Origin of the sequence: Flavobacterium sp. A45, assembly GCF_002001005.1 — a bacterium.
Taxonomy (GTDB): Bacteria; Bacteroidota; Bacteroidia; order Flavobacteriales; family Flavobacteriaceae; genus Flavobacterium.
In genome coordinates this window covers 1-87,776 of record NZ_MUNX01000104.1, presented here as the reverse complement: position 1 = coordinate 87,776, position 87,776 = coordinate 1, and the positions used below count along the sequence as shown (strand labels likewise).

Here is an 87,776-nt window from a genome sequence, read left to right as displayed (position 1 = left end):
TTTTTATTCCAATTATTCTATTCTTTTTGGAGCATCTTTTAAAATAAGAAAGTCATAAATTTAAAAAAGAACAAAAATTGAGCATTAAAATTAAGTTTTAAAAAATGAATTACACCTACATTATTATAGATGACGATCCAGAAAGCGTTTTGAAAACAAAGGCAATTGCCAGTGAATTTTCGGAATTAAATTTTCTTGCTTCCGCTGATAATTATGCAGACGGCGTAAATCTAATTTTAGAGCATATGCCTAAACTCATCTTCTTGGAAATAGATCCAATCGATAAGAACAGCAATCTCTCCTTACAATTAATCAATGGATTAATGATGTATTTAAAAGAATTACCAAAAATTGTCATTACTACCAAGAAAAAAGATTTTGCTTTCGATTGTATCAAATACGAAGTCATCGATTATTTATTGAAACCCTTATTAGTTATCGATTTTGTAAAATTGATTCATAAATTGAATAAAATAAACACAGAAGACGAAGTTGTTCTTGTCCAAAATCCAAATGCCAAAGAAAAACGAAATCTTGAAAATTTAGAATTAAAAAGCAATAAAAAATCATTTATCTTATGTGTCAAATCTTATGGAGACCATAGGTACATTGATTCTGACGAAATATGTTATTTTCAAGCCGATAATAACTCTACGGATATTCATTTAAAAAATGGCGAAATGATAACGGCTTTCAAAACATTGAAACATTTTGAAACCGTCTTAACCAATCCGTTTATACGAATCCACAATAGTTATATAGTAAATCGTAATTTTATTTCTAGAATCCACACGGGGAATTCTTTGTGTTACATTAAGAAAACTACAATAAAACTTCCATTCTCGAAGTCTTACAAAACCAATATTGACTTTATAATTAGTGAATTTGCAAATGAAAATTACATCGAAACCTAAGAAATAGACGTTCACCCTGAATTACTATCCATTCACTATCAAACGAATACCTTCTACCATAAACGCCTTTTTTTGAATTGATTATTGCGGCTTCCTGTTTAGTTTTACAAATGAATTCCAATGCAAACGGAATCAAAAGCGTAAAAAAAAACAACAACATAAAGCCTCAAAATCATGAAAAAAGCAATTTTAACTATCGGATTATTTACATTAGTATTGGCAACAACTTCATTTGCTTCTCCAAAAAGCACAACATCTTCAATCATTGACTATTCTGTAAATACACCAATCGATGGGAATGGAGGTCAAGATACCGGTAGAGATAAAAAATTAGATATCATTGGTAATACATCAAAAAACGAAAGCATCAATCAACTATCTGAAATTGACGGGAATGGAGGCCAAGACACAGGGAGAGATAGAAAATTAGACTAAAATTGATTTCATCAACGCAATAAAGGCTGTCATTTACTTGGCAGCCTTTTTTTATATGAAAAGTTTTAGTATTTTTGATTCAACTCAAATCCTACTGTTGAATAAAATTAACTACATACTAATCTTTTCTTTGTTTATTTTCTTTGGTTGTACCAAGAATAAAATAGCCATTCAAACTACAAACATCTCCCAAGATAGCCTTTCTACCTATCTAACTTTGGCTAATGATGACCGTTTGCCTTTTGCCTACAAAAAAAAATACAATCAAAAAGCATTGGCAATTATTATGAGTCAAAAAGACGATTCGATTAATAAAGTCAATCTTTTTAAGGTGGCCAATCGGTATTACAACATGAAAGATTGGCAAGGTTATTTTGATGCATCAAAACTCATCTTGGATCGCTCAAAAAAAAACAATGATTCTGTTAACATGGCCAAAGCCTATACTTATCTAGGAGATTATTACGGAGCAAAAGCAATTTCAGACAGTGCCTATTTTAATTATTTTAAAGCAGAAAAATTATATCTTCATCTTAACGACAATTACAATCTAGCCAAAACACGAATTGGTAAAGCTAATTTACAATACAATGAGAACGATTACTTCAACTGCGAAATAGCTGTTTTTAAAGCATTGAAAGTCCTAAAAGGAATAAATGCCGATGAATTGCTTTACGAAGCGTATAACCTTTTAGGGATTTTATACAATGAACGGGAAGAATATGACAGAGCTTTAGAATACCATAACAAAGCGTTGGCCATTATTGACAACCAATCTTTTTCATCAGTTTTGCAATTTAAAGCATCCTCCTTAAACAATATGGGTTATGTGTATTTGAACTTAAAAAATTACCAACAAGCAAAAAGTAATTTTGAAAAAGGGCTACAACAAGAAAATTTATTTGTAAATAAACCCAAATTATATGCAATGTTATTGGATAATTTAGCCTATTCTAAATTTAAACTTAAAGAATCAGAAGGGCTTCCTGAACAATTCTATAGAGCGCTTAAAATTAGGGATAGTTTACACCTTACATCAGGGGTCATCATCAACAAAACCCATTTGTCTGAATATTTTGCTTCCAAAAATGACACTTTAAGAGCTATTCAGTATTCCAAACAAGCACTTACACTTTCCCGTAGCACTAATCGATTAAGAAGTGTACTGGAAACCCTCAAACAAATGGAAACGGTAGACCCTAAAAACGCATCCAAATATTCTAAAGAATACATTCAAATCAATGATCGTTTGCAAAAGGCTGAACGTAAAATGGGTGAAAAATTCTCCAGAATAGAATATGAAACCGATGAAATAAAAGTTGAGAATACGAATCTTGAAGGTCAAAATAAGAAACTTTTGTTAATTTTTGGTTCTTTCATAATCTTGGCAATATTATTGTATACCATTAAACTTCAAAAAGTTAAACAACGCGAACTGTTGTTCAAACAACAGCAGCAGCAAGCGAATGCCGAGATTTATAATTTATTAATCAATCAACAAAACACTATTGAAATCAATAGTATTAAAGAGAAAAAAAGAGTAGCAAGGGAATTGCACGATGGTGTGCTGGGCAGAATGTTTGGTGTTCGAATCAATTTGGATAGTTTAAACAAAATCAAAGACGATTCAGGTATTGAAAGAAGACTAAACTATCTTACTGAACTCAAAAATATTGAACAAGATATTCGGGAAATTTCACATAACTTGAATAGAGAAAAATCAGAATTAATTAATAACTTCGTCGCCATAGTTGCTAATTTATTTGAAGAACAGAAAAAAACATATAGTTCAAAGTTTCTTGCCCATATTGACCCTGCAATAAAATGGGATTATATTGACAATACCGTAAAAATTAATATATACCGAATTCTTCAAGAGTCTCTTCAAAATTGTAATAAATATGCTAAGGCCACCAAAATAAAAGTGGAATTTAAAAAGCAAAATGACAATTTAATACTGAAAATTAGCGATGATGGTGTAGGATTTAATATCAACCGAGCAAAAAAAGGGATTGGCCTACAAAATATAAAAACGAGAACTGTTGAATGTGAAGGAACCCTCGAAATAAAATCAAAAAAAGAAGAAGGAACTACCATAATAATAGCAATTCCAATTAAAAAAACACAAAAAACTACAACGTAATGATAGTGGATTCAAAAGTGGAAAAATTAATCAAAAAAAACATTTTAATAGTAGACGACCATCCCTTTATAATTGACGGATATAAAAACGCCATTACTCGTTACAAACCTGATATTTATGAATACTCATTTACACAAGGTAAGGACTGCGAGACAGGTTATAACATTATTACAAATCCAGAAACCCTTCCTTTTGACGTTGCTTTTTTAGATATCAGCATGCCTGCTTTTGAAGAAAAAGGAATTATTTCTGGTGAGGATTTAGCTAAATTAATTATGGAATTGATGCCCAATTGCAAAATTATTCTGCTAACCATGTATACTGAATTACTCAAAATAAAAAATATAATTGAGACTATAAATCCTGCTGGATTGGTTATAAAAAATGATTTAACATTTGACGAACTGCTTTTTGGCTTTGACATCATTTTGAAAGACGAAATATACTATAGTCACTCTGTCATTAAGATGGCTGATCAAATTAATAATGATTTTGAAGGTATTGATCAATTTGACAAATTAATTTTATTCCATATTTCTAAAGGGACAAAAACCAAAGATATTCCGCAATACATCCCTATTTCACTACATGCTATAGAAAGCAGAAAAGTAAATCTAAAAGAGCTCTTTAAAGTTGAAGACGGAAGTGATATTGATTTAATTCGGGAAGCAAAAGTTAGAGGGATTATCTTTTAACAACTCCTCAAAACAAAAAAAAAGCGACACACTAGAATGTCGCTTTTTCTTTTTAAAACATTTCATCAATTATTCGCTTATTGCATCCCAACCCCTAGCCTTTAAAGGGATTTTTGTATTGGCACGAGTAACAAGATGCACTCCTTCACTCTTCTGGGTCATGTGCCCAATAATGCTAAAATTTGGATTTCCCTTTATTTTTTCGAAATCTTCCATCGCAATTGTAAAGAGCAATTCGTAATCCTCACCACCGTTGATGGCAACTGTTGTGCTATCAATATTAAATTCTTCGCAAACATTGATAAATTGAGGATCTATAGGCAATTTGTCTTCATACAGATTACAACCGACACCTGACTGTTTGCACAAATGCATAATCTCTGAAGACAATCCATCGGAAATATCTATCATTGAAGTGGGTTTAATTTCCAATGCGTGCAATAAAGTACGAACATCTTTTCGGGCTTCCGGCTTCAATTGGCGTTCAATCAAATAGGTATAAGCATCCAAATCGGGTTGTGAATTTGGATTGACTTGAAAAACTTGTTTCTCTCTTTCCAATACCTGCAATCCCATATAAGCTGCTCCAATATCGCCTGTGACTACTAATAAATCAGTTTGTTTTGCACCGTTTCTATAAACAATCTCGTTTTCATCTGCCTCACCAAGTGCAGTAACACTAATGATTAATCCTTTTTGGGAAGAAGTCGTATCGCCACCGATTACATCCACTTTGTACTCCTGAGCGGCATGGGCAATTCCTTCATACAATTCTTCTAATGCCTCTAATGGAAAACGATTAGATACAGCTATAGAAACCGTGATTTGAGTTGGTCGGGCATTCATTGCGCAAATATCAGATAGATTCACCACGACGGATTTATACCCTAAATGTTTTAGAGGCATATAAGCCAAATCGAAATGTACACCTTCAATCAATAAATCAGTTGAAACAACTACTTTTTTTTCTTTGAAATCCAATACGGCTGCGTCGTCACCAATTCCTTTTAATGTAGAAGATTGGGTGATCTCGAAGTTTTTTGTTAAATGGTCTATCAAACCAAATTCTCCTAATTGCGCTATGCTGGTACGTTGTGGGTTTTTATCTTCAATCATTTTGTTTGTTTATTGCTGTTTTGGTTTTACCAAGATAGCAAAGGTACGAAGTTGGCCATTTAATAACTATAAATAAAAGAAGAAAGGAAGTTTTAACAAACGGATTTCAAACGAGCGTCATTTGGGAAAAATAATTGGTTTTCTATACAAATGGTTTTGCAAACGCATGAAGGATAGGAGCTGGCTACCAAAGTAGTCGGATAACCCGACAGCAGCCAGGTAAAATGGCGTTGTGGTTTAAAATCCAAAAAAAATCCCATTCGGTTAGGAATGGGACTTGATATTTGAATTAATTTATTCGGGGTCATTCATTTTGAAAGTATCCATGAAGGCTGTGGTGTAATCCCCTGCGATGTATCTAGCATCATCCATCAACTGTCTGTGGAATGGAATGGTTGTTTTGATACCTTCAATTACGAATTCGTCTAATGCTCTTCTCATTTTACTAATAGCTTCTTCACGAGTTTGGGCTGTAGTAATTAATTTAGCAATCATCGAATCGTAATTTGGCGGAATAGTATAACCTGAATAAACATGAGTATCTAAACGTACTCCGTGACCTCCTGGCATGTGTAATGTAGTAATTTTTCCTGGAGACGGTCTGAAGTCGTTATAAGGATCCTCAGCATTGATACGGCATTCGATAGCATGTAATTGAGGAAGATAGTTTCTTCCAGAAATTGGCACACCAGCTGCTACTAAGATTTGCTCACGGATTAAGTCATAATCAACAACTTGTTCCGTAATAGGGTGCTCTACTTGGATACGAGTATTCATTTCCATAAAGTAGAAGTTTCTGTGTTTGTCCACCAAAAACTCAACAGTTCCAGCACCTTCGTATTTTATGTATTCTGCTGCTTTTACAGCTGCTTCACCCATTTTGTTACGCAATTCTTCGGTCATAAAAGGAGAAGGAGTTTCTTCAGTCAATTTTTGGTGACGACGTTGAACAGAACAGTCTCTTTCAGATAGGTGACATGCTTTACCGTATGAATCACCAACAACTTGAATTTCGATATGACGTGGCTCTTCAATTAATTTTTCAAGATACATACCGTCGTTTCCGAAAGCGGCAGCTGATTCTTGACGTGCACCTTCCCATGCTTTCAGTAAATCTTCTGGAGCCCAAACAGCTCTCATTCCTTTACCTCCACCACCGGCAGTTGCTTTTAACATTACAGGATATCCAAATTTATCGGCTAATTCAGCAGCTTGTTCAAAAGATTCTAAGATTCCGACTGAACCTGGTACACAAGGAACTCCAGCTTCAATCATCGTAGCTTTTGCAGAAGCTTTATCACCCATTCTGTCAATCATATCTGGAGACGCACCGATGAATTTTATATTGTGTTCTTGACAAATTTTAGAAAATTTTGCATTTTCAGAAAGGAACCCGTAACCAGGATGAATTGCGTCTGCGTTTGTAATTTCGGCAGCAGCAATAATATTGGACATCTTTAAATAAGACAGGTTACTTGGAGGTGGTCCTATACAAACGGCTTCGTCGGCAAATTTCACGTGTAAGCTTTCGGCATCTGCAGTAGAATAAACGGCTACTGTCTTGATACCCATTTCTCTACAAGTTCTGATGACACGAAGTGCTATCTCTCCTCTATTTGCTATTAGTATTTTTTTAAACATCTTCTTGAAATTGTAAATTATAAATTATAAATTTTAAATTACTTTGAATGAGATAAATTCACCATTCAAAATTCATCATTCAAAATTTCTTATGATGGATCTACTAAGAATAAAGGTTGGTCAAATTCTACTGGAGACATATCATCAACCAATATTTTTACAATTTTACCAGATATTTCAGATTCAATTTCATTGAATAATTTCATGGCTTCAATAACACAAAGAACATCTCCTTTTGCAATAGATTTACCAACTTCTACAAACATTGGTTTGTCTGGAGCAGGTTTTCTGTAAAAAGTACCAATAATTGGCGATTTTATTGTGATATAGTGAGCGTCTTGTGCGACTGGTGCTTCTGGAGCAGCAGTAACTGGAGCTATTTGTTGTGGAGCGGCAGCTTGAGGAAGAGCGTTTTGAACAGGTAATTGTTGAACATAAGTTGCTTCGGTAACGTTTCCTTCTAAAGTAGTTCTGATGGTGATTTTAACATCATCCATTTCTAATTTTACTTCTGCAACACCTGAATTTGCTACAAATTTGATTAGATTTTGAATTTCTTTTAAATCCATAATTATTTCTTTTTAGTTTATTTTATTTTTTATCGTAAGCCCAAGTTAGGTAAATGGATCCCCAAGTAAAACCGCCGCCAAAAGCAGCAAAAATTATAGTGTCCCCTTTTTTGAAAACGTGTTCAAAATCGTATAATACTAATGGTAATGTTGCCGAAGTAGTATTTCCGTATTTTTCAATATTCATCAATACTTTATCATCTTCTAAGTTCATTCTATGAGCTGTAGCGTCAATAATACGTTTGTTAGCTTGATGTGGTACTAACCAGTTTACATCTTCATTAGTCAAATTGTTTCTTTTAAGAATCAATTCACTTGCATCAGCCATATTGGTAACTGCATATTTAAAAACAGTTTTACCATCTTGAATGATATTATGCTTATTGTCATTTACCGTTTCCATACTAGTTGGAAGAATAGAACCTCCAGCTGGAATTTTCAAGAAATCACGACCAACACCATCACTTCGTAAATATTCATCTTGTAAACCGTAACCGTCATAATTTGGTTCAAATAAAACAGCTCCTGCACCATCTCCAAAAATAATACACGTTGATCTATCTTTATAATCTACAATTGAAGACATTTTATCTGCACCAATAAGCAGTACTTTTTTGTATCGCCCAGATTGAATGTAAGCAGCGGCTGTTGACATTCCGTAAAGGAAGCTAGAACAAGCGGCTTGTAAGTCGTATGCAAAAGCATTTGTAGCGCCAATTGCAGTTGCTACATATACTCCAGTAGAAGCTACTGGCATATCTGCAGTTGCCGTTGCCATTAAAATTAAATCTATTTCAAGAGGGTCAATGTTTGCTTTTGCTATTAAATCTTCTGCAGCTTTTATAGCAAGGAAAGAAGTTCCTTTATCGGCATCTTTTAGTATTCTTCTTTCTTTAATTCCGGTGCGTGTGGTTATCCATTCATCATTTGTATCGACCATAGTTTCGAGAACTTTGTTGGAAAGAACAAAGTCTGGAACATAACCTCCAACTGCGGTAATTGCGGCTGTAATTGTACTCATTATATGCGATTATTTATTGCCAAATGTTGCCATTTGCAAAATTTTTAAAAGTCTCTAAAATTACAATAAAAAAACCAAACTAATTGTTTTAAGTTTTTCTTATTTGAGGGAAATTATAAACAACAAAAAAAACTCTCACGAAGTGAGAGTTCTAGTATTATTTACAAAAACGTATTAAGCAAGAGCTACAGATTTATCTATAACAACTTGTCCTCTGTAGTACATTTTTCCTTCATGCCAGTAAGCTCTGTGGTATAAATGTGCTTCTCCAGTAATAGGACATGTAGCGATTTGAGCTACAGTAGCTTTGTAATGTGTTCTTCTTTTGTCTCTTCTAGTTTTCGAGATTTTTCTCTTTGGATGTGCCATTTTACTATATTATTTATCCGTTAATAGTTGCTTTAATTTGTCCCAGCGCGGGTCTATATTCTCTTCTTCCTTTTCTTCTTTGTTTTTCTTTGTTTGTTCTTCAATTGCTAATTCTTTCAGTTTTGTCAAAGCTTCTGTTTTTAGACTTCCATCTTTTATTCCTGGATGTACCCTTCTTAGTGGTATTGAAAGTACAATCATCTCATATATATACTGAGCGATGTCTATTTCAAACTCCCCAAAAGGCAATATTAGCAATTCTTCATTGTCGTTATTGAATGTCTCCCCAAATCGAACAATAAGTTTCAATTTTCCCTTTACAGGCAAATCAAAATCTTCACTTGTAAGATCGCAAGGAACATTAATAATTCCCTTATGTTTGAAATCAATTTCAAGCAGGTTGCTTTTTTTGTCTAAAACTACATTTACTTTGATATCTGAATTTTGAAATTCGTTATAATCAAAGATTTCAAAGAACGCATTATTTATTTGATACTCAAATTTGTGTTTCCCTAGCTTCAATCCTACGAAAGGAATTACATATTCTTTTGTCTTGCTCATTTCAACAACAATTTGCCCTAAACTTCGGGAGTGCAAAGATATAAAATAATTGGAAATCTAATAATGTTATTCACCTTTTTTTGTTTATAACTGTTTTTCTTTTGTTTTTAAAGGCTTCTGGCTGATTTCTGCATATTGATTTCTTGAATTATATACGTCAATCGCAAGATAAACAGCCTCTTTGAAAGAATTATAATCGGCTTTATTTTTTCCAGCAATATCATAAGCAGTTCCGTGATCTGGAGAAGTTCTTATTTTATTTAGACCTGCTGTATAGTTTACGCCATTTCCAAAAGATAATGTTTTGAAAGGAATTAAACCTTGATCGTGATAGGCAGCAATAACAGCGTCGTATTTTTCGTATTGATTGCTTCCAAAGAAACCGTCTGCAGGAAAAGGTCCAAAAACCAAAGTGCCTTTTTCGAATAATTTTTTCAATGCTGGTTTCAATACAGTATCATCTTCAGTTCCAATAACTCCACCATCACCACAATGCGGATTAAGTCCTAAGACTGCAATTTTAGGCTTGTTGATACTGAAATCCTGTATTAGAGTTTGGTTGATAGTTTTTATTTTCTTAAAAATTAGCTCTTCGGTTAAATGCGAAGCCACTTCATTCAACGGGATATGATCCGTTAATAATCCAACCCTTAAATTGTCTTGAACCATTAGCATCAATGCATCGCCTTCTAATTCTTGGTCTAAATAATCAGTATGCCCTGGGAATTTAAACGAATCCGATTGAATGTTGTATTTGTTTATAGGCGCAGTGACTAATACGTCTATGTCGCCTTCTTTTAAAGCTTTGGTTGCAGCAACAAATGATTTGATAGCGTATTCACCTACTTTTTCGTCGTTTGTTCCAAGGCTTAAATCGATTCCTTCTCTCCAAAGATTGAACACATTGACTTTACCTATGACAATTTGATCCAGTTTGTCTATCCCTTGTAAAGCGACTGTGGATTCAAAATTCTTTCTGATAAACGAAAGTATTTTTACATTGGCAAAAATAACCGGGGTACACAATTCTAACATTCGAGAATCTTCGAATGTTTTCAGAATGACTTCGCTTCCAATACCGTTTAAATCTCCTATTGAAATCCCTACGATTATATTTTCTGCTTTTTTCATAATGTCCTCTAGTTATTTATTGCTAATTTTGAAGTGCAAATTTAGTAAAATAAAATAAGAAATGTTTACAGGAATTATTGAAACACTTGGGATTGTCCAAGAAGTTAAGAAAGAGCAAGATAATATTCACATCACGATAGATTCGACATTGGCCAATGAATTAAAAATTGACCAAAGCGTAGCTCATAACGGAATATGCCTAACGGTTGTTGCTATCTCTGGAAATCATTATACGGTAACTGCTATTGGCGAAACAATTAAAAAGACTAATATTTCAAATTGGAAAGTTGGCGACAGCGTGAATTTAGAAAGAGCCATGAAGCTAGGAGATCGTTTAGATGGACATATCGTGCAAGGTCATGTTGACCAAATAGGAACTTGTATTTCGATTCAAGAAACTAATGGAAGTTGGTTTTACACTTTTGAGTATGACTCATCATTGCAAAACATTACAATAGAAAAAGGTTCTATTACAATAAATGGCGTTAGCTTGACTGTGGTAAATTCAGGTAAAAGCAATTTCAGTGTAGCAATTATTCCTTATACGTATGAACACACTAATTTTAATTCGTTTATTATTGGAACCAAAGTGAATTTGGAATTTGATGTAATCGGGAAATACGTTTCTAGGTTGTATAGTCAGAAATAGACTGAGAAAAAATTTATTAAAACAAAAAAAAGGCCTTAAATAGGTCTTTTTTTATTTTGTTTGTATATGATATATGTGCCAAATATTACTCCTACTAATGCTAATTGAATTATGTTTTGATCTATAGGCAAGTCAGGAGGCGTAGGGGCTCTTTGTGTTGGAGCAGGTGGTGCGCAATAACTACTTACCCCTGTAAGAAGGAGTGAAATGCAGATAAAAAATTTATTTTTGATAATTTTCATAAATTTATAAAAAGTAATAAATCAACTTTACTAAATAATAAAAAGAACTTTTTGATTTAAAACTCCTAACACTATAATAATTAATGCCGCGAAGTTATGGATATATTATCTGAAGGGCAAATGATAATTCTATAAAATGAATTTTTTAACGCTAAAATTAACTTTTTTGAATTAAAGCTAATCTAATACTTACAAATTAAACAAGATAGGCCTTGTTTGTAACCTTGGGGTGATTACTACAACTAAGTTAATGTTTTTTTTATACATATGATATTTCCCAATCGGGATTACGATGAATTGCGCCTTTTTTTAGTTAAAGTGTATAAAAAGAGAACTTTGTTGTGATTTTAAAAAAAAGAAACCTCTCAATATCAGTTGATATGAGAGGTTTTTCTGTGGTCCCACCTGGGCTCGAACCAGGGACCACCTGATTATGAGTCAGGTGCTCTAACCAGCTGAGCTATAGGACCGGTTAAGAGTTTGCAATATTACTACAATTATTTTATTGTCACAAGTATTTTTTGGGTAGATTTTCGAATAATTTAGTCAATAGAAGGAATCGGTTTTGAAAAGAACTGATTATGAATTGACTAATTTTTATTTTATTTCTTGGCATAATTCAATTAATACACCATTGGTCCCTTTTGGATGCAAAAAAGCGACCAATTTATTATCGGCTCCTTTTTTTGGGGTTTCGTTTAGGACTGTGAATCCTTCTGATTTGAGTCGTTCGATTTCGGAAAGAATGTCTTCAACATCAAAAGCGATGTGGTGAATTCCTTCTCCTTTTTTTTCGAGGAACTTGGCAATTGGGCTTTCGGGATTGGTGGCTTCAAGGAGTTCTATTTTGTTGGGGCCGTTCATGAAAAAAGATGTTTTTACCCCTTCACTGGCGACTTCTTCCTGTTTATAGGCGGGCGCGCCAAATAGTTTTTCGAATAACAAATTGGATACTTCAAGGTTTTTGACTGCGATGCCAATGTGTTCTATTTTTCTCATTATATATAGTATGTTTTTTGTTTTCTGAATTTGTTCCAATAAAGAACTATTGCTTCTCTTTAGCCCTGATGGAAGCGGCATCCTTTTTATCTCGTCTTTTTTGACGAGATAAAAAGATATAGCGGACAGCAGGAATTTTGTCTCCTGAACAAGCCTAATTTTCTGCTCCTAAATCATAAAACAAATATAAAAAACTTTATGAGTTAATGACTTTGTAAGGTTGTCTCTCAAAAAAATAGTATTTTTGCAACATGGAAACAAATAGACAGAAAAAAATAGGCGGGGTTATCCAAAAAGATTTGGTTGATATTTTGCAGGGTGAAGTGAGAAAAAATGGAATTACAAATTTGATAATTTCAGTATCCAAGGTTACGGTGACTACAGATTTGTCTGTGGCGACGGTGCATTTAAGTGTTTTTCCTCAAGAAAAAGCAGCGGAAACGTTGGCAGGGATTAAAGCTAATTCGACTTTGATTAAGCACGATTTATCTCAAAGAGTACGTTTGCAATTGCGTAAAGTGCCTAATTTGGTTTTCTTTATTGATGATTCTTTGGATTATATCGAGAAGATTGACAATGCCTTGAAAAATCAAGAAAATCCGATAGAGAATAGAGATTTGTTGGACAAACGCAGATTTCAATAAAATTTGAATTTCCCTCTTTACATAGCCAAGCGGTATATTTTTAGCAAAAGCAAAAATAATGCTATCAATATCATTAATCGTATTGCTAGTATGGGGATTATTGTGGGAGCAATGGCATTGTTTGTCGTGCTCTCGGTTTTTTCGGGATTGAAGGAATTTAGTCTTTCGTTTACCAATGATATTGATCCCGATCTTAAAGTAAGCAGTACGCTTGGAAAATCTTTTTTTGTTGAACCAAAACAGGAAAAAGAGATTGCAGCAATTGAAGGGGTGGCTTCCTTTTCAAAGGTTATTGAAGAGCGAGTGTTGTTTACTTTTAATGGAAAACAAGAGGTTACTTATCTAAAAGGTGTTGATTCTACTTTTAACACCGTTAGCGATTATAATAAAAAACTGTATAATGGACAATGGCTGAAACCCGATACTTATCAGGTAGTTGTTGGATATGGTATTGCTCAAAAATTCTCGATGGGACTGCTGGATTACAATAATCCTTTTGAGGTTTTTGTTCCAAAACCCGGTAAGGGAGCTATTGAAAATCCTGCTCAAGCTTTTAATAAAACAGATGTTTTCCCGGTTGGAATTTATGCAATCAGTGAAGATTTAGATTCTAAATATGTGTTTGCCGATTTGGGTTTGGCACAGGAATTATTGGAATATAAAACTAATCAGGTTTCGGGTCTTGAAATTAAATTAAAACAAGGTGCTGATGAGAGAGCTGTTGTCGCGAAACTTCAATCCATTTTCAAAAATAAAATTACCGTAAAAAACAAGGAACAACTGAATGAAGCCTTGTATAAAATGCTGAACACTGAAAACATTGCGGTGTACTTAATCTTTACGTTGGTAATAGTTGTGGCGCTTTTTAACTTGATTGGAGCACTCATCATGATGATTTTGGATAAAAAAGGAAACCTAAAAACCCTTTTTAATCTAGGAACTGACATCAAGGATTTGCGTAACATATTCCTGCTTCAGGGAACCTTATTGAGCGTTTTTGGTGGAATTATTGGGTTATTATTGGGTGTTGTATTTGTATTATTACAACAGCAGTACCAATTGATTATGATAACTCCTACACTGGCTTATCCAGTGGTTTTTACATTGGAAAATGTAGGGATTGTTATGGCGACGATTATCACTCTTGGTTTTATTGCTTCGCTGATTGCGAGCAGTCGAGTTAGTAAGAAATTGTTGGAATAGAAAAAAAATCGCCACGAATTCCACTAATTTACACAAATTCATTCGTGATAATTAGTGCAATTCGTGCTTAAGCTTTTAAACAACCTCATATCCAGAATACGCCTCTTCAATCTCGTTCAAAACGGCAAATAATTCTTCGGGATGGTCTAGGGTTACCAGTTTTTGTTTGAAGGGTTTGAAAGAATGAATTCCTTTGAAATAATTGGTATAATGTGGTCTTGTTTCCACAATACCGAGTCTTTCTCCTTTCCATTCCATTGCCCAAGTGAGGTGATTTCGCACTGCTTCTACCCTATCGGCAACGGTAGGTTTTGCCAAATGTTCTCCTGTTTTGAAGTAATGTTTGATTTCGTTGAAAATCCAAGGATAACCAATGGCAGCACGACCTATCATTATTCCGTCGATGCCGTATTCGTTTTTATAATGCAATGCTTTTTCGGGAGAATCAATATCTCCGTTACCAAAAATGGGCATTGTGATTCTTGGGTTGTTTTTGACGCGGGCAATATGCGACCAGTCAGAATGACCTTTATACATTTGTGCGCGGGTTCTGGCGTGGATGCTCAAAGCGGCAACACCAATATCCTGCAAACGCTCTGCAACTTCATCTATATTTATGGAATTATCATCCCATCCTAAACGGGTTTTTACGGTAACAGGCAAATGCGTGCTGTCGATAACGGCTTGAGTCAAACGAATCATTAAATCTACGTCTTTTAAAACTCCGGCACCTGCACCTTTACAAACAACTTTTTTGACTGGACAGCCAAAATTAATATCTATTAAATCTGGGTTTACGGTAGAAACGATTTTAGAGGATAAAGCCATTGCTTCTTCGTCTCCACCAAAAATCTGGATTCCTACGGGTCTTTCGTAATCGAAGATATCTAATTTCATTCGGCTTTTGATGGCGTCGCGGATTAGGCCTTCGGAAGAAATAAATTCGGAGTACATTAAGTCGGCGCCATGCTGTTTGCACAATCTGCGGAAAGGAGGGTCACTCACATCTTCCATAGGTGCTAACAATAGTGGAAATTCGGGTAATATAATGTTGCCAATCTTAATCATCGTCCTTAAATTTTTTGCAAAATTACATCTTTTAAGCGAAAGGATAAAAAACTTAATGACATTAGATAACTAAGAAGATGATTTTGAATAATTTGCTAACTAATTAAAGGGTATATGTATTACAATTTGAAAAGACTTTGGGTAAATGCTTGAGTTTCCTATTTTGAAACTTTGAAACTGTTGAATTTAGAGTATATTTGCAGATTAATTGTCGCTTTACGGCGTTTGCGTGAGATTTGAGATTAAGAGGAGAACAGCCAGTGGCTGTTCGGAATAATAAAAGTTACACATCATTATACATGAAACATATTAGGAATTTTTGCATTATTGCACATATTGATCACGGAAAAAGTACATTAGCGGATCGATTATTGGGGGCAACCCAAACAGTAACGGCTCGTGAAGAAAAAGCGCAATTACTGGACAATATGGACTTGGAGCGTGAACGTGGTATCACGATCAAGAGTCATGCAATCCAAATGGAATATACATATAAAGGGGAAGAATATATCTTGAACCTGATCGATACTCCGGGACACGTAGATTTCTCCTATGAAGTTTCGCGTTCTATTGCGGCTTGCGAAGGTGCATTGCTGATTGTGGATGCGGCACAAAGCATTCAGGCACAAACGATTTCTAACTTGTATTTGGCTCTAGAAAACGACTTGGAAATTATTCCAGTTTTGAATAAAGTAGATTTGCCAAGTGCCAATCCAGAGGAAGTAAGTGATGATATTATTGACTTGCTTGGATGTAAATTGGAAGATATTATCCATGCTTCTGGGAAAACTGGTTTTGGTGTAGAAAATATATTGGCTGCAATTATTGAAAAAATTCCAGCTCCAAAAGGAGTAAAAGATGAACCTCTTCAGGCTTTGATATTTGATTCGCACTACAATCCGTTTCGTGGTATTGAAGTAATTTTCCGTGTGAAAAACGGGGAAATAAAGAAAGGCCAAAAAATTAAATTTATGGCTACTGGCAATGAATATTTTGCCGATGAAGTTGGGACTTTGAAATTGAATCAAGTTCCTAAAAATGTGATTTCGACAGGAGATGTTGGGTATTTGATTTCGGGAATTAAAGAAGCCAAAGAAGTAAAAGTAGGAGATACGATTACCGATGCCAAAACGCCTACAACGAATATGATTACTGGTTTTGAGGATGTAAAACCAATGGTATTTGCCGGGATTTATCCTGTAGATACTGAGGATTACGAGGATTTGCGTGCTTCGATGGAAAAATTACAATTGAACGATGCTTCGTTAGTATTTTTACCCGAAAGTTCAGCAGCTCTAGGATTTGGTTTCCGTTGTGGATTCTTGGGAATGTTACACATGGAAATCATCCAGGAACGTTTGGAACGTGAATTTGATATGACCGTAATTACTACGGTTCCGAACGTTTCGTATTTGGCTTACACCAAAAAAGATCCAGATACTGCATTTGTAATTAACAATCCTTCGGATTTACCAGAACCATCAAGATTAGACCGCGTTGAAGAGCCTTTTATAAAAGCTACTATTATCACGAAAGCTGATTTCGTTGGAAACGTAATGAGTTTATGTATCGAAAAACGAGGAGTTATTACTAATCAGACGTATTTAACAACTGAGCGAGTTGAGCTAAATTTCGATATGCCATTGGCCGAAATTGTATTCGATTTTTACGATAGATTAAAAACGGTTTCAAAAGGATATGCTTCATTTGATTACTCGCCAATTGGAATGCGTACTTCAAAATTAGTTCGTTTGGATGTTTTATTGAATGCACAGTCTGTGGATGCACTTTCCGCCTTAATTCACGAAAGCAATGCTTATAACATTGGTAAAAAAATGTGTGAGAAATTGCGTGAATTGATTCCAAGACAACAATTTGATATTCCGATTCAAGCAGCAATTGGTGCTAAAATCATTGCCCGTGAAACGATAAAAGCGTTGCGTAAAGACGTTACCGCCAAATGTTATGGTGGGGATATTTCCCGTAAACGTAAATTATTGGAGAAACAGAAAAAAGGTAAAAAACGTATGAGACTGGTTGGAAATGTTGAAATTCCGCAAGAAGCGTTTATGGCTGTTTTGAAATTGAACGACTAGATTTTTTTTCTAGAGAATAGAAGAAAGAGTAATGAATATAGAGAGAACCTGATGATGCAAAAATTGTCAGGTTTTTTTTTTGCTGCAACTTGTTTTTACTAACTTTGTTTTTATGGAAACTATAAAATTAAATATCGATTTGAGTGTCAATCAATTGATTGAAGCTGTGAAGCAACTTTCTCCTAAGGATAGATTGAGAGTTAATGATGCTATCTGGAATGAAGATATGGAAATTCCTGTCGAACACCAACGAATTGTTTTAGACCGAATGGCAAAAGCAAATGCAAACCCCGAAAGACTTTTAGATTGGGATGAAGTTTCTAAAACGCTTTAGGACTTGCATTTTCAATTAAAAATAGACACTGACGCTTTGAATGACATTCAAGAAACTTTTGAATGGTATGAAATGCAATTGAAAGGATTGGGTTTACGTTATAAAACGCAAGTCAAAAAACAAATCAATTCTTTAAAAAAAGACCCTTATCTTTTTAGTATAAAATACAATGAAATTCGATGTAGGAAAATAGAAAAATTTCCTTTTTTGATTCATTACCTAATAAATGAAAATACAAAAAATGTTACTGTTTTTGCCGTTTTTCATACTTCTAAAAACCCAGAAATCTGGAAAAGAAACAATAAGTAAAACTTCAATAACAAAAGTTGTTAGGGTTTTCTATTTTTGAAATGTATCTTTGAGATTCTATGCTCAAAACCTTTGTAACTTAAAAAAATGCTCGACGAAACCCCAAAACGATTTGACCGCATTGTTGCCATTCTTATTCAACTGCAATCCAAAAAGATTGTAAAAGCACAGGAATTGGCGAATCGTTTTGAGGTTAGCCTGCGAACAATTTATCGTGATATTCGGACATTAGAAGCTTCTGGAGTTCCTATTTATAGTGAAGCTGGTGTTGGTTATGCTTTAATGGACGGCTATCGGTTACCGCCTGTTATGTTTACCCGCGAAGAAGCCAGCAGTTTTATAGCGGCTGAAAAACTAATGCAGAAATTTACTGATACAACTCTTGGAAATCACTATGCTTCGGCTATGTATAAATTAAAGGCTGTGTTGCGAAGTGATGATAAAGATTGGGTTTCCAGTATTGAGTCGAGTGTGTTAATGCAATCTTCGGAGAAACTTTTTAATGATAAATCTCCGAATACTTTGGCAACGCTTTTTGAAAGCATCGCCGAAAAAACACAAGTTTTTCTTTCGTATGAAGCTATTCAATCGGATGGAATTACAGTACGTCATATTGAACCTGTTGGAGTTTTTCACGATAATAACAATTGGTATATGTTAGGGTATTGTCATTTGCGTAAAGACTACAGACAATTCCGGGCTGATCGGATACACGGAATTAAAAAAACGGAAATCCCTTTTTCAATAGAACACGATGCATTAGAAACTTATTTAGATAAAAACAAAACTGTTTCAACAATCAAAATCAGGATTTTGGTGGAGAAAAAAATTGCCAATTACCTGAAATACGAACGAAAATACCACGGCTTTGTTTCGGAAAAAGCAATAGACGACAAAATCGAAATGACTTTTATGTCGTGTGATACGATGGAAGGATTTTCGCGTTGGTATATGATGTTTGGGGATTATGCAACTATATTGGAACCGGAAAGATTAAAAACTAAAATTCTGGAATTATTAGATAAAAACAGACGACGCCTTTTATAAAAAAACTCCTAAAATGAATTTCATATTAGGAGTTTTTTTAATTTTTATCTTTCCCAGAAAAAAGGAGGTTCAATTCCCAAGGCTCTTAAATAAACATAACCCTGACCTCGATGATGCACTTCGTTATCAATAAAATATAAAATATTTTGAACGATTGGGAATTCATATTGACCAAATAAATTAAAGGTTTCATTAAAATCTTCGATGGTTAATTTCTGCCAATTTTCATTAATTTCTGCGGTAGCTTCGTCCCATTTTTCAAGGTATTGCGCTTTAAAAATTAATTTTTCAGTTCCCTCAGTATAAGGTTGAATATCACGATTGACTATTCCTTTAAGTGCTGGGGCTCCAATAGCTAAAAGCTCATCGGCTAATTTTGAAAATGGACGCATCCCGCCAATTGAAAATTCAAAGAAATCTTTATCAGGAAATATTTCAATTACACGGCGTGTTAAAGCGCGATGTCCTTGCCAGTGTTTCAATAAATCTTCGGGAGTAATAACTTGTGCTGCTAATGTTTTCATAATTTTAAAGTTTTTCATTGTTTACTTCTTCAAAATTAGATACGGTCGGTGACAACAGTTTGTCAGTAGGTTTTTATTTTTTTAATTATTTTAGAAAATAGAGTAAAGAGAAAAGAACAAAGAGAAAAGAATAGAGAAAACCTGACGAAGGTAAAACCATCAGGTTTTCGATTTTTAATTCGATTTTTAAATATTTCTAAACTTAGCAACTTAGTCACTTTCTGGCTCAGAAACTTAAAAAAAATTATTTGTCCTTCAACCAATCGAACAATCGTTGCGCATCTGTACCTTTAAACAATTGGGTTCCTTCGTTCATTGTGGCGGCAGAACCGCAGGCAACACCCCAGCGGATTACTTCTTTCAGGCTTTTATTTTGCGAAAGTGCCCAAACCATTCCGCCGACCATACTATCACCGGCACCAACGGTACTTTTCTTAGCGACATTGGGAGCTGGGACAAATTCATAATTATCTTTAGTTACTAAGACCGCTCCTTGAGGCCCGAGAGAAACTACCACAATTTCCGCTCCGCCTTTGGCAATAATTTGTTTGGCTGCTTCATTGACTTCTTCCATTTCCAGTCGTTCAACACCAATCAGTTTCGCCAGTTCTCCTACGTTTGGTTTAATTAGATAAGCGCCTGTTTCCAATACTTTTTTCAAAGCTTCCCCTGATGTATCCACTATTAACTTTGCGCCAGATTGTTTTGCTATTTCGGCAATCTTTTGATAGAAATCGGATGATAAACCTTCATTTAAACTGCCACTGGCTACTAAGAATTTTGGTTTTAAGTCTGCCACTGCATTGAGTACGGCCTGCTCTTCCTCTTCAGTAATTTCTCCTCCGGTAAACCCAAAGCGGTACTGTGAATTGGTGTTATCATCTACAGCCACAAAACTTTCTCTAGTCCAGGTCTGAATGGGAATGGCTTGAAAGGAGATGGATTCTTTGGCAACCAATTCTTCGAGCATTTTTCCCAATGGACCTCCCGAAGTGAATACTGCTAAAGAACTGCCGTTTAGCCTTGAAATGGCTTTGGAAACGTTGATTCCACCACCTCCAGCATCAAAGCGAGGTTCTTCACAGCGAATTTTTTGTTCGGCTACCAAGCCTTTAAAATGGGTGCTTTTATCTAAAGCTGGATTTACAGTAAGGGTAACAATATCGTATGTGCTCATTTTTATTTTTTTTAAAGAAAAAGATTGACAGAATATGCAATTTACTAAAATTAGAAGCGATAATAACTTTTGTACAATAATTAATTGTAAATGATTTTAACAACATAAAATACTGAAATTCATTACATTAAAAATAAAATCATTTGTACCTTTAAACACCCCAAATTAATAAAATCAGAATTATGAGAAAGACTCTATTTCTACTTTTATTATTTTATTCGACTATATCTTTGTCGCAGGGGATCATAGTTGACACGACAAGCTTGGGTATACCCGAACTGATTCGGGAAGAATTAATGAAGAATGCTTGTGCGAATGAAAGTAACTTCAGATTTTCATCACACCAAGGCATTGGTAAATTCACCAGTACCAATCCCAATTTCCCAATATCAAGCGGAATCATTATTAGGAATGGAATAGCAAAATATACCGAAGGAATTTATACTGGAGCCAATGAAAGCAGTCAGTTAAACACAGCAAATGATGCCGATTTGCAAGCTATAAGCGACAGTAACGGACAAATTGTCCCTATTACCGATGTAAGTTATATTCAGTTTGATTTTACTCCTTTGTCCAGTAATTTTAGTTTTGATTTTCTTTTTGCATCTAATGAATATGGTGAATTTCAATGTGGTTTTAGCGATGTTTTTGCATTTATATTGACTGATCTAACTACAGGAGTTGCCACAAATCTTGCTGTGCTTCCAGGAACAACAACTCCAGTTTCTGTCAAGAATATTAGAGACGAACAGTACAATTCTTCCTGTTTATCTGCCAATGCCAATTTGTTTGACCATTATAATGTAACCAATCCGGGGGAGTCAGCTATAAACATGAGAGGTGAAACCAAAGTTTTGACAGCTTCGTCAACTGTGATTCCAAATCGGACATACAGCATAAAACTGGCAATTGGAGATTACAATGACAGCAATTATGATTCGGCAGTATTCATAAAAGGAGGCAGTTTTATGACTACTATGAACTTAGGTCCTGATAGAGCCATTTGCGAAGGCGAAAGAATTACACTCCAATCTGGGCTTGTTGGGAATTACACATACGAGTGGACTCTCGACGGAACGGTAATTCCTACTGAAACAAGCGCTTCTTTGACGCTCAATAAATCAGGGACTTATGGGGTTACAGCAACACTTTCCGGTTGTGTCATAAAAGACGAGGTGGTCATTAGCGATTTGGTCATTAAATCACCTAAGAATTTAGTTGCTTGCTATACCGGAAACACCACTTATCAATATAACCTGACACAGAATAATTTAATTACGTTAGGTCTCAATCCGGCAGAATATTCTCTGAACTATTTTGATTCTTTGGCTGCAGCCAATTCAAACGGACCAACCATTCCCGATAGTCAATTGGCTTCTTTTACCAGCGCCGGTAATCAAACAATATACATTAAAGCGGTACATGTTTCTAACAGAAATACGTTTTGCAATAATCTCCTATCGTTTGATTTATTGGTGACAGCTCCTATCAATGTTGTTAAACCTCCAGACCTAAGTTTTTGTGACACCAATTTTGGAAGAGTGCTGGTGAATTTAACAATTCAGGAAAACCCTATCCTGAATGGATTAAATCCTTCGGATTACAATATCACCTATTATACAAGCCAGTCAGAAGCAAATAGCGCGTCAAATGCCATACCAAATCCAACAGCCTTTATCGTTTCTTTGTCCCAATCACCTCAAGCAATCTGGGTGCGTATTGAAAATATTCCCAACTCGGTTTGTTATACTACTATTAATTTCAATGTAATTGTTTATTCACTTCCCACAGTTGATGATATCGCTGATGTGATTGCATGCAACAGTTACACATTACCGCCAATTACAAATGGGGATTATTATACGGGACCAAATGGAACTGGAATTAAATTGAATGCAGGGGATATTATTGTAAAAACCGGAATCTACTATATTTACAGCGGTCCAACTCCAACAAACAATTGTACCAATGAAAATTCTTTTAAGCTGACCTTTGTTTATGAAATTGATTTTCCTGAAGAAGCCTGTGGGGAATACATAGTTCCCAGCGTAGTTGTCGGTGGTTTTTTTACGGAGGCTGGAGGAAGAGGTAATACAATTTCAGTTGGGACTAGATATACAACAGACAATACCATTTATTATTATGCCGTAATCAACGGTGTGGTTTGCCGTGACGAAGCAGTCCCTTTTGTCGTATATCCCTTGCCACTTGTAGATAAGCCCAGTAATGTAGTGACTTGTGATTCCTATACTTTGCCACCGTTGACAAATGGAAATTATTATAGTCTATCAGGAGGATTCGGAATTCCTTTGAATGCTGGAGATAATATAACTTCGAGCCAAACGCTATTTATTTTTGCAAATGATGGAAAATGTACCAATGAGTACTCCTTCAGAATTGACATTGTAAATACTGCGTCCTATATTCCCATTACAGAATGTGGAAGCTATACTTTACCAGCTGTTGCAATTGGCGGTTATTATGACAGTCCAAACGGTCAAGGCAAAAATATCCCTTCCGGAACGGTTATTACCAATTCGCAAACCGTGTACTATTATGTTGTCACCACAACCTCTCCCAATTGCACCGATAATCTAAAATACCAAATTACCATAAAACCATTGCCATTGGTTGATACGCCAAGTAATAGGCTAGAATGCCAAAGTTATGTATTGCCTCCCTTGGTCAATGGTAATTATTTTACCGAAACAAATGGTGGCGGACTTCAATTAAAAGCTGGCGACATCATCACTGCAACGCAGACGATTTATATTTATGCAGCTGGAATAGATTGTACTAATGAACATAGTTTTAGTATCGAAATCAGACCACTGCCACCTGTGGATAGTTTTACGGATGTAATCACATGTACTGATTTTAAGTTACCAAAATTAAAAAATGGCGGGTATTACACCGCTACAGGAGGGCCTAGTGGTTTGGGAAATCAACTTGCCGAAGGAACGGTCATAACAACCACACAAACTATTTACATCTATAATGAGTGGCCTGATTTTACCAAATGCAGCAATGAATCTTTTTTTAAGGTTAATGTCAATGGAATTGACTTAGGTAATTTTGACGATGTAAGCGTTTGCGACAGCTACACTCTACCCCCATTAAATCAAGGAAATTATTATTCTCAACCCAGAGGGAAAGGCCCAGTAATTCCAACGGGAACAGTATTGAGAACTTCACAGACAATTTACGTCTTTGCCATTGTTGGCAATCGACTGAGCTGCTCAAGCGAAAAGAGCTTTTCGGTTACCATTTCTACAGCTCCCCTATTGGTCAGCACAGCGGATGTCGCTATTTGTCAAAGTTACACATTGCCTCCCTTATCCATTGGGGATTATTATTCTGGATCGGATGCAACAGGAACGCTATATTTGGCAGGGCAGCAAATTACAACTAGCCAAAAGATGTACATTTATGCTCCAGCTCCGGAAAATTCCAGCTGTGCTTCTCAAGATGATTTTAACATTACCATTTATCCCTTGAAAGATTTGCCATTGAAAAGCGGTGTAATCTGTGTCGATTACCAGACAGGAGCAATAATCAATGCAGCTCAATTGAATCCAGGACTTAATACAACCAACTATACAATAGATTGGTTTTTGAACGGAAATAAAATAAGCACAGGTGCCAATTATACTGCAATTCAAGAAGGAATCTATACGGTAGTAAGTACCAAAAACACAACTAATATTGGTAACGATTGTGGTTACAATCCAGCTACAGTTACCGTTGAAAAATCCAGTCCAGCAATTGCAACCGTGACCGTGACCAATGCTTTCGAAGACAATATCGATATTATAGTTACCTTAACTAATGGTTTTGGGATCTATGAATATCAAATGGATGATGGAAATTTTCAAACCAGCAATGTATTTTCCAATGTCACTTCGGGACAACATATTATTACCGTAAAAGATACCAAAGGAAATTGTGACAACCGGGTTTTAATCGCCAATGTGCTTAAATATCCTAAATTTTTTACCCCAAACAACGATGGTTTCAATGACACTTGGAACATACCCGATCTCTCATTTCAGCCCGATGCCGTTATAAATATCTTCGACCGCTATGGCAAATTCCTAAAAGAACTCAAACCTTCCGAGCCTGGCTGGGACGGCAATTACAATGGCAATCCACTTCCTTCCACCGATTATTGGTTTCAGGTTTTTTATACCCAAAATGGAGTTGCCCAAGTCTTCAAATCTCATTTTAGCATGAAACGCTAATCGTATATCCCCTCAGTTTTCTATAGCTTATTTAAGAGTGACCTTGAGAACGTAAGCCAAAATGTTTACAATAAAAAAAACCTGCCTTGAATGAATCAAGACAGGCTTTTAACAATCTGAAGAGACAAAAATTACGCCCCTATTTTCTTTGCAATATCAGATGGAACACCACCTTTATTAACCATCAATGAAGTTGTTTTGTATTTTACAAAATTCTTGCTCACATACAAATATCCTTTATAATCATTGGTTGCTCCCCAAGAATTTTTTACTATATAATATTCTTTACCCATTTGATCTTTGGCAATCCCCACAATGTGCATTGCGTGATCATCGGTAGTTTGATAATTATCAAATGCTTTTTGACGAATTTCTTCAGTGATTTCCAACTCTTGTTTTGGACCATTAAACATATTTTCTTTTTCTTCAGCTGTCATTTCATCATACTTTTTGGTTGGAACATAAGCTACACCATTTTTCCAACTAAAGCTTTTCTCACTCACATCCGAAGCCCAAGCTACTGTATAACCGTTTTTCAACGCATTATCAATGATAGTCGTCATATCGTTCATCTTGACATTGTAAACCAAATCAAATGACCAGTTATCAGGAACCATCATCATCGTTTTTGTGTAAAACGGTACATTGGCATAAGATGCAAACTCAACATACTCATCAGGGTTGATTCCTACTACTTCTTTGGCAAATGTTTGTGGTGTGTAGCTTTTTCCTTTGTACATGAAATTTTCAGGAACTTGACCCAAATAAGAATCAATAACTGCTGCGTATGCTTTTTCCCAATTTGGAGTAAGTTCCCCGTTTGGATTTTTCACAACTGCTGCCAACATAGCTTCGGTCAAAGCAGCCATTTCAGCAAACTTATTTTTCGATGTACCATAGTTCAAACCAGTATACACTTCTTGAGGTACAGCTCCGTATTTTTTATACATATTGGTTACATCGTGTAATTCTCCACCATCACCCAATGTTACGGCTCCGTGCATACGCACATAATTTTTACCTTTTTCAACATAAGCATTTCGAGCAGAGAAAACTTGTGATAATTCTACCGGCTGTTTTCCCATTCTAATCATTTCAGATTCTAAAAAAGAATTGGTAGAATAACTCCAACAAGTCCCTGAAGATCCTTGGTTTTTGACAGAAGTATTAGCCAGATTAATCACATCTGTAAACTTAAAACTTTCTGCGCTTTTTTCGCTAACGTTTACTTTCAATGAATTGACTAATCCGTCTTGAGCAGTCATCGTATTCATACCAACAACTAGAGTAGTTGCGATAAAGAACGATTTAATGGGTAATTTATACATTTTTAAAATAGGTTAAGGTTTCACGATATGTAACAAAAAACGCAATATTGTTACAATACTGTTTCTGAATTATTAATTAATCGGAGCGTTACAAGGTTTCTTTAAGCCATTTGTAAAACTCTTTTTGCCAAATCTGGGCATTTTGAGGTTTTAGAACCCAGTGATTTTCTTCCGGAAAATATAGAAATCTGCTTTTGATTCCTCTTATCTGCGTCGCTTGAAAAGCTTCTTGCCCTTGCCCAATAGGCACTCTAAAATCATTTCCTCCTTGAATAATCAAAATTGGTGTATTCCAGTTTTGAACATAATTTATAGGATTGAATTTGGTGTATGCTTTTTGTGCAGCCACATTGTCTTTTTCCCAGTAAGGCCCGCCAAAATCCCAATTATTGAAGAAAACTTCTTCGGTGGTTCCAAACATGCTTTGGGTATTGAAAACTCCATCGTGGGCAATAAATGTTTTGAATCTATTGTTATGGATTCCTGCTAAATAAAACACAGAATAACCACCATAACTTGCACCAACACAACCCAAACGAGCTTTGTCAACATAACTTTCTTTGGCGACATCATCAATAGCCGAAAGATAATCGTCCATTACCTGTCCGCCCCAATCTTTACTAATTTGCTCATTCCATTCTACACCGTGACCTTGCATTCCGCGACGGTTTGGTGCTACAACTACATATCCATTGGCTGCCATCAATTGGAAATTCCATCGAAAAGAATATGATTGAGTTAAAGGAGATTGTGGTCCACCTTGACAAAATAACAGCGTTGGATATTTCTTGGTAGCATCAAAATTTGGAGGCAAAATTACCCATACCAACATTTTTTTTCCGTCAGTAGTAGTTACGTAACGTCTTTCGGTTTTGCTTAATGCCAATGTTGAATAAGTTGCAGTATTTACATTGGTCAACTGTTTCCATGTGTTTTTCTTCAAATTATAAGAAAAAATTTCAGCAGCGTGATTCATATCGTTTCTGGTAACAATCAAATCTTCTCCCGAAAACCCAATCAAATCATGTACATCGAAATCACCTTTTGTGATTTGCTTTACAGTAATTGCAATTTTTGTCAAACCTGGAAAATTAACCTCAAAAACCTGCAATGTCCCGTCAATTGGTGCTATGAAATAAATCTTTTTCCCATCATTACTCCATTTGTAACTACTTACCGTTCCGTCCCAATTGGCAGTTAGATTTATTTTCATTCCCTTGAAACTAACAATCAAATCGTTTTTGTCTGCCTCATAACCATCACGTTTCATTTGCAGCCAAGTCAAGTCACCAGAAGGTGAAAATTGTGGAGCCATATCATATCCAAAATTTCCTTCGGTTCTGTTGATGGTTTTTCCTGTTTCAAGATTGTATTCATAGATATTAGTATCTGTGGAAAGTGCGTATTCAGTGCCCGCCTTTTTTTTGCACACATACACTATACTTTTCCCATCTGGAGACCAATTATAATCTTCATCACCACCAAAAGGTTTTTGAGGACTATCAAAGTTTTCTCCTTTTAGAATATCAATTCCTTCTGAACCTTCCTTATTTTCTTTGTAAAAAACATGATTGAATTTCCCTTCGTTCCAAGTATCCCAATGGCGATAATCGAGACCATTATAGATTTGAACATTGGATTTATCCAAATTAGGGTAATAGTCTTTTCCTAAGACATTATCAATTTTAACTTCTTGGTTATAAACTATGTATTTCCCATCAGGGGAAATGTTTTTATCAACCAAAATATCTTTTGTATTCTTAATTTCTGCAACTGTCTCTCCATTAATCGAAACAGTATAATATTTAGAATTGGATTTGTTCTCTTCGACTGAGGGTGTCGAAACTTTGTAAACGACATTTTTGCCGTCTTTTGAAATTCCTAAAGGAGTAATTCGTCCTAATTTCCAAAGTAATTCCGGAGTCATTACATTCTGAGCACTTGCGGTTAAACTCATCATTGTTAGCATTAAAAAGAGTGTTTTTCTCATAATTATTTAAAATACATATTCATTTTTCAAATATAACATTATAATTATCACTTAAGATGAATAGCATCACATAAAAAAAACTTAAAAAAAGCCATGTCTTTTTAATACTGAAAAAAAATCAAAAGAATTTAAGAAAATTTAAAGAATTCAACCGTCAATAAGGTAATGAAAAAACACAAAACCAATACAATAATACCGGCAATCACAACTTTTTTCAGAAATGACTGCTCAATTTTTTTAACTTGGGAATCCGTATTAACGACCGTTTTAAATTTCGCAAACGATTCAACACTCTCGATATATTTATTCCATCCTCCACTCTCATATACCTGTTTACCAAAATCCGTTAGATCACATCGGAAACCTTGGTCTTTTTCTAATACGACAAGACCTTTGTGGTCTAAAATTTCTGCAAACACTTTAGAATTTTTCAAATTGAAACCGCATTCGTCCTTAAAATTGATTCGCATCATAAACTGGGATTTCGATGTATATAGCAGTTTTAAGTTTACTTCTATAAGCTCATCTATATTTTCAAACATTACTAAACATTTAATTTTTAATATTATATATTGATTTTCCAGATAGTTTTTCTGCTGATCTAGAAATATAATCTGGTTTTAAAATCCAATTTAACAACACAATTATAATGCCAAATCCCTATTGTTTTCAACATTAACACATTTCTTACTTAAAATAATGATTTGGATTGCCCAACATATTCGAAGTGTAGTATTCAAAAACTAGAAAATTTATTTAATTTTATAAAAAAAAGTCAAATGCAACTAAGCTATTGGGAATTAAAAAATTGGTTTACTAATATAGATTTCACTATTGTGGGTAGTGGTATTGTGGGTTTACATACCGGATTACGCTTGCGTGAAAAATACCCAGACAGCAAAATATTGATACTCGAAAAAGGAATGTTACCCCAAGGAGCTAGTACCAAAAATGCTGGATTTGCCTGCTTTGGCAGCATCTCAGAAATCATCGAAGATTTAAAAACACATACTGAAGAAGAAGTCATTCAGCTTGTCCAAAAAAGATGGAGCGGCCTACAATTATTGAGAAAACGCCTTGGTGATCAAATAATAGATTTCAGGCCATATGGCGGTTATGAATTGTTTTTGAAAGATGATGACAGTAGTTTTTCCGAGTGTTCAAATAGATTACCTTTTATAAATGAGATCTTAAAACCAATTTTCAAATCTGATGTATTTGCCAAAGAAGTGGATCGTTTTGGTTTTGGAGACATTAACGAATATTTGATTTTTAATCCTTTTGAAGCTCAAATTGACACTGGAAATATGATGCAAGCTTTGTTAAAGCAAGCTATTGAGCAAGATATTTTAATTCTGAACCAACAAACTGTTACTTCCTTTTTGGATAACGAAAACTGTGTTGAAGTTGCTCTTGGAGATTTTAGTTTCACTACCAAAAAATTATTGTTTGCCACCAATGGCTTTGCCAACACACTCACCAAAGGCGGAGTAAAACCAGCCAGAGCACAGGTTTTAATCACTGAACCAATTCCCAATTTAGACATAAAAGGAACTTTTCATTTGGATAAAGGCTATTACTATTTTAGAAATATAGGCGACAGGATATTACTTGGAGGCGGAAGAAATCTAGATTTTGATACTGAAACCACAACCGAATTTGGCCAAACAGAAATTGTGCAAAAAAAATTGGAAGACTTATTAAAAAAAGTAATTTTGCCCAATCAGGATGTCCGTATTGAGCACCGCTGGAGTGGCATTATGGGCATTGGTAACAGCAAAAAACCTATTATCTCCCAACTCTCTGAAAACGTGTATTGTGGCGTTAGACTAGGCGGAATGGGTGTGGCAATAGGCAGTTTAATAGGAAACGAACTCGCAGATTTAACATAAAAAATGGCAACCAAAATAACACCAAAAAAAACAACTAAGAAACCAGTTAAAAAAAAATCAGGAAGCCTTGTGTCCAAAATAAAATGGCTTTTACTGAAAGCTTTGTTGTGGTTTTTTGGCCTTTCAATAGCTTCTGTTGTACTTTTTAAATTTGTGCCTGTTCCATTTACCCCGTTAATGGTGATTCGTTATTTTGAAAACAAAGCAGCAGGAAAAGAAATTTATTTCAGCCATAACTGGGAACCTATAGATAAAATTTCGATGAATTTACAAAAGGCCGTCATTGCCAGTGAAGACGGAACTTTCCTAACTCATAACGGCTTTGATTTTATTGCGATGCAAAAAGCATATAAGAGCAATGAAAGAGGTCGAAAAATAAAAGGCGGTAGCACCATATCACAGCAAACGGCCAAAAATGTTTTCCTTTGGCAAGGCCGAAGCTACCTTCGAAAAGGCTTGGAAGCTTATTTTACCGTTTTAATAGAAGCTATTTGGGGCAAAAAACGAATTATGGAAGTTTACCTCAACAGTATCGAAATGGGTGACGGCGTTTACGGGGCATATGCCGCTACAGAACATTGGTATCGAAAAGATGCTTCAAGCTTAACAATGGTTCAAGCAGCCGGAATCGCAGCAATATTACCCAATCCCCGAAAATATAAAGCCACAAGTTCCTCTTCCTACATCAACAATAGAAAGACAAAAATTGTTCGGATTATGAGACATATAGGAAAAATTGAATATTAATAATTACCCACAGATTTAACGGATCAAGCAGATTAACGCAGATATATTTTTATGTCTGATTCAAATCCTAAGTTCCAATCAATTATTTTTGGAGCGGGAACATTGGCATTTTTCAGAAACATTGTCCAGCTTTTAGTTACAATTTTTTGTCCGAACACCGACACAAAAAGATTTTAACTGCTATCGAGGCTAAGAGTTATGATGAGGTATTACAAAATAGAAACTGACAGTTAATGGAAACAGAAAAAATAGGTGCATATAAATCTCAAGACAAAAAGTATGCGTTTGATTTTATTTTCGAAGGCGAAATTCGGTTTGGACCAACTTACTACAAAATAAAATTAAACGGACAATTAATCGCAAACAGAATATTTGGACTTGAATTTAAATGGCATCCCAACTCAACTTTTTTAGCATTGCAAGAATGGCTAACTATAGATTACCAAAAAGGCCCCATAACTGCATTGACTTTGATTGACCTTGAAAAAGGAAAATTCGCAAGAATCTCAACGGCCGACAAAGGTTTCATAAAGCCAATTAAATTTAACAATGACATTATAATTTTCGAAAAAGAATATTTGGCTAATGGAAAAATTGTTGAGTACGAAATAAAATTTAATGAAATAAAAAATTGGGAATAAAAAAAACACCATAACAGCTACAAAGAATTAGCCTTTTTGCCATTATTTTACAAAACAACAAACCCCAATAACAATTTGCTATTGGGGTTTGTTGTTTTGTAAAAATTTAAACTTAGAATTTAAACGCAACTCCCAAAACAAAATTTCTTCCAATATTTGGAATTCCATCTGTTGCCAAACGGGACAAATGAGGAATATATGTTTTGTTCAGTAAATTATTTCCGTTAAGGTTTACATCGAAAGCGGTTTTTCCGAGTTTTACTTTTCCTCCAAAACCCATATTCAACAATGTATAACCATCTGAAGGAATATCGAATCCGCTCACTTTATCCTGACTGAAAGTGGTAGAAACATTGAATGTTGCAAAACTTTCTTCCAACCATTTACCAATTACAAAATCCGTTTTTATAGTGTTGTCCCAATTGTTTGCTGGAATTTGGGGCAAGTAACCACCATCTTGTAATTTTCCTGTAACGGTTTCAAAACTGGTCTCAAAATGCAACCAATCCAAAGGGTGTGGATGAATATGCAAAGCAACTTCACCTCCATACAAATTGGCATTGTTTTGAATGTAATTATACTCTTTAAATCCATCAATTTCTGCTCCCGATGGTGACGAATAAATGTAATCATTAATATGATTGTAAAAACCACTTACGCTAAACTCAAAATGGGTGCTTTTGTATTCCAAATCTAAATCGGTTTGCAGATTTTGTTCGGTTTTCAAATTAGGGTTTCCAATTTCGTAACGAAAAGTACCTTCATGAACCCCATTAGAAGACAACTCAGCCAAATTTGGTGCTCTAAAACCCGTTGCGGCGTTCAATCTAAAAGTCAAATCCTTAGCAAAATTGGTTTTGTATCCCAATGATGCATTGAAACTGTCATAGTTTTTATCGAGTGCCTCAAAATAACCTTCTTCACCAGCGATTCCATTTTCTTCGGAAACTAACTTCCTGTAATCAAAACGAAGTCCTGCTTGCAATGAATTCGAACCCCAGTCATAAATTCCAGTTCCGAAAACCCCAAAGTCATTGGTTGTTGCATTTGGAATCAAAAACTCTTCGGCACGATTTTTATTTTCCTGAGACATTCCTTGAACACCCACTATCGTTTCTACTTTACCCAATTTTGGCAAATAATATTTGACATTATAATCAAATGTCTTTAAAACCATATGCAAAATCGCAACGTTGCTGTCTTCAAACTCGGAACGGTCGTTTTGAATATATCCTAAATTTACATCCAATTTTGAATCACTAAAAAACAGGGTATTATTCAAAGAAAATAAATTACTAAACACCTCTTGCTTTGGAAAAGTTGTTTTTTTGGTTGTGGTTTGATCTGCAATTCCGTCTTCTGGAATTCCGACATCCAAATTATTGTAATTGTATCTCAAAGTGCTCGAAAACTTGGCATTGCTATACCCAATTCCTGCTTTAAAATCCATTTCCTGAAAGCGAGTGTTCGTAACACGATCGCCATCTGGAATCTTATAATCGGATTGTGTGTTGTATGCCCCGCGAATCAAATATTTCCAATTATCGGTAGATGTTTTCAAGCCCAAAGTTGTACTGGCTCCAAGAGTATTCGAAAACAATCTTTGCCCAAAATCTCCCTGAAAAGTATTGGCCAACGCAAATTTTTCGGAATTAAAAAACAAAACTCCTCCTAATGCATCCGATCCATAAAGCAAGGATGCAGGGCCTTTTATTACCTCAACATTTTCGACTCCAGAATCGTTCAATCCCAAACCATGTTCGTCTCCAAACTGTTGATTCTCTAACCGTATACCTTGTGTATACACTAAAACTCGGTTTCCACTCAATCCACGAATCACCGGTTTCCCGATAGATGTTCCCGTAGAAATCTGTGAAACCCCAGGGATTGTAGCTAAGCCTTCTATCAAAGTGGCACTTCCCTTTTCTTGCATTGATTTGACACTTTCTCGATCTACTTTCATTACATTTTGCGATTGCAATTTGGAGAAAGGAGTTGACACAATAACCTCATCCATTTGGAAAGCTATTTCATCCATTACAATATCCAGAGTTTGGGTATTTTGAATTTTAGCGACTTTTTTGTTTTGAGTTGCGAAACCTACGTATGAAAATACTAGAGTTTCCTCCCCGTTTGGAAGTTCAGTTAAAGTATACGCTCCGTTTTCATCGGTACTAGCTGATTTATGTGACTCTGTGGCATAAACCACAACTCCTTGTAGACGATTGTTTTTAGAATCGGTTACCTTTCCTGTGATTGAATTTTGTGCCTGTAAAAAAGTGGTAAGCCCCAGAAATAAGGCTACTATATATTGTTTCATTTTGAAAATTTGTATTGCTCTCAATCAAAGTCCTTTTTTAAAAGGCATCAAGTGATTGAAAATGTTTTGTAAATAATAGAACTACTAACAAAATCTCTTTTGAAAGCAAACTCTAAATAGCTTGATTTAAAACGAACAACCTGAACAAAGCTAAACTCACATTGAAATTATATATAAACCAAAAGTCATTGATTGCATTAATTCCAAAAATAGACTATGTTGGCTTTTTAGCCCTGATGGAAGCGGCATCCCAGCTCGTTTTTTCTACGAGATGGAATATAGCGGACAGCAGGAACAATGTTTACTGATAAAGCCTATTCTTTCGCTCCTAGATAAATTTTATCTGCGGATTGATGCGAAGTGAGGGATAACTGGGTTGTTTACAAACAATTTGGGGGGCCACGATGGGAATACAAGCTACCGGAAAACGAAAAAACGCTTTTTACAGTTGCAAAGAAATAGGGTATTTTCCAATTCCCAGCGAAGAATGCATAGGAATAATTTATTGGTGTTACAAAACTGCTAAAACCGAATTGACAAACATAACAATGATCAAAATTGTGGTGTTGGTGGGTAAACTCCGAACTGGAATTATAGGTATGATGACAGGATTTTTCAGAAAATTTTTCCTTTAAATGGCCGATACTATCAACCGATTGAAACAGTATTGAAAACAATACCGCAACAACCAAAGAAAAATTTAATATGAGCTGTTTCCTTTTCATCAACGCAAAGGTAAGAAAACAAAAAAACTACAACCGATTAAAGTTGTAGTTTTCTTGTGAATTAAATATCTGAAATGGATTAAACCAATTTTGCTGCAATTAAATATTCTGCAATTTGAATAGTATTAGTAGCTGCTCCTTTTCTCAAGTTATCAGCAACAATCCACATATTCAAAGTGTTTGCCTGACTTTCGTCACGACGAATACGTCCTACGAATACGTCATTTTTACCTTCGGCATATTTTGGCATTGGGTAAGTAAAAGTATCTAAATTGTCTTGAACCGTTACACCATCTGTTTGGCTCAAAAGAGTTCTTACATCGTTTACATCAAAATCATTGCTGAATTCAACATTCACTGCTTCACTGTGCCCACCAACAACTGGCACACGAACAGCAGTAGCCGTTACTTTGATTGAATCATCGCTTAAGATTTTTTTGGTTTCTTTAACCAATTTCATTTCTTCTTTGGTGTATCCGTTATCTTCAAAAACATCACATTGTGGGATACAGTTACGGTTGATTTCGTATTTGTAAACCATATCGCCTTTGATTCCTTTTTCTTCGTTTTCGAATTGTTGAACCGCTTTTACACCAGTTCCTGTAATGGATTGGTAAGTAGAAACAATCACACGTTTTACATTGTATTTTTTATGCAATGGAGCCAAAGCCAATACCATTTGAATAGTAGAACAGTTTGGGTTTGCAATGATTTTATCTTCTTTTGTCAATTGATTTGCATTGATTTCCGGTACCACCAATTTTTTGGTTGGATCCATTCTCCAAGCTGATGAATTATCAATAACTGTAGTTCCTGCAGCAGCAAATTTTGGGGCCCATTCTAATGACGTTCCTCCACCAGCAGAAAATAATGCAATATCCGCTTTCATATCAACGGCTGTTTGCATTCCTACTACCTTGTATTTTTTTCCTTGAAATTCAATTTCTTTTCCAACTGATTTCTCAGAAGCAACTGGAATTAATTCGGTTACAGGAAAATTTCTTTCTGCCAATACTTTCAACATTATTTCGCCAACCATTCCGGTAGCTCCTACAACTGCTATTCTCATCGTAACTATATTATAAGTGTGTATATTTTATTTTTGAAGTACAAAAGTATGTAATATTCAAAACATAACAAGCGTCTTCACAAAAATTAACAAATTGTTATAAATTAAACAAAAACAGAAAAACCACCCATTTATAAGGTGGTTTAGTTAGAATATATAGTGTAGAGCGGTATTGTTTTTTTATAGTTTCTAAGATTCTGAGACACTAAGTTTCTAAGATTTGAAATAGTACTATTTTTCTCTTTAACTTAGAATCTATTTCTTTAGTAAATCTCTAATTTGAGTAAGCAATTCTTCCTGTGTTGGTCCTGCAGGTGGAGCTTCAACCGGAACTTCTTGTTTTTTGGTTTTTTCATAAGCTTTCAGCACCATAAAGATACAAAAACCAATAATCACAAAATCAAAAACGGTTTGAATAAAAGCACCATAATTAATGGCAACTTCTGCAATTGCGGGCACTTTTTCAGCACCATTTTCCATAACAGCGGGAATGCCATCCTGAAGAACAATTTTTAGGTTTTTAAAATCTACTTTTCCCAATGCCAGTCCTATCGGCGGCATCAAAACGTCATTAGTAAAAGAGGTGACAATTTTTCCAAAAGCACCCCCAACGATTACGGCTGTTGCCAAATTCACTATTTCGCCTTTCATTAAAAAAGCTTTGAAATCACTAATAAATCCCATAATGTATTGATTTTGGTTAGTTTATAATGTAACGAATATACTCAATCTTTAACAAAAAAAGATGTTATTCCCTATAAAAAACACGTTTTACACGTTGAGAAATACTTGTAAGGATTTCATAAGGGATTGTTTTCAATTGTTCCGCCATATAAGAGACAGTTGGGCTTTCGCCAAAAATCACTACGGCATCTCCTTCTTTACAATCAATCTCGGTCACATCAACCATTAACATATCCATACAAACGCTTCCAAGAATGCTTGCTTTTTTATTCTTAATCGTAACAAAACCAATTCCATTTCCCCAACTTCTGGCAATTCCGTCGGCATAACCAATAGGAATTGTGGCAATTTTAGATTCTCTATTTGCCATAAATCGTCTGCCGTAGCCAACACTTTCTCCTGATTGAATGGTTCTGATTTGGGAAATAATGGATTTTAAAGTCCCAACATTTTCAAGATATTTTTGTTCTTCTGAATCATTAGAAACACCATAAAGACCAATTCCCAAACGAACCATATCGTATTGTGCCTGTGGAAAATTACTGATACCTGAAGTATTTAAAATATGACGAATGGGAGTAATCTCCAATTCGTTCATTAATTGAGAAGATAATTTTTCGAATAAATTAATCTGATACTGCACAAAATCTTTATGTTGCAAATCATCACTTGTGGCCAAATGTGATAGAATACTTTGTACTTTGACTGTTGAGTTTCCTTTCAGAGTAGCTATTAAATCATCAATTGTATTCGCCTCAAAACCCAAACGATGCATCCCAGTATCCACTTTAATATGAATAGGAAAATCTTTTAGTTTTTTTTGTTCCGCAATTTTCAGGAAAGCATTCAGTCCTTTCAAACTGTAAATCTCAGGTTCCAATTGATGCTGAATAATGGCAGGAAAACTAGTGTTTTCAGGATTCAAAACCATAATAGGCAATTTGATACCTGCGGTTTTTAACGAAATCCCTTCATCTGCGAAAGCCACTCCCAAATAATCTACTTTATGATGTTCCAGTAATTTTGCAATTTCAAATCCTCCACTTCCATAACCAAATGCTTTTACCATCGCCATCATTTTGGTGTTGGGTTTCAGCTTTGATTTAAAGAAGTTAAAATTATGGCTAATCGCATTCAGATTGATTTCAAGAACCGTTTCGTGTGTTTTCTCAGCAAATGCAGCTACAATTTCTTCAAACTGAAAAGATCGCGCGCCTTTTATTAAAATGGTTTCATTTTCGAAATGCAATTGCTCCAAATGCAATAAAAACTCGTTAGTGTCTTTAAAAAAAATGGCATTCGGAAGTTTTGTTTCTAATGTTGAAATCGTTTCACCAATACCAATAAAACGACTGATATTATTCGAAACAATCAACTCCGCCACTTTAGAATACAACACTTCATTCGACAATCCGCTTTGAAAAATATCCGAAAGTACAACCGTTTTTTTCTGATGTTGTTTTTGGCTTTCGAGAAAATCCAATGCTATTTTTAAAGATTGAAAATCGGAACTATAACTGTCATCAATAAGACTGCAATTATTGATTCCTTTTTTTACTTTCAAACGCATTTCAATCGGATACAATAATTCTATTCGACTTTGAATGGTTTTGGCATCATATTCAAAATGCAGTAAAACCAATAAACACGAAATCACATTTTCAACAGAAGCATCATCCACAAAAGGAATTTTCAAGGTCGAAACATTCTCTTTATAGGTATACTCAATATTTGTATGTTCGTGTGTATGTTCTTTTTTGCAAACAAAAACTGTAGCAGTTGTATCTGTAAATGACCAAGAAATTGCGTTAGTATTTGGAAGAATAAATTGCTCTACGCTACTGTTTTTTTGATAAATCACTACTTCCGAATCTTTGAAAAGTATCATTTTTTCTTTGACTTTTTCTTCCAGATTTTTAAACCCTTCATCGTGGGCAGAACCAATATTGGTTAAAATTCCAATAGTTGGCTGAATGATTTTCTCCAGTTTCGCCATTTCTGAAACGGTCGAAATTCCGGCTTCAAAAACACCTAGATTGTGTTTCTCATTAGTAGCAAGCACCGATAACGGAACACCAACCTGAGAATTATAACTTTTAGGACTTCGGATAATATTATAATCGGGACTCAACAAAAAATTGAGCCATTCCTTTACGATTGTTTTGCCGTTACTTCCTGTAACTCCTATAATTGGAAACGAAAAAAAGCTTCGGTAATGGGCAGCAGTTTGCTGTAAAGCTTCTAAAGTATTTTTAACAACTAAAAAATTAGCTTTTGATTCAAGACCATCGGGAATATGAGTCACGACAAAATTCCGAACGCCTTTACCAATTAAATCTTTTAGGTATATATGAGCGTCGTTATTGGTTCCAACTAATGCAAAAAAAAGTGTTTTTTCATTGTTTTGCAAAGAACGACTGTCAATAGAAATGTTATCAATAGATTCTCCTGTCGGATTTCCATTCCATTTCGAATTGAGGACAGTTTCAATATTTACAATATTTAAATTCAATCTTAGTCTTTATTATTGGGTTTATGACTCTCGCTGTTTTTGTCATCTTTTCTCATCGCGTGATAATAGGCAGCGCGACTCAATGGCTCATATTCCTCGGTTTCACCAAGCATTACGAGTTTATCATTATCCGTCTTTCGAAAACTATAATTGGCTAGATTCCCTGTTCGTGTACATACGGCATGAACTTTGGTCACGTACTCGGCAGTGGCCATAAGTGCGGGCATTGGTCCAAAAGGATTGCCTTTGAAATCCATATCCAGACCAGCAACAATCACACGAATCCCCTGATTGGCAAGATCGTTGCAAACAGTTACGATTTCGTCATCAAAAAACTGAGCTTCATCAATTCCAACCACATCACAGCCTTGAGCCAAAATCGCTATATTGGCCGCAGCGGGAACGGGGGTTGATCGAATTTCGTTGCTGTCGTGGGAAACCACCATTTCCTCATGATATCGAGTGTCAATAGCAGGTTTGAAAATTTCTACTTTTTGCTTGGCAAATTGTGCTCTTTTCAGCCTGCGAATAAGTTCTTCGGTTTTGCCCGAAAACATGGAGCCACAAATGACTTCAATCCAACCAAACTGCTCTTTATGATTTACTGTGTTTTCGAGAAACATTTTGTATTTTTCTAGCTTAAAAAATGAATAGTTTTTATTACTTTGTAACGGTAATAAATCGCATGGGTAAACTTAATTTTACCTAGTAAACGTTTTGAAATAAAGTGTTCGAATTTGATGAAGTTATTTTGAAACATTTACTTGGTTTCAAAAGTAGATAATTTTTATCAAATCGAAAATTTGAGAGATCTTATTTAAATAATAAATAGTAAAAAAGAAATCTATACCTCGCCAGCTAGTACAAACAAAGAATAATTTTATATAAAGCCATATTCATTATAATTTCAGAAGCCATGAAAAAAAAATTGGAAGCCGACTTAATCAGCATTGCTCATAGAATTTTACAACTTAAAAATAAATCTGACATCAATCAGCTTTTTTTAGAAACACAAAAATTATATGAAAAATTAGCAGTTTTACGATTTGTTGAAGAACATTTTTCGGATGCAAAACCAACTATTGGTCAAGCTGAAGTGGTTGAAAAAATGAAAGAGTTTTTCGAAAACATTCCTGTACCTGAATTTCAAAAACCAGTTTCAAGTATCAAAACTGCATTAGAAGAAAATCCTTTGGTCGAAATTATTGAGGATAAAACTATCAGCCCTGTTGTAGTGGAAGAAGAAACAGAAAAAGCTGAACCAGAAGAAATTATTGCAGCAATCGAAGAAGTTTCTGCACCAATTATTACGGAGCCTGTTGCCGTAGAAGAAGAATCTAAAGAGATTCTTTCAGAAGATACAGAAGAAAAACAAGAAGAAACAGAGATTGAACCAATAGAAACAATAAAACCAGAAACTCCAAAGAAAAAAGACGTTGTACAGATTTCCTTTGATGATCTTCTTGGTGGAAAATACACTGACCCTGATTTTGTAAAAGTTTCAGATAAAAAACAAAACGCCGATTCCATTCAGTCAGCTCCTTCTTTTGACTTTCAAAAAGAACCAGTTTTAAATGCTCCTCAAACCAGTTTCGAAAAAGAAGAGCCTAAATCAATTACTTTGAATGACAAATTAGTCAAAGAAATAGCGATTGGACTAAACGACCGAATTGCATTTGTCAAACATTTGTTTGGCGGAAGTAATGAGGATTATAACCGTGTTCTCAACCAATTGATAACATTTGACACTTTTCTGGAAACCAAAGCTTTTATAGACGAATTAGTAAAACCGGATTACAATAACTGGGACGGAAAAGAAGAGTATGAACACCGGTTTATGGAAATCATTGAGAAAAAATTCTTGTCGTTTTAAGAATTAAATCACTAATCATATTTTATTAAATACTCTCTTTAAGCTACAAAAATGTCCAAATTATATATCGTCCCAACACCTATCGGCAACCTCGAAGACATGACTTTTCGTGCCATTAGGATTCTTAAAGAAGTAGATTTAATTCTGGCCGAAGACACCAGAACGAGCGGTAAACTGCTCAAGCATTTTGAAATTGGCACGCACATGCACAGTCATCACATGCATAACGAACACAAAACAATCGAGAATGTAATTTCAAGATTAAAAGCTGGTGAAAACATCGCATTAATTTCTGATGCGGGAACTCCAGCTATTTCGGATCCAGGCTTTTTACTCACTCGCGCCTGTATCGAAAACGGAATTGCAGTAGAATGTTTACCTGGCGCAACGGCTTTTGTTCCTGCTTTAGTCAATAGTGGATTACCTAATGACAAATTCGTTTTTGAAGGTTTCCTTCCAGAGAAAAAAGGAAGACAAACCCGATATCTGGAACTTGCAGAGGAAACCCGTACGATGATTCTGTATGTTTCTCCACATAAATTAGTTAAAACCTTAGCCGAATTCATTACTTATTTTGGTAAAGATCGCACCATTTGTGTTTGCAGGGAATTATCAAAACTACACGAAGAAAATGTTCGAGGAACGGCTCATGAAGTGCTTACACATTTTGAAAAAACAGCCCCTCGCGGTGAAATTGTCGTAGTAGTTGCAGGAAAAACAATTGTAAAAGAAGCCAAGAAAAGTAAATTTCAAAAAGACGAAGAATAAATACAAGAATATGAACATCAATACCTTTTTAGACAAACTAAAACAAACTCCAACTGCCATAACATTCGCAGAAACGATTGCAACAATAGAAGAAAACTACACTTTTACACCGACCGCTTTTCAAAACGGAGAACAACACAATGCAGCTGGAGAAAACTCGGGATCTTGCAAATTATTTGCTTTTGCGCTATTGCAAAAATTATCCGTTGCCGAAACTTTAGCTTGTTTTGGAGCCTATTATTTTGAAGAAACTTTGGGTGATCCAAATGGGACCAATCACCAAAACATTCGCAACTTCATGAAAACAGGTTGGGACGGAATTCAATTTGAAGGAGAAGCATTGCTTTTGAAATAATTATATTTCATTAAATACAAAAAATTAGTACCCTAATACTGCCATAAAAAATGCGTTGGACACTTAAGCCAAAACCTGCTGAAGAAAAAATAAAGCACCTAGCCCAAGCTTTGAATGTAGAAGAATTCGTCGCAGCTTTATTAATACAAAGAGGTATTGAAACTTTTGAACAGGCCAAACTTTTTTTCCGACCAAGTTTAGACGACTTACACGATCCTTATCTAATGAAAGATATGGACAAAGCCGTCGAACGTATCGAAAAGGCCATTGAAAATCAGGAAAACATACTTGTATTCGGGGATTATGACGTTGACGGAACCACCGCAGTATCTCTCGTTTCTTCTTATTTAAAAAGCTATTATCCAAACATTGCCACTTATATTCCGGATCGTTATAATGAAGGTTACGGAGTCTCCTACGCAGGAATTGATTTTGCCGATGACAACGGATTTTCACTCATCATAGCTCTGGATTGCGGTATAAAATCTATTGATCATGTCGCTTACGCAAAAGAGCGAAACATAGATTTCATCATTTGCGATCATCATAGACCAGGGGCAACTTTACCTGAAGCCGTTGCAGTTTTGGATCCAAAACGTGAAGATTGTGATTATCCTTATGATGAATTGTGTGGTTGTGGTGTAGGCTTCAAACTCATTCAGGCCTTAGGTGCCAATAGAGACCAAACCATTGAAGATTTGGTATTGTATCTTGACTTGGTTGCCACAGCAATTGCAGCCGATATTGTACCCATGACAGGTGAAAACCGTGTATTGGCTTATTTCGGATTGCAGGTAATCAATGCGGAACCAAGACCAGGAATTAAAGCATTGATACATCAAATAAAAAAGAAAACACTCGACATTACTGATGTTGTATTTATAATTGCACCGAGAATCAATGCTGCAGGCCGAATCAAACACGGTAATCATGCAGTCGAATTATTAACTGAATTTGATTTTGAACAAGCACAGCAATTTGCCTCCGAAATTGAGCAATACAATTCTGACCGAAAAGATCTAGACAAACAGATTACCAAAGAAGCACTCCAGCAAATCGCCCAAAACAAAGAAGAGAAAAACTTCACTTCGGTGGTTTTTCAAGAGGATTGGCACAAAGGAGTCATCGGAATTGTGGCTTCCCGATTAATCGAAACCTATTATCGTCCCACATTGGTTTTTACAAAAAGTGGTGATAAATATGCCGCTTCTGCACGATCAGTAAAAGGATTTGACGTATACAATGCGCTCGAAGCCTGTTCCGAACATTTGGAACAATTTGGAGGACATATGTATGCGGCGGGAATGACTTTGGCAGCAGAAAACTATCAAAACTTCAAAAATGCATTTGAAAAAATAGTTCAGGAGACCATTCATCCCGATCAATTAACTCCTGAAATATCCATAGATGCCGAAATCAATTTTGAAGACATTTCTCCAAAATTAATTCGGATCCTGAAACAATTTGAGCCTTTTGGACCATTAAATATGACTCCTGTTTTTTTAACAAAAAAAATAAAAGACACTGGTTATGCCAAAACACTAGGTTCTGAAGATGAACACTTAAAGTTATTTGTAAAACAAAACAATACTGAAGGTCTTACCGCTATTGGCTTTGGACTAGGAAATAAAAAGGACTTAACCTGCAATCAAAAAGAATTTGATGCTGTATATTGCATCGATGAAAATGAGTGGAATGACAAAGTAAGCATTCAATTACGATTAAAAGACATTAAATAATTCAAGATTAAGATGAAAAAAAACGATCCATACGCAGCCCTGAGATTTAAAGAATTCAACACCTTTTTATTGATTCGTTTTGCCATGGTTTTTGCCTGGTCCATGCAATTTATCGTAATCGAATGGGAAGTTTATAGAATTACAAAAAGTGCACTTTCACTTGGTATAATTGGTTTAATGGAAATCATTCCGGCCATAGCAGTGTCATTATTCGCAGGACATTTTGTCGATCAAAATGAAAAGAAAGGGCTTCTATCAAAATGTATTTTAGGCTTTTCAGTAATTAGTCTAGGATTGTTTTTAATTACTTGGCCAGAAATAAATTCAGGTTTGTCAACGACAACTATTCTATATACTATCTATGGTCTAGTCTTCTTCGGAGGAATTGTTCGTTCTTTTTTAGGGCCAACTGTTTTCTCGCTTTTGGCATTAATTGTTCCTAAAAAAGCCTATTCAAACGCGGCGACTTGGAGTAGTTCCGTTTGGCAAGTAGGCTCGGTTGTGGGGCCAGCCGTGGCAGGTTTTTCTATTCATTTAATTGGAGTTCATTGGTCAATGTGTTTGGTTCTAGCGTGCTCTGTTTTTGCTTTACTACTGTTAACCCAAATTGGAGAAAAACCTATTTTGAATCCAAAAATTGGCGAACCTGTTATGGAGAGTTTAAAGGAAGGAGTTAAATTTGTTTTTAACAACAAAACGATTTTAAGTGCCCTAACGCTAGATATGGCTGCAGTTTTGTTTGGGGGAGCAGTAGCCCTACTCCCAATTTTTGCCTTGGATATTTTAAAAGTAGGACCTCAGGGATTTGGATTTCTAAGAGCAGCACCAGCAGTTGGTGCTATTTTGACTATGTTTTTTACAGCCTACGTTCCTGTGAATAAAAATGCTGGAATGAAATTATTGACCGCCATCTTCCTATTTGGTGTATGTATCATTATATTTGGTCTTTCTACAAGTTTTTGGATTTCGCTTTTAGCTTTATTTTTTAGTGGAGTTGTTGATGGAATTTCTATGGTTATCAGACAAACCATTTTACAGCTTAAAACTCCCGATCACATGCGCGGTCGTGTAGCCTCCGTAAATTCAATATTTGTAGGTTCTTCAAACGAGTTGGGTGCTTTTGAAAGCGGACTAACCGCAAAACTGATGGGAACCGTTACTGCTGTTGTATTTGGCGGAAGTATGACACTAATTATTGTGGTTTTCACAGGCTTGGTATCTCCTGAATTTAGAAAATTAGATTTGCGAAAAGATTTGGAAGATCATGAAAATCAGTCGTAAAAGTTATTGAGACAACATTTTTTAAAAAATATCTTACTCAGTTTTTACAATATTCCAAACACTTATTTTGGTTCTGGTTACAAAGCCTAATTTTTCATATAGCTTGGTTGCTCCAACATTGGATTCGGCAACATGTAAAAATGGGGTTTTGTTTTTTGCAAAAATAGCATTTGCAGTATGAGTAACTAATTGCTTTGCGTATCCTTTCCCAGTATGTTCTGGATGTGTAATTACAGCACTTACTTCGGTGTATTCATCCATTTGCATTCGTTCGCCAGTTACAGCAACGAGTTGATTGTTTTTATAAATGCCATAATAATTTCCCAATTCAGCAGTCTTCTTTTTAAAATAATCGGGATATACAATTTTGACCAATCCCAATAAATCGTCTAAGTGTTCCTCCTCTAATTTCACAATCTCATCATCGATATTTCCCTCAATTCTGTCATGAATAATCATTTGCAAACAGATTAATTCATTGTTCAATTTTAGGCTGTGTGGCACATTTGGTTTCTGCCCTATAATAAAAAAATTACTGGCTAATTTAGAGTATTCAGAAATAGACTTCTCCATGTTATCAAAAGCAACAAAACCTCCGAAAGGGCAATAATCGGGATGATAAAATTTTATAGTTCCAAAATCAATTACGAAATCTTTATGAGTTTCGGACACTGAATACCAAACAGGATTGTCTAATTTATGATTACCAGTTGCCATCTTAATTTTATTTATAAAATGCCGAAAGTGAGTTGAATTACTTGTAGAATTTATTCAAACTTTTTAACCTCGAATTTTTCTCCGTCAAAAACTCCGTAGGTAAAATAAGTGATCCAATCGCCAAGATTTACATATTCTGAATTTTCGCCGACTGATTTTATCATGGGCAAATGACGGTGACCAAAAACAAAATAATTATAATGTTTGGTTTCCAATTTTCGTTTGGCATAAAGAATAAGCCATTCGTTTTCCTCACCTAAAAACTTAACGTCTTCGGAACCTGAGATAAGTTTGTTTTTAACAGAAAGATATTGAGCCAATTTCACTCCAAGATCGGGATGAAGCCATCTAAAAAGCCACTTGGAAAATGGATTGGTAAACACTTTTTTCATGCGTTTATAGCCTAAATCACCAGGGCCTTTTCCATCGCCATGTCCAATCAAAAAGGTTTTGTCTCCAAAAGTAAATTCTTTGTTATCGTGATAAACAGGAATGTTCAACTCGGTTTCAAAATAATCGGCCATCCATAAATCATGGTTTCCCACAAAAAAATAAATAGGTATTCCGCTGTCGCGAATTTCGGCCAACTTACCTAAAATACGAACAAACCCTTTTGGAACAACCGTTTTATATTCGAACCAAAAATCAAATAAATCACCTAAAAGAAAAATCGCTTCGGCATCGTCTTTTACCTCGTTTAGCCAAGCGACAAACTTATGCTCTCTTGGAAAACTCAACTCTGGAGTTGGTGCGCCAAAATGTTGATCGGAGGCGAAATAGATTTTTTTATTGTTGGATAATTGCATGAACTACGTATAAATTATTGATTGTCGCTTGCAAACCATTCAGCAAATGAAGACTCTGTTTCCTGCAATTTCAAAGAAAAAAGTTGAATATTTTGAGGTAATCTGCGGATGATTCTTTGAGAAAAATCGACTACCATATTTTCACTTGTAGGCTGATAATCAACCAATATTACGTGATGATCACGAGATTTTAGCTCCTTTGCCAATTCAATATGAGGAGTTGTTTCATTAAAAACAGTTGCATGATCGAATTGATCGACAATCTCTTCCTTCACAATTTTTTTTAGATCCGAAAAATCAATGACCATACCAAACTTCACATTGTTCCGATCCGTAATTGGTTTCCCAATAACGGTAACCGACAACTTATAACTATGACCATGCACATTTTTACATTTCCCATCATAACCGTATAATGCATGACCGGTTTCAAAATTAAATTGTTTGGTGATTCTAATATTGCTCATTGAAGATCTATTTTGAGTGCAAATTTAATGAATTAGCATGAGAAATGGCCCGTAAATGTGGAGCAAACATATTTGCTTAATTATAACGCAAAGATTCTCGAAGTACTCGCAGAGAATCGCAAAGATTTTTATGATTGTGCTTAACTTGAATGAATAATTCATGTATTAACTAAATAGAATTTATAAAAAAAGGTGTGTGTGTTTTTAACCATATAAGAAATATAAGTTCATAGAAGAAAAACTTAAATGAGCTTATATTTCTTACATGGTTAATTGAATTAAAAACATGTTTTTTATCGTGAATCCCTAGCCCTGATTACTTCACTTAGTATTCATTTTAATTGGAGTTCAGTGAACTTCGTTTGAAGCGATATCCTTTTTATAAGGTGATTTTTCTTCACCTTATAAAAAGATACAAGCGGATAGCAGGAAATAGCTCCTAATAATTCGTGAAATATTTCGATTACATTAAATATAATTGTTATTTTGTAGAATCAAATTTTAGTTCATTATGTTCAAAAAACATTTTAAATATATTCCTTTTTTATTTCTTCTTTTTTTTATTAGTTGTGCCAAAAGAGGCTCCATTACTGGTGGTGCAAAAGATACTATTGCTCCTACTTTGAAATCCAGTTTCCCTGAAAATTATTCGGTTAAATTTCAAGGCAATAAAATCAAACTTACTTTTGATGAAAACATCAAGCTTAAAAACCTAAACAAGCAATTGATTATTTCGCCTCCAATGAAGAATGAACCGTTGATTACTCCAACGACTGCAACAAAAGTATTGACCATCACTATAAATGACACACTACAACCCAACACGACGTATAGTATGAATTTTGGGCAAAGTATTGCCGATAATAACGAGGGAAATCCGTTCAACCAATTTAAATATGTGTTTTCTACGGGAGATTATATCGATTCTTTGGCACTTGGCGGAAGAGTAAAAGATGCTTATGATAAAGAAGTTGCTTCTTTTGTTTCGATTATGCTTTATGAAGCGAATGAAAAATTTAACGATTCTACCGTTTACAAAGAAACCCCTCGATATGTTACCAATACTTTGGATAGTTTGAAAACGTTTAGATTGGAGAATCTAAAAGCGGGGAAATACTTTTTGGTTGCTATGAAAGACAACAATAGCAATAATAAATTCAACCCCAAATCAGACCGAATAGGATTTAACAAACAAATTGTAACGATTCCTAATGATACCGTTTTTGAATTAGAATTATTTAAGGAAGAGATGCCTTTTAAAGCCCTTAAGCCAAGTCAATCCTCAGGAAATAGATTAATTGTAGGTTATGAAGGAAATCCAAAAAACAATGGCGAATTGGCCAAAATCACTTTGAAAAACAATGGCGAAATTGTACCTTCAATAGTTACAAAAATAGAAAAAAAAGACTCTTTGCAAGTGTGGTATAAACCTTTGAAAGTGGATTCGCTTTCGCTAAATATTGTAAAAGACAAGTACCAAAAAGACTTTACTTTTAAAATCAAAAATCAAAAAAATGACACTTTGAGCATTAAGGCCGTTCAAAGTGGAATTTTGAATTTTAGAGACCGATTTACATTGGAATCCAATACTCCATTGGTAAATTTTGACAAATCAAAAATGAAACTTATTGACAAAGATTCGGCTGACGTTGCATTTACTACTGCATATGATGAATACACCCAACGATTATATGTCGATTTTAAAATAGAAGAAGCACAGAAATACCATTTAAAATTGATGCCAGGCGCTGTTACTGATTTTTTAGAAAAAACAAATGATACTCTATCATTTAGTACCAGTACCAGAAACCGTGCTGATTACGGAAATCTTATCGTGAGTTTAAAAAACGTAAAACAATTTCCAGTTATTATTGAATTGACTGATGAAAAAGGTGAAATTGTCAAAGCAAGTGAATATACCGAAAGCAAAACAGAAATTGAATTTAATCTCCTAGAACCTTATTTATATACACTTCGGGCAATTTATGACGAGAATAAAAACAAGGAATGGGATACAGGAAGTTATCTCGAAAAACGACAAGCGGAAGAAGTTGTTTATTTTTCTAAAGGAGTAGATGTTCGAACCAATTGGGATGTGAGTCAATCTTTTGATTTAAGTATCCCATATACTCCAGAACCCAAGAAGAAAAAAGAAAAAGAGAAAAAGAAATCGAGTTCATTTTAGCACGAAAGAATCTCGATCGCTTAAAAAGTTAAATTTTTTTCTGGCCAGGAGTAACTCGGCTTTATTTAATTCGACTATAAAAACCCCTTTAATTTCTATAGGTTCCATAATGTAATCTCCCAAGAAATTGACAACTTGGGAATGTCCATTATATTGAAAATTGTTATCATCTTCCCCAATTCTATTGACTCCAATAGTATAACTCATGTTTTCTATCGCACGTGCATTTAACAAAGCATCCCAAGCTTTTATTCTTATTTCTGGCCAATTGGCAACATAAATCAGCAAATCATATTCCTCTACATTTCTGGCAAAAACAGGGAAACGCAAATCATAACAAATCAGCGGACAAATTTTCCATCCTTTATATTCAACAATTAATTTTTTGCTTCCTGCGGTATAGATTTCATCTTCTCCAGCTAGAGTAAACAAATGTCTCTTGTCGTAAAACTGAATTTCGCCCGAAGGGAAAACAAAAACCAATCGGTTATAGAAATTTCCTTTTTCGGTAATAACTAAGCTTCCTGTTATGGCTGCGTTTTTGGCTTTCGCCAAATGTTTTAGCCAAGTAATTGTTTCGCCTTGCATCGTTTCGGCGACAGCATTGGGATTCATAGTAAAACCCGAAGTAAACATTTCAGGAAGAACAATTAAATCAACACTTTCGGAAATGGCATTGATTTTTTCTCCGAGCTTTTTTCTGTTTTTTTCTGGGTTTTCCCAGAATAAAGAAGATTGTATTAAGGCTACTTTCATAGTATAAAATTAGTGAAATTTAAATCTCAAATAAAAAAAATATAATCATCAAACACATCTGTTTTAAACTTTAACTTAAATCTTTTTGTGAGTTATTGAAGGCTTTTCAAATTCTTATAAATCATTCTTATAATAATTATAGCTAACCATATTAACCTTTAAATTTTATAGGCTATAAGTTATTACTTGATATTTTATTTATATTTACGCTCAGCAAAAGCTAATGGTATATACGACTATTATATAATCGAATAATATGCTTAAAGAATTCTCTTATAAACAGTTTGGCAATCTAAACTTTACAGAACAGGAACTTGATGAAAACACGTTGATCAAAATTGATGAACACATCAAAGTTTTGTTTTTACCAAAACAATCCAAAATTCAAGTTGATTTTCAGGAGTTTCAAATAGAAACTGATTCTTTGCTTTTCTTAAATCCAAAAGTGATTATAAAACCGAATGAAGCTGAATTTGGAGGTGAGTTATTATTACATTTTAACAGAGATTTTTATTGCATCGAAATTCACGATCAGGAAGTCGCTTGTGATGGAATACTCTACAATAATGTTTTTGAAATTCCATTTATTCAATTAAATGAAGATCAATCGAAAGATATTCAAAATATAATTCGGGAAATACAATCTGAAATGAAGGATGAAGATGCAAACACCGAAGAAATGTTGCGAATATTATTGAAACTCATTATTCTCAAATCGACCAGAATATGGAAACAGCAGCATTTGTTATCAGAGAATAATCAGCAATCAGATGTTCAATTTCTGAGAAAATTCAGCAAACTGGTAGAACAGCATTATAAAACACATCATACTGTTGCTGACTATGCGGGAATGTTGTTTTTAACTCCAAAAAACCTCAGCAAGAAAATTGGCTTATTAAGTAAAGACACGCCAAACGACATCATAAAAAACAGAATTATACTCGAAAGCAAACGGCTGTTAGCACATACAGCAATGACTGTAAAAGAAATAGCTTTCAGTTTAAATTATGAAGATGATGCTTATTTCATTCGGTTTTTTACAAAAAATACAGGCATTTCACCTTTGTCATTTCGAAAGCAATTCTAGTATTAAATGAATATTTTATTAAAGTGCGGTTTTACAGCCGCACTTTTTTTATGCCAAAAATCTAAATTTTACAATAAAATTCATTCGTATATATTATAAAAAAAACTTTTTAGACAAAAAGGGGAAAAAGTGCAATTCAAGAGGAAAAGCATCCATTGTTGTCCTTTGGCAATTGACGCAACTTTGCAATATCAAAATAACAATAACATTTAAAAAATAAAATCATGAACAAATTCACAGTAAAAGACGGAACAGAAATTTATTTCAAAGACTTAGGAGCAGGACAACCAATTTTCTTTCACCACGGGTGGCCATTGTCATCAGATGATTGGGATGCACAAATGATGTTTTTCTTAAATCAGGGATACAGAGTAATCGCTCACGACAGACGCGGACACGGCAGATCCACTCAAACATACAAAGGCAATGACATGAACACTTACGCTGCAGATGTAGCCGAATTAACTGAATTTTTAGACTTAAAAAATGCCATCCACGTTGGCCATTCTACAGGAGGTGGTGAAGCAATACGATATGCTGCTCAATATGGAAAAGACCGCGTGGCCAAAGTAGTTCTAATCAGTGCCATCACACCATACATGATTGCAGATGACCGAAATCCAGAAGGAGTGCCATTATCAGTATTTGACGATATCCGATTCAATACTTTAAACAACAGACAACAATTTTATCAAGACCTTACAGTTCCCTTTTATGGCTATAACCGTGAAGGAGCAAATGTAAAAAAAGGAATTCAGGACAATTGGTGGAGACAAGGAATGATGGGTGGCATTAAAGCACATTATGACTGTATCAAAGTTTTTTCTGAAACTGATTTTACCGAAGACCTTAAAAGTGTACAAATCCCAGTTTTGGTTCTTCACGGAGATGACGACCAGATTGTCCCTTATGCAACAACTGCAGTTAAAGCAGCTGAACTTTTAAAAAACGGCAAACTTATCATATACAAAGGGCTTTCTCACGGTATGCCAACTACTGATGCCGACACTATCAACAAAGATATTTTAGAATTTGTTCAAGCCTAAATTAAGAAAAGGAAAAAAGTGCAATTTAAAGGGAAAACCATCCATTGTAACGCTTCCCAAATTATAACAACTTTGCAATATCAAATTAAGAATATAATTAAAACCAATAATTAACAACTTTAAAAATTTATAAAATGAAAAATTTAATCTTATCAATCGGACTTTTTATTGCTCTATTAATCAACTTGCAATCTTTTGCACAAACAAAAAGAACTCCAGCTTCTTATGGAAGAGAAGAATACATTGAAGTAGAAAAAAATGTAAAACTTCACGTAACTGACCTTGGAGAAGGACAACCAATAGTTTTAATTCACGGATGGCCATTAAGCGATGCTATGTACGAATACCAATATGCTTATTTTGTTGAAAAAGGATATCGTGTAATCGGAATTACCCTAAGAGGCTTTGGACTATCTGACAAACCGGGAGGAAAATACAACTACGATGTTTTTGCAGATGACATCAAGGTGATTTTAGATAAGCTAAAAATTGAAAATGCAACTCTAGGAGGTTTTTCAATGGGAGGTGCAACAGTGATCCATTATGTAGCCAAATATAATGCCGCTCACGTTTCAAAATTAGCTTTATTCGGAGCAGCAGCGCCAATCTGGACAAAAAGAGCCGATTTTAACTTCGGTAATTGGACTAAAGCAGATGTTGATGGTTTGATTGCTTTGAATAATACTAACAGACCTCAATTATTAGAGAATTTTGGACAAATATTCCCTGCTAATGCTACTAGTGTATCTCCTGGATATGGAGCATGGTTAGGAACAATCCAAGCACAGGCTTCTCCTTATGCAATGGCTGAAGGTTTAAAAACTTTAAGAGACACTGATTTACGTGATGATTTAAAAAAGATAAAAATTCCAACTCTTATATTGCACGGTAAATTAGACAAAATCTGTTCTTATGAATTAGCAGAGCAAATGCACTCACTAATTTCAAACTCTACATTGGTTCCTTTAGAAAAAAGCGGTCACGCTTTATTCATCGAAGAGTTAGAAAAATTCAACTCTGAATTATTAAATTTTATTAAAAAATAATTAAACTAAAAAAGGGGTTAGTCTAAATGGTTAACCCTTTTTTTATTCTCTAAAACTAATTCATCATGAACAAAATAGTAGTATTGCTACTTTTAATAATTTTGTCATCTTGTACCAATACCAAAAGAATAGTAACTGTAAATCACACCGATTTGCCAAAACCAATTGGTCCATACAGCCATTCCACAAGTTATGGTGATTTAATATTTGTGTCAGGACAAATTGGTATAGATCCAAAATCAAATACTTTGAAACAAGGAATTCAGGAACAAACGATTCAGATTTTTGAAAATTTAAAAGCCATTCTTCAAAATAATAATTCCGATTTAAACCATATTACGAAAACAACTATTTTCATTACTGATCTGAAGAATTTTGAAGTTATCAATAAAATATATGGTAGTTACTTTCAAAATCACTTTCCAGCCCGAAGTACAATTGAAGTAGTCTCTTTGCCGAAAAATGCTGCTATTGAAATAGAATGCATTGCAGTCAAAATAAGAGACTAGCTGTTGAAATGACTTTAAATCACTAAAAAAAACTATACTAAAATGAAAAGCAATAAAAATTTACTTAGAACTGTAGTGACTATTTTACTTATAGGAACATACACTATTTCTGCCTCTGCTCAAACTAAGCCTAATGGAATCAGCCGCACCGAGCTGCAACGCCACGACATGAGCACTTCTGGTATCGAAATGGTTCAAGCAAATATTGATTTCGAACCAGGAACTGCTTTCGGAAACCACAATCATCCCGGTGAAGAAATCATTTATGTTCTTGAAGGTGAACTTGAATATATTGTAGAGGGTAAACCTCCGGTTATACTAAAAGCTGGAGAAGTATTATTCATCCCTGCTGGTACAATTCATTCTGCTAAAAACCTTGGCAAGACTAAAGCCAGCGAACTGGCTACTTACATCGTTGAAAAAGGAAAACCTCTTTTACAGTTAATAAAATAATGTTTTCAACTTTATGTAATAAAAAAACGTCCCGATGATTAGGGACGTTTTTGATATAAATGTGTTGTCTGACATCAACTTTAAATTTTATGATTAGTGATAATAATAATTCATGGTTGTTGTATTGGACGGAGTTGTACTCCCAACATAATAATATTTTTCGACAGCTTTTACAAGATTATTGTTTTCATCATAAGTGTTTTCAAATATAATAGTTGCCGTGAGCTCATCATTATAAGAATCATATACACTTACTTTTTTTCTATTATTAACAGAATATTGATTTCCTAAAGCATATCTAAATGCATCTGGTTTTATTGCAGACAGATAATTTCTGCCATTATCATATTCAATTTCATAATACTCGTCTGAGAAACCAGTGCCAGGCGCTTCATAACCAATTAAATTACCTTTAGAATATTCAAAAAATTCTTCATTATCTACATCTGTGACCTCAGAACATTCAGCTGTTTTAGAATTAGTAATTTGAATGTAATGTTTTATTGAAGTTAGTTCCGAACCTGAATAGGAAAAACTAATTCTATCCATCGAATTCGTTAAAACATCCCACTCCATTTCTGTTCTACTAATACAAATATTAGTAATTAGTCCGTTAGTGTATTCCAGCGTATTCACTTGATCTATTACATCAGAAGGATTTGCTAAATAGTATTCTTTTAAATTCCAACTAATCATTTTATTAGAAGAGTCATAATTAAAAGTTGTTTGATACGATTTCGAATTATCTTTTATAATTAATTTAGAGATGTCCCCTGAACTGTTATATTCATAATCACTTGTTTTTATTACTATACCGTTTTGAATTTCTTCAACTTTTTTTATTCTGTTTGTAGAAGATGATGTGTCTTGGGAATCATCTGTTGAATCATTGGAACAACCTATTAGAAAAGAGGTAATCAACAATAGCAGGAATTTGTTTTTCATAGAGGGGGAATAGTTTTTAAAGAGTATTATCTTCTTTATTGGTTTGTAAATAATATTATAAGTATGAGAATTATATGTTTCAAATATAAACAAAACATTAAGAATTTTCGTGTTTAATTAAATAAAAAACGTCCCAATTTCTCGGGACGTTTTTTATTTAAACTATTTTGAAATACTATTTCAAACTTGCAGAAAGATATTCTCTGTTCATACGAGCGATGTTTTCAAGGGAAATTCCTTTTGGACATTCAATTTCGCAAGCTCCAGTGTTGGTACAGTTACCAAAACCTTCTTCGTCCATTTGACGAACCATGTTCAATACACGATTTGTGGCTTCCACTTTTCCTTGCGGTAACAATGCATATTGTGAAACTTTTGCTCCAACAAATAACATAGCAGAACCATTTTTACAAGTAGCCACACAAGCACCACAACCGATACAAGCTGCTGCTTCAAAAGCTTTGTCAGCATCGTCTTTAGGAACTGGAATAGTATTGGCATCGATAGTGTTTCCAGAAGTATTCACTGAAACAAATCCTCCAGCTTGTTGAATTCTATCAAAAGCTGTTCTGTCCACAACTAAATCTTTAATGACTGGGAAAGCAACACTTCTCCATGGTTCAACCACAATGGTATCACCGTCATTAAACATTCTCATGTGCAATTGACAAGTTGTGATTCCAGTATCTGGTCCGTGTGCACGACCATTGATATACAAAGAACACATTCCGCAAATTCCTTCGCGACAATCGTGGTCAAAAGCGATTGGTTCTTTTCTTTCGTTTACCAATTGTTCGTTCAATTGGTCTAACATTTCCAGAAATGAACTGGCTGTAGAAACATCATTTAGTTTGTATGATTCCATTTTCCCCTTTTCTTTGGAGTTTTTTTGACGCCAAATCTTAAGAGTTATATTGATATTTTTTGCTGCGCTCATAATTCTATTATTTGTAATTTCTAGCTGCGATTTTAATAAACTCGTATTTCAATTCCTCTTTGTGAAGTTCCGATTTTGTAACATCATATCCTTTGTTTTCCCATGCTCCAACAAACGAGAAGTTTTCGTCATCACGAAGCGTTTCTCCTTCGGAATCCTGATACTCTTCACGGAAGTGACCTCCACAAGATTCTTTACGTTGTAAGGCATCCATAGCCATCAATTGTCCTAATTCGATGAAATCGGCAACACGAAGCGCTTTTTCTAATTCAGGATTCATTTCATCAGAACTACCTGGAACGTAAACATCTTTATAAAATTCTTCTTTTAAAGCAGCAATTTCAGAAATGGCTTCAGTTAGACCTTTTTCATTACGACCCATTCCAACTTTATTCCACATAATCAAACCTAAACGTTTGTGGAAATGATCCACCGTTTTTGTCCCATTATTAGAAAGGAATTTATTGATTTGCTCTTTTACATTATTTTCTGCAGCTACGAATTCCGGTAAATCTGTAGAGATTTTTCCAGTACGAATATCATCAGCTAAATAATTAGAAACGGTGTATGGCAATACAAAATATCCATCAGCCAAACCTTGCATCAAAGCCGAAGCTCCTAAACGGTTCGCTCCGTGGTCAGAGAAGTTAGCTTCTCCTGCAACGAAACAACCTGGAATAGTAGATTGTAAGTTGTAATCAACCCAAACTCCACCCATAGTATAGTGAACCGCAGGGTAAATTTTCATTGGAGTTTCATAAGGATTCTCATCTGTGATTTTTTGGTACATAGTAAACAAGTTACCGTATTTTTCCTCTAACCATTTTTTTCCTAATGTAAGAATTTCTTCTTGAGAAGGATTGTGATTTCCTTTGGCGTAAGCCGTTTGTTTTCCTTTAGATTGAATCTCTGTAGCGAAATCCAAATAAACACCTTCGTTAGTATCATTAGCCTCAATTCCGCGACCTTCGTCGCAAACTTCTTTTCCAGCTCTTGACGCAACATCACGAGGAACTAAGTTACCAAATGCCGGATACTTTCTTTCTAAGTAGTAATCTCTATCTTCTTCGGCAATTTGAACTGGTTTCAATTTCCCTGCTCTAATAGCTTCTGAATCTTCTTTTTTCTTTGGAACCCAAATACGTCCAGAGTTTCTTAACGACTCAGACATCAACGTCAATTTAGATTGATTGGTTCCGTGAACTGGAATACAAGTTGGGTGAATTTGTACGTAACAAGGATTTGCGAACAAAGCTCCTTGTTTGTGAATTTTCCAACCAGCAGTTACGTTCGATCCCATTGCATTTGTAGATAGGAAATAAACGTTTCCGTATCCTCCTGTTGCAATAATTACAGCGTGAGCAGAATGTCTTTCTAATTCTCCAGTAATCAAGTTACGAGCAATAATTCCACGAGCTTTTCCGTCAACCTTTACCAATTCCAACATTTCGTGACGGTTGTACATATCGACTTTTCCAAGACCAATTTGTCTTGATAAGGAAGAATAAGCTCCTAATAATAATTGTTGTCCTGTTTGTCCAGCAGCATAAAAAGTACGTTGTACTTGTGTACCACCAAAAGAACGGTTATCCAACATTCCTCCGTAATCACGGGCAAAAGGAACTCCCTGTGCCACACATTGGTCGATGATGTTTCCAGAAACTTCAGCTAAACGATGAACGTTTGCTTCACGTGCTCTGTAATCTCCTCCTTTAATTGTATCATAAAACAAACGGAAAGTACTATCTCCATCATTTTGATAATTTTTTGCAGCGTTAATACCTCCTTGTGCAGCGATTGAGTGTGCACGACGTGGAGAATCTTGGTAACAAAATGCTTTTACGTTATAACCCATTTCGGCAAAAGATGCTGCTGCCGAAGCACCAGCTAATCCAGTTCCTACTACGATAATATCTATTTTAGGTCGGTTGTTTGGAGCAACTAACTTTAAGTGATCTTTATAATCAGTCCATTTTTGTGAAATGTGACCTTCTGGTATTTTAGAATCTAGTTTCATTAGAGATAGATTGATAATTAATTATTAAAATGATGAAATAGTGCAATGAAAATAAATCCAAAAGGAACTATAATTGCAAATGCATAACAGATTTTATGCAATGACTTCCCTATTTTATTGTCGAACCCAACTGATTGCAATGAGGAAGTAAAACCATGCCAAAGGTGCAATGCTAATAAAACGAAAGCAACACTGTACAATCCTGTACGAACTGGACTTTCAAACTTAGCTACTAATTCATGATAATATCTTGTTTCATCAATAACATTTGACTCCACATATTTGTAAACCATTTCATGAAACCAGAAATCATACATGTGTAATCCTAAAAAAGCCAACACAACCAAACCAGAAATAATCATATTCCTAGAAGCCCAAGATGAGTTTGCAGCACCGTCAAACTTTACGTAAGCGACAGGTCTTGCATTTCTGTTTTTCAGTTCCAGAACGAATCCCATAACGAAGTGAAAAACTACTCCCGCAACCAAAACAGGCTGCATAACAAATTGAATTAACGGGTTGTAACCCATGAAATGTGACATCGCATTAAATGAATTCTCACTAAAAACAGATACGAAATTAATAAAGAAGTGAAGCGATAGAAACGAAATCAAAAAAAGTCCTGAAAGCGCCATAGCTACTTTTTTAGCTATAGACGACTTCAATATTGCAGATTTTGCCATAATGATATAAATATTATATTTTTTTAAAAAGTCCCACAAATTTATGGTAATTAAGAAAGAATAACAACCAAATATGCAATTTTACTTCGCAATTTATAATGATTTTAAAGTACTTAAAAAATACGTACAAACTACGTATAAAAATACGTAGTTTAAAGCCGCTATTCTTCATCAACTTACAAAAAAGCACTTAAACGGTTCCTAAATTCCAAAAACACATTAAAATTACGGACCCAATTTTTTTTTATTGACAAAAGCTAAAAAAACTAACAATATTATAATCCAAAACAAGGTTTACAAGTTATTCCCTAAAAATTAAAGATTAGCCATTTTATAGTCTTTAAAACATTGTATTTCGCCAAAGCAATTTTAACTTTACAGCTTTAAATTTTATTCATGAAAACTGGAATTGACGCTATTGCATTTGATGTTGCAAAATTACATTTACCCATAAAAACATTAGCATTAGCTAGAAATATAGAACCCGAAAAACTCGAAAAAGGTTTGGGTTTATTAAAAATGACATTGCCCGACACGCATCAAGACACAGTTGTGTTTGGCGCCAATGCTTTGACAAAACTAATTCAAGACAACAACATCAAATTAGATGAAATTGCGCGAATATATATTGGAACCGAAAGCGCCATTGATAGTTCAAAACCCATAAGCTCTTTCTTGATTTCTCTAATGGAACAAAAATTTGGTGAAAACTCATTATCTGAATGTGATGTTGTAGATTTCACTTTTGCCTGTATTGGCGGCGTGGATGCACTCCAAAATTGCCTAGATTTTGTTCAACTCAATCCAAGCAAAAAAGCAATTGTTGTCACTACTGACTTTGCTAAATACGACTTGAATTCAACTGGTGAATATACTCAGGGAGCTGGCGCTGTAGCAATGTTGATTTCTGCCAACCCAAGAATTATTAGTTTTGAGAATAATTGGGGAGTAAGCACAAAAGGAGTTTTTGATTTCTTCAAACCTTATAGAACGATTTCAAAACAGGAAATTACAGGAAATACAAATAACGAATCTTGGTTTGATAATCTGGAAAGCGAAATTGAAATCCACAAAGACCAACCTGTTTTTGATGGTCAATATTCGAATCAATGTTATATGGACCGAACAAAAGCAGCTTATTTTTCATTCAAGAAATTAAAAAACAGTCAAGAAACAGTTTACAACACTTGGAAAAGCATTGTAATGCATTTGCCTTATGCTTTTCAAGGCAGAAGAATGCTGTCTGAAATTTACGCTTTGGACGCTTCTACTCCTATTCTTTCTGGAGAAGAAACTGCTTCGGAATATCAGAATAAATTAAAAGAAATCAGCAAATCTGATGATTATAAAACATTTGTTTCCGAAAAATTACAGCCTGCAGAATTAGCATCTTCTTTAATTGGAAACTTATATACTGGTTCCATTTTTATGGGATTGCTTTCTACTTTGGCTCATTTTTATGACACCAAAAAAGAAATCACATCCGAAAAATTTGGTTTTTTAGCCTATGGAAGTGGTTCCAAATCCAAAGTTTTTGAAGGAACGATTCAACCGGAATGGAAATCGGCCATAAGTAATGTGACTCTTTTTGAAACACTTAAAAATAGTTTTGAAATTGATTTTGAAACTTATGAAAAACTACACAAAAAGGAACAAAAACAAAGCATCCAAGAACCTAAAAATGAATGGATTTTAGACCGAATAGAAACAGAAATTCCAAATCTAATCGGAGCCCGTTATTACAAATGGGTTGATTAATACTGAGAATAACAATATAAAAAAGAGCCACGAAACAATCCATTCGTGGCTCTTTTGCTTTAACTGTATTTAGCTATATATTCTTGAACCGTTGCATCGGTCTTTTCATTTCTAACTTTTTGTTCCAAATGAATTGGTGGAGAAGCTCTCTCTAAACAATTTTGTACCGAGCAAGTTTCACAAGTCACACCAACTAATTGTCTTTGCACAGAATTACCCTCAATAAATTTAAACTTTTTCTTAATAGAAGGCGTTATCAAAATTCCAACCGAAATACTTCGCAAGCAATTTTTCTTAAAAGGATCAGGCGTTGCCGATGAAAAAACAAGATACTCATTATTACTATTTTTATAGCGGGAAATCTGCGCGTCAAAAAAGTGTTCTTTCTTTTGTCTCAAAGACTCCACGATTGTTTTTATTGAAACCCACCTTCTGCAATAATGCTCATTCATTTCGTTGGCATGAGGTTCCTGCTGGTTGGTAATATGCAATTCTTTTTTTATTTGATAAGTATCTGTACCAATTTCATGGGATAAACGAAGAAAAAATAAGTTCTTTATCTGAAAATCCTTTGGCAAAATATTAGTCAAACGCTGATAGAATGATTCGGGAGAAACATTGAATTTACTCATCAATTGAACCATTTCTTGAGGTCTTGGATTGCTGTTGGATAAAAACACATTCAATTCATCTATCAAATGTTGTCTTGGCAACAACAATGCCCCAGCAAAATAGGAGGCATAAAAATTATTGAGAACCTGGTCAAAGTTGTCAAATTTTATCCAACTGAAGGTGTATAATCTTTCGGTAATTTCAAGATAATTATACGCTATTTCCTTAGCCAAAATAAAAGCTTTCTGAGAAGAATCAATTCCCTTTGAAAGCAACAATGTTTTACTTTTTGGAACAAAAATGGAACGCAAATCCCCCAACTCATCCTGCTCTGAGAAAACAATTTCCTCTATGGTATAGCCATATTCCTCAATCAAAATAGCCGACAACTCCTCTATAGAAATATTGGCATCAATATTAATGTGAAATGCTTTGCAGAACGACAGTACTTTTTCCTCAAGATCCTCGAAGTAATTATTGTGTGCTTCTTGATAAGAACGCAATGAGGCCAAGAAAAAACTTTCTCTTGTTAGGTTATAATGCTGCGCTATTTCAATAATGGTACTGATAAAGGCATTGACTTTGGCAGGAGCATTGGCAATAATATCAATTAGATCAGCTTCCTGGATCCCGAAAAGATCCAACGGAATCTCCTTCAAAATTCCCGATTTTAATATTTCCCCAATCGGCGCAAGATTATTATCGAGTTTTAATGACACCATATGGTCGTAGGTCACGTCTAATTTCTCCGCCAAAAGAATAATTTTTTCCGTTTTGGGATATTTTTTTCCTTTTTCAATCTCATTCAAATACGATTTTGACAGCTCCGTTATTTTGGCCAAGCCAAATAATGACAAATCTTTATTTGTTCGAGCTTGCTTGAGTTTAAGCCCAAAAATCAACTTGATATATTCCTTTTCTACGTTCATAAAATCAAAGATAAACTAAAAAAAGAAAAACCTCAAAAAAAATATTTTTAATTTTTAGCGAACGTTCGCTTGTTTTGTAAAAAACTTTTTGTAGTATTGCAGTATCAAAATGAACTAGTTATGAAAAACCAGACAGAAACCATCGAGAAAAAATTCCAAATAACAAATGGAATTACAGAACAGTATCCCGAAATATTGACGGATAGCGCCATTGAATTCTTAACTGAATTGCATCAAAAATTTAATAGCAAAAGACTTTCGTTATTAGAAGACCGTAAAAGACAACAAGTCTTATTTGATGCAGGAGCTTTACCTTGTTTCCAACCCGAAACAAGAATGATTAGAGAAAGCAATTGGGTAGCCGCAACTACTCCAAGAGATTTACTAGACCGAAGAGTAGAAATTACAGGCCCTGTGGATCGTAAAATGGTCATCAATGCACTAAATTCTGGAGCCAAAACATTTATGGCCGATTTTGAAGACAGCACTTCTCCAACTTGGAGCAATCTAATGGAAGGGCAACAAAACCTGATCGATGCCGTAAACAAAACCATAACACTTGAAGATCCGATAAAAAATAAAAAATACGCTCTAAAAGATGAGACAGCAGTTTTAATTGTAAGACCTCGCGGATTGCATTTGAATGAAAAAAACATTCTTATCGACGGCCAAGAAACTTCTGGTTCTCTAGTAGATTTTGGATTATACGCTTTCCACAATCACGAGGAATTAACTAAAAACGGTACAGCACCTTATTTCTATTTGCCAAAATTGGAGCATTATCTAGAAGCCAGATGGTGGAATGAAGTTTTCGAATTTGCACAAGAATATCTGGGAGAACAAAACGGAACTTTCAAAGCAACCGTATTAATAGAGACGATTACCGCTAGTTTTCAATTAGACGAAATCATCTTCGAATTAAGAGATCATATCGTAGGATTGAATTGTGGCCGATGGGATTACATTTTTTCTTTCATCAAAAAATTAAGAAAAAACAAAACCTATATCGTTCCAAATCGTGATCAAGTAACCATGACTTCGCCTTTTATGAGTGCCTATTCACAATTGGTTATTCAAAGATGTCACAAACGAAACATACACGCAATTGGCGGAATGGCAGCGCAAATTCCAATCAAGAATGATGAAGAAGCCAACAACATTGCTTTTGACAAAGTACTAACCGACAAAAGAAGAGAAGTACAAAATGGTCACGACGGAACTTGGGTAGCACATCCTGATTTGGTGCCATTGGCTCAATCTGTTTTTGATAAATACATGCCAACTCAAAACCAGATTCACATAAAAAGAGAAGATGTAAATGTAGTCGAAGAAGATTTACTGGCAGTCCCAAAAGGAACCATTACCGAAGAAGGTGTTCGAAAAAACATCAGCATTTCGGTTCTCTATATCGCCTCATGGCTTAACGGACAAGGCGCAGCTGCCTTACACCATTTGATGGAAGATGCCGCAACGGCCGAAATCTCAAGATCTCAATTGTGGCAATGGCTTCAAAACGAAGTGGTTTTGGACAACAACAAATCACTAACAGAAGATTATTACCATCGTTTGGCAATGGAAGAATTTGAGAAAATTAAAAAAATTGTCGGTGACGAAAACCACGAGAAACAAAATTATCATTTGGCCGAACAGATGCTTGATACTTTAGTAGTAAATGACAATTTTATAGAATTTCTAACCTTAATCGGATATAAACACCTGTAAAATATCAATTGCAAAACGTATAAAAAAACCATCCAAAATAAATAACCAACAAACGCTATTAAACGAACATCATGAAAACAACCGAGACAAGAATTCAAGAATTAGTTACCGACTGGATTACAAACCCAAGATGGAAAGGAATCGAACGACCGTACACCGCCGAAGAAGTTGTAAATCTTCAAGGATCTTATCAAATTGAACACAGCGTTGCCAGAATGGGAGCAACCAAATTATGGAACAAACTTAATTCGCAAGATTTTGTGGCGGGATTGGGTGCTCTTACAGGAAACCAAGCCATTCAAGAAGTAGAAGCTGGACTGGAAGCCATTTACCTAAGTGGCTGGCAAGTGGCGGCCGATGCCAATGTGGCGGGCGAAATGTACCCTGATCAATCCTTGTATCCTGCGAACAGTGTTCCATTGGTTGTAAAAAGAATCAATAATGCACTTTTACGCGCCGATCAAATACAAGTAGTAAACGGAACGACTGACAAGAAAGACTATTTGGTTCCAATAGTTGCCGATGCCGAAGCCGGTTTTGGAGGTAATCTAAATGCATTCGAGTTGATGAAATCGATGATTGAATCGGGAGCTTCTGGTGTTCACTTTGAAGACCAATTGAGTTCTGCCAAAAAATGTGGACATCTTGGAGGAAAAGTTTTAGTACCTACTCAGGAAGCCATCAATAAATTAATTGCTGCTCGCTTGGCCGCCGATGTAATGGGAACACCAACGCTTATCGTGGCACGAACTGATGCCGATGCTGCCAATTTATTGACTAGCGATATCGATCCAAGAGATGCCAAATTCATCACGGGAGAAAAAACAGCCGAGGGATTCTTCTATGTAAACTGCGGAGTGGAGCAAGGAATTGACCGCGGATTGAGTTACGCACCGTATGCCGATTTGATTTGGATGGAAACCAGCAATCCGGATTTGGCGTATGCCAAAGAATTTGCAGAAGCCATTCATAAAAAGTTTCCTGGAAAAATGCTGGCTTACAACTGTTCGCCTTCATTCAACTGGGCGGCCAAATTATCCGTTGCCGAAATGGAAACTTTCAGAGAAGACTTGGCTGCAATGGGCTACAAATTCCAGTTCATTACTTTGGCCGGATTCCACGCCTTGAACACCAGCATGTTCGAATTGTCCAAAGCCTACAAAGAAAGAGGAATGGCTGGCTATTCTGAGTTGCAGGAAAGAGAATTTGCATTGCAACAACACGGTTTCAAAGCCGTAAAACACCAAAATTTTGTTGGCACATCCTATTTTGATGCCGTACAAAATACCGTTACCACAGGAAAATCTTCCACAACAGCCATGAAAGATTCTACTGAAGTAGCACAGTTTTAACTTTAACTACTTTTTCTAAAAAGCACGGAGAAACCCTCATTTCTTCGTGCTTTTTTTGTTTAAAAACTTTATTTGTGCGCGCAGTCAAAACAAGAACTTTAGTGCAAATAATTAGTGTTTTTATTTTCACGCAGATTTCGCAGATTTACGCAGAAAAAAAGTAAAAATATGCTGAATCTGCGTGCTGTTTTTTTTAAAATTTTCCCCTTAACTTAATAATATTGTCCTTTAGCCCCGATAGCAGTGAAAATCCTTATAAGCCGGGGTTCGGCTTATAAGATTGCAACGAATAGCGGGACCAATGCCTACTAAAAATGCCTAATCTTTCTGCTTCAAAAAACAATAATAAACTCCCGTCTATTCAAAGCCATTATTAAAATCTTAAAAAAAACTATACATATACTAATTACATTTTTAAAGTTACTATTTTTGATGATTCAATACCTAAAATTGTTTTAAACTGAAGTTGCCACAATTTCAAATCATAAAATCAATATAAAAGTGGCAATACTATATTCCAATAAAAATTAATAAATACAAATACGTATGAAATACCACCAAATTGACAGCGCCCTTTTTATAAAAAACAGAGCAAAATTCATTGCTCAAATGAAGCCTAATAGTGTAGCAGTATTTAATTCTAATGATATTTATCCCGTTTCTGCAGATAGTACATTGCCATTTGCACAACACCGCGATATCTTTTATTTATCGGGAGTGGACCAAGAAGAAAGCATCTTATTACTTTTCCCGGATGCTCCTTACGAAAATCAGAGAGAAATATTATTCCTAAAAGAAACTAGTGCGCACATTGCTGTTTGGGAAGGTGAAAAACTGACCAAAGAGCGCGCTTTTGAAGTTTCAGGAATTAAAACTGTGTATTGGTTACAAGACTTCGAGAAAATCCTGAACGAAATGATGACTTACTCAGACATCATGTACATCAACACCAACGAACATTACCGTGCTTCTATTGAAACCGAAACCCGTGAAGCTCGTTTCATCAAATGGTGGAAAGCCAAATATCCCGCACATCAAGTTGCAAAAAGCAACCCAATATTGCAACGCATTCGTTCTGTGAAAGAAACCGAAGAAATTGATTTAATCCAGAACGCCTGTAACATCACCGAAAAAGGTTTCCGAAGATTACTTTCATTCGTAAAACCAAACGTAACCGAGTACGAAATCGAAGCTGAATTGGTTCACGAATTCATTCGCAACCGTTCCAAAGGTTTTGCTTATACACCAATTATTGCTTCTGGAAATAACGCCAATGTTTTGCATTACATCGAGAACAATCAGCAATGTAAAGCGGGTGATCTAGTATTACTGGACGTTGCCGCAGAATACGCAAACTATTCTAGTGATATGACCCGTATGATTCCAGTTTCGGGAAGATTCACTGACAGACAAAAAGAGGTTTACAATGCTGTTTTGAGAGTTAAAAATGAAGCGACCAAAATGCTTACTCCAGGAACTCTTTGGAAACAATATCATGTAGAAGTGGGCAAAATAATGACCTCAGAATTGCTTGGCTTAGGACTAATCGACAAAGCCGATGTTCAAAATGAAAATCCGGAATGGCCAGCGTACAAAAAATATTTTATGCACGGAACATCACACCACATGGGATTGGACACACACGATTACGGATTATTGCACGAGCCAATGAAAGCAAATATGGTTTTTACTGTTGAGCCTGGAATTTACATCCCAGCTGAAGGTTTTGGAATTCGTTTGGAAGACAATGTTGTTGTTCAGGAAAAAGGAGAACCTTTCAACTTAATGAGAAACATTCCGATTGAAGTGGAAGAAATCGAAAGCATAATGAATTCTTAATTTATATGATAAAAAAAATATTCCTATTTGTCTTTCTATCTCTTTTTGGTCACACATTTGCCCAAACCGAGGGTTTTGCAAAAAACGAAGATTCCAGTCAAACCTATTATAAAATATTTGGCAAGGGTGCACCAATTTTAATAATAAATGGTGGCCCAGGAATGAATAGTAATGGGTTTGAACCTATGGCAAAAATTTTGGCAGAGAAATATCAAACTATTGTTTATGACCAAAGAGGAACCGGAAAATCAACCCTAAAAGAATTAAACGACAAAACGATTTCAATGAAATTAATGGCTGATGATATTGAGTCATTAAGAAAACATTTGGAAATTGAAAAGTGGATAATACTCGGTCATTCTTTTGGCGGAATGTTGGCTTCTTATTATGCCACAATTTACCCAAACAGTATTGATAAATTAATTTTGTCATCTTCTGGCGGAGTAGATTTGAGTTTGTTAAAAGGCGAAAACCTTATTGAAGCTGGCTTGAGCAAAACCGAAAAAGATTCTTTGAACTATTGGAACGATAAAATCGAAAAAGGTGACACGACTTACACTGCAAGAATTGGCAGAGGAAGAGCCATGGCGCCTGCTTATGTTTACGATAGAAAATTTGTCCCTATCATTGCTGAAAGATTAACTCAAGGCAATTCGGCCATAAACTCATTGTTATGGGGTGATATGCAAAAAACAAATTTCGACTGCAAAAACAAATTTTCAAATTTCAAGAATCCTGTTTTGATCATTCAAGGGAAACAAGATATCATTAGCGCAGCAATTGGAGAAATCAGTTTAAAAGCATTTCCTAATTCAAAAATGGTGTTGCTTGAAAATTGCAAACACTATGGTTGGCTTGACGCAAAAGAAAAGTATTTTGACACAATTGAATCTTTTCTAAAAAGTTAAACAATTCATTTTAATAAATTCAAGAAACGACTTTCAGTAATGGGAGCCGTTTTTTTGTTTCTATAAAATAAGTAAATTGAGTGCTAATCTCATTTATGATTCTTGTAACTTCACTTATGGTTCTTGCATTCTCATTTATGATTCTTGCATTCTCATTTATGATTCTTGCAACTTCATTTACGGTTCTTGCAACTTCACTTATGATTCTTGCATTCTCATTTATAGTTCTTGCAACTTCATTTACGGTTCTTGCAACTTCACTTATGGTTCTTGCATTCTCATTTATAGTTCTTGCAACTTGATTTATGGTTCTTGCAATACCATTTACGGTTCTTGCAATCGGATTTTGATAGAGACATCTTTACAACTAGTACTTTGCCGGTTTGCCCTCCTTAATTAAGCTGTAACATTCTGAGTTTAAATTCGACTTATTCAAAAACTTAAATTAGAGAAATCATGCAAGCACACGAAATAGATTATCAGATTTTTGGAGAAGAAATGCAGTATGTGGAAATAGAATTGGATCCGCAGGAAATCGTAATTGCCGAAGCGGGCAGTTTTATGATGATGGAAAATAATATCCAGATGGAAACCATATTTGGAGACGGTTCTGCGCAATCAGGTTCGGGTGGTTTATTTGGCAAACTTTTGAATGCCGGAAAAAGAGTCCTTACTGGCGAAAGTTTATTCATGACAGCTTTCCTGAATCAAGGCAATACTAAAAGCAAAGTTTCATTTGCCTCGCCATATCCCGGAAAAATTCTTCCGATTGATTTAACGCAATTTCAAGGGAAATTTATCTGTCAAAAAAGTTCATTTTTATGCGCCGCCAAAGGCGTTTCTGTCGGAATAGAATTCTCCCAAAAACTAGGTCGCGGTTTATTTGGAGGCGAAGGTTTTATCATGCAAAAAATTGAAGGAGACGGAATGGCATTCGTTCATTCTGGCGGAACAATGGCTAAAAAAGAATTAGCTCACGGCGAAGTTCTAAAAGTGGATACTGGCTGTATCATTGGTTTCACCAAAGATGTAGATTATGATATTGAATTTATAGGCGGAATCAAGAATTCTATTTTTGGAGGTGAAGGTTTGTTTTACGCAACTCTTCGCGGACCTGGAACAGTTTATATACAATCATTGCCTTTCTCTAGATTGGCTGATAGAATCATTGCATCAGCACCAAGATCAGGCGGTAACAGCCGTGACGAAGGAAGTCTGCTTGGCGGATTAGGAAATCTATTGGATGGAGATAATAGATTTTAATTTTTATCAATAGTATAACAAATGGCTTTCAGAAATGAGAGCCATTTTTTTGAACATAATGTTCTTGCTGTCTAAATAAAGTAAAAATTTAAGATTCGTCTTTTGTAGTACGAACTAAACTAATTCCTGACATAAAAAACACGATTCCAAGTATTCCGTAAATAATTAATGATTTAACATCTCTTGTTTCCCCAGATGTACCCGCAAATATCACTGCTGTATAAATAAGACCAACAATTCCTAGAACTGTAAGCAGTCCCCCAAAAAATCTTTTAAGATTCATAATTTCTGTTTTTTAAGCTTCATAGCAAATTTATAGTCTTTTGAGTTTTATACGTTATACAATTACCTCTAAAAGTTATATCATTTACAGAATATGACATCTGCAAAAAAAATCATGAAGTCTATCCTATTTCTCCAACATGAAATAATATTTCTTAAAAAAATTCGGCTTACTTTTGTTTCAAGTTTAAAACAAATGAATCGAATTTTCTACAAAAACACTAAAATTTCATATTCCGATACTGGAAAAGGAACAGCTGTAGTCTTATTGCATGGTTTTTTGGAAAACAAAACCATGTGGGACGATTTTGTTCCAGAATTAAGCAAAAAAACCCGAATCATAACCATCGATTTATTAGGACATGGTGAAACCGAAAGTTTGGGATATATTCAAACTATGGAAGAAAATGCCGACATAATTCATGATATTTTATCCAAACTACGAATTCGGAAAACCATTCTTGTGGGACATTCCATGGGAGGATATGTTGCTTTGGCTTTCGCCGAATTGTATCCGGAAAAAATGAAAGGACTGGTATTACTCAACTCCACTTCCAAAGAAGATAGCTCTGAAAGAAAAAAAAACAGAGACCGAGCCATCAAAGCCGTTAAGAAAGATTATGAAACCTTCATCAGACTTTCTATTGCCAATTTATTCAGTGAAGAGAACCGAGAAATCCTTATCAATGAAATCGAAGCAGTAAAAATTCAGGCTTTAAAAACACCATTACAAGGAATTGTGGCTTCACTCGAAGGAATGAAAGCAAGAAAAGACAGAGAATTTCTTTTACATACTGCAACCTATCCAAAATTATTGATTTTGGGAAAAAAAGATCCAGTTCTTAATTACGAGGAAAATCTGGAACAAATAAAAAACACTGATGTTGAATTGGTCACTTTTCCAGACGGTCACATGAGTTCTATTGAAAATCAAACTGAATTACTTTCTGTTTTGAAAGACTTTTTTAAAGGAGTTTAAAGCATTCCTTCTTTCAAATATCCTTTTTCTATCAACTCCTCTTTAGAAAGCAAATGATGCGCCTTACCGTCTTTGAGCAAAACTAATTTGTTCGAAACTTTGATTACATTTTCATAATTATGATCAGAAATAATAATGCCTTTAGTCATAGAATTGGCGGCTATCAATTCATTCACTTTCTCAACCATCAGAGGAGACAAACCATTATAAGGCTCATCTAACAAAACAAATTTTGAAGAATTATTTAGAATGATTTTGATTTCCAGATACCGTAATTCACCTCCCGACAAATGTGAAATTTTCTTATCTAACATTGATCTTATTAAATCATCTGCATAAAAATCCGGAATCTTATCTTTGGAAACCGAGAGTTCTATCGCCTTTTTTACTGAGAAATTATTAGGAATACAATTCTCCTGAGACAAATAACTAATTTCATTAAACAAATCCTTTGTCTTATTTTTTACACTGCCATCAATTCTAACAAACTTAAAATCTGAAGATTCAATTCCGAAAATAATTTTTAATAACGTCGACTTACCCGAACCATTTCTACCAAGAAGTCCAATAACATCATTTGTCTCGCATTTTAAATAAACATCCGACAATATGTTTTTGTTGTCAAAAGACTTCTGAATGCTATCAATTTCTAATAAATGATTTTTCAAAGTATTTTAATTATCAATTTAAAAACAAAAGAACAAACCGCTAAAAAAACAAAAGTAAAACACCAGGAATGTAACCAAAGCTGCATTTTTGAAATTTGATTGTTAAAATAAAACACATACTCGTTTTTACCATTAACTTCTTTGAAAAACAAACTTAAAGCAAAACCAAAAGTGAGAACCGAACAATTAAAAGCTGCTAATCCTCCAAAAAGGAAAACAAAAAAACTGGCGGCCAAATTAACCGCAAGAGTGCTTTTGAAAAACTCAAACACATTATGCAATTTCTTATTCATTCTGTTATAAAATTTTCTCCTCGAAAGGAATTGTTGCATCCAAAATTTCATTAAATAACAACACAATTTGTTCCAAATAATTAGCTTGAATTTCATTATTAATAATAGCAACACTCTCTTTTTCTTCCTTAAAATTAAAAGGCAAAAAACCAGATTTTAGATTTTTAAAGGAAATAATCCCAGCCTCAATAGGTTTTCCATCAGCATTTTCTTCATACATATAGGCATACGCTAAAACCTGAATGATCTTATCATTTTTAATATCCTCGGTTAATCCTTTCCAGGATTTTAGGGTAACATTCGTCTTTTCAACTTTACCCGTTTTGTAATCAATAATTCGTACTATTCCGTTACGTTCTTCGATCCTGTCAACATTTCCCTTAATCAAAACAGGAAATGGCAGACTTGGATCCTGAACCATTCTTTCAAAAGTTTTTTCAAGTTCCAAAATTTTAATTGCATCACCATTTTTAATGCTTTCCAATTCTACTTTCAGAAAATTAAAAACATTTCTCTTTGCTACTTCAAAAGCCAATAGATTTCTTCCCTTTTTTATTTCTGCTTCTTTGTAAACTACTTTGAATTGTACTAAAACCTCAGAGTCAATTTGCTTTATACAATTTTGAATATCTGTTTCTGAAATAAATTTGCCAATGAAAGGCTCATACAAAACCCGTAAGGTCTCATGAATAATAGTTCCTAAAGTATTCAAGGCAATATTTTCCTCTACCTCTTCAACTTCACTGATCCTCAAAATCTTTTGAAAATAAAACTGAATCGGATTCCGTATATAACTCGTCAACGCCGATGGAGAAAATCCTTTTTCGGCTATTTCTTTCAATCGAGCCATTACCATCTCCGATTTTGGAATTACCATTGGTGAATAAGCCGTGTCTGGTAAAACAGCATTGTAAATTTCGTGGGTTAAATTGTGTTTGGGTTGCTTCTCAACTTCCAATTGGGTAATGAAACGACTTTTTTCACCTGCGTCCAAACCTTCACTTTCCGTATTATAAAGCAAATAAATGTTTTTGGCACGTTGTAACAAATGATAAAAGTGATAGGTATAGATTGCGTCTTTTTCTTTAAAAGTTGGAAGTCCCAATTCACGCTTTACATCATAAGGGATAAAAGAGTTTTGTGATTTACCCGCTGGAAATTTTCCTTCATTCATAGAAGTGATAATCACCGTTTCAAAATCCAAAACCCTACTTTCAAGAACTCCCATAATCTGCAAACCATTTAACGGTTCTCCCTCAAAAGAAACTTCAGCCAAATCAATTACTTGTTTATAAATTGCATGCAGTGTATCAATCGTGTCTATTTCTTTGTGCTGTGAATAGTAATTAATCAGCTTATTAATTACTTTAAAAATGGCATAAACAAAAGTTTTCGCAATTTTTTCCTCTTGATTTTCATTATTAAGATTATTCTTGACCCTAAGTAATAAACTAGAGATTATTTCTAAAACGGCAATAGAACCTTTCTCCCATTTTTGAAACACAAGCAAGAATAAATCACTTGAATTATCATTTAATTCCAATAATTTATGATGACTGATAAATGTGTAGTTGTTTTTATTAATAATTCCAACCAAAGCACTTGCATTAGCATAAGGTTCAATTAACGGATGCGTCAATATCTCCAACACATCTTTATAATAAAAAACATAGCTACTATTGCTTCTGGACAAAGCATTAGTGTGCATTTTAAACAATTTGGCAATCAGAATTTGAGCTGGGTTATTCTTGCTGGAATATCCCATAGTGATATTCAGCGCTCCGACAGTATTAGGTAAAGAATATAACAATGGAATCAATAAATTTTCCTCTCCCAAAACAATAGCGACTTTATCAAGTGTTGCAGCTGGGTTTTCAATATTAATTTTTTCTATAATACTTCCCGCAATTTTGGCTTGACCAATGGTTTTTGGAGTACCAATAACTTGAATATTTTTAGCAGTCGAAAAATCATCTACAATCCATTCAAAAGGATTTGTCTTATAGTGCTTCCAACTTTCTTTGAAACGGCGCACAAATAAACCAGCGTCATGGTAAGGATCATTTAGGAAAGTTTGATCAGCATCCCAATATATTCTGGCCTGATTTGATACAATAAGATGTTGAATTATTTTTTCCTCAGATGCATTCAATGCATTAAAACCTGCAAAAACAAATTGTTTCCCTTGAATCAATTTAGAAAAAGTTTCGATATTTTTTACTGCTTCCCGATAAATCAATCCTTGATATCCAATTCCTTTTTTAAGTAAATGTTCGTAAAGAGATTGATAATATTTGGGCAACAATTTCCAAAAATCAATATAATTTTCGAGTAATTGGGTTTTGTTTTCTACTTCAATTCCCCATCTCTTGATGTCCTCAATATCCTTTAAGTATGATAAAACATGATCTGGATCTAATAAGTAACGGTCTATTTCATTAAAATCTTGAAGCAACGTTTTGGCCCAATTAGCAAAAAACTCAAAGGATTGTTGATTCTTTTTTTCGGTAATGGATAGATAGACCTCATAAAATTCAAATAACAATTCTATGGGATCAATTGTTCTTATCTCAGCGATGTTCTGAACAAAATCTTCTATACTAATAATTTCTGGCGAAAATATATTTTCATCAGCTTGCTTTTTCAAAGCTTCAATAAAGAATATTTTGGCTCGCTTATTCGGTAAAACTATAACTGTTTCAGTTAGTTCATTATTATAACCTAACAGTATTACTGATGCAATCTTATCTAAAAATGAAGTATTTGTCATTTTATAAATATAAAAAAAGCCATTCAATTAAGAATGGCTTTTTAAAATTATTTAGAGAATCGATTACAATTTACCTTCGTATATTGAACCAATGTGTCTAATTTCTGTTCTTCTGTTTTCAGCTTTACCTTTTGCAGTTTTGTTTGATGCAACTGGCATAGTTTCTCCAAATCCTTTAGATACTAAATTATTAACATTAACTCCTCTTTCGATCAAACCATTCATAACAGCAGTAGCTCTTTCTTCAGAAAGTTTTTGATTGAATTTATCAGAACCATCACTATCAGTATGTCCTTCAATACTAAATTTAGCATTTGGATAGTTTAGAAGGATTTGTTTGATTGCATCTAATCTAGCTTGAGTTTCTTTATCTCCAGTTTTGAAAGTTGCTTTTCCTGAGTTAAAGTAAACCGCTCTAGCTTGTACTTTTAGTTCTTGCAATACTTGTTCTGTTACTTCTGGACATCCTTTGTTACTAGCTGGACCAGCTACAGTAGGACAAGCATCTTCTAAATCTGGAACACCATCTTTATCAGCATCTAAAACAGGACATCCACCATTTGAAGCAGGACCTGCAACAGTAGGACATTTGTCTGAAGCATCAGTAACACCGTCACCATCTGTATCAGGACAACCTTGGAATTGTTTCAATCCAGCTACTGAAGGACAAGCATCATCAGGATCTGCTACACCGTCACCGTCTGTATCAGGACAACCTTGGAATTCAGCTGAACCAGCAACAGTAGGACATTTGTCTTTAGAATCTTCGATACCATCTGCATCAGTATCAGGACAACCGTTGAATTGTTTTAACCCTGCCACTTCTGGACAAGCATCATCTTTATCATAGATTCCGTCTCCATCAGTATCTTTAGCTCCAAACTTGAAAGTAAGACCCGCAGAATATTGAGTGTAAGAAGGTGCATCTGGTTTAGCTAAATCCCCTGGATAATTTCTATCTCCAAAAGATTTTTTGTAAACACCTAATAAAGAAAGACCAACATTTTCAGTAAACCAAAAATTCAATCCAACACCTGGGTTTACAGTTCCGTAACTTTCGTCACCTAAGAAAGTATAACCTCCACCTACGCTTAATGTTGGCTCAATTACTTTAGATTTTATTAATTCCATGAAACTATAAGTAACCGTAGCATCTACACCATAGTACATCAAATCTCCAGGATTTACAGCAGCAAAATCATTTGGCCCATTAAAAGTTTTTCCAGGAACAGGAATAACAAATTTATCAATTTGGTTGATAGATCCTGTAAGCCCTACAATAAAACCACTTCCTACGTATCTTGAAACGTTGATATAAGAAACTGAAGGAAGAATGTTCCAGTTTTCATCTACCTTAAAAGGTTGGTCAAAATGACTCATAAAGTCATCACCAGCACTAGATCTGTAGTCAATCGCGTTTACTCCAAAACCGATAGCCCATTTATTGTTACTGTCCTGTGCTTGAGAACTTAATCCCATCACCATCGTTACAGCAACTAAAAGTTTGTTAAGATGTTTCATACTTGTTATTTTTAATTACAATTAGTTAATTTGAAACAAAAGTAGGACGATTTTCTTTAACAACAAAATAAAATGTTAAATAAAACACTTCCCAAACACAAATTTTAACAATTATATTACAGCAAGTCTCTTACCTACAGCCACAAAAGCATCAATTGCTTTGTCCAAATGTTCTTTTGTATGAGCCGCCGATAACTGTACTCGAATTCTCGCTTTATCTTTAGGAACTACCGGGAAAAAGAATCCAATTACATACACTCTTTCTTTCAACAGTTCATTAGCCATAGTTTGAGCTAATTTTGCATCATACAGCATTACTGGTACTATAGCTGAATCCCCTTCTACTATATCAAAACCAGCTTTTTTCATTCCTGCTTTGAAGTAATTAGTATTCCATTCCAATTGATCTCTAAGCGTAGTGTCTTTTTCTAACAACTCAAATACCTTTATTGATGCTCCAACAATAGCTGGAGCCAATGAATTAGAAAATAAATAAGGTCTGGAACGCTGACGCAATAACTCAATTATTTCTTTTTTAGCCGTAGTATAACCTCCCATTGCACCTCCTAAAGCTTTTCCTAACGTTCCTGTAATAATATCAACACGACCCATAACGCCTTTTGCTTCCAATGTTCCTTTACCCGTCGCCCCGATAAACCCTGCTGCATGACATTCATCAACCATAACCAAAGCATCATATTTATCAGCCAGATCACAGATTTTATCCAATGGCGCCACAACTCCATCCATAGAAAATACACCATCGGTAACTATTATTTTAAATCGAGCTCCCGATTCATTGGCTTTAATCAATTGTTGCTCTAAATCTTCCATATTGCTATTTTCATAGCGATAACGAGCCGCTTTACATAAGCGCACTCCGTCTATTATAGAGGCGTGATTCAAGCTGTCTGATATAATGGCGTCATTTTCCCCAAACAAAGGCTCAAACACCCCTCCATTTGCGTCAAAAGCTGCTGCATATAATATAGTATCTTCAGTTCCGTAAAAATCGGCTATCTTTTTTTCCAAAGTTTTATGAATGTCTTGCGTTCCACAAATAAAACGAACAGATGACATTCCAAAACCATGTGTATCCATCGCATCTTTCGCGGCTTGAACTACTTCAGGATGTGACGAGAGTCCTAAATAATTATTGGCACAAAAATTTAAAACTGTTTCACCTGTTGAAATAGTAATTTCCGCTCCTTGCGGAGAAGTTATTATTCTTTCTTTTTTAAAAATTCCGTTATCTTCAATGCTTTGAAGCTCTGACTGTAAGTGTTGTTGTATTTTACCGTACATTTTATTAGGTTTTAAAACTTAAAGTTTAAAGACAAATATTCTATAAACTTCGCTATTTGACAAATTATTTATTTTTTTTTACAAATGTACTACATCGATTTCTTCTCCTATATAAACAAGTGCTTTTTTTAGCACTTTGAAGCCCATTTTCTCAATAGCCATTTGATAATTTTCCAATTGATATTTATATTTAGGATCAGGAAGCCCTGTTTTATAGTCCAATAAAAAAACTTCCCTAGCTTTATTAATTACAATTCGATCCGGTTTAATTGTTCCTCCTTCTTTTTGAATGATTGTTTTTTCATTCAGAACTTTGTTTCCATCAGCAAAATGTTCTAATAAATCTTGATGATTTACTATTTCTATAATTGCATTGTAAACAAGTTCTTTTTGAAGTATTGTAATCAATCCGTTTTCAATTGCTTTATTGATTGCCAATTCGACATCATTTTTTGTTCCAACAAAAGAAAGTATTTCGTGTATCACATTTCCAAATTCGATAGCTTCCTGCTGATGCGTTCCCCACATCAATGCTTCTCTTTGTGCAATTTTTATATTTTTAGGATTCAATACCTCCGAAACTACCGGAATGCTTTTGGAAGTATCAATATGTTTTTCATTATCGGACAACTTAGCCGGATTTCCAAAAGTGTATTCTAATAAATTTTCATCATAAATTCCTTGCTGAATCAAATATTTTATAAAAAATGAAGCCATATTACTTGGATATTCTCCATCTTTTCTGGGCTTTACATTTTGAGAAATAATATATAATTGTTCTTCCGCTCTGGTCAAAGCCACATATAATACATTAATATTATCCAACAATTCTTCTTGCTTTTTTAAATTATAAACCGCAGAAGCTTCTTCTCCAAACTCTTCAATAGCGCTACTATTATCCACTAACACTTTCGGCATATCAAGATCCTGCTCTTTTGAATTAAGCCATAATTTGTCTTTCGGTTTTCTATTATAATCTTCTTCGGCAAAAGGCATTATTACAACTGGAAATTCCAGACCTTTTGATTTATGGATGGTCATTATACGAACAGCATTTGTGCCTTCTGGAGAAGGAATGCTGAATTTCTCGGAGTTTTTATCCCAATAATTCAGAAAATCTGAAATTCCTGCTTGATTACGAACATCTCGTTCTAAAACAATATCCAAAAAATATTGAACATAAGCCGTAGCCGATGATTGTGCCTCTGAATTTTCATCCGTTTTCAAAAACTTCGAAATGATAATCTCAACTGCTTCATACAATGATTTTTTTCTAATGTTTTGAAAAGAAAGTTCGATGTTGCAGTTTTCAAGCCATTTCTCGAAAGTTGCTTCCTCTTTCAACTCCATTCCTTTGGCTATAAAATCGTGAACAGGCAATTCATTTTGTTTGTTTTGTGCCAAATATTGCAAAAAGTTAGCCTTTGACTCCAAATCGGAACTATTCTTCAAATACTTTAAAATGTGAATAATCAATCGAACTTCGGTTGCGTTTTGAATCATCAATGTTTCTGAAGATAAAAGAGGAACGCCTTGCTCAGTTAAATAATTGGCAACGGCTATTCCCTGACTTCTTTTGCGAGTCAGAATTACAATGTCTTTGTATTCGAAACCTTCTTTTACAACTTTTTGAATTGTATTTAATGTAGCCAAAACATATTGTCCTGTTTTATCCAAAACTTCTTCATCGTCACCTTCTTGTTCTTCTATTTCAGGCAAAAAAGAAATATTTACATAACCGCCTACCTTATTGTTTATCTTCTGACGGCTGTGATTTTCATATAAATCTTTATAATCAGTATTGCTAAATTCATTCGACAATAATTGAAAAAAGTCATTATTGAATTCAATCACTTGAGAATAACTTCTATAATTTTTGTCTAAATGCTCTAGCTTTTTTTCAGGATTGCTGAACGGGTTTTGATCTTTGCTTAACTCAATAAACTGCTCTGCTTTACCGCCACGCCAACGGTAAATGGATTGTTTTGGATCGCCAACAATCATTAAAGTTCCTTTTTGTCCCGAATCATCTTGACCTGAAAGCGCATTATCAATAAGCGGAATCAGGTTTTGCCATTGCATTTCGGAAGTATCCTGAAATTCATCAATAAAAAAGTGACGATACTTTTCTCCTAATCGTTCATAAATAAAAGGAGCTGGCTGATTTTGGATTTCTCGGTGAATAATCGCGTTGAACTCGGTTATCGAAAGTACGTTTTGTTCGTTTTGAATTTTTGTCAATTCATTACTAACCGTATTTAACAACGATAAAGGAGTTATATTTTTCAGGAAGGCTTTATAGAAATTCCGTTTCTCGAAGTTTTTATAAATCTCAAGAAGAGTTTGCAACAACTCTGGGATTATATTTTCTATTAGCGCTCGATCTTTTGCTGTTTTATTGATCGCAATATCTTCGAATTCCCGAAACATTTTGTTTTTAGAATTGAATTTCCCATCTGCAATGCTTTGAAGATGATTGGGAAAAGTCCCTCTTGAAAATGATTTTAAATCAATTGCATTTTTATCAATTAGCAATAATAGTTCACTAGCAAGGCTTGCATTTTCTTTTTCTAAATCTTTGCAAAGCTGAACTAATTTTTCTTTTACGGCTATAAAATCACTTATCGATTTATCATGAAAATGAGTGATTTCATTTCTGTTGTTCTCATTGAGTACTAATTTTCCCGTTTCCAAAATTTCACGCGAGATATCCCAAGATTTATCATCATCGGTTTTTTCCATCGTGAAATCGATGAGCAATTTAGTCAAGGTTTCATCTTCACCGGCTTGAGCTATAATCGCGTCAACAGCTTCGGTCAACAGATTTTCGGTATCCAGAGTTACCTCGAAAGTCATGGGCAATCCTAAATCATGGGCAAAAGCACGAATTACTTTATGTGTAAATTTATCAATAGTGGAAATATCAAAAGCAGCATAATTATGAATAATGTGCTTGATGATTTGTTGGGATTTAGTTTTAATCTGAATTATCGAAAGCCCTGTATCTACGGATAGATCCTGCATTAAATCCGAAGCTTTTGTATTTGGTTTATCTTTGGCAAATTCGGACAAACTGCCTACGATTCGGCTTTTCATTTCGTGGACCGCTTTGTTGGTAAACGTTATTGCCAGAATATTTCGGTAAGCATCATTCTTATTTGCTGTTAGAATTATTTTGAGGTATTCTTTTACAAGAGCATATGTTTTTCCGGAACCTGCGGAGGCATCGTATATGGCGAAAGAAGGTCTTTCCATTTGAATTTTAGATTGTTTATTAACTATTTTATTTGTGAATTATTCTGATATTTCCTGAAATCCCTAATGGCCTAGCCCTGATAGAAGCGGTATCCTTTTTCTTGCTCCTTTAGCAAGAAAAAGATACAAGCGGATAGCAGGAAATAGCTCCTAATTACTCGGATTTAAATAATCAGAATTGTACTATCATTTTATTTAATGGAATTATAACAAAATAGAATTTTATATTCCAAAGTTAAATGTTTAATTTTGAATAAAATATTTATAAATCATTAAACAACTATATTATGGCTTTTGAATTACCACAATTACCTTATGCGTATGACGCATTAGAACCTCATATTGATGCTCGTACAATGGAAATTCACCATTCAAAGCACCACAATGCTTATACAACAAATTTGAATGCGGCTATCGCTGGAACTGATTTGGAAGGAAAAACAATTGAGAATATCTTAATTAACCTTGATAAAACTAATGCTGCGGTTCGCAATAATGGTGGTGGATTTTACAATCACAACTTGTTTTGGACTGTTATGTCTCCAAACGGTGGTGGATTGCCAACAGGTGAATTGCTGGAAGCTATCGAAAATTCTTTTGGAACTTTTGAAGAATTTAAAGCAAAATTTGCTAAAGCAGGAGCTACACAATTTGGTTCTGGATGGGCTTGGTTATGTGTGCAAAAAGGTGGTAAACTTGATGTTTGTGGTACTCCAAATCAAGATAATCCATTGATGCCGGAAGTAGGTTGTGGTGGAACTCCAATTTTAGGAATGGATGTTTGGGAGCATGCTTATTACTTGCATTATCAAAACAGAAGACCAGATTATATTGAAGCTTTCTTCAATGTTATTAACTGGACTGAAGTATCTAGACGTTTTGCTTTAGAGAAATAGTTTAGGAGAAAAATAGAGTTAAGAATATAGAGAATAGACGGATGAACTTAGGGTTTGTTCGTCTATTTTTTTGTCTATACCTTTCTCGTTTTTCTATTCTCTATATTCTTTTCTCTTTCTGAGACTTTATTTCAATAAAAAAGGTGAAATGTTACTTTCACCCTTTTTGCCCCAAATCTACCATAAACTTAACCTACTAAAAATTATGGTAGTCAAATATACTTTGAAATAAACTGTTTTGCTACTATTCTCGATGAATTCCCTAAATACTCGTTAAATTGTCAATTTATTGATTATCAATCTATTATACGTGATTTTATTCCAATAAAAAAGGTGAAATGTTACTTTCACCCTTTTTGCCCCAAATCTACCATAAACTTAACCTACTAAAAATTATGGTAGTCAAATGTACATTGAATCAAACTTTTTTTATATTATTTTCGATGAATATCAAAAATACTCGTTTAATTGCTAAATTATTGAAATTCAATTGTTTAAATCTGATTTTTAAGCAATAAAAAAGGTGAAATGTTACTTTCACCCTTTTTGCCCCAAATCTACCATAAACTTAACCTACTAAAATTATGGTACTCAAATATACGTCGATAATCACTTGATTGAAAATATTTTCGATGAATGCCGTAAATAAACGATTATTCGCTAATTTACTGATTTTCAGAATATTTAACTTGTTATTTTATTCTTAATTTGTTTAGTCAAGAAGGAAACTTGATTTTATTCCAATAAAAAAGGTGAAATTTTACTTTCACCCTTTTTGCCCCAAATCTACCATAAACTTAACCTACTAAAATTATGGTAGGCGAATATACTTTGAGATTTATTACTTTGGAAATAAATTCGATAAAACACACACAAACCCGTTTATCGGTAATGTGAATTAATATGCTCTAGCGTCTTTTCCTTCGTAAAAATTCATGAAAGCCCTGTTAACCACACGATTACCTCCCGGAGTAGGATAATCACCGGTAAAATACCAATCTCCAAGATTTTTTGGACAAGCAGTATGTAAATCTTCCACCGTTTGGAAAATAATTTTAACTTCTGCGTTAATTTCTGGTGAACTTAACATTTCAGCAATTTTATCTGATATCTCTTGAGGAGCAAATGGCTCATATATTGCTGTAACATAATTTACCACGTCATTATCATGATAATTCTCCTGAGCTTTACATTTAGCATAAACTTCATCAACTATATGATATAAGTTTCTTTCTTTTAACAGCTCCAATGCAGCTCTAAAAGCAACAAGCCCTTCTAGTTTTGCCATATCAATTCCGTAACAATCCGGGAACCTTATTTGTGGTGCAGAAGAAACAATTACAATTCTTTTTGGATTTAAACGATCCATCATTTTAATAATACTCATTTTAAGAGTTGTTCCTCTTACTATACTATCATCAATTATAACAAGATTATCTGTTGGTTTAATTACTCCATAAGTCACATCATAAACGTGTGCTACCAAATCATCCCTACTACTGTCTTCGGTAATAAAGGTTCTAAGCTTAGCATCTTTTATGGCAACTTTTTCGGTTCTGATTTTTACAGAAAGTAATTTTTCTAAAGAGTCAACTGTTAAATTATCTTTGTTTTCAAGAATGTAATTTTTCTTTCTTTGATTCAAAAAGTCTTGTGCTGCTTCCACCAATCCGTAGAAAGAAGTTTCTGCAGTATTTGGAATATAAGAGAAAACCGTATTGTCAGTATCACTATCGATAGATTCTAATACCGCTGGCAAAATAAGTTTCCCTAAATTCTTTCTTTCCTGATAGATTTCGGCATCACTTCCTCTTGAAAAGTAAATACGTTCAAATGAACAAGATTTCTTTACAGTTGGAGTAAGAATCTGCTTCATAGAAACGTCACCATTCTTCTTAATAATCAAAGCATTTCCTGGATCAATTTCATGTACTTGATCAAATGGAACATTGAAAACAGTCTGTATTACCGGACGTTCAGAAGCCACTACGATAACCTCATCATCTTGATAAAAATAAGCTGGGCGTATTCCTGCTGGATCTCTAAAAACAAATGCATCTCCATGACCTAATAAACCAGCCATAGCATAACCTCCATCGAGATTTTTTGCCGAACGGTTCAGTATTTTTGCAATATCCAAACGCTCCGCAATTACTGGCGAGGCTTCTCTTTTAGAATAACCTTCTGCTTTACAGTCTTGGTATAACTGCATTACTTCTTTGTCCAAAAAGTGACCAATTTTTTCCATTACGGTAACGGTATCAGCCATTTCTTTTGGATGTTGACCCAATTCAACTAGATTCTCAAAAAGCTCTTTAACATTGGTCATGTTAAAATTCCCTGCTAAAATAAGATTTCTGTGCATCCAGTTACTTTGACGCAAAAAAGGATGTACACTTTCGATACTGTTTTTTCCAAAAGTACCATAACGAACGTGTCCCAAAAACAATTCCCCTATATAAGGAATATTGGCTTTCAATTGCGCAACATCATCCGCATACTCTGGATGTTCGACCATTACTTCGTTTATTCTTTCATTGATTTGTTTGAAAACATCTTGAATGGGTTGTGCATGATTGGAACGTACACGGCTAATGTATCTCTCACCAGGCTCTACATCCATTTTAATACTTGCAAAACCAGCACCATCTTGACCTCGATTGTGCTGTTTTTCCATCATTAAATACATTTTTTGGATACCATAAAAAGCAGTTCCATACTTTTCTTTATAGAATTCAAGGGGTTTTAAAAGTCTAACTAAAGCTATTCCACATTCGTGTTTTAAAGCGTCGCTCATTGTTTTATTGTTTGTAGTTATTGGTATTTAATGGTGTTCTCTAAATTATTATTTTATAAAAATACGATGCAAATTCGTACTCTTTCTTATAAATATTGACTTAATTAATTAAAAAAAGCCTCATATAGAGGCTTAAGAACTTTATAATTCTATTTCAAACTGGGTCAGAGACTTGAACTGTTTCAATCTTGAGACCACTTCTTCTTTATCCAAATCAAGCATTCGTTCCGTTCCAAATTTCTCTACACTGAAAGAAGCTAAATTGGAACCATGGATTATTGCATTCTTCATATTATCGAAAGATACATTTTCACTTTGTGTAATATATCCTGAAAAACCACCTGCAAAAGTATCTCCCGCTCCTGTTGGGTCAAAAACTTCTTCTAACGGTAATGCTGGAGCAAAGAAAATTTCTTCACCATGAAACAATAACGCTCCATGTTCTCCTTTTTTGATTACCACATATTTTGGTCCCATTTCGTGAATTTTTGCAGCAGCTTTAACTAAAGAGTATTCTCCTGAAAGCTGACGCGCTTCTTCGTCATTTATTGTAATAACATCAACTCTTTTGATGATTGCCAATAATTCCGGTAAAGCACAATCCATCCAAAAATTCATAGTATCCAAAACCACTAATTTCGGTTTTGTCTCCATTTGATCCAAAACACTGCTTTGCACTAAAGGATGTAAGTTCCCTAACATCACAATTTCGGCATTTTTATAGTCTTGAGGAACTTTTGGTTGAAAATCAGCCAAAACATTAAGCTCTGTAACCAAAGTATCTCTCGAATTTAAATCGTTGTGGTACAATCCGCTCCAGAAGAAAGTTTTTCCTCCTTTAACAACTTCGATACCTGAAATGTCAATATTTCTGTCTGTTAACAAATCTAGATATTCTTGTGGAAAATCATCACCAACTACAGAAACTATAGCCGATTTTACATTAAAAAAAGAAGCTGATATCCCTATATATGTTGCTGCTCCCCCTAAAATTTTATCTGTTTTTCCAAAAGGAGTTTCAATTGCGTCGAAAGCTACTGTTCCAACAATCAATAATTTATTCATTATATGAGTTTCGAATTAGGGTGCAAAGATAGTCCTTAAGTTGCAATATTGCAAAGGTTAGAAAGCACAAAGTTTTATTAATATATTAATCTGGCTTACAATTAATTAACAATATATTTTGGACTTTTGGACACTTTAAATAGAATAAAAACATTTTAGCATTGCACGGATTAGAAACTCTCCATATAAATTGTAAAAAGCCAAATTTTATAATTGAAACTTCTTGTCATAATAATTTTTTAATAATGGTATTTGCACCAACACCATTAAAGGAACAATTAAAACAGCATAAATTGTGTTTTTTGAAAAATGGAACTCTGAAAATATGTTTGAAATATTTACAACATACGAATGACCTATTTCCGAATTGTATGACTCATTCCCAAAGGCAGTATAGAGAATCAAAGAGATTAAACTCCCTAAAATAACAACCCAAATAGGCATAGAAATCAAAGGTTTGTACTTCTGTATTTTACTTTTTTGGGCAACCAAAATTTGTGACATCACTTTTGAAGTAAAGTCAATTGACGGGGACTCCAAAGTGCTTTCCGCCATTATTTTATCTATAAATTTTTCAATATTTTTATCGCTCTCTTTCATAATAATCCAATATTTCCGGTTCCAATTGCTTTTTTAAAATTACCGCTAGTTTTTTTCTGCTTCTAAATAACTTCACTTTGACGTTATTGGAATTAATATCCATAATTTTAGCAATCTCATCTAAATTCTGATCGTCAAAATAATACAACGTTAATAAAAAATTTTCTTCTCTTGACAATAAATTCATGCAATTTTGAATCGTTTGTTTTCGCTCTTTATCTTCCAAAGCACTCAAAGCATTATCAAGAGTTTTAACTAAATGATCCGAAAACTCATCTATTGAAATAGTACTCTCATCCTTTTTATTCTTTTTCAGACGATCCAAACAGGTATTATAGGCAATTCTATAGATCCATGTCGAAAATTTTGAATCGCCCTTAAACTTATTCAAAGAATTATAAACCTTGACAAAAGTGTCTTGAGAAACCTCTTCGGCTTCTTCTCTGTTTTTAATCATCTTTAGAGCCAAAGTAAAAATCATTTCCTTATAACGATCAACCAATACACTAAACACATTTGTGTCCCCGCGTATGATTTGATTGATATAATGCTGATCACTTAACTTATCCATATACTACTAAGACGACATTAATTCAACTAAGGTTACAATTTATTATATTTTTTTGACTAATCTGTAACCAAAATTAAATCTGCTTCGTCATATGGAATATCAATCATTTAAATTAAATAATTATGGGTCCAGACATTTTAATCCCCTTGAGTTTTTTCCTTATGATCTTTGGAATTGTTTATCTTGTTTATTCTACAAGAAACAGAGAGCGTTTAGCACTTATTGAAAAAGGCATAAATGCCAGTATTTTTTTAGAAGGAAACAGCAAAGGTGTTCCTATGTGGAAAGTATTTATTCTAAATCTAGCTTTTTTATTAATCGGAAGTGGAATTGGGATTTTTATTGCTTTACTAATTACAACTTACACTGCCTTAAATCAAGGTGCCGTGTACCCAGCAATCATTATCACAATGGCTGGAATTGGTCTGCTTGCAGGATTTAACAAGGCCAAAGAATTAGACAAAGAATAAATAATTCTTTTAAATAACGTATCAAAAAAATTATTTGATACGTTATTGTTTTTTTTTTATTTCGAATCAATCGCTTCATAAAAAGCATCAACAGAAAGCTGTTTTTGCATCGAAGCCATAACGGCCAATTCGTCACATCTTTCGTTTTGAGGATGATTATTATGTCCTTTTATCCATTTGAAATCTACTTTATGTTTTCTATAGACAACTAAGAAGCGTTTCCATAAATCAGGGTTTTTCTTTCCTTCAAATCCTTTTTTTTCCCAGCCAAAAACCCATTTCTTTTGCACGGAATCTACAACATATTTCGAATCGGAAATGACTAAAACAGTAATATTCTCTTTTTTTAATTTTTCAAGACCTACGATGACACCCAATAATTCCATTCTATTATTGGTAGTGTATCGAAATCCCTCATAAAACTCTTTTCTATAAGGTTTACCAACCCATTCCATGACTACTCCATACCCGCCATTTCCAGGATTACCTTTGGCAGCACCATCCGTATATATGTGTACGTCGTATTCCAAAGTATGATATTAGAGGTTAGAGGTTAGAAGCTTTTCAATAGTAACTGGAAACCATTCTTGTTCCAATGCATGGATTTTGACCGCTACCGATTCTGGCGTATCGGTTTCAGAAAGAGCAACGTTTTGTTGAAATATAATATTACCCTCATCATAGTTTTCATTCACATAATGAATAGTTATACCTGTTTCCTTTTCCTTATTCTCCACTACCGCTTTGTGAATATGCATCCCATACATTCCTTTTCCACCAAATTTTGGAAGTAGTGCTGGATGTATATTTATAATACGATTTGGATAGGCTTCAATCAAATTTTCAGGGAATTTTAATAAAAATCCAGCTAAGACTATCAAATCAGGTTGAAAATCCTTAACCTTTTGTAGCGTATTTCCTGAATTTAATTCTTCTTTTGAAAAAATGACCGTCGGAACTGCTAATTTTTTTGCTTTATCAAGTACGGTTGCTTTTGAATTATTTGAAAAAACCGCTACCACGGTTCCAGTAGATCTATCGCCAAAATATTTTATAATATTTTCAGCGTTAGTCCCCGATCCAGAAGCAAATATCAGTATTTTTTTCATAATTCGTTTTTTTAAATTTATGCAAAAAAAGGAATAAAAAACGAAAATAAATAGGATTAAGAAATCTTTGTTGAAATAATTTTTATAAATTAGTACTCACATTTAT

At 34.5% G+C, this 87,776-nt stretch carries 77 protein-coding genes and 1 tRNA gene; 35 read left to right on the top strand and 43 right to left on the bottom strand.

What is annotated here, in order from left to right; translation table 11 throughout:
* Positions 1-104: 104 nt before the first annotated feature.
* From B0E44_RS13485 to B0E44_RS13470, 4 genes are all read left to right on the top strand, one after another.
* Positions 105-914: a LytTR family DNA-binding domain-containing protein gene (locus B0E44_RS13485; RefSeq protein WP_077376129.1), complete on the top strand. Its 810-nt coding sequence runs from the start codon at positions 105-107 to the stop codon at positions 912-914.
* A 174-nt stretch (positions 915-1,088) separates the two neighbouring features.
* Positions 1,089-1,349 (top strand): hypothetical protein, encoded by a 261-nt coding sequence (locus tag B0E44_RS13480; protein ID WP_077376126.1) that lies wholly within the window; start codon positions 1,089-1,091, stop codon positions 1,347-1,349.
* Between the two features lie 97 nt (positions 1,350-1,446).
* A complete protein-coding gene (locus B0E44_RS13475; RefSeq protein WP_254423297.1) occupies positions 1,447-3,492 on the top strand; it encodes a tetratricopeptide repeat protein in 2,046 nt (681 codons plus the stop codon).
* A complete protein-coding gene (locus B0E44_RS13470) occupies positions 3,492-4,187 on the top strand; it encodes a response regulator (protein WP_077376120.1) in 696 nt (231 codons plus the stop codon). The genes B0E44_RS13475 and B0E44_RS13470 overlap by 1 nt, the downstream gene beginning before the upstream one ends.
* 69 nt (positions 4,188-4,256) lie before the next feature.
* Here the strand turns inward: B0E44_RS13470 and thiL are convergent, their stop codons facing one another.
* From thiL to pdxA, 8 genes are all read right to left on the bottom strand, one after another.
* Positions 4,257-5,303, bottom strand: coding sequence for a thiamine-phosphate kinase (gene thiL / locus B0E44_RS13465; protein WP_077376117.1), 1,047 nt, complete (start codon positions 5,301-5,303; stop codon positions 4,257-4,259).
* A 92-nt stretch (positions 5,304-5,395) separates the two neighbouring features.
* On the bottom strand, positions 5,396-5,611 hold the full coding sequence (locus B0E44_RS18615; RefSeq protein ID WP_124019334.1) for a hypothetical protein: 216 nt from the start codon (positions 5,609-5,611) through the stop codon (positions 5,396-5,398).
* Entirely contained in the window at positions 5,598-6,944 is a 1,347-nt protein-coding gene (gene accC / locus B0E44_RS13460) for an acetyl-CoA carboxylase biotin carboxylase subunit (RefSeq protein ID WP_077376114.1), read from the bottom strand. The genes B0E44_RS18615 and accC overlap by 14 nt, the downstream gene beginning before the upstream one ends.
* 89 nt (positions 6,945-7,033) lie before the next feature.
* Positions 7,034-7,513, bottom strand: a complete 480-nt coding sequence (accB, locus tag B0E44_RS13455; RefSeq protein WP_077376111.1) for an acetyl-CoA carboxylase biotin carboxyl carrier protein — start codon at positions 7,511-7,513, stop codon at positions 7,034-7,036.
* A 22-nt stretch (positions 7,514-7,535) separates the two neighbouring features.
* Complete coding sequence (locus B0E44_RS13450; protein ID WP_077376108.1) at positions 7,536-8,534, bottom strand: beta-ketoacyl-ACP synthase III; 999 nt, start codon at positions 8,532-8,534, stop codon at positions 7,536-7,538.
* Between the two features lie 174 nt (positions 8,535-8,708).
* A complete protein-coding gene (gene rpmF / locus B0E44_RS13445; protein ID WP_022828950.1) occupies positions 8,709-8,903 on the bottom strand; it encodes a 50S ribosomal protein L32 in 195 nt (64 codons plus the stop codon).
* Between the two features lie 9 nt (positions 8,904-8,912).
* A complete protein-coding gene (locus B0E44_RS13440) occupies positions 8,913-9,464 on the bottom strand; it encodes a DUF177 domain-containing protein (protein ID WP_077376105.1) in 552 nt (183 codons plus the stop codon).
* Between the two features lie 84 nt (positions 9,465-9,548).
* The gene (gene pdxA, locus B0E44_RS13435; RefSeq protein WP_077376102.1) at positions 9,549-10,598 is read right to left on the bottom strand and encodes a 4-hydroxythreonine-4-phosphate dehydrogenase PdxA; all 1,050 of its coding nucleotides are present in this window, start codon (positions 10,596-10,598) and stop codon (positions 9,549-9,551) included.
* 58 nt (positions 10,599-10,656) lie between these two features.
* Between pdxA and B0E44_RS13430 the strand changes: the two genes are divergently transcribed.
* The gene (locus B0E44_RS13430; RefSeq protein ID WP_077376099.1) at positions 10,657-11,244 is read left to right on the top strand and encodes a riboflavin synthase; all 588 of its coding nucleotides are present in this window, start codon (positions 10,657-10,659) and stop codon (positions 11,242-11,244) included.
* A gap of 638 nt (positions 11,245-11,882) precedes the next feature.
* On the opposite strand, the gene B0E44_RS13420 is transcribed toward B0E44_RS13430, so the two are convergent.
* Both B0E44_RS13420 and mce read right to left on the bottom strand, forming a co-directional pair.
* Positions 11,883-11,956 (bottom strand) — tRNA-Ile (locus B0E44_RS13420).
* 127 nt (positions 11,957-12,083) lie between these two features.
* Positions 12,084-12,485, bottom strand: coding sequence for a methylmalonyl-CoA epimerase (gene mce / locus B0E44_RS13415; protein ID WP_077376138.1), 402 nt, complete (start codon positions 12,483-12,485; stop codon positions 12,084-12,086).
* A gap of 251 nt (positions 12,486-12,736) precedes the next feature.
* Between mce and rbfA the strand changes: the two genes are divergently transcribed.
* Together rbfA and B0E44_RS13405 are read left to right on the top strand one after the other, a co-directional pair.
* Entirely contained in the window at positions 12,737-13,129 is a 393-nt protein-coding gene (rbfA, locus tag B0E44_RS13410) for a 30S ribosome-binding factor RbfA (protein ID WP_077376093.1), read from the top strand.
* Between the two features lie 3 nt (positions 13,130-13,132).
* Positions 13,133-14,332: an FtsX-like permease family protein gene (locus B0E44_RS13405; protein WP_077376091.1), complete on the top strand. Its 1,200-nt coding sequence runs from the start codon at positions 13,133-13,135 to the stop codon at positions 14,330-14,332.
* 75 nt (positions 14,333-14,407) lie between these two features.
* On the opposite strand, the gene dusB is transcribed toward B0E44_RS13405, so the two are convergent.
* On the bottom strand, positions 14,408-15,400 hold the full coding sequence (gene dusB, locus B0E44_RS13400) for a tRNA dihydrouridine synthase DusB (protein ID WP_077376088.1): 993 nt from the start codon (positions 15,398-15,400) through the stop codon (positions 14,408-14,410).
* Between the two features lie 299 nt (positions 15,401-15,699).
* On the opposite strand from dusB, the gene lepA reads away from it, so the two are divergent.
* The 4 genes from lepA (at position 15,700) to B0E44_RS13380 (ending at position 19,186) form a co-directional block, all read left to right on the top strand.
* Positions 15,700-17,496, top strand: coding sequence for a translation elongation factor 4 (gene lepA, locus B0E44_RS13395; protein ID WP_077376135.1), 1,797 nt, complete (start codon positions 15,700-15,702; stop codon positions 17,494-17,496).
* 112 nt (positions 17,497-17,608) lie between these two features.
* Complete coding sequence (locus B0E44_RS13390) at positions 17,609-17,830, top strand: addiction module protein (RefSeq protein WP_077376085.1); 222 nt, start codon at positions 17,609-17,611, stop codon at positions 17,828-17,830.
* 3 nt (positions 17,831-17,833) lie between these two features.
* Complete coding sequence (locus B0E44_RS13385; protein ID WP_077376082.1) at positions 17,834-18,139, top strand: type II toxin-antitoxin system RelE/ParE family toxin; 306 nt, start codon at positions 17,834-17,836, stop codon at positions 18,137-18,139.
* A gap of 87 nt (positions 18,140-18,226) precedes the next feature.
* A complete protein-coding gene (locus B0E44_RS13380) occupies positions 18,227-19,186 on the top strand; it encodes a YafY family protein (protein WP_077376080.1) in 960 nt (319 codons plus the stop codon).
* 44 nt (positions 19,187-19,230) lie between these two features.
* Here B0E44_RS13380 and B0E44_RS13375 read toward each other — a convergent pair whose 3' ends face one another.
* Both B0E44_RS13375 and B0E44_RS13370 read right to left on the bottom strand, forming a co-directional pair.
* Positions 19,231-19,710, bottom strand: coding sequence for a DinB family protein (locus tag B0E44_RS13375; protein WP_077376132.1), 480 nt, complete (start codon positions 19,708-19,710; stop codon positions 19,231-19,233).
* A 244-nt stretch (positions 19,711-19,954) separates the two neighbouring features.
* Positions 19,955-20,887 carry a 1-phosphofructokinase family hexose kinase gene (locus B0E44_RS13370; protein ID WP_077376077.1) on the bottom strand — a complete coding sequence of 311 codons (933 nt, stop codon included), beginning with the start codon at positions 20,885-20,887 and terminating at the stop codon, positions 19,955-19,957.
* 182 nt (positions 20,888-21,069) lie between these two features.
* Here B0E44_RS13370 and B0E44_RS13365 point away from each other — a divergent pair, with 182 nt between their 5' ends.
* On the top strand, positions 21,070-25,128 hold the full coding sequence (locus B0E44_RS13365) for a T9SS type B sorting domain-containing protein (protein WP_077376074.1): 4,059 nt from the start codon (positions 21,070-21,072) through the stop codon (positions 25,126-25,128).
* A gap of 131 nt (positions 25,129-25,259) precedes the next feature.
* Here the strand turns inward: B0E44_RS13365 and B0E44_RS13360 are convergent, their stop codons facing one another.
* The 3 genes from B0E44_RS13360 to B0E44_RS13350 form a co-directional block, all read right to left on the bottom strand.
* Complete coding sequence (locus B0E44_RS13360; RefSeq protein WP_077376071.1) at positions 25,260-26,456, bottom strand: aminopeptidase C; 1,197 nt, start codon at positions 26,454-26,456, stop codon at positions 25,260-25,262.
* 88 nt (positions 26,457-26,544) lie between these two features.
* The gene (locus B0E44_RS13355; protein WP_077376068.1) at positions 26,545-28,446 is read right to left on the bottom strand and encodes a S9 family peptidase; all 1,902 of its coding nucleotides are present in this window, start codon (positions 28,444-28,446) and stop codon (positions 26,545-26,547) included.
* A 128-nt stretch (positions 28,447-28,574) separates the two neighbouring features.
* Entirely contained in the window at positions 28,575-28,988 is a 414-nt protein-coding gene (locus B0E44_RS13350) for a hypothetical protein (protein ID WP_077376065.1), read from the bottom strand.
* A 237-nt stretch (positions 28,989-29,225) separates the two neighbouring features.
* Here B0E44_RS13350 and B0E44_RS13345 point away from each other — a divergent pair, with 237 nt between their 5' ends.
* From B0E44_RS13345 to B0E44_RS13335, 3 genes are all read left to right on the top strand, one after another.
* A complete protein-coding gene (locus B0E44_RS13345; protein WP_077376062.1) occupies positions 29,226-30,338 on the top strand; it encodes an FAD-binding oxidoreductase in 1,113 nt (370 codons plus the stop codon).
* Positions 30,339-30,341: 3 nt separating this feature from the next.
* Positions 30,342-31,085: a monofunctional biosynthetic peptidoglycan transglycosylase gene (gene mtgA / locus B0E44_RS13340; protein WP_077376059.1), complete on the top strand. Its 744-nt coding sequence runs from the start codon at positions 30,342-30,344 to the stop codon at positions 31,083-31,085.
* A gap of 233 nt (positions 31,086-31,318) precedes the next feature.
* Positions 31,319-31,726: a hypothetical protein gene (locus B0E44_RS13335; RefSeq protein ID WP_077376056.1), complete on the top strand. Its 408-nt coding sequence runs from the start codon at positions 31,319-31,321 to the stop codon at positions 31,724-31,726.
* A gap of 112 nt (positions 31,727-31,838) precedes the next feature.
* Here B0E44_RS13335 and B0E44_RS13330 read toward each other — a convergent pair whose 3' ends face one another.
* The 5 genes from B0E44_RS13330 to B0E44_RS13305 all read right to left on the bottom strand — a co-directional run bounded on the left by B0E44_RS13330 (position 31,839) and on the right by B0E44_RS13305 (position 39,659).
* Positions 31,839-34,046: a TonB-dependent receptor gene (locus B0E44_RS13330; protein ID WP_077376053.1), complete on the bottom strand. Its 2,208-nt coding sequence runs from the start codon at positions 34,044-34,046 to the stop codon at positions 31,839-31,841.
* A gap of 804 nt (positions 34,047-34,850) precedes the next feature.
* The gene (locus B0E44_RS13320; RefSeq protein ID WP_077376047.1) at positions 34,851-35,840 is read right to left on the bottom strand and encodes an aspartate-semialdehyde dehydrogenase; all 990 of its coding nucleotides are present in this window, start codon (positions 35,838-35,840) and stop codon (positions 34,851-34,853) included.
* 255 nt (positions 35,841-36,095) lie between these two features.
* Positions 36,096-36,524 (bottom strand): large-conductance mechanosensitive channel protein MscL, encoded by a 429-nt coding sequence (mscL, locus tag B0E44_RS13315; protein ID WP_077376044.1) that lies wholly within the window; start codon positions 36,522-36,524, stop codon positions 36,096-36,098.
* 64 nt (positions 36,525-36,588) lie between these two features.
* Positions 36,589-39,036, bottom strand: a complete 2,448-nt coding sequence (locus tag B0E44_RS13310) for a bifunctional UDP-N-acetylmuramoyl-tripeptide:D-alanyl-D-alanine ligase/alanine racemase (RefSeq protein ID WP_077376041.1) — start codon at positions 39,034-39,036, stop codon at positions 36,589-36,591.
* A 2-nt stretch (positions 39,037-39,038) separates the two neighbouring features.
* Positions 39,039-39,659: a thymidine kinase gene (locus B0E44_RS13305; protein WP_077376037.1), complete on the bottom strand. Its 621-nt coding sequence runs from the start codon at positions 39,657-39,659 to the stop codon at positions 39,039-39,041.
* A 293-nt stretch (positions 39,660-39,952) separates the two neighbouring features.
* Between B0E44_RS13305 and B0E44_RS13300 the strand changes: the two genes are divergently transcribed.
* The 5 genes from B0E44_RS13300 to B0E44_RS13280 are packed head-to-tail and all read left to right on the top strand — an operon-like array spanning position 39,953 to position 45,052.
* On the top strand, positions 39,953-40,909 hold the full coding sequence (locus B0E44_RS13300) for a hypothetical protein (RefSeq protein ID WP_077376034.1): 957 nt from the start codon (positions 39,953-39,955) through the stop codon (positions 40,907-40,909).
* A gap of 51 nt (positions 40,910-40,960) precedes the next feature.
* Positions 40,961-41,677, top strand: coding sequence for a 16S rRNA (cytidine(1402)-2'-O)-methyltransferase (rsmI, locus tag B0E44_RS13295; protein ID WP_077376031.1), 717 nt, complete (start codon positions 40,961-40,963; stop codon positions 41,675-41,677).
* A 10-nt stretch (positions 41,678-41,687) separates the two neighbouring features.
* Positions 41,688-42,032: a HopJ type III effector protein gene (locus B0E44_RS13290; protein ID WP_077376028.1), complete on the top strand. Its 345-nt coding sequence runs from the start codon at positions 41,688-41,690 to the stop codon at positions 42,030-42,032.
* A 50-nt stretch (positions 42,033-42,082) separates the two neighbouring features.
* On the top strand, positions 42,083-43,771 hold the full coding sequence (gene recJ, locus B0E44_RS13285) for a single-stranded-DNA-specific exonuclease RecJ (RefSeq protein ID WP_077376025.1): 1,689 nt from the start codon (positions 42,083-42,085) through the stop codon (positions 43,769-43,771).
* A gap of 12 nt (positions 43,772-43,783) precedes the next feature.
* Entirely contained in the window at positions 43,784-45,052 is a 1,269-nt protein-coding gene (locus B0E44_RS13280; RefSeq protein WP_077376022.1) for an MFS transporter, read from the top strand.
* Between the two features lie 33 nt (positions 45,053-45,085).
* On the opposite strand, the gene B0E44_RS13275 is transcribed toward B0E44_RS13280, so the two are convergent.
* The 3 genes from B0E44_RS13275 to B0E44_RS13265 are packed head-to-tail and all read right to left on the bottom strand — an operon-like array spanning position 45,086 to position 47,042.
* Positions 45,086-45,769: a GNAT family N-acetyltransferase gene (locus tag B0E44_RS13275; RefSeq protein ID WP_077376019.1), complete on the bottom strand. Its 684-nt coding sequence runs from the start codon at positions 45,767-45,769 to the stop codon at positions 45,086-45,088.
* A 50-nt stretch (positions 45,770-45,819) separates the two neighbouring features.
* Positions 45,820-46,575 carry a UDP-2,3-diacylglucosamine diphosphatase gene (locus B0E44_RS13270; RefSeq protein WP_077376016.1) on the bottom strand — a complete coding sequence of 252 codons (756 nt, stop codon included), beginning with the start codon at positions 46,573-46,575 and terminating at the stop codon, positions 45,820-45,822.
* Positions 46,576-46,589: 14 nt separating this feature from the next.
* Positions 46,590-47,042, bottom strand: a complete 453-nt coding sequence (locus tag B0E44_RS13265) for a 6-carboxytetrahydropterin synthase (protein ID WP_077376013.1) — start codon at positions 47,040-47,042, stop codon at positions 46,590-46,592.
* A 511-nt stretch (positions 47,043-47,553) separates the two neighbouring features.
* Here B0E44_RS13265 and B0E44_RS13260 point away from each other — a divergent pair.
* Complete coding sequence (locus tag B0E44_RS13260; protein WP_077376010.1) at positions 47,554-49,227, top strand: Ig-like domain-containing protein; 1,674 nt, start codon at positions 47,554-47,556, stop codon at positions 49,225-49,227.
* Here the strand turns inward: B0E44_RS13260 and B0E44_RS13255 are convergent.
* The gene (locus B0E44_RS13255; RefSeq protein ID WP_077376007.1) at positions 49,219-49,983 is read right to left on the bottom strand and encodes an amidohydrolase; all 765 of its coding nucleotides are present in this window, start codon (positions 49,981-49,983) and stop codon (positions 49,219-49,221) included. The two genes, B0E44_RS13260 and B0E44_RS13255, sit on opposite strands and share 9 nt — an antisense overlap.
* Before the next feature lie 256 nt (positions 49,984-50,239).
* Between B0E44_RS13255 and B0E44_RS13250 the strand changes: the two genes are divergently transcribed.
* From B0E44_RS13250 to B0E44_RS13230, 5 genes are all read left to right on the top strand, one after another.
* Positions 50,240-51,070 (top strand): helix-turn-helix domain-containing protein, encoded by an 831-nt coding sequence (locus B0E44_RS13250; RefSeq protein WP_077376004.1) that lies wholly within the window; start codon positions 50,240-50,242, stop codon positions 51,068-51,070.
* A 224-nt stretch (positions 51,071-51,294) separates the two neighbouring features.
* Positions 51,295-52,116, top strand: a complete 822-nt coding sequence (locus B0E44_RS13245) for an alpha/beta fold hydrolase (protein ID WP_077376001.1) — start codon at positions 51,295-51,297, stop codon at positions 52,114-52,116.
* Positions 52,117-52,250: 134 nt separating this feature from the next.
* The gene (locus B0E44_RS13240; protein WP_077375998.1) at positions 52,251-53,162 is read left to right on the top strand and encodes an alpha/beta fold hydrolase; all 912 of its coding nucleotides are present in this window, start codon (positions 52,251-52,253) and stop codon (positions 53,160-53,162) included.
* Between the two features lie 65 nt (positions 53,163-53,227).
* Complete coding sequence (locus B0E44_RS13235; RefSeq protein WP_077375995.1) at positions 53,228-53,671, top strand: RidA family protein; 444 nt, start codon at positions 53,228-53,230, stop codon at positions 53,669-53,671.
* Between the two features lie 42 nt (positions 53,672-53,713).
* Positions 53,714-54,124, top strand: coding sequence for a cupin domain-containing protein (locus B0E44_RS13230; RefSeq protein WP_077375992.1), 411 nt, complete (start codon positions 53,714-53,716; stop codon positions 54,122-54,124).
* A gap of 93 nt (positions 54,125-54,217) precedes the next feature.
* Here B0E44_RS13230 and B0E44_RS13225 read toward each other — a convergent pair whose 3' ends face one another.
* The 4 genes from B0E44_RS13225 to B0E44_RS13210 form a co-directional block, all read right to left on the bottom strand.
* On the bottom strand, positions 54,218-55,069 hold the full coding sequence (locus B0E44_RS13225; protein ID WP_077375988.1) for a hypothetical protein: 852 nt from the start codon (positions 55,067-55,069) through the stop codon (positions 54,218-54,220).
* Between the two features lie 175 nt (positions 55,070-55,244).
* Complete coding sequence (locus tag B0E44_RS13220) at positions 55,245-56,006, bottom strand: succinate dehydrogenase/fumarate reductase iron-sulfur subunit (protein ID WP_077375985.1); 762 nt, start codon at positions 56,004-56,006, stop codon at positions 55,245-55,247.
* A gap of 7 nt (positions 56,007-56,013) precedes the next feature.
* Positions 56,014-58,023, bottom strand: coding sequence for a fumarate reductase/succinate dehydrogenase flavoprotein subunit (locus tag B0E44_RS13215; RefSeq protein WP_077375982.1), 2,010 nt, complete (start codon positions 58,021-58,023; stop codon positions 56,014-56,016).
* 17 nt (positions 58,024-58,040) lie between these two features.
* On the bottom strand, positions 58,041-58,706 hold the full coding sequence (locus tag B0E44_RS13210; RefSeq protein WP_077375979.1) for a succinate dehydrogenase cytochrome b subunit: 666 nt from the start codon (positions 58,704-58,706) through the stop codon (positions 58,041-58,043).
* A gap of 396 nt (positions 58,707-59,102) precedes the next feature.
* On the opposite strand from B0E44_RS13210, the gene B0E44_RS13205 reads away from it, so the two are divergent.
* Positions 59,103-60,464, top strand: a complete 1,362-nt coding sequence (locus B0E44_RS13205) for a hydroxymethylglutaryl-CoA synthase family protein (RefSeq protein WP_077375977.1) — start codon at positions 59,103-59,105, stop codon at positions 60,462-60,464.
* Positions 60,465-60,523: 59 nt separating this feature from the next.
* Here the strand turns inward: B0E44_RS13205 and B0E44_RS13200 are convergent, their stop codons facing one another.
* On the bottom strand, positions 60,524-62,005 hold the full coding sequence (locus B0E44_RS13200) for a helix-turn-helix domain-containing protein (RefSeq protein ID WP_077375974.1): 1,482 nt from the start codon (positions 62,003-62,005) through the stop codon (positions 60,524-60,526).
* Between the two features lie 120 nt (positions 62,006-62,125).
* On the opposite strand from B0E44_RS13200, the gene aceB reads away from it, so the two are divergent.
* The 5 genes from aceB (at position 62,126) to B0E44_RS13170 (ending at position 69,089) form a co-directional block, all read left to right on the top strand.
* The gene (gene aceB, locus B0E44_RS13195) at positions 62,126-63,727 is read left to right on the top strand and encodes a malate synthase A (RefSeq protein WP_077375971.1); all 1,602 of its coding nucleotides are present in this window, start codon (positions 62,126-62,128) and stop codon (positions 63,725-63,727) included.
* Positions 63,728-63,795: 68 nt separating this feature from the next.
* On the top strand, positions 63,796-65,079 hold the full coding sequence (gene aceA / locus B0E44_RS13190) for an isocitrate lyase (RefSeq protein WP_371594759.1): 1,284 nt from the start codon (positions 63,796-63,798) through the stop codon (positions 65,077-65,079).
* 546 nt (positions 65,080-65,625) lie between these two features.
* Complete coding sequence (locus B0E44_RS13185) at positions 65,626-66,918, top strand: aminopeptidase P family protein (protein WP_077375965.1); 1,293 nt, start codon at positions 65,626-65,628, stop codon at positions 66,916-66,918.
* 5 nt (positions 66,919-66,923) lie between these two features.
* The gene (locus B0E44_RS13180) at positions 66,924-67,826 is read left to right on the top strand and encodes an alpha/beta fold hydrolase (protein WP_077375962.1); all 903 of its coding nucleotides are present in this window, start codon (positions 66,924-66,926) and stop codon (positions 67,824-67,826) included.
* 456 nt (positions 67,827-68,282) lie between these two features.
* Entirely contained in the window at positions 68,283-69,089 is an 807-nt protein-coding gene (locus B0E44_RS13170) for a TIGR00266 family protein (protein WP_077375956.1), read from the top strand.
* A gap of 88 nt (positions 69,090-69,177) precedes the next feature.
* Here B0E44_RS13170 and B0E44_RS13165 read toward each other — a convergent pair whose 3' ends face one another.
* Positions 69,178-69,372, bottom strand: a complete 195-nt coding sequence (locus B0E44_RS13165; protein WP_077375952.1) for a hypothetical protein — start codon at positions 69,370-69,372, stop codon at positions 69,178-69,180.
* 195 nt (positions 69,373-69,567) lie between these two features.
* Between B0E44_RS13165 and B0E44_RS13160 the strand changes: the two genes are divergently transcribed.
* On the top strand, positions 69,568-70,350 hold the full coding sequence (locus tag B0E44_RS13160) for an alpha/beta fold hydrolase (RefSeq protein WP_077375949.1): 783 nt from the start codon (positions 69,568-69,570) through the stop codon (positions 70,348-70,350).
* Here B0E44_RS13160 and B0E44_RS13155 read toward each other — a convergent pair.
* The 6 genes from B0E44_RS13155 to B0E44_RS13130 form a co-directional block, all read right to left on the bottom strand.
* Positions 70,347-71,018 (bottom strand): ATP-binding cassette domain-containing protein, encoded by a 672-nt coding sequence (locus B0E44_RS13155; RefSeq protein WP_077375947.1) that lies wholly within the window; start codon positions 71,016-71,018, stop codon positions 70,347-70,349. The genes B0E44_RS13160 and B0E44_RS13155 overlap by 4 nt on opposite strands.
* Positions 71,015-71,311, bottom strand: coding sequence for a hypothetical protein (locus tag B0E44_RS13150; RefSeq protein ID WP_124019333.1), 297 nt, complete (start codon positions 71,309-71,311; stop codon positions 71,015-71,017). The genes B0E44_RS13155 and B0E44_RS13150 overlap by 4 nt, the downstream gene beginning before the upstream one ends.
* 4 nt (positions 71,312-71,315) lie before the next feature.
* Positions 71,316-74,081, bottom strand: coding sequence for a PD-(D/E)XK nuclease family protein (locus tag B0E44_RS13145; RefSeq protein ID WP_077375941.1), 2,766 nt, complete (start codon positions 74,079-74,081; stop codon positions 71,316-71,318).
* Positions 74,082-74,144: 63 nt separating this feature from the next.
* On the bottom strand, positions 74,145-75,602 hold the full coding sequence (locus tag B0E44_RS13140; RefSeq protein WP_077375938.1) for an OmpA family protein: 1,458 nt from the start codon (positions 75,600-75,602) through the stop codon (positions 74,145-74,147).
* A gap of 111 nt (positions 75,603-75,713) precedes the next feature.
* Positions 75,714-76,907, bottom strand: a complete 1,194-nt coding sequence (kbl, locus tag B0E44_RS13135) for a glycine C-acetyltransferase (RefSeq protein WP_077375935.1) — start codon at positions 76,905-76,907, stop codon at positions 75,714-75,716.
* Between the two features lie 78 nt (positions 76,908-76,985).
* Complete coding sequence (locus tag B0E44_RS13130) at positions 76,986-80,162, bottom strand: exodeoxyribonuclease V subunit beta (protein WP_077375932.1); 3,177 nt, start codon at positions 80,160-80,162, stop codon at positions 76,986-76,988.
* 287 nt (positions 80,163-80,449) lie between these two features.
* Between B0E44_RS13130 and B0E44_RS13125 the strand changes: the two genes are divergently transcribed.
* Positions 80,450-81,058: a superoxide dismutase gene (locus tag B0E44_RS13125; protein ID WP_077375929.1), complete on the top strand. Its 609-nt coding sequence runs from the start codon at positions 80,450-80,452 to the stop codon at positions 81,056-81,058.
* Positions 81,059-81,956: 898 nt separating this feature from the next.
* Here the strand turns inward: B0E44_RS13125 and B0E44_RS13120 are convergent.
* From B0E44_RS13120 to B0E44_RS13105, 4 genes are all read right to left on the bottom strand, one after another.
* Positions 81,957-83,855: an amidophosphoribosyltransferase gene (locus B0E44_RS13120; protein ID WP_077375926.1), complete on the bottom strand. Its 1,899-nt coding sequence runs from the start codon at positions 83,853-83,855 to the stop codon at positions 81,957-81,959.
* 141 nt (positions 83,856-83,996) lie between these two features.
* A complete protein-coding gene (locus B0E44_RS13115; RefSeq protein ID WP_077375923.1) occupies positions 83,997-84,920 on the bottom strand; it encodes a PfkB family carbohydrate kinase in 924 nt (307 codons plus the stop codon).
* Between the two features lie 207 nt (positions 84,921-85,127).
* Positions 85,128-85,520 (bottom strand): hypothetical protein, encoded by a 393-nt coding sequence (locus tag B0E44_RS13110; RefSeq protein WP_077375920.1) that lies wholly within the window; start codon positions 85,518-85,520, stop codon positions 85,128-85,130.
* A complete protein-coding gene (locus B0E44_RS13105) occupies positions 85,504-86,091 on the bottom strand; it encodes an RNA polymerase sigma factor (protein ID WP_077375917.1) in 588 nt (195 codons plus the stop codon). The genes B0E44_RS13110 and B0E44_RS13105 overlap by 17 nt, the downstream gene beginning before the upstream one ends.
* A 122-nt stretch (positions 86,092-86,213) precedes the next feature.
* On the opposite strand from B0E44_RS13105, the gene B0E44_RS13100 reads away from it, so the two are divergent.
* Positions 86,214-86,561: a DUF6249 domain-containing protein gene (locus B0E44_RS13100; RefSeq protein ID WP_077375914.1), complete on the top strand. Its 348-nt coding sequence runs from the start codon at positions 86,214-86,216 to the stop codon at positions 86,559-86,561.
* 56 nt (positions 86,562-86,617) lie between these two features.
* Here the strand turns inward: B0E44_RS13100 and rnhA are convergent, their stop codons facing one another.
* Together rnhA and B0E44_RS13090 are read right to left on the bottom strand one after the other, a co-directional pair.
* Positions 86,618-87,091 (bottom strand): ribonuclease HI, encoded by a 474-nt coding sequence (gene rnhA / locus B0E44_RS13095; protein WP_077375911.1) that lies wholly within the window; start codon positions 87,089-87,091, stop codon positions 86,618-86,620.
* Positions 87,092-87,100: 9 nt separating this feature from the next.
* Positions 87,101-87,670: a phosphoribosylglycinamide formyltransferase gene (locus B0E44_RS13090; protein ID WP_077375908.1), complete on the bottom strand. Its 570-nt coding sequence runs from the start codon at positions 87,668-87,670 to the stop codon at positions 87,101-87,103.
* Between the last annotated feature and the right edge of the window lie 106 nt (positions 87,671-87,776).

What these genes read in the sequence shown, in the direction of transcription:
- B0E44_RS13485 (WP_077376129.1), top strand. Translation starts at nt 105, where the DNA reads ATGAATTACACCTACATTATTATAGATGACGATCCAGAAAGCGTTTTG.
- B0E44_RS13480 (WP_077376126.1), top strand. Translation starts at nt 1,089, where the DNA reads ATGAAAAAAGCAATTTTAACTATCGGATTATTTACATTAGTATTGGCA.
- B0E44_RS13470 (WP_077376120.1), top strand. Translation starts at nt 3,492, where the DNA reads ATGATAGTGGATTCAAAAGTGGAAAAATTAATCAAAAAAAACATTTTA.
- thiL (WP_077376117.1), bottom strand. Translation starts at nt 5,303, where the DNA reads ATGATTGAAGATAAAAACCCACAACGTACCAGCATAGCGCAATTAGGA.
- B0E44_RS18615 (WP_124019334.1), bottom strand. Translation starts at nt 5,611, where the DNA reads ATGACCCCGAATAAATTAATTCAAATATCAAGTCCCATTCCTAACCGA.
- accC (WP_077376114.1), bottom strand. Translation starts at nt 6,944, where the DNA reads ATGTTTAAAAAAATACTAATAGCAAATAGAGGAGAGATAGCACTTCGT.
- accB (WP_077376111.1), bottom strand. Translation starts at nt 7,513, where the DNA reads ATGGATTTAAAAGAAATTCAAAATCTAATCAAATTTGTAGCAAATTCA.
- B0E44_RS13450 (WP_077376108.1), bottom strand. Translation starts at nt 8,534, where the DNA reads ATGAGTACAATTACAGCCGCAATTACCGCAGTTGGAGGTTATGTTCCA.
- rpmF (WP_022828950.1), bottom strand. Translation starts at nt 8,903, where the DNA reads ATGGCACATCCAAAGAGAAAAATCTCGAAAACTAGAAGAGACAAAAGA.
- B0E44_RS13440 (WP_077376105.1), bottom strand. Translation starts at nt 9,464, where the DNA reads ATGAGCAAGACAAAAGAATATGTAATTCCTTTCGTAGGATTGAAGCTA.
- B0E44_RS13430 (WP_077376099.1), top strand. Translation starts at nt 10,657, where the DNA reads ATGTTTACAGGAATTATTGAAACACTTGGGATTGTCCAAGAAGTTAAG.
- mce (WP_077376138.1), bottom strand. Translation starts at nt 12,485, where the DNA reads ATGAGAAAAATAGAACACATTGGCATCGCAGTCAAAAACCTTGAAGTA.
- rbfA (WP_077376093.1), top strand. Translation starts at nt 12,737, where the DNA reads ATGGAAACAAATAGACAGAAAAAAATAGGCGGGGTTATCCAAAAAGAT.
- dusB (WP_077376088.1), bottom strand. Translation starts at nt 15,400, where the DNA reads ATGATTAAGATTGGCAACATTATATTACCCGAATTTCCACTATTGTTA.
- lepA (WP_077376135.1), top strand. Translation starts at nt 15,700, where the DNA reads ATGAAACATATTAGGAATTTTTGCATTATTGCACATATTGATCACGGA.
- B0E44_RS13390 (WP_077376085.1), top strand. Translation starts at nt 17,609, where the DNA reads ATGGAAACTATAAAATTAAATATCGATTTGAGTGTCAATCAATTGATT.
- B0E44_RS13380 (WP_077376080.1), top strand. Translation starts at nt 18,227, where the DNA reads ATGCTCGACGAAACCCCAAAACGATTTGACCGCATTGTTGCCATTCTT.
- B0E44_RS13375 (WP_077376132.1), bottom strand. Translation starts at nt 19,710, where the DNA reads ATGAAAACATTAGCAGCACAAGTTATTACTCCCGAAGATTTATTGAAA.
- B0E44_RS13370 (WP_077376077.1), bottom strand. Translation starts at nt 20,887, where the DNA reads ATGAGCACATACGATATTGTTACCCTTACTGTAAATCCAGCTTTAGAT.
- B0E44_RS13365 (WP_077376074.1), top strand. Translation starts at nt 21,070, where the DNA reads ATGAGAAAGACTCTATTTCTACTTTTATTATTTTATTCGACTATATCT.
- B0E44_RS13360 (WP_077376071.1), bottom strand. Translation starts at nt 26,456, where the DNA reads ATGTATAAATTACCCATTAAATCGTTCTTTATCGCAACTACTCTAGTT.
- B0E44_RS13355 (WP_077376068.1), bottom strand. Translation starts at nt 28,446, where the DNA reads ATGAGAAAAACACTCTTTTTAATGCTAACAATGATGAGTTTAACCGCA.
- B0E44_RS13350 (WP_077376065.1), bottom strand. Translation starts at nt 28,988, where the DNA reads ATGTTTGAAAATATAGATGAGCTTATAGAAGTAAACTTAAAACTGCTA.
- B0E44_RS13345 (WP_077376062.1), top strand. Translation starts at nt 29,226, where the DNA reads ATGCAACTAAGCTATTGGGAATTAAAAAATTGGTTTACTAATATAGAT.
- mtgA (WP_077376059.1), top strand. Translation starts at nt 30,342, where the DNA reads ATGGCAACCAAAATAACACCAAAAAAAACAACTAAGAAACCAGTTAAA.
- B0E44_RS13335 (WP_077376056.1), top strand. Translation starts at nt 31,319, where the DNA reads ATGGAAACAGAAAAAATAGGTGCATATAAATCTCAAGACAAAAAGTAT.
- B0E44_RS13330 (WP_077376053.1), bottom strand. Translation starts at nt 34,046, where the DNA reads ATGAAACAATATATAGTAGCCTTATTTCTGGGGCTTACCACTTTTTTA.
- B0E44_RS13320 (WP_077376047.1), bottom strand. Translation starts at nt 35,840, where the DNA reads ATGAGAATAGCAGTTGTAGGAGCTACCGGAATGGTTGGCGAAATAATG.
- mscL (WP_077376044.1), bottom strand. Translation starts at nt 36,524, where the DNA reads ATGGGATTTATTAGTGATTTCAAAGCTTTTTTAATGAAAGGCGAAATA.
- B0E44_RS13305 (WP_077376037.1), bottom strand. Translation starts at nt 39,659, where the DNA reads ATGTTTCTCGAAAACACAGTAAATCATAAAGAGCAGTTTGGTTGGATT.
- B0E44_RS13300 (WP_077376034.1), top strand. Translation starts at nt 39,953, where the DNA reads ATGAAAAAAAAATTGGAAGCCGACTTAATCAGCATTGCTCATAGAATT.
- rsmI (WP_077376031.1), top strand. Translation starts at nt 40,961, where the DNA reads ATGTCCAAATTATATATCGTCCCAACACCTATCGGCAACCTCGAAGAC.
- B0E44_RS13290 (WP_077376028.1), top strand. Translation starts at nt 41,688, where the DNA reads ATGAACATCAATACCTTTTTAGACAAACTAAAACAAACTCCAACTGCC.
- recJ (WP_077376025.1), top strand. Translation starts at nt 42,083, where the DNA reads ATGCGTTGGACACTTAAGCCAAAACCTGCTGAAGAAAAAATAAAGCAC.
- B0E44_RS13280 (WP_077376022.1), top strand. Translation starts at nt 43,784, where the DNA reads ATGAAAAAAAACGATCCATACGCAGCCCTGAGATTTAAAGAATTCAAC.
- B0E44_RS13275 (WP_077376019.1), bottom strand. Translation starts at nt 45,769, where the DNA reads ATGGCAACTGGTAATCATAAATTAGACAATCCTGTTTGGTATTCAGTG.
- B0E44_RS13270 (WP_077376016.1), bottom strand. Translation starts at nt 46,575, where the DNA reads ATGCAATTATCCAACAATAAAAAAATCTATTTCGCCTCCGATCAACAT.
- B0E44_RS13265 (WP_077376013.1), bottom strand. Translation starts at nt 47,042, where the DNA reads ATGAGCAATATTAGAATCACCAAACAATTTAATTTTGAAACCGGTCAT.
- B0E44_RS13260 (WP_077376010.1), top strand. Translation starts at nt 47,554, where the DNA reads ATGTTCAAAAAACATTTTAAATATATTCCTTTTTTATTTCTTCTTTTT.
- B0E44_RS13255 (WP_077376007.1), bottom strand. Translation starts at nt 49,983, where the DNA reads ATGAAAGTAGCCTTAATACAATCTTCTTTATTCTGGGAAAACCCAGAA.
- B0E44_RS13250 (WP_077376004.1), top strand. Translation starts at nt 50,240, where the DNA reads ATGCTTAAAGAATTCTCTTATAAACAGTTTGGCAATCTAAACTTTACA.
- B0E44_RS13245 (WP_077376001.1), top strand. Translation starts at nt 51,295, where the DNA reads ATGAACAAATTCACAGTAAAAGACGGAACAGAAATTTATTTCAAAGAC.
- B0E44_RS13240 (WP_077375998.1), top strand. Translation starts at nt 52,251, where the DNA reads ATGAAAAATTTAATCTTATCAATCGGACTTTTTATTGCTCTATTAATC.
- B0E44_RS13235 (WP_077375995.1), top strand. Translation starts at nt 53,228, where the DNA reads ATGAACAAAATAGTAGTATTGCTACTTTTAATAATTTTGTCATCTTGT.
- B0E44_RS13230 (WP_077375992.1), top strand. Translation starts at nt 53,714, where the DNA reads ATGAAAAGCAATAAAAATTTACTTAGAACTGTAGTGACTATTTTACTT.
- B0E44_RS13225 (WP_077375988.1), bottom strand. Translation starts at nt 55,069, where the DNA reads ATGAAAAACAAATTCCTGCTATTGTTGATTACCTCTTTTCTAATAGGT.
- B0E44_RS13220 (WP_077375985.1), bottom strand. Translation starts at nt 56,006, where the DNA reads ATGAGCGCAGCAAAAAATATCAATATAACTCTTAAGATTTGGCGTCAA.
- B0E44_RS13215 (WP_077375982.1), bottom strand. Translation starts at nt 58,023, where the DNA reads ATGAAACTAGATTCTAAAATACCAGAAGGTCACATTTCACAAAAATGG.
- B0E44_RS13210 (WP_077375979.1), bottom strand. Translation starts at nt 58,706, where the DNA reads ATGGCAAAATCTGCAATATTGAAGTCGTCTATAGCTAAAAAAGTAGCT.
- B0E44_RS13205 (WP_077375977.1), top strand. Translation starts at nt 59,103, where the DNA reads ATGAAAACTGGAATTGACGCTATTGCATTTGATGTTGCAAAATTACAT.
- B0E44_RS13200 (WP_077375974.1), bottom strand. Translation starts at nt 62,005, where the DNA reads ATGAACGTAGAAAAGGAATATATCAAGTTGATTTTTGGGCTTAAACTC.
- aceB (WP_077375971.1), top strand. Translation starts at nt 62,126, where the DNA reads ATGAAAAACCAGACAGAAACCATCGAGAAAAAATTCCAAATAACAAAT.
- B0E44_RS13185 (WP_077375965.1), top strand. Translation starts at nt 65,626, where the DNA reads ATGAAATACCACCAAATTGACAGCGCCCTTTTTATAAAAAACAGAGCA.
- B0E44_RS13180 (WP_077375962.1), top strand. Translation starts at nt 66,924, where the DNA reads ATGATAAAAAAAATATTCCTATTTGTCTTTCTATCTCTTTTTGGTCAC.
- B0E44_RS13170 (WP_077375956.1), top strand. Translation starts at nt 68,283, where the DNA reads ATGCAAGCACACGAAATAGATTATCAGATTTTTGGAGAAGAAATGCAG.
- B0E44_RS13165 (WP_077375952.1), bottom strand. Translation starts at nt 69,372, where the DNA reads ATGAATCTTAAAAGATTTTTTGGGGGACTGCTTACAGTTCTAGGAATT.
- B0E44_RS13160 (WP_077375949.1), top strand. Translation starts at nt 69,568, where the DNA reads ATGAATCGAATTTTCTACAAAAACACTAAAATTTCATATTCCGATACT.
- B0E44_RS13150 (WP_124019333.1), bottom strand. Translation starts at nt 71,311, where the DNA reads ATGAATAAGAAATTGCATAATGTGTTTGAGTTTTTCAAAAGCACTCTT.
- B0E44_RS13145 (WP_077375941.1), bottom strand. Translation starts at nt 74,081, where the DNA reads ATGACAAATACTTCATTTTTAGATAAGATTGCATCAGTAATACTGTTA.
- B0E44_RS13140 (WP_077375938.1), bottom strand. Translation starts at nt 75,602, where the DNA reads ATGAAACATCTTAACAAACTTTTAGTTGCTGTAACGATGGTGATGGGA.
- kbl (WP_077375935.1), bottom strand. Translation starts at nt 76,907, where the DNA reads ATGTACGGTAAAATACAACAACACTTACAGTCAGAGCTTCAAAGCATT.
- B0E44_RS13130 (WP_077375932.1), bottom strand. Translation starts at nt 80,162, where the DNA reads ATGGAAAGACCTTCTTTCGCCATATACGATGCCTCCGCAGGTTCCGGA.
- B0E44_RS13125 (WP_077375929.1), top strand. Translation starts at nt 80,450, where the DNA reads ATGGCTTTTGAATTACCACAATTACCTTATGCGTATGACGCATTAGAA.
- B0E44_RS13120 (WP_077375926.1), bottom strand. Translation starts at nt 83,855, where the DNA reads ATGAGCGACGCTTTAAAACACGAATGTGGAATAGCTTTAGTTAGACTT.
- B0E44_RS13115 (WP_077375923.1), bottom strand. Translation starts at nt 84,920, where the DNA reads ATGAATAAATTATTGATTGTTGGAACAGTAGCTTTCGACGCAATTGAA.
- B0E44_RS13110 (WP_077375920.1), bottom strand. Translation starts at nt 85,520, where the DNA reads ATGAAAGAGAGCGATAAAAATATTGAAAAATTTATAGATAAAATAATG.
- B0E44_RS13105 (WP_077375917.1), bottom strand. Translation starts at nt 86,091, where the DNA reads ATGGATAAGTTAAGTGATCAGCATTATATCAATCAAATCATACGCGGG.
- B0E44_RS13100 (WP_077375914.1), top strand. Translation starts at nt 86,214, where the DNA reads ATGGGTCCAGACATTTTAATCCCCTTGAGTTTTTTCCTTATGATCTTT.
- B0E44_RS13090 (WP_077375908.1), bottom strand. Translation starts at nt 87,670, where the DNA reads ATGAAAAAAATACTGATATTTGCTTCTGGATCGGGGACTAACGCTGAA.